This window comes from Algiphilus sp., assembly GCF_965216485.1.
Classification (GTDB): domain Bacteria; phylum Pseudomonadota; class Gammaproteobacteria; order Nevskiales; family Nevskiaceae; genus Algiphilus.
In genome coordinates this window covers 1,038,266-1,152,901 of record NZ_OZ244162.1, presented here as the reverse complement: position 1 = coordinate 1,152,901, position 114,636 = coordinate 1,038,266, and the positions used below count along the sequence as shown (strand labels likewise).

The window sequence follows — 114,636 nt, the reverse complement described above, 5'->3', positions numbered from 1 at the left end:
CAGGCCAGCATGATGGCGTCGAAATCGCCGTCATCGAGCCGCTGCAGGCGCGTATTGACGTTGCCTCGCAGGGTTTCGATCTGCAGATCCGGGCGCATCGCCAGTAGCTGGGATTGGCGGCGCAGGCTGGCCGTGCCCACGCGCGCGTGCTGAGGCAGATCGCTTAAACGGGCCACAGAATGGCTGACGAAGGCGTCGCGCGGATCTTCCGCCGGGAGCACAGTCGTGATGCGGAGGCCGTCGGGGAGCTGTGCCGGCACATCCTTCATCGAATGCACCGCAATATCGGCGCGGCCTTCGAGCATGGCCACCTCGAGTTCCTTCACGAACAGGCCCTTGCCGCCGCTGGTGGCCAGGCTGCGCGACAGCTCGCGATCTCCTTGCGTAGTCATCGGTACGAGGGAGACGTGAAGACTCGGTTGCGCCGCACGCAGCCGGGCCGCAACGAACTCCGCCTGCCACAGCGCCAGTGGCGAGCGGCGCGTGGCAATGCGCAGCGCTTGCGCTTCTGCGGCGCTGGACGTCATTCGCTGCCGGAGCTGTCCTGAATAAAGCGGCGGACTTCGGGCAATCGACGGCGTGACACGGGAATCAGTTGATCCGCGTGACGGACGCGGAGCCAGTGATGCTCTTCATCGCCCTTGCCGCGTTCGAGGCTGTGGATGAAGCGCGTGGCAACCAATGCCTTGCGATGCACCCGGATGAACCATGGAGCGAAATCCTGTTCGAGCATCTTCAGCGACTCCTCGATCAGGACTTCCCCGTGCAGATGGTGCACGGTGGTGTACTTCTGGTCGGCGAGGAAATAGACCACGTCGGACCAGGGGATGCGGACCAGCCCGTCGCGGGTCGTAGCCAACACGAATTCTCGCTTGGGCGATTCGCCGGAGGCTTCGCGGGGCGCAACCTGATGGGCGCGGCTCGGACGACGGACGCGCAGCAGTATGTCTCGCAATTTTTCTTTACGTATGGGCTTGAGCAGGTAACCGGCCGCTGCCGCGTCGAAGGCCGAAAGCGCATGTTCGGCGTAGGCCGTGGTGAAGATGACCGCGGGCGGCATGTCCAACTCGTTGAGCTGACGCGCGACCTGCAGGCCGTCCATGCCTCCCATCCGGATATCGAGAAAGACGATGTCGGGTTGCTCATCGTCAATGACATCCAGCGCACTTTCCCCGTCGCTGGCCTCTCCGACAACCTCATAGCCCGGGAACTCGGCTACCAGGCGGCGGAGGCGCTCCCGCGCCAGCGGTTCATCGTCAACGATTATCACTCGCATAGTTCTGTGAACTCTCTGATTGTTCTGCGTCCAGTGGGCGCGCTGGCAATTGAAGGCGTGCGCAGAAGTGCTCTTCTCCCCGATGCAGCTTCAATGATGCCTCAGCACCGTATAGTAGGCGCACGCGCTGGGCAATATTGCCTATGGCGGTACCTGAACCCTTTTCGTGTTGATCCGCGTCCGCCGGTGGCAAAGGGTTGATCACCTCCACCACCAGCGTGCTGCCTTCCAGCACGGCACGCACGACGATGGTGACGGCGCCCACGGACCGCGCCGCACCGTGATGCACGGCGTTCTCTACCAGCGGCTGGATGGTCAGGCGCGGAATCGACATCGGCATCACGTCCTCGGCCACATCCCAGTCAATGCCGAGCCGGGCGCCAAGGCGCGTCTGCTCGATGCGCGCGAATTTTCTCACCAGATCGATCTCTTCAGCCATGGTGACCAGTGGATCGCCCTTGGCGAGGCTGGCACGAAACAGGTCGGCGAGATCTTCCACCATGGTCTCGGCGGCTGCCGGCTTGATGGCGATGAGTGCCGCAATGCTGTTCAGGCAGTTGAACAGAAAATGCGGCCGGATACGGGCCGAGAGCGACTGATAGCGCACTTCGCTGTCGGCCCGGATGTGTTCTTCCCACTGCGCGCGTAGCGAGAAATAGCGCAGCACCAGCAGGCCCAGCAGGCCGGCCACCACGGCATTGCGCAGAATGAAATAGGAACGGGGTTCGTCGGTAAGCACGCTGGGGTCGAGCACCTCGCGAGACAGCGAAAATCCGAGCGCACTCACACCCATTGCCACGCCCACAATCAGGCCCCACGCCATCAGAAACACCGGCATACCAGTGCGCTCCGCCATCCATCGACGCAACAGGCAAAGACCGGCTGCGGACAGCAAGGAGATGGTCTGCAAATAGGCGGAAATCAGCACGAAGCGGGCAAGCAGCAGTTGCGCGGAACCGGGCGCGATCAGCGCGAACACAAGAGCCATGATCTCAACGATCAAGGCCAGCGCGCCCAGCCGGCGCAGCCGGCAGAAATCCGGCAGCGCTGTGGCAGCTGACTCGGCCCCGGTTCGCGCGGCAAAGATCATCGACAGCTCCAAGCGATGTGGCTGCCTATACTAGCCGCCCTGTTTTCTCGTTCCCTGCGCACCATGTCCAACGCCAAATTATGGGGCGGTCGATTCTCGGAATCGACCTCCGAAGCCGTCGAAGCCTTCAGCGAATCGGTCAGCTTCGACGCTCGCCTCTGGAAGCACGATATTGCCGGATCGAAGGCACATGCGCGCATGTTGGGCCGGGTGGGCGTGCTACCCACAGCGGATGTCGATGCCATATGCGCGGGGCTGGATGCCATTGCCGGCGACATCGAGGCCGGGCGCTTTGAATGGCGTACCGCGCTGGAAGACGTGCACATGAACATCGAGCAGGCGCTTACCGAGCGCATCGGGGATGCCGGCAAGCGGCTCCACACCGGTCGCTCGCGCAATGATCAGATTGCCACCGACGTGCGACTGTACGTGCGCGATGCCATCGACGGGCTGGTCGCCGACCTGGATCGCCTGAGCGAAGCCCTGCGCGCCCTGGCAGCGCGCGAAGCCGACACCATCATGCCTGGCTTTACCCATCTGCAGGTCGCGCAGCCAGTGACTTTCGGCCACCACATGCTGGCCTGGCGCGAACAGATCCTGCGCGATCGCGAGCGCTTGCTCGACGCCCGTCGTCGAACCAACATCTGCCCGCTGGGCGCTGCCGCCCTGGCCGGGACGGTCTATCCCATCGACCGCGCCTATGTTGCCGAGCAACTGGGTTTCGATGGCGTCACGGCCAACTCCCTGGACACGGTATCGGATCGCGACTTCGCCATCGAGTTCGTGTCGGCCTGCAGCCTGCTCATGGTGCACCTGTCGCGCTGGAGCGAGGAACTCATCCTCTGGAACACCCCGATGTTCGGCTTCGTCCAGTTGCCGGATCGCTTCTGCACCGGCAGTTCGATCATGCCGCAGAAGAAGAATCCCGATGTCCCCGAACTGGTCCGTGGCAAGAGCGCGCGCACCGCGGGCGATCTGATGAGCCTGCTCATGCTCATGAAAGCCCAGCCACTCGCCTACAACCGGGATAACCAGGAGGACAAGGAACCGCTGTTCGACGCGCACGACACCACCGCAGCCTGCGTCGCCCTCTATGCGGAACTGGTTCCCGCCTTGACCGTGAATCGAACGGCCTGTCGCAATGCAGCCATTCAGGGCTATTCCACCGCCACCGACCTTGCCGACTACCTCGTGGGCAAAGGTATGGCCTTCCGCGATGCCCACCACGTCGTCGGCAGCGTCGTCGCCCATGCCGTGCAGCACGGCACCGACCTGGCATCCCTGTCGCTGGAGACCCTCAAGGGCTTTTCCGCAACCATCGAATCCGACGTCTTCGAGGTACTGACCGTCGAGGGCTCGGTGGCAGCACGTGATCATGTGGGTGGCACCGCGCCGGCGCGGGTGCGGGCCGCGGCAGAGGATGCATCGCGGGGTTCTTGATTCGTCCGAGCTGGTTGCCCCGTTGTAATGCTGTGCAGTCGTTGCGCAGCGCGCACCACCTGATGCGACCACCCGCTAACGGCAGCGTTTGCATGCTGCGATGTCGCGCAGCGACGAGCCGTATTGAGTCCCCTGCACCCGCGCCGGAGTAGCGCCTGCGCGCAGGGATGGCTGGCCAGGGACCGCCAGCCAAGGCCTGTCACGACAGGGACGTCGTGTCAGGCCGACCCCAAGCACAGGCGCTACGCAGGGGCCCGGCCAGACAGGGCCGGCGCGGGTCAAGAGAAATTCCCCGTGCTCATTGCCATCCCTGGCGCAGCCTCACCACTTTCGAGCCACCCCCTGCCCGGACGTCCTGTCCGGGCGTTCGACACGCTGCGACGCGCCACTGGCGCGTCGGTCGTATCTCACCCTCTCTTTGGTTCCTTTCTCTGGGCAAGCAGAGAAAGGAACCCGCACCGGTCGTGGTGATCAGACCAGAACTCCTAGCATCACAGGTGCGGAACCTGAGCGAAGGTGGTTATTGGAGCAGCCGATACTGCCACCGGATCGCCAAGGGTTCCGCGCTCTGAAGCAATCCACTATCGAGTGAATCACTCAGAACGCGCGGGTTCCTTTGGTTACGGCCAAAGGAACCAAAGCCCTGATGCCCACGGGTGGCCTGGGCCGGCTACGCCGACCCAGGTGGCCGGATCGAGCGTCGTGCTCGGGGTCGGCCTGAGGCGGCGTCCATGCCGCCGCAGCCCTTGCTCGACGTCCTGTCTCGCACCCCCTGCGCGCGCCACCCGATCCGGCCACCCGCCAAGGGCACAGGGACTGGCTCGCCGCTGCGCGGAATCGCCGCTATTCCGCGATGTCGCGAAGCGACGAGCCTGTTCATTCCCCCTGCACCCGCGCCGGAGTAGCGCCTGCGCGCAGGGGATGGCTGGCCAGGGACGGCCAGCCAAGGCCTGTCACGACAGGGACGTCGTGTCAGGCCGACCCCGAGCACAGGCGCTACGTAGGGGCCCGGCCCGCTAGGGCCGGCGCGGGTGTGGGGTGCCCTCTCTTTGGTTCCTTTCTCTGGGCAAGCAGAGAAAGGGACCCGCACCCGGCAGAGTGCTCAGATCAGAGCTCAGAGCATCACAGGTGCGGAACCACGAGCGAAGGTGGTTATTGGAGCAATCAAAAGATGAAACCTGATCGCCAAGGGTCCCGCGCTCTGTAGCAATCCACTCTCGAGTGATTCGTTCAGAACGCGCGGGTTCCTTTGGTTACGGCCAAAGGAACCAAAGCCATGGTGCCCACGGGTGGCCTGGGCCGGCTGACGCCGACCCCGGTGCCCGCCAAGGGCACAGGAACTGGCTCGCCGCTAAGCGGCATCGCCAGGTAAGACCTAGCTGATATACGCCCGCCAATGCTCGTGCTGCGCACCCCCACCCTTGACGACTTCAAGGTAGGTCCGCTGCAGTTCCTCGGTGATCGGTCCCCGCTTGCCATCACCGATGGCACGCGCATCGACTTCGCGAATGGGGGTGACTTCGGCCGCAGTTCCGGTGAAAAAGGCCTCGTCGGCGATGTACACCTCGTCCCGGGTGATGCGGCGCTCACGCACGCTGTAGCCGGCTTCCTGCGCCAGGGTCATCACGGTCTTGCGCGTGATGCCGTCGAGGCAGGAGTTGAGATCCGGCGTGGAGAGCACGCCATCGCGCACCAGGAAGATGTTCTCCGCACTGCCCTCCGCGACGTGGCCTTCGGTATCCAGCATGAGCGCCTCGTCATAGCCATCGCGGGTGGCTTCACCGAGCGCCATCATGGAGTTGATGTAGTTGCCGTTGGCCTTCGCGCGGCACATGGCAGCATTGATGTGATGCCGTGAGAAGGAACTGGTGCGGACGCGGATGCCCTTTTCGAGGTTTTCAGCGCCCAGATAACTGCCCCACGGCCAGGCGGCGACGATGACGTGTACTTTGAGATTGTCAGCGCGCAGCCCCATGCCCTCGGAACCGTAGAACACCATAGGCCGCAGATAGGCTTCCTTCAGTTCATTGGCACGCAGCACTTCCTTTTGCGCCTCGTTGATCTGCTCCTGACTGAAGGGCATGGGCATGCCGAGGATCTTGGCGCTGTTGAACAGGCGGCGCGTGTGCTCCTGAAGACGAAAAATCGCCGTGCCCTTGGGTGTGTTGTAGGCGCGCACACCTTCAAAGCAGCCCACACCGTAATGCAGGGAGTAGGTCAGTACGTGGGTGGTCGCCTCACGCCACGGCACCATGTCCCCGTCATACCAGATATACCCGTCTCGATCGGCGAAACTCATCGCTTAGTGGTCCTGAAAATCCGAAGCGCGCATTCTACGACGCGTCGCGTGGGCCCGCTGCTTCAGTGCAGAGTTGCCAGAGCGCCTGCACCGAGCCGCGCGCGTCCTCGGCAGTTCCCGCCGGCACCAGGCCATCCGCCTCGTCGAGGGCGCGCTCGTGAACCAGCGCACGCAGCTCGCGATAGGCGCCAATGGCAGCGTCGGCCTGCGCCTTGGCAAGAATGCCCGCCTCAACAAGGGCGTCGGTCTGACGCCATTGATCGGACCACTGGGTGAGTGCAGGATGCGCTGCCGCATGGCTCAGCACGAGGAACTGGGTGGCAAATTCCAGATCCGCGAGACCGCCCGCCCCCTGCTTCAGATCCCAGTAGCTTTCGCTGCTCTTATCGAGGTGTTGCCGCATCTTGTCGCGCATGGCGACGATCTCGCCCGCAAGCTGAATCGGATCGCGCTCGCGGCAGAGCAATTCATGACGCAACTGCCGAAAGCCTTCACCAATGGTCGGGCTGCCGCAGACATGGCGTGCGCGCACCAGCGCCTGGTGTTCCCAGGTCCACGCCTTGTTGCGTTGATAGTGGGCGAAGGATTCCAGGCTGGTCACCAGCAGCCCGGCACTGCCGCTGGGACGTAGTTGCAAATCCACCTCGTAGGCACGGCCCGCGGCGGTCTGTGTCGAGAGCCAGTGCACGAGGCGCTGGGCGAATCGCGAAAACCACACGGCATTGGCAATGCTGCGCCGGCCCTGCGTTGTCTCACCGTCCTGGTCGTCACAGTCATGCAGGAAGACCACGTCGAGGTCGGAGCCGTAGCCCATCTCGATGCCGCCCAGCTTGCCGTATCCGATGACCGCGAAGCCGGCTTCCGAGCCGTCGGCCCGGCGTGGGCTGCCGTACTCGGCCCGCATCTCGCGCCAGACTTCGTCGATGGTCGCCTCCAGGATGGTTTCCGCCAACCACGTCAGGCGATCACTGACCTTGGGCAACGGCAAATCGGCGAGTCGGTCTGCTGCTGCCACGCGCAGCATGATCTCCTGCCGAAAGCGTCGCAGCAGGTTCATTCGGCCTTCCAGGTCGCTTGCAGTCATGGCGTCGAGCCGACGGGCCAGCTCGGCCGTCATGGTGTCACGGTCTGGGGGTTCATACAGCGCACGCGCATCGAGCAACTGGTCCAGCAACATGGGCTGCTGCGCGAGCAGATGGGTGATCCAAGGACTCGCCATGCAAAGCCGCAACAGCTGTCCCCGCGCCGAAGCGGATTCGCGCAGCAGACTGACGTAGGTACTGCGGCCGGCAAGGCGTTCGATGACCTCCATGGCGCGCACCAGTGCCTTGCCCGGAGCGGGCACATCGATGGATTCGTCGAACAGGCGGCTGATCAGCTCCATCAACCTGGTCTGGGATAACTCGCGCATATCGCGTACGAGCTTGCTCTGCCGCAGTCGTTCCACGGCTTGGGTGGCGCGCAGTGCATCGTCCTCGGAAAAATGCGACTGCAGCTGCTCGGCAGCGGCGGCGGCGGTTATATCCGAGTGCCAGAGCCGTTCGACCGCTTCCATCCCCTGGGCCACTTCGTCCTGGCCGGCGTCGGGGTCGGCAAAGAGGGAGTCGAAGGCTGACGCCACATCCTCCCGCGCCGCGTTCAGCGTCTGCATCAAGGCATCCCAGTCGCTGTCCAGCGCCGCCGCGACGGCGGCGCGTTCCTCTGCGTTTTCGGGCAGTGCGTGGGTTTGCTGATCTGCCCGCATCTGCAGCGCATTCTCCACCCGACGCAGCAGGACGTAAGCGTCATCGAGGGCGGCAACCTGTTCGGCGGGAAGGTGGCCGCCTTGACCCAGCGCCGCCAGGGTCGTCCGCAGCGAACGGCTGCGCAGGGATGCCTCCTGGCCACCGCGAATCAGCTGGAAGGCTTGTACGACGAACTCCAGATCCCGGATACCACCGCGACCGAGCTTGATGTTGTCGCGTTGACGCCGACGGGCCGCGTCCTCGGCAATGCGCCGCTTCAGGTCGCGCAGCGACTCGATGGCGGTGTAATCGAGATAGCGGCGATAGACGAAAGGCTGCAGCATGTCGAGGAAGCGGCGTCCGGCAGCTTGATCGCCAGCGACCACGTCCGCCTTGATCATCGCGTAGCGCTCCCACTCGCGCCCGTGCGACTGGTAGTAATCCTCGGCCGCAGCGAAATGCATAGCTGACGGCCCCGAGCCGCCGAAAGGCCGGAGCGCCCAGTCGACCCGGAAGCAGAAGCCGTTGGGCGTGGTTTCGGCCAGATAGCGCGTGAGCAGCCGAACCACTTGCGCAAAATACTGTTCGTTGGCCGTTTCCGCACTGCCATCGCACTGCCCGGCCGCACCATAGAACAGCATCAGATCGACATCGGAGGAAAAATTCAGCTCGCCGCCTCCGAGCTTGCCCATGCCCAGCACGATGCACGGTACTTCCTCGCCCTTCCGGTCGCGCGGTATTCCAAAGCGCGCCGTGCACCGGGCGCGGGCCCGCTCCAAGGCGTGTGCAATGCAATGCCGAGCCAATCCGGACAGGCCAGTCAAGGTAGCTTCCAGATCATCGCGACCGTCCATGGCGCGCCAGGCTAGATGCACCATGGCCCGATTGCGGAGATGACGCAGATCGCGCAGATAAGCGTCCTCATCTTCGGGCCCGCCTTCAGGAAGCAGCACAGCCATCAGCACGGCAGGATCGAGCGGATCTTTCAGACCGAGCAGCGCATCACGCACCGAGGCAAGCGTCCAACGCTCCAGACATTCGGTCACGAAGCGGCTGGCGTTCAAAATGCGGACCGCGTCCTCCGGCAGCGCTGCGTCCTCGTCCTCCACCGCCTCGGCAAGACGTTTCAGCAGTTGCGCCGTACGCGCACTGGGGCTTGTTTCAGTCATCGTCAAAGGATAGCGCGCTGCGCCGGTAGGACCCCGAGCCATCAGTCCGTCACACCCGATCCGTAGCATCTCCGGTCTTTGCAGAAGAGGCTCCCGATGACGGACCAGGATTCCTTCGATCGCGTGCGGGCGGTCGATCTGCTGTGGGCCTTCAAGCGGCGTTGCGACGCGCTTGGCGCGCAAGGTATGCCAATGGTGCATTTCCGCATGCTGCTCGGCGATCCTGCCTATCGCAGCGAGGTGCTGACCCGGGCGCGAGGCTTTGACGATGCCGAACTGCGCGCGTTTGCAGCCCAGCTCGAGGCGCTTCCTGAGGGCGCAGTCCTGGCGGACACGCGCAACGCGGCATCGGATCGAAGGCACGCTGAGACCGCCGCCAGCGTCGGACAAGGCTGGATGCAGCGTCCGCTACGCACCCTCGCTCCGGCTGCGCTGCTGGTGGTGCTGGGCCTGGCCAGCGTCGTCTTGTTTGGCCTCAGTGGCAAGCAGGAGGTGGTCGTGCCCGACCAAATCCGCAGCGATACCACCTGGAAGGCTGGCAAAACCTACATCCTGACTAGCCGCTCCTTCGTCCAGAATGGCGCCGTACTGACCATCGAACCCGGTGTCATCATTCAAGGCCGCCCTGGTTCGGCACTCATCGTGACCCGCGGCGCCCGACTGTATGCCAGCGGAAAACGCGAAGCGCCCATTGTCTTCACCAGCGCGTCGCCCGCGGGTCGGCGACGCGCCGGCGACTGGGGCGGTCTGGTACTGCTCGGTGATGCGTCCATCAATCGTGAAGGCGCGCGCATCGAAGGCATTGAAGCAGACGACCCTCGTGCCGCCTTCGGTGGCCGAAATGACGACGGCAGTTGCGGTGTACTGGATCACGTGCGTATTGAATTTGCCGGTTACGAGCTGATGCGCAACGTAGAGCTCAACGGCCTCACTCTCGGTGGCTGCGGACGCAACACCATCGTGCGGAATGTGCAAGTGCACCGCGCCCTTGATGACGGTATCGAGGTCTTCGGAGGCACTGTGGACCTGTCCAGGATTGTGATCACAGGCGCGCACGATGACGGTTTCGACTGGGATATGGGCTGGCGGGGTCGCGTACAGCACCTCATCGTTCAACTGCATCCCGATATAGGCGACAACGCCTTCGAAGGTGACAATGACGCTGAGCAGCCTGACGCCGAACCCCGCTCGGCGCCAACATTCTCGAACGTGACGCTGATCGCTGATCGCGGCTCGCAACGTGCCCACCGCGCGATGACCATCCGTCAAGGCAGCGCTGGCGTTTTTCGCAATGTGCTGATCACGGGCTTCAACAACGAAGCCATTGATCTACGGGGCGATGGCCTTGCGCAGCTGGCGGCGAGCAATGTCCTGCAATTCGGAGGCATCGCCGTGCATGCAAGCGGCGTTCACCCGCGCAATCCGTTCCCGGAGGAACGCGCAGAACAGGACGACGATGGCGGCTTCAGCGAGGCAGACTTCCTGCTTGGCCAGGGACGGGTGAGTGTGGTCAGCGACTCAGGGCTTCCGCTTCAGGCCAGCAGCCCCATTGAGCCGGACTTCACAGCCCAGCGCAGCGTTCCCGATCCTGCGCCCAGTGCGGTGCCGCAGGGTGAATTCTGGAACGAGGGTGCCAACTACATCGGCGCTGTACGCCCCCAAAGCCGCGAGCCCTGGTTCGCCGGTTGGACGGCTTTCCCACGCGACTGAAACGAGCGCCCAAAAAAATCGGGGCGCCTCCGCAGAAGCGCCCCGATGGCACATGCGATGGTGCGGACAGCAGTTACATCATGCCGCCCATGCCACCCATGCCGCCCATGTCGCCCATGTCGCCGCCGCCGGATTCCTTCTTCGGCTTGTCGGCGATCATGGCTTCGGTGGTCAGCAGCAGCGCGGATACCGAGGCCGCATTCTGCAGCGCCAGACGGGTCACCTTGGCCGGGTCGATGATGCCCATCTCGAGCATGTCGCCGTAGGTGTCGGTGGCCGCGTTGTAGCCTTCGGCACCCTTGCCTTCGAGCACGCGGTTCATGACCACGGCGGGCTCGCCGCCTGCGTTGGACACGATCTGACGGAGCGGCTCCTGAATGGCGCGACGCAGAATCGAGATGCCGGTGGTCTGGTCGTCGTTATTGCCCTTCAGACCGTCCAGCGCGGAGGAGGCGCGGACCAGCGCGGTACCGCCGCCCGGCACGATGCCTTCCTCGACGGCAGCGCGGGTTGCGTGCAGCGCGTCTTCGACACGGGCCTTCTTTTCCTTCATCTCGACTTCGGTGGCAGCGCCGACCTTGATGACGGCCACACCGCCGGCAAGCTTGGCGATGCGCTCGTCGAGCTTCTCGCGGTCGTAGTCCGAGCTGGACTCTTCACGCTGCGCGCGCAGTTCCTTGACGCGGCCTTCCACGGCACCGGCATCGCCTGCGCCGTCGATGATGGTGGTGTTTTCCTTGTTGATCTGCACCTTCTTGGCGGTACCCAGATCGGCCAGATCGACCTTGTCCAGGGACATGCCAACGTCCTCGGAAATCACCTGACCACCGGTAAGGATGGCGATGTCCTTCAGCATTTCCTTGCGGCGGTCGCCAAAGCCCGGCGCCTTGACCGCAGCCACCTTGATGATGCCGCGCATGTTGTTGACCACCAGGGTCGCCAGCGCTTCGCCTTCGACGTCTTCGGCGATGATGAGCAGCGAACGGCTCTGCTTGGCGACGTTCTCCAGCACCGGCAGAAGGTCGCGGATGTTGCTGATCTTCTTCTCGGTGATCAGCATCAGCGGGTTCTCGAGCTCGACCTGCTGCGACTGCGTGTTGTTGATGAAGTACGGCGACAGGTAGCCGCGGTCGAACTGCATGCCCTCGACCACTTCGAGCTCGTTCTCCAGACCCGAGCCTTCCTCGACGGTGATGACGCCTTCCTTGCCAACCTTGTCCATGGCTTCGGCAATGATTTCGCCGACGGCTTCGTCGCTGTTGGCGGAAACGGTGCCGACCTGAGCGATCGACTTGCGGTCACGGCACGGGGTCGACAGCTTGGCGATTTCGGCCGTCAGCGCTTCCACTGCCTTGTCGATACCGCGCTTGATGTCCATCGGGTCGACGCCGGCGGCGACCGACTTCAGGCCTTCATTGAGGATGGCCTGCGACAGCACGGTCGCGGTGGTGGTGCCATCACCGGCTTCGTCGCTGGTCTTGCTGGCCACTTCCTTGACCAGCTGGGCGCCCATGTTCTGGAACTTGTTCTCAAGCTCGATTTCCTTGGCGACCGAGACACCGTCCTTGGTGACGGTGGGTGCACCGAAGGACTTGTCGAGTACGACGTTGCGGCCCTTCGGCCCAAGCGTGACACGCACGGCATTGGCCAGGATGTTGACACCCTCGGCCATCAGGTTGCGTGCGTCATCGGCAAACATTACTTCTTTGGCGGACATTTCCTTACCTCTTGATTCGATGTAGTTGCGGAGTGCGGTTCAGTCGGAACTCAGCCTTCGAAGACGCCCATGATGTCGTCTTCGCGCATCACGAGAAGCTCGCTGTCGTCTAGCTTCACTTCGGTGCCGGAATACTTGCCGAACAGCACGGTATCGCCCACCTTGACGTCAGGGGCGTGCACGGTGCCGTCGTCGGCACGCTTGCCCGGACCCACTGCAACGACTTCTCCCTTGATCGGCTTCTCGGCGGCAGAGTCCGGAATGACAATTCCGCCGGGGGTCTTGCGCTCTTCCTCAAGGCGCTTCACGACCACGCGATCATGCAAAGGACGCAGTTTCATTTCAATCTCCTTTCAATCCCAAAATCCCAAAAATACGAGCGCTCACAGCGGGATGGAGCCATTCGTTGTTAGCACTCCCCCGTGACGGCTGCTAATTTTGGGGAGGAAAGATGAACTTTCAAGGGGTGGCAGGCAACTTTTTTTTGCATTCGGCGTTGCGCACTGCAGCAAGGTAGACTCGCGCCACACTCATTCATAGGCGGGTAACCATGCACGAGATCCGGAAAGTTGCGGTCATCGCGAGCAATCGCATTCCCTTCTGCCGTTCCAACACGGCCTACGCCACGCGCTCGAACCAGGAGATGCTCACGGCCGCCATTCAGGGATTGGTGGATCGTACCGGCATCGCCGGCGAACGCCTCGGCGAAGCCGCTGCCGGCGCCGTGCTGAAGCATTCCCGTGACTTCAACCTGACGCGCGAAGCGGTCCTTTCCACCACGCTCTCCCCCGAGACACCGGCCTACGATGTGCAGCAGGCCTGCGGCACAGGCCTGGAAACGGCGATTCACATCGGCAACAAGATCGCACTGGGTCAGATCGAAGCCGGCATCGCCGGCGGTGTGGACACAGCCTCCGATGCCCCCATCGAAGTCAACGACCGCCTGCGCAAGATCCTGCTCGAGGTCAACCGCGCGCGCTCGACGACCGACCGCCTCAAGGCCCTCGCCCAATTTCGTCCGGGCATGCTGGCACCAGCCATCCCCACCAATGGTGAGCCGCGCACCGGCAAGAGCATGGGTGAGCACTGCGAAATGATGGCCAAGCATTGGGGCATCGCGCGCGAGGATCAGGATCAGCTGGCCTATGAATCGCATCAGAAGGCGGCCGCCGCCTACGATGAGGGCTTTTTCTCCGACCTGATCACGGAATTCGCCGGCGTCAGCCGCGATAACAACGTGCGCGCCGACAGCACCCTGGAGAAGCTGGCCACGCTGAAGCCCGTATTCGACCGCGAGAACGGCACGCTGACAGCGGCCAACTCCACGCCGCTGACCGACGGCGCCTCCTCGGTCCTGCTGGCCTCGGAAGACTGGGCCGCCCGCCACAAGCTCGAGCCGCAGGCCTATCTGACCTTCTGCGACACGGCGGCGGTGGACTTCGTCTCCGGCGATGAGGGTCTGCTAATGGCGCCGGCCTACGCCGTGCCGCGCATGCTGGCCAAGGCCGGCATCGATCTGCAGGACTTCGACTACTACGAGATCCACGAAGCCTTCGCGGCCCAGGTGCTGTGCACGCTGAAGGCGTGGGAAGACAAGAAGTTCTGCAAGGACCGCCTGGGCCTGTCCAAACCGCTGGGCGCGATTGATCGCAGCAAGCTCAACATCAAGGGCAGTTCGGTGGCCGTGGGCCATCCCTTCGCGGCCACGGGCGGCCGCATTTTGGGCACGCTGGCGAAGATTCTTCACACCGCCGGACGGGGCCGCGGCCTCATCTCGATCTGTGCGGCAGGCGGCATGGGCGTCGTCGCCATCGTCGAAAAGTAGACGCGTCCAAGCCTGCGCCGGACCCCCGGCGCAGGCTATGCTGACCGCATGAACACCAGGGAACATTGGGGGAGCCGACTCGGCTTCGTCATGGCCGCGGCTGGCTCCGCCGTCGGCCTGGGCAACATCTGGCGCTTCCCCTACACCGCCGGGGAAAACGGCGGCGGCGCCTTTCTGCTGATTTATCTCGCCATCGTCGCCGTCTTTGGGGTGACGCTGTTGCTGGCCGAGGTCCTGATCGGACGCAGCACCCAGCGCAACCCGGTGGGCGCCCTTGCCCGCCTGGGCGGCAAAGGCTGGAGCCTTGTCGGATTGCTTGGGGTGTTGACCGGCTTCGTCATCCTGTCTTTCTATGTGGTGGTCGCTGGCTGGACCGTGGCCTACATCGGCTTTTCTGCCAGCGGCGCGCTGAACAGCACCGACCCGGACACCTTGGGCGCCCTCTTCGGCGGCTTCATCGGCAGCTTCTGGTCGCCCTTGCTGTACGCGCTTCTGTTCATGGTCCTGGTGGCGGCCACGGTTTCCGGTGGCATCGCACGGGGTATCGAGCGCGCCAACAAGATTCTCATGCCGATGCTGTTCCTGCTGCTGCTGGCACTGGTGGCGCACGCGCTCAGCCTGGAAGGCAGCGGCGCCGGGGTGCAATTCCTGTTGCAGCCGGATTTTTCGAAGGTGACGGCTGCCACCTTCTCGGCCGCGCTGGCACAGGCCTTCTTTTCGCTCTCCCTCGGCATGGGTTGCATGCTGACCTACGGCTCCTACCTCAGCGCGCACGACCGGCTGGGGGTGGCGACCACCTCGATCATTTCCCTCGATGTCCTGGCCGCCATTCTCGCCGGTCTGGTGATCATGCCGGTCGTCTTCGCTTTTGGATTCAACCCCGAAGCGGGTGCCGGCCTGACCTTTATTACCTTGCCGGCAGCCTTTGCGGCCATGCCGGGTGGCGCCTATGTCGGGCCGCTGTTCTTCCTGCTGCTGAGCATTGCGGCGCTGACATCCGCCATCTCCATTCTGGAACCGGCGATCAGCTTTCTGACGGACGAGCGCGGCTGGACACGCCGCCGCACCGTCGTCACCTGTGCCGCCGTCTGCCTGCTGCTGAGCGTGCCGTCCTCGCTGTCGATGGGGGCCGTGGAAGGGCTCACCCTCTTCGGCATGTCCTTCTTCGATGCGATGGATTTCGCCGCCACCAATGTGATGATGCCGATCGGCGCGCTGCTGACCGCCGTTTTCGTTGGATGGATTTGGGGTGCGGGTGCGCTGAACGCGCTCAGCGACGGGCGGCCGGTCGCCTGGTGGGCAAGAACCTGGCTCTTCATCCTGCGCTACGTCGCACCGCCGGCACTGCTCCTTATTCTCTTGCAGAGCACGGGGGTGCTCTAGCGCAACCCATCTCTATCCAGGGGGATCACGATGGATGGACTGTTGTCGCTGCTGAATGCGATCAACGCTGTACTGCTTTCGGTACCAGTGCTGGTCACGCTGCTGCTGGCAGGCGTGGCTTTCACCCTGTTTTCCGGTTTCAGCCAATATCGCTCGCTGACGCATGGCTTCGCGCTGATCAGCGGACGCCACGATCTGGCCGAAGACGGCAAGGGTGTGCTCAGCCACTTTCAGGCGTTGGCAGCCGCCCTTTCCGCGACCGTGGGTCTCGGCAATATCGGTGGTGTGGCCATTGCCGTGGCGCTCGGCGGACCGGGTGCCGTGTTCTGGATGTGGATGGTCGGCATTGTCGGCATGGCCATCAAGACCATCGAAGTCACGCTGGCGATGCTGTATCGCGACACCTCGAATCCCGACAACCCGCACGGCGGCACGATGTACGTCTGCCGGGACGGCCTGAAAGCGCTTTCCCCCAAACTGGCCAGTCTGGGCGCCGCCGCGGGCGCTCTCTTCGCGATCGCGCTCGTGCTGTTTGGATTGACCGGCGGCAACATGTTCCAGGCCTGGAATGCCGCGGAGCTGGCGCGCAGCTATTTCGGCGTTCCGGGCTGGGTGTCCGGTATTACGCTGGCCCTGCTGGTGGGACTGGTCATCATCGGCGGCATTCGCCGCATCGGACAGGCGGCGGCGACTCTGGTGCCCTTCATGTGCCTGGTCTATGTCGCATGCGGCCTCTGGGTGCTGATGGCCAACGCCGAGGAACTGCCCCGCCTCTTCGCCCTCATCGTGCGCTCGGCGTTCTCGCCCCTGGAGGCCCAGGGGGCGTTCACCGGCGCAGCGGTCGGCACCGCATTCCTGCTCGGCATGCGTCGCGCGCTGTTTTCATCGGAGGCCGGCATGGGATCGGCACCCATCGCCCACGCCGCAGTTCGCACGCGCAAGCCGGCCAGCGAAGGCGTAGTGGCCGGGCTCGAGCCTTTCATCGACACCATCGTCGTCTGCACCATCACCGCCCTGGTGATTCTGTCCAGTGGCGTCTGGGAGCGCGGCCCGACGGCTACGCTCGACCACCCGCCGGCCTTCACGCAGAGCGAGAGCGGGCAATGGGTGCCGGATATCGAGACCTTGCCCGCGCAAGCCGCTGTGGAGGAAGGGGGTCAGGTGTTCCTGATCGTGCGCACCGGAGGCGAGGACGGCACATTGCAGCGGCTGTACGCCGAGGTCGGCGATGGCCAGCGCCTGCTCTGGCAGGGATTGAGCGCAACGGAAGCACCCAACGTGCGCGATCCCGGCCTGTATCTCGATCTTCCCGCAGCCGCACTCACCGCGGCTGCCTTCGACAGCGCCGCCGACGGTCTCGGACAGTGGATGGTGACCATCGCCGTCTGGCTGTTCGCGCTATCGACGATGATCACCTGGAGCTACTACGCCGAACAGGGCGTGGTCTACCTGGCGGGCGATCGACCGGTCCTGGGGTTTCGGCTTGTCTGGTGTCTGCTCATCGTGGTCGCCACCGTGGGCGTGGTACGCACCGATGCCGAGCTAGACACGCTGAGCACAGTCGCAATCGGCTTCATGCTGGCGATTAACCTGCCGCTCATGATGCTGCTGGCGCACAAAGCCATCGGGGCGCAACGCAGCTACTTCGCCGACATCAAGCAGGATCACCCGTCTTCATAGCACGGGAGGGTCACGCGCAAGGAGCGCTTTCATGATCGAAGCCGGGCAACGGAGTCACGCACAGCAGCCGCGGGCCGGCGTATTGCTGGTCAACCTTGGCACGCCGGATGCCCCTACGGCACCCGCCATCCGCCGTTACCTGCGTGAGTTCCTCTCCGATGAGCGCGTCGTGGACCTGCCACGCGCGCTCTGGTGGCCCATTCTCAATGGCTTCATCCTGCCGTTTCGTCCGCGCCGCCTGGCCCACAGCTACGGCAGCATCTGGGGAGACGAAGGGGCCCCCCTGCTGACCCACACACGCGACCTGGCAGAAGGGGTACAGCGCGCCCTCACGGAACGACTCGGCGCATCGCAGGTGCCGGTGTACTTCGCGATGCGCTATGGCAACCCCTCCGTTGCCGAGGTCATTGCGAAGGCGCAGGACGACGGCGTGCGGCGCCTGGTCGCCCTACCCCTCTACCCGCAGTATTCGGCCACGACGACGGCCTCGGTCATGGATGCCGTCTTCGCTGCACTCAGCGGCCTGCGCTGGATGCCGGAACTGCGCAGCGTGCACCAGTATCACGACGACCCGCGGTATATCGCCGCACTCGCAGAGAGCGTTCGTGCGCACTGGGCCGAACACGGCCAAGGCGACCATCTGCTGCTGAGTTTTCACGGTATTCCCAAGCGCTATTTCGAATCCGGCGATCCCTACTTCTGCCACTGCCAGAAGACGGCACGCTTGCTGACCGAAGCCTTGGAGCTACCCGAGACGCGATACACAGTGGCCTTTCAGTCGCGCTTCGGGCGGGAACCATGGCTGCAACCCTATACCGATGAACGCATCGCGCAACTCGCCCAATCCGGCGTGAAGCGCCTGGATGCCATTTGCCCCGGTTTTGCCGCAGATTGCCTGGAAACCCTGGAGGAGATGGACATGCAGTACGCCGAGCTCTTCCACGCTTCGGGCGGCGAGGTCCTGCGTTATATCCCCGCACTCAATGCCAGTCCGACGCATGTCGACTGCATCGCGACACTGGCGGAACAACAACTTGCCGGCTGGCTACCGGAGGCCATCGATAGCGAGCGCATCGCCCTGCGCGCCGCTGCAATGCCCTATTGACACCTGCTCCCAACGACAGGGACAGGATCAAGCCTCCACCGCATCCTTGCGTCGATCGGGCAAAAAAAAGCCCCGCCTCATTGAGGCGGGGCTCTTTTATTGTGCCGACGCTGGCTACCGGCCGTGACCGGTAGCCAGTACAGATCGCCTACTTGCTGCTACCGCTGGTCGCACGGATTTCCACGCGACGGTTCAGCAGTCGACCCTTGTCGGTTTCGTTGGTCGCAATCGGCTCCTTCTCACCCGCACTGCGGCTGGTGATGCGAGCGGCGCCGATACCCTTCTCGACCAGGTAATCACGCACCACGTTGGCACGCTTCTCGCCCAGCCGCTGGTTGTACTCGACCGTGCCGATGCTGTCGGTATGGCCTTCCAGGTTCACCTGCAGCTCGTTGTTCTCGGCAATCAGCTGGCGGATTTCCGCGGCGGTCTTGTCGAGCGTGCTCTTGGCGTAGTCGGTCAGGTTGTGCTTATCGAAACCGAAGTTGATGTCTTCGAACTTGCGGTCGATGGCGACATCCACCGGGCAACCCCGCTCGTCCACCTGAACACCGGCGGCCGTACCCGGGCACTCGTCAAGATAATCCGGCACGCCATCAGCGTCGGAATCGATAGGGCAGCCGCGCGCGTTGACGCGCACGCCTTCTGCGGTGTTCGGACACTCGTCAAGATTGTCCGGCACCCCGTCGCCGTCGGAATCCGCCACCTTTTCAGGCTCGGGCGCAGGCATCGAGGGCACCACCGGCACGCTGCTGACCAACGGGAAGAGGACGCCCACACGCAGCAGCGCCTCGTTAGCCGAACTCTTCGCCGTACCAATGGCGTTATCGGGAATGCCATCGGTGTAGCGATAGGCAAACTCGCCCCGCAGGCCGACGACGGAGTTCAGGTAGGTCAACACGCCCACCGTGCCCTCATAGAAGGCGCGACGACGATTCTCGTCAGGCGGCTCGAGCTGGTTGTTGGCCAGACCACCGCCGATCCCGACATACGGGATGAACTGATTGTTGGGGGCAAAAGCATACATGCCGCCAATCTTCAGATTGAGGCTCTGCCCGTCGCGGTCGAGCGGCTCTGCATCGTCTGACGAAAAGGCGCTGTAATCCACCGCGAGCTCGGCGGCAAGATTCGGCGTGAAGAAATAACCGCCAGAAAGGTGAATACCGTGGCCGGCTTCGTTGGGACGATCGTCGCTGTCAAAGGTGTACTGATAGGACATCGACGAGAACATCTTCACCGTGCCAATCGGCTGCGCCAACGCGGCCTGAGAAGCCAGTAAGGCGGCTCCGCCAACAATTACTGCAAGTTTCTTGCTCACGATCGGTACGCTCCCTGAGATTGTGACTGTTGCGTCGGCCGGGTATCCCGTTGCCGCCACTTCTGCTTTACGACTATAGCAGGCATCCGGTTTCAGATACTACAAGCCCCAGCGCACTTTATACCCGCGAAGTCAATAGACTGCGTGCTCCCACCCTTTTAAGAGCAGCCTGCATGATGGCAATTCTTGCCGACGTCGCGACTTTCGCGCTGAAACTGATCATTCTCGTTGCAGTCATTGGTATTCCGCTTGCGCTCATCCTTCGTGTGGCGCGGCAGCCGCAGGCGGATGGCAGTGCGCCGATCCAGGTACAACCGCTCAACCGCCACCTGCGCGAGCGCGCCGAGCAGATCAAGGTCGAGATTGCGCCCGCGTCGCACCGCAAGGCCCTGCAACAGTCCCTGCGCCGCCAGCACAAGGATGAGGCCAAGGCCCCCGGCGGGCAGCCGGCACGCCCCCGCCTCTTCGTGCTTGATTTCGAAGGCGACCTGCGCGCCTCGGCCGTGACATCTCTGCGCGAGGAAATCACCGCACTGCTGCAGGTGGCTGGCAGCGGCGATGAAATCGTGGTGCGGCTGGAGTCACCGGGTGGCATGGTCCACAGCTACGGGCTCGCCGCCTCTCAGCTGGCCCGCATCCGCAAGCGCGGGATTCGCCTTACCGTGGTGGTGGACAAGGTCGCGGCGAGCGGGGGTTACATGATGGCCTGTGTCGCGGATCGGATCATTGCCGCGCCCTTCGCAATCATCGGCTCCATCGGCGTGGTCCTCCAAATGCCGAATTTTCACCGCTTCCTCAAGCGCAAGGACATCGATTTCGAACTGCTCACCGCCGGAGAGCACAAGCGAACGCTGACGCTCTTTGGCGAAAACTCCGAGCCGGCGCGCGCCAAGGCGATGGAAGAACTGGAAGACACGCATACGCTGTTCAAGGAATTTATCAGCCAGCATCGGCCTCAGCTCGATGTGGACCGCGTTGCCAACGGCGAGCACTGGTTCGGCGCGCGCGCCCTCGACCTCGGACTTGTGGACGAGCTCTCGACCAGCGATGACTATCTGCTGCAGCGCATGGAGACGCATGAAGTCTTCAACCTGTACCAGCACCGCCCCAAGCCGCTGATGCAACGGATCGCCGACCGCATGAGCGCAGCCCTACAGTACGCGGCTGTCTTCCGCAAGCGCGCTTGACGCCCACGAAGACGACGCGCAGGCTGCGCGGCGCCGTGGACGCTGAGCCGTCGCCCAGGTTGGGCGCATACGGGCGGATTGTCCGCACGGGCCGCCGCCACGAAACTTCATCGCGTCCTTCGCGGTCTTTAGCCCCATCCTGCCGACACGCGGCGCGCGTCGCGCAATGCATTCATCGATACGCCTAGGAACAAGAACGCCATGACTAGCCAGTGCCGCCCGCTCTCTCGCCGGTTCCACCCTCTTGCTTTCGCCTTCCTCGGACTGATGGTCGTCGTCGCGGGCATGCTGGGAACACAGCCGGCACGTGCCACCCCCCTGCTCTCCGCAGACAAGCCCACGTTGGCGCCGATGCTGGAGGGGGTGCTGCCGGCGGTAGTCAATATCAAGATCAAGGCGCAGCGGCAGGTCGAGAATCCGCTGCTGCAGGATCCCTTCTTCCGCCGATTCTTTGGTCTGCCCGAAGAGAACGCGCCACAGCAGCGTCAGGCACAGCCGGTCGGTTCGGGCGTCATCATCGACAACGAACAGGGCCTGGTGCTGACCAACCACCACGTCATCGCCAAGGCGGACGACATCATCGTCAACCTCGCCAATGGGCGTGACATCGAGGCCGAATTGGTCGGCAGCGACCCTGAAACCGACATCGCCGTGCTTCGCATCGACGCCAGCGGTCTGCCCGCACTGAAGATGGCCGACTCCGACGCGCTGAAGGTGGGTGATTTCGTGCTCGCCATCGGCAACCCCTTCGGCCTCGGACAGACAGTGACCTCGGGCATCGTCAGTGCCTTGGGGCGCATGACCGGTACCGGCGGGTACCAGAACTTCATTCAGACCGACGCCGCGATCAACCCCGGCAACTCCGGTGGTGCACTAATCAACCTGGATGGCGAACTGGTTGGCATCAACAGTCAGATCCTTTCCCGTACCGGCGGCAACATTGGCATCGGCTTTGCTATCCCCACCAATCTCGCGCGCCGCGTCATGGATCAGCTGGTCGAATTTGGCGACGTGCAGCGCGGCAAGATCGGCATCGTCGGCCAGACCCTGACACCTGAACTGGCAAAGGCCTTCGAACGCGACGCCGAGGGCGGCGTGGTCATCACGAAGGTCATCGAGGGCTCCCCCGCGGAGGATGCCGGACTGCAGCCGGAAGACATCATCATTGCCATCGATGGCAAGCCAGTCGATGACATGCTGCTGCTGCGCAATCATATCGGCCTCAAGCGCGTGGGCGAGAAGGTGGAACTCAAGGTGAAGCGCGGCAACAAGACCCGCGAATTCACCGTAGTCATTGGTGATGCCGACACCACTGAGGCCGGCGGCGATGCCATCCATCCGCGTCTGCAAGGTGCGCAGCTTGGCGCCATTGCGGAGGATCACCCGCTGGCCGGCCAGGCCGAAGGTGTGCAGGTCCGCTCCATCGAACGCGGGTCGCCGGCTGCGCAGTCCGGACTGCGTCCCGGTGACATCATCAGTGCAGCCAACCGCGAGCCGATCAGCTCGGTCGGAGAACTCCGTGAGATTGCGGAGGGTAGCCAGCAGCTCCTCCTCCATATCCGACGCGGTAACGGCGCCCTCTTCCTGCTGCTCCAGTAGGCCTTGGCCAATCCGCTGTGGGCATCGTTATACTCTGGCGAATGTATCGGCGGCGGCCATGATGGACGAAGAACTCACTCAGCTCGAGCAACGCGTACATCAGCTGCTCGCGGCCTACCGGCAGGCGCGGAGCGAACAACGCCGTGCAGAGGCGGAACGCGACCGCCTGCTGGAGGCCAACAACGAGTTGCGCGAACGCATCGAACGCATCGTCGCGCGCATCCGGGCACTCGAGCTGGAGCAGAGCGATGGCTGACGACGCGATTACCATCTCCGTCCGCATCATGGGCCGCGAGTACACGGTCTCCTGTCCGCCCGACGAGCACGAGACTCTGGTCGCCTCGGCAGAGCTGCTGAACGAGCGCATGTCCGCCATCCGCCGCCGCGGCAAGGCGCTTGGCACCGAGCGCATCGCCGTGATGGCGGCCCTTAATCTGGCACGGGAACTGCTCGCGGGCGGCGGCAGCAAGGAAGATCGCGCTGCACGCGAACGCGCCGCGGAGCGCATCAAGCAGTTGCGGCTCGATATCGACAGCACTATCGCGCGCAACAGCTGACACGCCATTTCTAGTATCGTGTGAGTGTGTCTCCTGCGGTGTACGTGGTTCGCCTCGAAACCCTTGAGCCTATTTAACCACCCAGGGAGCCGACGCTGTTTCTGGCGAGCATGCCTGCCTTCGCAGCGGGAAGCCCGATGACTCAGTCCGGCACCCACTTGAGACGAAGTCTCAAGGTCACTGGCGTATGACGGCACAGGCGGGAGACACCCCCCATTCCCCGGATCGCGAGGCACTGCGGCGCGCAGGGCGGCGCGCTCGTAAGCACCTTTCGATGCGCTATCGCGCCTACGCCGCGCACCGCGCTGCGATCCACGCAAGCCTGCTCGCGCGCCGGATGCAGGCCCGACGCATCGGCGCCTACATTGCCTACGGCAGTGAGCTCGATACCCAGCCGCTGCTCACCGCGCTGTGCGCCCAACCTCGCACAACCTTGTACCTTCCCCGCATCAGCCGAGATGGCCGCATGGCCTTCCAGCAGTGGTCAGGTGGCCCCTTGCGCGCGGGTGCCTTCGGCATTCCCAGTCCGGTGGCTGGACCGCGCTGCTTCGCTGGAGCGCTCGACCTCCTCTTGCTGCCCCTGGTCGCCTTTGACGCGACCGGCTCCCGCCTCGGCGCCGGCGCAGGCTACTACGACCGCTACCTCGCGCAGGCGCCGCGCCACCGCCCCGTGGTCTGTGGCTATGCCTTCGCCGCACAGGAAGTCGATGCCATCGAACGTGCGCCATGGGATATCCCCCTGCAGGGCATCGTGACGGAAAGAGGCTTCCGACGGCTTTCCCGGTAAAGTCTTCGCCTTCTCCCAACCATTTCTCGACCATGCTCTACTGGCTGATGAAGTCCGAGCCGGACGCCTTCTCCATCGACGATCTCCGCGACCGACCGAAGCAGACCGAGCCCTGGGATGGCATCCGCAACTACCAGGCGCGCAACTTCATGCGCGACCGCATGCAACCCGGCGACCGCGCCTTCTTCTACCACTCCAACTGCGATGAACCGGGCATTGTGGGCTTGATGGAGATTGCCTCCACCGCCTACCCCGATCCGACACAGTTCGACCCCGATAGCAAGTACTTCGATCCAAAATCGACCCCGGAGCAACCTCGCTGGCAGCTGGTCGATGTGACCTACGAGCGCCACACGCGTCGCAATATCTCGCTCAAGGAGCTCAAGACCTATGCCGAGGGCGAGCTTGCGGGCATGAAACTGCTGGCCAAGGGCAACCGGCTGTCGATCATGCCGGTGGCGGAAGAACACTGGCAGTTCATCCTCTCACTGGAATAGCGGATCATCCGGCCGCACCGCGGTCGAAGCGCAGGGCAGCCAACGCGCTCAGCGCTTGAAGTCGTGCCCCAGATAGACCTCGCGCACGCGCTGATCCTTCTCGATATCGTCGGGTGTGCCGTCGGCGATGACCCGACCCTCGGCGAGAATGTAGGCGCGCGAACAGACACCGAGCATCTCGCGCACGTTGTGATCCGTCACCAGTACGCCGATATTGCGTGCGCGAAGATGCTGGATGATGCCCTGGATGTCCTTGACCGCCAGCGGATCGACACCGGCAAAGGGCTCGTCGAGCAGGATGAAGCGCGGGTTGGCGGCCAGCGCCCGGGCGATCTCGACCCGCCGCCGTTCGCCGCCGGACAGGGACATCCCCAGATTGTCGCGCACACGACCGATGTGGAATTCCTCGAGCAGTCGCTCCAGTTCGTCGCGTCGTTCGCCGCGCCGCAGGTCGCTGCGCGTCTCGAGGATGGCCATGATGTTCTCCGCCGTCGTCAGCTTGCGAAAGACGCTCGCCTCCTGCGGCAGATAGCCCACGCCGCGTCGCGCCCGCACGTGCATGGGCGTGCGCGTCACATCGTGCCCGTCGAGCATGATCTGGCCGTCGTCCGCGGAGATCAGCCCAACCATCATGTAGAAGGAAGTGGTCTTGCCGGCGCCGTTGGGTCCGAGCAGGCCGACCACTTCACCGGCACAGACAGCGAGCGATACGTCGTGCACAACCGTGGTCTTCTTGAAGCGCTTGCGCAGACCGGTTGCGCTGAATACGCCCTGGCCGTCCTGCACGTCGCCGTGATCTGCGTGGCTCATTCCTGGACGCGCTCGATGGTCTGCGGATCGATGGTGATGCGTACGCGGCTCCCCTCGCCGGCACCGCTGGCGGTGATGCGCTGATCGACCAGGCTGTAGCGCAGGGTCTCGCCCACCAGTCGATCCCCCCCCCGTCGCAGCGCCACATTGCCTTCCAGGGTGATCACCCCTTCGGCGCGGTCATAGCCAATACGCTGCGCCTGCGCGTCCACCGGCTGGGTATCCTCACCTTCGCCGGTCGGCTCGTGGCGAAGGGAGGCGGGACCGCCTTCCACCAGCACCTGGATGGCACCGTCGTCGGCGCGTTCAAGACGCAGGTTCTCACCGGTCACGCGCAGCGTATCGCTGGTGAGCTCGACGTTGCCGCTGTATTGCATGATGCCACTGCGCGCCAGTTCGGCGCGATCCGCACTGATTTCCAGCGGGCCCTGCGCACGGAGTTGATCCGACTGCGCCCAGGTCAATGGATGCGACAGCAGGATCAGTGCCGCAGCCAGCAGATTGCTGCGTCGGATCGCACTAGCCTGCATCGTAGGTCACCTGCACCTGGTCAAGGAGGTCCAGGCGCTCGGCCTCCCAATCGGTGCGCAAACCGACGCTGCGCAGCTCCCGCCCGGGACCGGTGATGCGCACCGGCTCGGCGGTACGCAGCAGGCGCTCCGTCACATCAACCGTGAGCTGCTCCGTACGTGCCTGCAGCGCCTGGCCATCGCCCCATTGGCCGGTGACGTCGACGCCGCCAGACAACGCAAGATCGCGGCTGCCGGCAGGAATCTCGCCGCGCGGCGCCACCAACGACCAGGCGTCGCGCTGACCCAGACCCTTGACCTTGGGCGCATCGATCACGACGCGGTCATCGGCATAGACGGCCAACTGTTCCGCCTCGATGCGGTACAGCGGCGCGCCTTCGGCATTGGTGCGCAGCCAGCGTGCCTCGCGCACGATGTAGCGCGGCGGTTCGCGAAGGTCGACGGCGCCTTGCGCAACGCGTGCGCCCTCCCGCGTCAGATTCGCGCCCCAGATCACGACCAGCACGCCCAGCACAAGGGCGAGGAACCATTCGCGTCCGCTGCGCATCAGTCCAGCTTGCCCTGGGCTGCCAGAATGAAATCGGCGGCCTCGCGGACCGCGCCGAAGCCACCCTGATGCTGGCTTTGCCAGTGCGCGCGGCTGGCCACGCTGGGATGCGCGTCGGCGACGGTAAGCGCCAGACCCGCGCGCTGCATCAGCGGGAGATCCGGCGTGTCATCGCCCATGGCGGCGCACGCGGCATCGTCCAGTCCCAGACGGGCCTGCACGCGCTCGTATTCGGGCAGCTTGTCCTCGGTCGACAGCGCGATATGCGATACGCCCAGACTTTCCAGGCGCAGCTGCATGGCGGCCGAAGGGCGGCCAGAGATCACGGCCACGTCGATACCGGCGCGCAGCAGCATCTTGATGCCGAGACCATCGCGAACATGCACCGTCTTCCATTCCGTACCGTCGGGACCGAGCCAGAGCCGGCAATCGGTCAGCACGCCGTCGATGTCGAGAAAGACGCAACGGATCTTGAGGGCACGCGCGACCAGTGCCTCGTCGATGACGGTACCGGTCATGCCGCGCCCGCACGCAGCAGATCGTGCAGATGCACCACGCCACAGACCTGCCCTTCGCGGTCTTCCACCAGCAGCGAAGTGATCGCGTGTTCCTCCATGCGATGAACGGCCTCGGCAGCCAGCGCATCGCGACCGATCCTGCGCCCGCCTTTGGTCATGACATCGGCCACGCGCACGGCGTGGATATCGACGTCGCTTTCGAGCACGCGGCGCAGATCGCCATCGGTGAAGATGCCGCTGGCACGGCCTTCCGGATCCGTGACCACGGTCATTCCCATGCGTTTGCGCGTCACTTCCAGCAGGGCTTCATCGAGCGGCGTGTCGGCAGCCACCATGGGGATGTCGTCGCCGGTATGCATGAGGTCGGCAACCTTGAGCAGCAGCCGCCGGCCCAGGGCGCCCCCCGGATGGCTGCGCGCAAAGTCCTCTTCGGTGAAGCCGCGCGCCTCCAGCAAGGCCACGGCGAGGGCATCGCCGAGCACCATCGTGACCGTGGTGCTGGCCGTGGGCGCGAGATTGAGCGGACAGGCTTCCTGAGCCACCGAGATATCCAGATGCACGTCGGCGAGGCTCGCCATGGTCGACGAGGGCTTGCCCGTCATGCTGATCAGGGGCACGCCGAGGCGTTTGATCAGCGGCAGGATCGTCACCACCTCCTGCGTTTCCCCGGAGCTGGAGATAGCGAGCACCACATCTTCGCGGGTGATCATGCCGAGATCGCCATGGCTGGCCTCGCCGGGGTGCACGAAGAAGGCGGGCGTGCCGGTTGAGGCAAGCGTGGCCGCGATCTTGCCGGCCACGTGTCCTGACTTGCCCATGCCGGTCACCACCACGCGTCCGCGGCAGGCGAGCAACAGCCGGCAGGCCTCGACGAAGCTGTCATCGATGCGCGCATGCAGTGCATCGAGGGCGTCGCGCTCCAGGTCGATCACGCGCGCGGCGAGACCCTTCAGAGCATTGTCATCCATGCGGTGGCGGGGTACGAAGCAACATCCCGCCAGTGTAACCGCTGCAAGCGGGCGGAATGCACCGGGCCCGACTCAGCCCTTGACCTTCTCGTAGGCATCCAGCGCACGCTGCCGCGAGGCTTTGAGGTCAACGCGCGGTTCCGGGTAATGCGTGCCCAGCCGAATGCCGGCCTCGCGGAGTACGGAGGCGGAGGCCTCCCAGGGCGCGTGCAGCTGCTTGTTCGGCAGCGTCGCGATCTCTGGCACCCATTCGCGCACATAGGCACCGTCCGCATCGAATTTCTGGGACTGCAGGACCGGGTTGAAGATGCGGAAATAGGGTGCGGCATCGGCGCCGCTGCCCGCAGCCCATTGCCAGCCCAGGGTATTGCTGGCGAGATCGGCATCCACCAGCGTGTCCCAGAACCAGCGCGCGCCCTCCTGCCAGGAGATCAGCAGATTCTTGGTGAGGAAGGAGCCGACGATCATGCGTATGCGGTTGTGCATCCACCCCGTGTGCCAGAGCTGGCGCATGCCGGCGTCGACGATCGGGATGCCCGTCTGACCGCGCTGGAAGGCGCGCAGGTCCTCGGCATAGTCGGACGGGCTGCGCCACGGAAATTCGGCAAAGCGCGGGTTCAGCGGTGTATCCACCGTGTGCGGAAAGTGGTAGATCAGGTGGTAGGCGAATTCGCGCCAGATGAGTTCGCGCTGGAAGTGTTCCACCCCGGACTGGGTGCTCTGGTCCTTCACCGCTTCACTGGCCGCCCAGGCCTGCCGCGGCGACAACTCGCCGAAATGCAGATGCGGCGACAAACGCGAGGTGCCATCCGTCCCCGGTGCTTCGCGTCCGGTGTCATAGCGACCAGCGGCGTCGCCCACGAACTGCTGCAGGCGCTGCTGCGCGCCCGCCTCCCCGGGGGACCAGGCATCAGCCAATCCTTCATCCCAGCGAATGCGCGGCAGCAGTTCCAGCGCGTCAATGGCAGCGCCACCTCGCGCCATGGTGGTGGCGACTTCGGGCCAAGGCACGCGAGTCGGCGCCGGCAGCGGCTCGGAAGGCTGGTAGAAGGCATGGAAACGACGTGCGAAGGGCGAATAGACCCGGTACGGATCGCCATTGCCGGTGGCGAGGGTCCACGGCTCCGCCATCAGATTCGACGCATGGCTGCGCACCGAAATCCCCGTGTCGCGCAGGGCGGCCTTGACGTTGCGGTCGCGCGCGATGGCGGCAGCTTCATAGCAGCGCCCCCAGTGCACGGCGGTCGCCTCAGTGGCAGCAACCATCTCCTGCAGTACGGCCAGCGGATCGCCGGCGCGCACGACAAGGCCTGCGCCACACTGCTCCAGCGCCTCGTGCAGTGCCTTCAGGCTGTGATGCAGCCACCAGCGCGACGCCGCACCGGGCGGCCAGTCGGCTTCCTGCTCGGGGGCATGGATATAGACCGGCAGCACCGCGTCGGCCTCTTCCAGGGCGGCGTGAAGGGCAGGATTGTCGGCGAGGCGCAGGTCGCGCCGGAACCACACGATATGGGTAGACATGACAGAGGGATCGCAACACGAGGTCTATAATCGCGCCCCATGCTAAATGGCTCCGCACCGATTCACGCCAAGCGCACCCCCCACTGTCGAGGAGGCGTGGCATGACCGCCGATGCCGTGCCCGCCATCGATGTGCGGGCGGTGACCAAGCAATTCGGCGCGCTGCAGGCCCTCAAGGGCGTCGATCTGCAGGTTGAACGCGGCGAATTCTTCGGACTGCTCGGCCCCAACGGCGCCGGCAAGTCGACCCTGATCGGCATCATCTCCGGCCTGGTGCGCGCCAGCAGTGGATCGGTGTCGGTGATGGGGCACGACGTCAGCCGCGATTTCCGTCACGCCCGGCGCGCGCTGGGGGTTGTGCCGCAGGAATTGGTCTTCGACCCATTCTTCAAGGTGATCGACACGCTGCGACTGCAGGCCGGCTACTACGGCTGCGGGCGCGAGGCCCGGCCCTGGATCGACGAGTTGCTGGAACGCCTCGAACTGACCGACAAGCGCAACGCCACCATGCGCGGGCTCTCGGGCGGCATGAAGCGGCGCGTGCTGATTGCGCAGGCGCTGGTGCACCGCCCGCCCGTGGTGGTGCTCGACGAGCCCACCGCGGGCGTGGATGTGGAGCTGCGGCGCACGCTGTGGACCTTCGCGCGCGAATTGCATGCAGCGGGTCACACTATCGTGCTGACCACGCACTATCTCGAAGAAGCCGAAGACCTGTGCTCGCGCGTTGCCATCGTCGACCGGGGTGCGGTGCGCGTGGTGTCCACCACGCGTGACCTGCTGGCCCGCCACCCGTTCCGCTTCCTGCGCGTGACCCTGTCCGGCGCCGCTCTGCCCGCCCATCTACAATCCCAGGCGGAGGCCTGTGCCGACAACACCTGGGAGCTCAAGCTGGACCGCAAGACCCAACCGATTGGCACCGTCATCGAGGAACTGCGCCAGGCCGGCTGCCGCCTGGAAGACATCGCGACCCGGGAGCCGAGCCTGGAGGATGTCTTCGTCGAACTCACCGAGAAGGAGGCCGAGCCCGATGCAGCCTGATCATCGCGGACTGCTGACCGTCGTCCAGAAGGAGGTACGCCGCTTCTGGAGCGTGATCGGCCAGACAGTGACCGCGCCGGTGATCACCGCGCTGCTCTTCCTGCTGGTGTTCTCGCATGTGCTGGAGGGACGCGATTCGGGCTATCCCGGCGTGGCCTACACGCAGTTCCTGGTACCCGGCCTGATGATGATGCAGGTGCTGCAAAACGCCTTCGCGAACACGTCATCCTCGATCGCGCAGTCAAAGATCATGGGCAATATGGTCTTCCTGCTGATGGCACCGCTGTCCGCCCGTGATCTCTTCGTGGGCTACATCGTCGCGGCGCTGCTGCGCTCGACGCTGGTCGCGGCGGTGATCTTCGTGGTCACCTGGCCCATCGTTGGCCTGCCGGTCAGCCACCCCTTCGCGCTGCTGGCCATTCTGTTGCTGGCGGCAGGCAGCATGGGCTCGCTCGGCATCATTGCCGGCGTCATCGCCAACAAGTTCGACCACATTGCCGCCTTCCAGAACTTCCTGATCATGCCGCTCACCTTTCTCAGCGGCGTGTTCTATTCGGTACACGGCCTGCCGGATTTCTGGTTCGAGGCGAGTCTGTTCAATCCCTTCTTCTACATGATCGACGGTTTCCGCTACGGCTTCTTCGGCGTGGCGGATGTCTCGATCTGGCGCAGCCTCGCCTGGAGCCTTGGCTTCTTTGCCTTGAGCAGCGGCATCGCCATCGCCTGGCTGGCGAGCGGCTATCGCTTGCGCGCCTAAGGCGCGGACCGCCCCTCCGACGCAGGCAATACCCGGTCGACAAAGGCCCGCATCGCCTCGCGATAGACCGTCACACTGGCTTCATTGCTGGTGTTGTGGCTGCCGTCGAGCGTGATCAGCGTGGCGCCAGCCGCCTCGGCCAGCCGCTGCCCGTGCGCGTACGGCACGATCTCGTCACCGCGCGCGTGCAGCACCAATACCGGCGTGTCGATGGTGCGCAGCCGCTCCAGCGTCGGATAGCGGATGCGCACGAACCACTGCGCCGGCAGCCAGGGATAGAGCGCCTCGGCGATGTCGGGCACCGAGGTGAAGGTGGAATCGAGCACCAGCCCAGCCGCCGGTACGCGGGTGGCGAGATAGGCCGCCACCGCGCCTCCGAGGGAGCGGCCATGCAAAAGGATACGCTCCGGCGACCGCTGCCGCGTCTCCACCAGATAGCGCCAGGCGGCCTCGGCATCGCGGTAGGTTCCTGCCTCGCTGGGTGCGCCGGTGGACTGGCCATAGCCGCGATAATCGACGAGCAGGGTATCCAGACCGAGGCCGTGAAAAAGTCTGGCAAAGCCGATGCGATCGCCGATGTTGCCGGCATTGCCGTGGAACATCAGCACCACGCCACGCGCACTATCGGCCGGGATGTACCAGGCGTGCAGCGTCTCGCCATCGACCGTAGCGATGCGCGCCTCTTCAAAGGCAAGGCCGGCATCGGCCGGCGTCGCGCGCACGGCGCGGCTGGGTTCGTTGGGGAAATACAGCAGTTGCTTCTGGACGCTGGGCGTCATCGCCAGCGCGCCCAGCGCCAGCAGTCCTGCCAGGATGCTCACGGTGGTACTCATCGCATCGCCCGCCCCACGGCCATGATGGCCCCCATCGTCACGTGGACGGCTCTGGCGCGTGCGCCCCATCCTGATCCGGTCCGGGGCCGCCCGGCGTCTCGGCCAGTTCCTCGAACAGGGCGGCGCATTCGCGCGCGTGAAAGGCCTGTGCCTCCGGACCTGTATCCGGACCGGCATAGCGACCAAGAGCGCGCGCCTCGGCGAAGAAGCCGGCGCGGGGCATGACAGGGGCCACTTGACTGACCACCACCGCGGCGCGTAGCGGCTGGCCTGCAGCTACGTCCTCGGCCATGGTCGCTTCCAGCGCAGCCGTCAGCCGCCCCATCTGCCGCGGCCCCGGAACGGCCAGCGCGTCCAGCACTTCGCGATAGCTGACCGGCCGCCGCGCACGCGCGCAGGCCTCCAGGTAGGGCCGCAGGGCAACACGCCATGCGGGCATGGGCGCATCAGGGGCGTCAGACGCAGCCATAGATTGGTATGGCAATGAGGCCGGAAGGTGCCTGGTCCGCTACCGCGCGCCATCGCCGCGCCAAGGGGCGTGCCGGGAGCTGTGCAGGACCCAGGCGGGCGGCCGGGGCGCGTACAATGCGCCGTCCACCCAGCATGAAAGCCGTAATGCAAGCCCAAGACATTCAGCAGCTCATCGAAGACGGTCTGCCAGGCGCACAGGTCGTGGTGCGCGGCGACGATGGCCAGCATTTCGAAGCGGAGATCATCTATACCGGTTTCGCGGGCAAGTCCGTGGTCGAACAGCATCGCATGGTCTACGGCGCGCTGGGCAAGCGCATGGGCGGCGAGATTCACGCCCTCGCCCTGCGCACGCGCGCCGAGTGAGAGGGCGTGGACAAGCTTCTGATTGAAGGCGGCGCCCGGCTCGCAGGGGAGATCGACGCCTCCGGTGCCAAGAACGCCGCGCTGCCCATTCTGTGCGCCACCCTGCTGTCGGCGGACGCGGTCACGCTGCATAACCTGCCGCAGCTGCAGGACGTGCGCACCACCCAGCGTCTGCTGCGCGAACTGGGCGCGGAAGTACAGGCAGAGGACCCCACGGCTGTCACCGTGCAGGCGCGTGACCTGGTCACCCATACCGCGCCCTACGAACTGGTGAAGACCATGCGCGCCTCCATCCTCGTGCTCGGCCCGCTGCTCGCGCGCCTGGGCGAGGCACGGGTCTCGCTGCCGGGCGGCTGCGCCATCGGCGCGCGCCCGGTCGACATCCATCTGGAAGGGCTGCGCGCCATGGGCGCCGACATCCGGGTCGAAGGTGGCTTCATCCATGCACGCGCCTCGAAGCTGCAGGGCACCCGCTTCGTCATGGATACCGTGACCGTCACCGGGACCGAGAATCTGATGATGGCCGCCACCCTGGCCGAAGGCACCACGCTTCTCGAGAACGCGGCCTGCGAGCCGGAGATTGGCGATCTGGCGACCTGCCTGAATGCCATGGGCGCGCGCATCAGTGGCGCCGGAACCTCCACCATTCGAATCGAGGGCGTTGAGCGCTTGCACGGCGCCGAGCACCGCATCCTGCCGGACCGCATCGAAATCGGCACCTTCCTGGTGGCGGCAGCCATGACCCGCGGCAGCGTCACCGTGCGCCAGACCGGCAGCGGTCTGCTCGACGCCGTGTTGCGCAAGCTGCAGCAGGCAGGCGCCCGCATCCACTGCGAGGCGGACAGCATCCAGCTCGACATGGCCGGACGCCGCCCGGTATCCGTGGATGTCCATACCGCCCCCTTCCCCGGCTTCCCGACCGACATGCAGGCGCAGTTCATGGCCCTGGACTGCATCGCTGACGGCGTAGCGACGATTTCGGAGAACGTCTTCGAGAATCGCTTCATGCACGCCCTCGAACTGCAGCGACTGGGCGCGGATATCCGTATCGAGGGCCACATGGCCGTGGTACGCGGCCGCGAGCAGCTCGAAGGCGCCCCCGTCATGGCCACCGATCTGCGCGCCTCGGCGGGTCTGGTGCTGGCGGGTCTGGTGGCCGACCGGCAAACGCTGGTTGATCGCATCTATCACCTCGACCGCGGCTACGAACGCCTGGAAGAGAAATTCCGCGCGCTGGGCGCTTACGTCCAGCGTGTCACGCATATCCCGCAGGAGGCGGCATGAGCGCTAGCGCCGGCGTCACTCTGGCTCTGTCCAAGGGGCGCATCTTTGAGGAAAGCGAAGCCCTGCTCGCGCCCCTGGGGCTGCTGCCCCAGGCGGATCTCGATGACCGCCTGCTACGCCTGCCCTCCCAGGCCGAGGGGGTTGATCTGCTGGTCATCCGTCCTTCCGACGTTCCACCCTATGTCGAGCACGGCGCCGCGGATTTCGGCATCGTCGGCAAAGATGTGCTGATGGAACACGACGGCAGCGGCCTGTTCGAACCCCTGGATCTGCAGATCGCGCAGTGCCGCATGGTGGTGGCAGGCCTGCCCGACAGCGGACTGGACCGTCTGCGCCGGCGCCCGCGCATCGCCACCAAGTATCCGGCCATTGCCCGCGCCCATTTCGGCCGTCAGGGCCGACAGGTGGAAATCATCAAGCTTTACGGCTCGATGGAACTGGCGCCGCTGGTCGGCCTGGCCGACGCCATCGTCGACCTGGTGGCCACCGGCAGCACCCTGCGCGCCAATGGCCTGATCGAATTCGAGACCATCGCCGACATCTCCTCGCGCCTGGTGGTGAACAAGGCGGCGATGAAGACCAAGCACGCGGCATTGACCCACTGGATCGAGCGCTTCCGCGAGGTGGTGGCCTCGACGGAGCCCACGGCATGAGCATGACACCGCAGATGCAGCGCCTGGATGCCAGCGACGCGGGCTTCGATGCGGCGCTGGATCGTCTGCTCGACCGCCTGCCCGCCCGCGACGAGGAAGTGCGCCTGATCGTGGCGGACATCATTGCCGAGGTGCGCGCACAGGGCGATCAGGCGCTGGTGGCGCATACCCGGCGCCTGGACCGCCTGCCCTGCGAAGACGGCGCCGTACCGGAAATCGGGCAGGCAGAATTGCGGGCCGCGCTGGAGCGCATTCCGACGACGCTTCGCGAGGCTCTGGAAGCAGCGCGCGACCGGATCCATGCGCACGCCCTGCAACAGGGCTTGGTCGGTTTCGAGCATAGCGACGCCCACGGCAATCGCATGGGCGTCCGCATCAGTCCGCTGGACCGCGCCGGCATCTACGTGCCGGGCGGCCGCGCCGCCTACCCCAGCTCGGTGCTGATGAATGCGGTACCCGCGCGAGCGGCGGGCGTGGGCGAGATCATCATGTGCGTTCCGACGCCGGATGGCGTCCGCAACGACACGGTGCTGGCCGCCGCGGCCCTGGCCGAGGTCGACCGCGTGTTTGCCATCGGCGGCGCGCAGGCCGTGGCAGCGATGGCCTATGGCACCGAGACCGTGCCGGCGGTGGACAAGATCGTCGGCCCCGGCAATGCCTTTGTTGCCGAAGCCAAACGGCAGGTCTTCGGCCGGGTCGGCATCGATTCGGTCGCCGGCCCCAGCGAGGTCTGCATCATCGCGGACGGCACCGTATCGCCGGAATGGATCGTCTGGGATCTGTTTGCCCAGGCCGAGCACGATGAGGAAGCACAGTCGATCCTCATCGCACCCGATGCCGGGTATCTGGATGCGGTCGCCGCCGCCATCCCGGCTGCTCTGGCGAAATCCGGCCGCGCCGAAATCGTCGCCACCGCACTGTCGGCGCGTGGCGCGCTGATTCAGGTGCGCGATCTGGCGCAGGCGCTGGCCGTATCGAATCACATCGCGCCGGAGCATCTCGAGCTTGCGGTGGCGGACCCCGACGCACTGCTCGACGGCATCCGGCATGCCGGCGCCATTTTTGTCGGCGCGCACACACCCGAAGCCCTGGGCGACTACTGCGCTGGGCCCAACCACGTGCTGCCGACCTCACGCGCCGCGCGCTACGCCAGTCCGTTGGGCACCTACGAGTTCCAGAAACGCAGCAGCATCATTGCCTGCTCTCCCGCGGGCGCGGCGCAGCTGGCGCCAATTGCCGGCGCCATCGCCGATGCTGAAGGACTCGATGCGCACGCCCGCAGTGCGCGGTTGCGCGCGCAACGCTGAGCGCCTTGGCACCACGATAGCGGCGGGACCATCCCGCCGCAGCGCCCGCCTCAGGCGTCGGGCCGCGCGATTGCGCGCCACAGCATCTCGAACAGCACGCTGGACTGCGCCGTGAGCGAGCCCATGTCCCGCCGTTGCACCTGCATCTGCGTCAATCGCGCCAGGATGCCGAAGATGTAGTCAAGCAGGATGCGCTCGTCGACCTGATCGTTGAGGATGCCGCGACTGCGGCCCTCCGCCAGCACCTTCATGAAGGTGCCGAAGAGCAGCGGATTGTGATAGTTGGCGTGCTTGCGCCAGGTGTTGACGTAGACCGAGCTCATGATCAGCTGCGCCACCTGCGGCCGCTGCTCGAAGTAGTCGAGCACCACCCAGAAGGTCTTGCGCAGCCGCTCCTTGTAGTCCTCGATGCCCTGCAGATGGTCGATCATGCGGGCCGCCAGCTCGGACAGCTGCGCATCCAGGCAGGAAAAGAGCAGGGCTTCCTTGCTGCCGTAGTACTTATAGATCGTCTGCAGCGAGACGTTGGCGGCCCGGGCCACCTCGATCAATCCCACACGATAGAACTCGCGCTCGGAAAAGATTTCCAGCACCGCCTGCTCAATGCGGCGCCGCGTCGCCGGGTTCAGGCCGTCCAGGCAGGGCAGCGCGATCGCCTCTTCTTCCAATAGTTCGCTCATTGCGTAAGTTTCATTACTTTCATGACTCGACGCAAGTCCAGACGTACGCCACCGTATTGCGTTCTCGCGCATGGTGTGCTCTCATGCCTTTCCCGCACCATACGGTACCGTGTGGATAAAGCGCCGAAGGCCGCGGTATGGAGAAGCACCGCAGCCATGCGCCAGTGCGAGTAAGACCTATTACCGGAGAACCTGATGAGCGACGCATTCATTTTCGACGCCGTCCGCACGCCCCGCGGCAAGGGCAAGAAGGACGGCAGCCTGCACCAGATCACGCCCGTGCATCTGGTCGGCAATCTGCTCAATGCACTGCAGCAGCGCAATGACCTCGATACCTCGCGCGTCGACGACGTCGTGCTCGGCTGTGTCACGCCCGTGGGCGAGCAGGGCGCGGACATCGCGCGCACCGCCGTGCACTACGCGGGCTGGGATGAATCCGTCGCCGGCGTCACCCAGTCGCGCTTCTGCGCATCGGGCCTGGAGTCGGTCAATCTGGCCGCGATGAAGGTGATGTCCGGGCAGGAGGACCTGGTGGTCGCCGGCGGCATCGAATCGATGAGCCGCTGGCCGATGGGTACCGACGGCGGCGCCATGGCCATGGATCCGCGCGTCAATCAGCTCATGGGCTTCGTGCCCCAGGGCATCGGCGCCGACCTCATTGCGTCGCTGGAAGGCTTTTCGCGTACAGATGTCGACGCCTTCGCGGTGCGCTCGCAGCAGCGCGCGGCCCAGGCGCAGGCCGAAGGACGCTTCGACAAGACCCGCGTACCGGTCACCGATGTCACCGGGTTGACCGTGCTCGACCACGACGAGACCATCCGCGGCGAGACTACGGTGGAGTCGCTGGGCAACCTCAAGGCCAGCTTCCAGCAGATGGGCGAGATGGCCTTCGATGCCACCGCCATGCGCAAATACCCGACGGTGGAACGGATCAACCACGTCCACCATGCCGGCAACAGCAGCGGCATTGTCGATGGCTCCGCGCTCATGCTGGTGGGCTCCAAGGAGATCGGTGACGCCCTGGGCCTGAAGGCGCGCGCGCGCATCCGTTCGGTGGCAGTCACCGGCTCCGAGCCCACCATCATGCTGACCGGCATTGCTCCGGCCTGCCGCAAGGCACTGAAGAAGGCGGGCATGTCGATTGACGACATCGACCTGCTGGAGATCAACGAAGCCTTTGCCGCGGTGGTGATGAAGGCAGCGCGCGATCTGGATGTTGACCTGGACAAGGTCAACGTCAACGGCGGCGCCATCGCCATGGGCCACCCGCTGGGTGCGACCGGCTGCATCATCCTCGGGACGCTGCTCGATGAGCTCGAGCGCAGCAACAAGAACGTCGGCATGGCCTCGCTGTGCGTCGGCGGCGGCATGGGTATCGCCACCATCATCGAGCGCGTCTAGCACGCGGCCGACAGACGACAAGACAGGAAATACAACCATGAGTGTGCAATTCGACATCGACAACGACGGCATCGCCACGCTGACGCTGGACATGCCGGGCCGTTCCATGAACGTGCTGAACGACGACCTGACCGGCCCCTTCAAGGAGGCCATCGAACGCATCGAGAACGATGACGCCATCAAGGGCGTGGTGATCACCTCGGGCAAGAAGGACTTTCTGGCCGGGGCCGATATCGATGGCGTTTACGCCATCACCGACCCGGCCGAGGCCTTCCGCCTGGCCGAGGATTACAAGGCCTTTCTGCGCCGCCTGGAGACCTGCGGTCGCCCGGTAGCCGCAGCGCTGAACGGCACCACCCTGGGCGGCGGCCTGGAGCTGGCGCTGGCCTGTCATTACCGCGTCTGCCTCGACGAAGGCCGCATCAAGATCGGGCTGCCGGAAGTGAAGCTCGGACTGCTGCCGGGTGGCGGCGGCACACAGCGCCTGCCGCGTCTCATCGGCATCCAGGCGGCGCTGCCGCTGATGCTGGAAGGCAAGGAACTGGATCCGGGCAAGGCCAAGCAGCAGGGCATTGTCGACGAGCTGGCCAGCGATCGGGAGCAACTGGTCGAGCGCGCCAAGCGCTGGTGTCTGGAAAACCCGAAGGCGGTCCAGCCCTGGGATGACAAGAAGTTCAAGTGGCCCGGTGGTGACTCCAAGAGCCCGGCCAACGGCCAGCTGTGGGCCATCGCGCCGAGCATGGCCTCGGCCAAGAGCTGGGGCAACTACCCCGCCATCACCCACATCCAGAGCTCCGTCTTCGAGGGCGGCATCGTCGACTTCGAGACCGGCTGTCGAGTGGAGTCCCGCTACTTCGCCGCCTGCGTCGTGTCGCAGGAATCGAAGAACATGATCAATACCCTGTGGTATCAGCTCAACAGCATCAACCGCGGCGAATCCCGTCCGGATGGCATCGAGCGCAGCAAAGTCAGCAAGCTGGGTGTGCTGGGCGCCGGCATGATGGGGGCGGGCATTGCCTATGTCTCGGCCAAGGTTGGCATCGAGGTGATCCTGCTCGATATGAAGCAGGAAGCCGCCGACAAGGGCAAGGCCTATTCGGAAGGCCTGATGGACAAGGCCATCAAGCGTGGCAAGGCCACTCCGGCCGACAAGAGCGCTTTGCTGGACCGCATCAAGGCCACCACCGACTTCAACGACCTGGAAGGGTGCGACCTGGTCATCGAGGCGGTCTTCGAGGACCGGCAGATCAAGGCCGATGTCACGGCCAAGACGGAGGCAGTGATTCCGGCCACGGCCACTTTCGCCTCCAACACCTCCACGCTGCCGATCACCGGCCTGGCCAAGGCGAGCCAGCGTCCGGAACAGTTCATCGGACTGCACTTCTTCTCGCCGGTGGACAAGATGCCGCTGGTCGAAATCATCAAGGGCGAGAAGACCTCGGCCGAGACGCTGGCCAAGGGCTTCGACTACGTACAGCAGATCAAGAAGACCCCGATCGTGGTCAACGACTCGCGCGGCTTCTATACCTCCAGAGTCTTCGCCACCTACCCGATGGAAGGTCTGGCACTGCTCGCCGAGGGTCAGCACCCGCGCGCCATCGAGGTCGCCGGTCAGCAAGCCGGCATGCCGGTGGGCCCGCTGGCCCTGCAGGATGAGGTGTCACTGAGCCTGTCGCTGCACATCATCGAGCAGACCAAGAAGGACTTCGCGGCCGAAGGCAAGACCTACGAGGGACACCCGGCCGAGTCGGTGATCGAAAAAATGGTGCGCGAACTCGGTCGCGAGGGCAAGAAGACCGGCAAGGGCTTCTATGACTATCCGGAACAAGGCGCCAAAGGCTTGTGGTCCGAGCTGACGCGCCATTTTCCGACAGCGGCCGAACAACTTGACCAGCAGACGATGATCGAGCGCATGCTATTCGCGCAAGCGAACGAAGCGGCACGCTGCTTCGAGGAGAATGTTGTGACGTCTGTGGCAGATGCCAACATCGGTTCGATTTTCGGCTGGGGCTTCGCACCCTTCCAGGGCGGCGCCCTCCAGTTCATCAATGCATACGGCGTCGAGGCCTTCGTCGCCCGTGCCCACGAGCTCGCCGACCGCTTCGGCGAGCGATTCCGACCCGCTGAGAGCTTGCAACGCATGGCTTCCGAGCAGCAGCGATTTGCCGCCTGAGCGCTCCGCGATTCCGCTTTCAACCCCACTGAATCGAAAGAGGTTGTTATGTTTCAAGCATTAATGAAGACAATGAAGGCGAAGAAGATGCTGCCTCAGATCTCCGACACCGAGCGCATGGCGCTCGAGGCGGGCACGGTCTGGGTCGACGGCGAATTCTTCAACGGCAGCCCGGATTTCCGGCGCATGATGAACGAGCCCTACTCGGCGCTTTCCGCGGAGGAGCAGGCCTTCATCGACGGGCCGGTGACCGAGCTGTGCCAGATGGTGGACGCCTACAACATCGGCAAGACCCGCCAGATTCCGCCGGAAATCATGCAGTTCATGAAGGACAAGGGCTTCTTCGGCATGCTCATTCCGAAGAAGTACGGTGGCCTTGAGCTGTCCACCAGCGCCATCAGCACGATCATGGCCATGACCACCAACCTGTCGGCCGTGGTCAGCACCTTCATCGTCATTCCGAACTCCCTGGGCGCCGCCGAGCTGATCAAGCATTACGGCACGCAGGAGCAGAAGGACCACTACCTGCCCAAGCTGGCGCGTGGCGAATATATCCCCTGCTTCGGTCTGACCGAGCCCACCGCGGGCTCCGATGCCGCTTCGATCAAGGCCGAGGGTGAGGTCTTCAAGGACGCCGACGGCGGCGTCAAGATCCGCCTCAACTTCGCCAAGCGCTACATCACCCTCGCCCCGGTGGCGAACCTGATCTCGCTGGCCTGCCAGATCCGTGACCCGCAGAACCTGCTGGGCAAGGGCGAGGCACCGGGCATCACCGTGGCGCTGCTGCACAAGGGCATGCCGGGTCTGTCCAACGGCGACCATCATCAGCCGATCGGCGATGCCTTCTACAACGGCCCGATCTACGGCAAGGACGTCGTAGTGCCGGTTGAGAACATCATCGGCGGTCCGGAGTATGCGGGCCAGGGCTGGCGCATGCTGATGGAACAGCTCGCCGGTGGCCGCGCGGTGTCGCTGCCGGCCGGTGCCATCGGCGGCATGAAGTCGGTTGCCGCCACCACGGGCGCCTACTCGATGGTGCGTCAGCAGTTCGGCATCCCGATCGGGCGCATGGAAGGCGTCGAAGACAAGGTGGCGCGCATCGCCGCGCTGACCTACATGTGCGAAGCCTCCCGCGTCTATGCCTGCTCGGCCATCGACGCCGGCGAGCAGCCGCCGGTCATTTCGGCCGTGCTCAAGGCCTACACGACGGAAATCGCGCGCCAGTGCGCCATTGACGGCATGGATGTGTTCTCGGGCGCCGGCGTGATGCAGGGTCCAAACAACATCCTCGGCACCGGCTACACCACCGCGCCGGTGGGGGTCACGGTGGAAGGCGCCAACATCATGACGCGTACCCTGATCATCTTCGGCCAGGGTGCCACGCGGTGCCATCCCTACGCGCAGAACGTGGTCAATGCCGCCGAGCAGGACGATGCACAGGCCTTCCGCAAGAATCTGCTGGCCTGGTTCGGACAGTTCGCGCTCACCATCGGCCGCACCTTCGTGCGCAGCCTGACGCGCGGCTGGTCGGCGGGCAGCCCGGTCTCCGGTCCGACGGCCAAGCACTTCCGCAAGCTGGGCTGGGCCGCGGCGCGTTACGCCATGCTCACCAACCTGGCGATGTTCTTCATCGGTGGCAAGCTGAAGGCCCGCGGCAAGCTCACCGGCCGTTATGCCGATGCGCTGGCCTGGCAGTACTTCGCCCTGTCGGCCCTGCGCCGCTACGAGGCGGAAGGCCGCAAGGCCGAGGACCTGCCGGTGGTCAACTATGCCGTGAGCATCGCGCTGTCCGAGGTGCAAAAGGCCTTTGAAGGCATCTACTCGAACTTCGACGCGCCCGTGCTGGGGCTGTACATGCGCACCGTCGGTGCCATGCTCGTGCGTCTCAACACGCTGAGCCGTGGCCCGAGCGATCGCGATACGACCAAGGTCGCCATGGCCATCCAGGCCCCGGGCGCGCAGTACGACCGCATCATCAAGTACACCTATGCGCCGGCCGACGGCAGCCCGGGTGTGGGTCGTCTGCTCGCCGCGTGGCGCCTGGGTTACGAGGCGCAGCCGGTGATCAACAAGATCGTCAATGCGCAGAAGGCCAAGAAGCTAGAACGCGGTACGCCGGATGCCATGGGTGATGCCGCCCAGGCCGCGGGCATCATCAATGCCGATGAAGCCCATCTGGTCAACCGCGCCTATGCCGCACGCATCGAAGCCATCCAGGTCGATGTCTTCAGCCCCGAAGAATTCTTCGGCGTGAAGGGCCTCACCGCGGCACCGGGCTTTGAGGACAACGAGGCGGCCATGCCGCGTCTCGCTGCCAGCGCCTAAGCTGCAACGGTAGGTGGTAAGCAAAAGGCCCGCCTCATCGGAGGCGGGCCTTTTTTGTGTGCGCTGCAAGGACCTTGCAGGCTAGCTTTCGTCGTCCTCGGCCTGCGGCGGCTTCAAGGGCGGTAACGCCTCCAGCAAAATGCGGCCGATGGCCGGCGCGCTCAGCGAACCCAGGTAGAGCATGCCATCACGCTCCAGTGCGCTGGTGATCGGGGCGAAGGCATCCTCGCCCACGGCCTGCAAGTCCGCCAGCAGCTGTCCCTCGGTATCAAAGGCCAGCACATAGCCATGCTTGGCGGGCAAGGGCTGCAAGGCTTCCGGCAGGCGATAGGCGATCTTGCGCCACGCCGGCCGCGGCAACAAGGCATCCAGCACGGGATTGCGCGGCGCATACAGCGCGACCCAGAAGCGGTCCTCGCCATTGAAGGTGACATTGTCCGGGAAGCCGGGGAGATTCTCGACAAAGATCTCGATCTCACCCGCGCGTTCGCCCTTCAGCCAGTAGCGCTGGACGCGGTAGCGGGTGGTCTCGTTGACCAGCAGATAGGCTTCGTCCGGTCCGAGGGTGACGCCATTGGGGAAGTACAGGTCCTCGGCAAGCACCCGCACCTCGTCGGTTTCCAGATCGTAGGCGAGCAGACGGCCATTGGGCCGACTCTCAAAAGCATCGGCCATGACCTCGTGAATGCCGTAGCGCGATGAGGCATCGGTGAAGTAGGCCATGCTCTCGTCGGCATTGACGACGACATCGTCGACAAAGCGGTACGGCGTGCCATCGGCGGTCACGGAAAGGGTGTGGGCATAGCCGCCCTCAACCTTGACCAGCCCTTCGACCGCGTCGGCCACGATCAAGGATCCGTCGCTCAGCACCTCCAGGCCCAATGGACGTCCTCGTGTGTTGGCGAGCAGGGTCGGGTTGCTTCCGTCGGCATCGAAGCGCATCACACGACCGTCCACGAATCCGGTATAGAGACGGCCCTCCGCGTCAATGGCAATGGCTTCCGGCCCTTCGCCCACGGATTCGGCAATGCGCTCGACGGCACTCAGATGCGCGTTGCGTGCGTGTGGACCGGATTCCGTCGAGGGCGCTTCCGGCGGTTGCCAGGCAATGGGGTCGATGGGTACTGGCCAGAACAGCAAATACAGTGCACAGGCCAGCACCAGGGCGGCGGCCGTATACAGCAACTTCATGATGTCTCCCCGTAATTTTTGCAAGCCGCCCAAGCATGTCATAAGCGGCTTGGACTAGTATCGTCAGTCGTGCAGCTTATCGTATCGATAGAACATATCTGGGGAGCACCATGAGTCAACAGAAGAATCCATTGGAGATGCTGTTCCACTGGGCGGAGAAGCAGCCCGATACCCCCTGGCTCTTCCAGTCGCGCCAAGGCGTCTGGCAGGCCATGACCTGGGGCGAAGCCGCGGACCAGGTGCGGCGCATGGCCTCCGCGCTGCAGGGCATCGGTCTGCAACCGGGCGACAAGGTCGCCATCTCCGGCCGCAACACCGCGCACTGGTTCCTGGCCGATCAGGCCATCACCATGGCCGGGATGGTGTCCATCGGCCTCTATCCCAAGCAGAATCCGGCGCATACCACCTATATCCTCGAGCACAGCGAGACCAAGGCACTGTTCCTTGGCCCGATGGAAGATATGACGTCCTTTCTCGGCGCCGTACCGCAGGGCATTCAGCAGATCACCTTCCCCTACGACGAAGTCCCGGCCAAGGACCACGCGTGGAACGATCTCATCCAGCAATACGGCCCTCAACAGGACTACCGCACGCCCTCGGATGATGACGTGATGACCCTGGTTTACACCTCGGGCACCACGGGCAATCCCAAGGGCGTGATGATGACCTACGGCAACATGATGTTCGCCGCCAAGGGATTGATGGAGGCCATGCCGCCGAAGGGGCAGGAGCGCTTCTTTTCCTATCTGCCACTGGCACATGCCTTCGAGCGCGGCGCGGTCGAGCTGTCGAGCCTGTACTTCGGCGCCCAGGTCTATTTCCTGGAGAACATCGAACGGCTGGCGGAGCAGCTGGCCGAAGTCGCACCCACCCGTTTCTTCGGAGTACCGCTGGTCTACAGCCGTATCCAGGCCGGCGTACTGAAGAAGATTCCACAGAAGCGTCTCGACCTGTTGCTGAGCATCCCGCTGGTGCGCGGCTTCATCCGCAAGAAGATCCAGACCGCGATGGGCCTGCAGAATGCGCGCATGTGCTTCGCTGGCGCAGCCCCCACGCCCAAGCCGCTGATCGAGTGGTTCGACAAACTCGGCATTCCGCTCTTTCAGGGCTATGGCATGACCGAGAACAGCATCTATGCCACCACCAATCGTCCGGGTGCCAATCGCATCGGCTCGGTAGGCAAGCCCCTGCCCGGCGCGCACATGAAGCTGGCCGAGGACGGCGAGATTCTGTTCAAGCACGGCGGCGTGATGAAGGGCTACTACAAGGAGCCGGAGAAGACGGCCGAAACCTTCACCGAGGACGGCTGGTTGCGCACCGGCGACAAGGGCTACGTCGACAGCGACGGCTATCTCTACATCACTGGCCGCGTCAAGGACATCTTCAAGACGCTGAAGGGCAAGTACGTGGCCCCTGCCCCCATCGAAGGGGCGCTGTCGCGCAATACCCACATTGACCAGCTGTGCATGGTGGGCATGAATCTGAAGCAGCCCGTCATGCTCATGACGCCGGCTGCCGAGTCACGCAAGCTGCCGCGCGAAGAGATCGGCAATTCGCTGCTCGAGACCATGGACGCCGTCAACGCCGAACTAGAAGCGCACGAGGCCATTGCCAAGATCATCATCGTCGAGGACGAATGGACCATCGACAACGGCCTGATGACGCCGACCATGAAGGTCAAGCGGCCGCAGATCGAGGAGCGCTACGAAAGCCTGATCGAGTCCGCAGCCGCCGATCGCAGCACGCGCATTGTCTGGGAGGCCGAGCACAAGCGGCCCAACTGACCGGACAGCGTGACGTCACGACAACGGGACGAGTGCCACTGGGGCCTCGTCCCGTTTTTCTTGCTCAGGGATAAGCCGCTTCGGGAACCCCTTCGGCGTCCTCGGGGGGTGTGCTGTAGTAGCTGATGCGCACGTTCTCGTAGGGCTTGCCCGTCGCCGGGTCGTGCACATTGCTGAGTCCCCGGTATTCCAGCAGACGCCCGTCCGCGGGGCTGTAGATGAGTTCAAGCGAAGGCGCGATCAGGCGCAGCAGCGTGGCGGCTTCCACCTTCAGGACGGCGGCAGGGTCGCCCTCGAAGGTGGTCTCGCCCACCTTGCGCACACGAAAACTGTAGTCGTCCAGGTTGCCGGCGACGGCGAAACGAAACTTCTCCGTACTGCCATCCAGGATGTCGTCGAGGTTGTCGTAGATCAGCGAATGGAAGCCGGAATCGGCCGCCATGCGGCCTTCGATGTCGACGGTGGCGGTCTCCTCGCTCTCCTGTCCTGCCGGAACACGGAACAGCGTGGCCTCCTCGTCGGTGACATCGCGAATGCCTTCGACATAGCCCGACGCCAGCTCCAACCGGAATTCGGGGATGTAGGGGTTCTTCGAGAAATCCATGCTCTTGCGGCCGACCACCGCACCGCTGGTGTCGTAGTAGACGATGGAGCCGCGTAGCCAGCGCCCGTTCTCGAAGACCTGCGAGTGCTTCTCGGTGTAGAGATACTCCCCGCTTTCGTTATCGAAGGCGTAGCCATAGAAGACGACGTCGTCGCCAGCCATCGCGGCCCCGGAGACGAGACTGGCCAGCATCAAGAGGTGCCTTGGGAATTGCATGGGCGTGATTGCTCCTTTGCAGCAAGAGAATAGGCGGACCCTTCTACACCGGCAGCGAAGCGCATGTCATGCAGCGCATGGGCGCGCTGCACGCGCGCAAGCTGCGCCGCTGGCTCGTGCATGCCGTCGTCGGCCAGCTCGAAGGTTCCATGATGAATACCTAGACTGAACGCAGCCTGTAGCTCGATGTGCGCGCGTATCGCGTCCGAAGGGTCCATGTGCTGATAGGCGGTCAGCCAGCGGGGCTTATAGGCGCCGATCGGCAACAGCGCCGCCCGCATCGGGCCGAAACGGGCATGCGCATCGGCGAAGTGGTCATCGTAGCCGGTGTCGCCGGCGAAGTAGATCGGTCCGCCCGCCGACTCGATGACATATCCCGCCCACAGGCTGAGGTTTCGATCACCGAGCGTACGGCCCGACCAGTGCCTGACCGGGACCGCCGTTAACGCGCAGCCGTTGACGAGACGATGGCTTTGCCACCAGTCGAGGGCAACCACCTGCGCAATGCCGGCCTCCTCGAGCAGCACCTGGTCCCCTGCCGGCACCACAAAGACGGGCTGATGGATCGTCGCCAGCCGGCGCAGGGTGGGAATGTCGAGGTGGTCGTAGTGATTGTGGCTGATCACGACCACATCGATTGGTGGCAGGTCGGAAAAGCGGATACCGGGTGGGCGATAGCGTCGAGGCCCCGCCCATGAAAGTGGGCTGGCGCGCTCCGACCAGATCGGATCCGTGAGCAGATTCATGCCGTCCACCTGGACCAGGACCGTGGCGTGATTGACGAAGGTCAGCCGCAGGCTGCCGTCGTCCACACGCTGCGATGGCGGTACACCGGGCGGAAGCAGCAGATTGCGCACCCATTCGCCCGGGTCTCTGGTGGCATAGAAGCGCAGCAAATCCCCCAGACCGACGTCGAAGGGCGTCTTGTTGTGAAAGCGCGTTCCGTCGAAGTGGTCGCTGGGTGGGCCTTCCCAGCGCGGGGATACGCAACCGGCCAGCAGCAAGGTGGTAGCCGCCAGCGCCGCTAAGACCCCTCCCGCCACCACCCCGCGCAGACGCATGCTCAGTCGCGCGGTGCGAAGCGGTAGTGCGCTACGCCCCACTCATTGCCATTGTCGAAACCGAAGAGTTCCGCCACCGCCATGTAGAACATGCGCCAGCGCTGGAACCAGATGTCCGGTTCCGCGCCGTAATCCGATTCGCGGAAGGTCTTGAGAATGGCATCACGGTTGGCGTCCATGCCTGCCAGCCACTGGTTGGAAGTACGTTCGTAGTGCTTGCCATCAACCCACCACTGCCGCTCGATGCGGAGATCGTCCTGGAAATGCAGCAGCAGGTTCTCCGAAGGCATGGTGCCGCCACTGAAGAAATAGCGCGTCATCCAGTCATCGCGCGAACGATCTTCGAAATGGTAGGCCAGCAACTTGTGCGCGAAGATGTGCACGAAGAGCCGGCTTTCGGCATCGCGCAGCCAGCGCCGCAGCTTGGCGAGCAGCGCGCCGTAGTTCTTCATGTGTTCAAACATCTCGATGGAGATGATGCGATCGAAGCCCGCTCGCACGTCACCCACCGGGAAGTCGAATTCCGCAATGTCGCCGGTGACGATCTCGACGTTCTTGAAGCCACGCTTCTGTGCCTGCTCCATGATCCAGGCGCGCTGCCCGTGCGAATTCGACAGGCCGACGATCTCCGCATTCGGATAGCGCTCGGCTAGCCACAACGACAGCGAACCCCAGCCACAGCCCAGATCGAGAATGCGTTGGCCGTCGGCCACACCAGCGCGCTCGGCGTAGAGCGCGAGCATGGCCTCTTCGGCCGTAGCCAGATCTTCCTGCCCTGTCGGATACAGGCAGCAGGAGTACTTCAGGCGCGGACCCAGATGCTGATGGAAGAACTGGGCAGGGACCTCGTAGTGCTGCGCATTGGCGTCGCTGGTATGGATGGCGATGGGAGACTCGCGCAGTGCGTCGATGAAGCTCTGCAGGCGGGCGGCGCGGACCTCTCCATCCTGATTGGCCTCATCGCGCAGGCGTCGGCCGATGAGGCGGCGCATGCCGAGGCGGGCGAGCGGATCGGGGATCCAGCCCCTTTCGCAGGCGTCAATGACATCCATGGTTGTCCTACTTGCTGTGGTGATCGTATGGTCGTGCGGGCTGTCGGCAGGCAGGTGCCGACCTTCAGCTATACGCGCGGCAGCTTAAACGGTTGCATCCGCTGCCACCCCGCGGCCCTTTCCAGGCCTTGGACGATACCGCCTGCGATAGGGTGCCGCGCTCTGACTGCCGATGCAGCCAATGCATATCACCAAGGAGATGGGGTGACGCACAGCGACGCATTCGACGACACGCTCATCCGCAGCCTTCAGGTACCGGAGCGCTTCCCACACTCCGTGGCCGAAGTCGAGCGGATCGAGACACACGGCAACTGGATCCTTCTCGCTGGCGACTTCGCCTACAAGATCAAGAAGCCGGTGGCTTTCGACTTCATGGATTTTTCCTCCCTCGAGCGCCGGCGTTACTTCTGCGAAGAGGAATTACGCCTCAATCGGCGCTTGGCGCCGGACATCTATCTGCGCACCATCGCCATTTCGGGCAGCCCGGAGCAGCCCAACCTCGATGGCAGAGGGCCGGCTATCGAATACGCCGTCGTGATGCGCCGCTTCGACCCGGCGCAGCGACTGGATCGCCGTTTGCAGCGGGGCGATCTGCAGCACACGGATCTGGACGATCTGGCCATCGATATGGCGCGATTCCATGCCACGCTGCCCGTGGCCGATACCGCTCTCGAGTACGGCGCACCTGAGACGCTGCGCCAATTGGTGGACGACAATTTCCGCGATTGCGCACAGCATCTGGAGAAGGCCGAAGCCAACGCCATCGCCCCTGTCCGCGCCCGCGCGGCGGAGCGCTTCGAGGCGCTGCACGCGCATCTGCAGCGGCGGCGAGATCAAGGCTGCATACGCGAATGCCACGGCGACCTGCACCTCGGCAACCTGACGCTGCACGACGGCCGCATCCAGGCGTTCGACTGCATTGAATTCAATCCGGCGCTGCGCTGGATCGATACCGCCAACGATATCGCCTTTCTGCTCATGGACCTGCGCTATCGCGGTCATCCCGCCATGGCCGCCCGCTTTCGCAACCGCTACCTGGAATGGTCGGGCGACTATGACGCCGCACCCTTGCTGTCTTTCTATGAGAGCTATCGCGCCATGGTGCGCGCCAAGGTGGCCCTGCTGGCGGCCGCGCAAGGCGGGGACGAAGCGCAGGTTGCGGAGAAGCGCGACACTGCCCACCGCCATATCCAACTGGCGGATCGCCTGCTCGCAGTCGAACGCGGGCAAATTCTGGTGACCTGTGGTCTGTCCGGCAGCGGCAAGAGCGTGGTGGCTGAGCGACTGTGCGAAGTCCTGCCAGCCGTGCGCCTGCGTTCCGACGTGGAGCGCAAGCGCCTGTTCGGCTTGGACCCGCTGGCCGACAGTGGCTCCGAGGCCGATGCCGGTATCTATACGGTCGCGGCCAGCGAACGGCTCTATCGTCACCTGGCCCGCACCGCACAGACGCTGGCGAGCGCCGGCGAACGGGTGATTTGTGATGCCACCTTTCTGAAGCAGGCGCAGCGCCGCGCGCTGGCGCGGGCGGCCGAGACAGCAGGGGTGGATTTTCGGGTTCTCTATGTCCACGCCCCGACACCGGTACTGGAGGCACGCATTCAGCAGCGCAGCCAAGCCGGCGAGGACGCCTCCGAGGCCGATATCGCTATCCTGCACCGGCAGCAGGCGCGCGCGGAGTTGCCGGATCCCTCCGCCGAAGCGGTGCTTTCCATTGACACGACACAGGCGCTGGATGCGAATGCCCTGGAGCAGCAACTGCGCGGCGACGCACCACCGCCCGCCTAGTGGGCCCTCGATCGCGGCGCACGCATCCGGTGGCGGTGTTCTAGACTCGACCCGCGGTCACATACAGAGAATGGGGAGATAGCCGCTATGTATCAATCGATCCTGGTGCCGACAGACCTCGAACACACCGAGCAGCTCTACAAATCACTGGAGACCGCCATTCACCTTGCGCAACACTATGGCGCCCACCTCTGCTACGCGGCGGTCACGCCGAGTGGCCCCTCACCCGTGGCCAGCTCGCCGGAGGGCTTCGAGGAGGCGCTGGAGCGATTCGCAGCCGAGCAGGGCAAACAGCATGGCATTCAGACCAGTTCGGTCGCCATCGTTGCCCATGACCCGGCCGTGGAGCTCGACGACAAGCTGCTCGAGACCATCGAATCGACAGGGTCCGATCTGGTGGTCATGGCCTCGCATGTGCCGGGCCTCGCCGACAAACTGCATATCCTGCGCTCCAACGCCGGCAAGATCGCTACCAAGGCCAAGATCTCCGTTTTCGTTGTGCGCTAGAGGAAAGGGAACAGCCTGTCGGCCGCGCATGCTGCGCCCGGTAGGCGTCACCGCGTGCTCGCGTCGCTCCCTGCGGTAGGCTGCGCGTCGCGAGCAGACCGAGGCCTTCCGCACTATGCATGCAACCCTGGCAAGGGACCCCGCCCCGCCCATCACCTGGGAGCGGGCGACGCTCAACGATGAGCTTTTCCGCCGGCCACCTGTACCGGTGGCCGATGGTGCGCTCATCGTGCACACCGCAATGGTTCAGAATGCCGATGAGGCGGCGCAGTCCGTGCAGCGGCTGCGCAGCCTGCTGACATCCGCCGAACTGACACGGCCGGGGGATTCGCGCAACTACGAGGTCCTGCACACCGGACGCAGCTACCTCAAGTGGGAGCGCCATACCGAGTTCACGACCTACACGCTCGTCACCATGCCTTCCTCGTCGGATCCCTTTGTGGCCGACGCGGAGTGCGTGCTGCCGAAGAACTGGATGGCCGAACTTGAAGGTCAGCGCATTGCCGCCACCAAGATTCGCGTGATCGCCCCTGACGATGCCGCGACACTGGAACAGGCGATCGCCGTCCTACGTCCCGAGGCAGCCTCCAGCCTGGTCACCGACGGACAGGCCCGCATCTGGATGGATTGCAGCATTCACGCGGATGCCTGCACCCGTGGAATATTGCTCGACCAGGGCCTGCAGCTGGACCGCCGGTCGCGGCTGGTCCAGCGCCTGCTGGAAATAGAGACCTACCGCATGCTTACCATGCTGGGCTTTCCCCCCGCGCGTACGGTGATGGCCGAACTCCACGCGCTGGAGCATCAGTTGCGCGTGCTGGTGGCTCGTGTAGCCGACAGCGACACCGACGCTGATCTCGATGGCGACGAGGCCACCCTGCATGAACTGCTCGAACTCGCCTCGGAGGTCGAGCGCCTGTCGGCCCACAATGCATATCGCTTCGATGCCTCGCGCGCCTACTTCGACCTGGTTCAGGAACGCCTGGAAGAATTGCGCGAGGAACGCATCCAGGGCTATCAACGTCTCGGCAACTTTCTGGGCCGGCCGCTGCGGCCGGCCATCAAGACCGTCGATGCGGTGCGCCGCCGACTGGAGTCGTTGAGCGGCCATATCGACCATACCGCCTCCCTCATCCGCACCCGGGTCGATCTGCGCGTGCAGCGTCAGAATCGACACCTGCTACATTCCATGAACCGCCGGGCTGCCCTGCAGCTGCGCCTGCAACAGACGCTGGAGTGGCTGACGGTAGTCGCCATGAGCTACTACGGCATCGGCATCGTGCTCTACATCGCCAAGGCGCTCGACAAACTGGGAGTGCCCATCGAGCCCAATCTGGTGGCCGGTGGCGCTGCACCGCTGGTCATCGGCGCCTCGTGGTGGCTGGTACACACGGTCCGCGTCATGCTGCGCAAGCACGGCGAGCACCACGGCAGCGCGGATTCAGGCGCCATCGACTGAGGGCGACGGCCGGAGACGTGAACCGCTGCAGACCTCGCCTCAGGCGAAACCGGGCGGAGTCCAAGTCTCCATCATGGTACGGCGGGCCTGCTCCATGCGTTCCGACATCAGCTGCGAGAAGCGCTTGAGCAAAGCGAAGCCGAAAGCGGGTTCCTGCTCACAGCGTTGACGAACGGCCTCGCCGTCAATGACCAGCACCTCGCTATCGGTGACCGCACGTGCCTGAAAGTGCCAGCGGTACGGCGGAATCAGCCAAGACCAGCCCAGCACTGCGCCCGGCTCCAGTTCCTGCAGGCCCAGTGGCAAACCAGTGATGGCGGCGACTTCCACCTTGATCCGCCCCGAACGCACCAGGTAGAAAGCATCCGCTTCCGCACCATAGGGGAAAAGCACCTCATCCGCCGCCAGTGCACGGCTTTGGGCATGCGATGCAAGGAATGTCAGGATGTCGCGATCCAGCCCTTCGAAGAAAGGGTTGCCGGCGATCTCCGCCGCGATGTTGGCATCCGTCATAACGCACCCGTAGAGAGAACTGGTATCGCAGAATGCGCCTTTCTGCCCTTGCTTGCACTGATCTGCATCAGGGAGACGTGCATGCACGACACGGTCGGCAAGCTGGACAGTATTCGTCCATCGACCGTCGATTGGCGACACTAGCTCCAGAACCTGAGGACGAGCGATGACGAGACCAGCAACACCACACAAACGCGCTACCGCCAAAAAAGGGGCTGCCAAAGGGACGAAAAGCGGCAAGGCGCGTTACCACGAGCCCACCCCTGCCAAGACCGATCCGCAGGCCTTCGAGCAAGTGGTACGCAGCCGGCGTTCGGTACGCCGCTTCACCAATGCACCGATCCCTTCCGACGTGCTCGACGCCTGCCTGGACTTGGCACTGCTTGCACCCAATTCCTCCAACCTGCAGCCGTGGGCGTTTTACAAGGTGCAGACGCCGAAGAAGAAGCAGGCACTGGTGCGCGCCTGCCTGAACCAGAATGCGGCCAGGACGGCTGCCGAACTCATCGTGGTGGTGGCACGCACCGACACCTATCTGGAAAACGCGAAAGACAATCTCCGCGCCTGGCCGGACGGCGAAGTCCCCAAGCTGGTGCGCGACTACTACACCAAGCTGGTGCCACTGATGTACAGCCAGGGTCCGCTGGGTGCGCTGGGACTCGCAAAAGGCGTGGTCACCAACGCCATCGGACAGTTCCGGCCCATGATTCGTGGCCCCTTCAGCGCCGCCGAACTCAAGGTCTGGGCCGTGAAGAGCACATCATTGGCTGCAGAGAACCTGATGCTGGCTCTGCGTGCCTACGGCTACGACAGCTGCCCGATGGAGGGCTTTGACGAGGCCCGCGTTGCGCGCCTGCTTCGTCTACCACGCGGTGCGTCGATCCCGATGGTCATCGCGGCCGGAATGCGCGCGGATGACGGGATCTATCATCCACAGATTCGTTTCGATCGTGCGCGTTTCGTTTTCACCGTCTGACACGACGCAACATCAGGACGTGTGGGGTTTTAGCCTTCCGACGTTGATGTTTCGTCACCCACCGCCCGCCCCGTGCGGCCTTGTGCTTCCAGGCGCTCCCACGCTGCGTGGGCAATAGGGTCGGCGATTTCGAGTCGCTCGCCGCAGTGGTCGCAACCGCGAAGTCGAATGCGCGCATCGGCTGCGGCTAGCGATCGCACCCAGAGGGGTTGATCGTTGGATCGCCAACAATCGATGGAGCACTTCAAGCGGACGCGGCCGATGTAGCTCGTAGTCATGCCTTTAGGCTACCCCCTCTAAGGCGCGACCGCGTCGCCTGTCTTAAACACTGTCCTCGATGCGCATGAACAGCCATGGGAGCACGCTGGAAGCTTCGCAAGTCCCGGCGTGCGCAGTGCGCTACGGCGTCTGCCAGCTCAAACCTATCTGAATCTGCAGAATCTCGAAGCGATTCTCGACGCGCTGATCGCCGGGATCCTCCTCCACCGCCACCGCGATCAGGCCGGCAGGATCGGCAGCATGGCCGTCGATGTCCTGCCTACCCTCCAGGCGAATATTGCTCAGCCCATTGATCGCGGTGACCCGGTTCGGCGGGGAATACGACAGAGCCGCACCAATACGCAGCCGCTCGCTCCACGCCCAGCTGACACCGAAAGCCATGTGCCGGTCGACGATGGCCGGGGCCAGCGTAGTGAGAAGGGCCTGCGGCGTCTCGATGGGATTGCCGCCGCTGCTGTAACCGGCCATCCAGTGCCAGCGCCCCACCCGGTGGCGCACACCGACCTTGTAGATGCGGTTGTTGCTCCATCCAAAGCCGGGACTGTTTTCGCCACCAAGACAGAAGCGTGTATCTGCGGTGGGCGCTGCGGGTCCACCCAGCAGACGCGGTACCAGGCATTGATTCACGAAGGCGGCGAGATCTGCGCTCCTGCCGAGGGCTTCCACCTGCGCATACTGGATGCCCTCCACATCCGCATAGACGGCCGTGCGCGCGGTCAGCGCCCACTCAATGGCCACATGCCACTGGGCCGGGATGTCAAAGCGAGCATTCGGCAGAATGCCGGCGTAGTCATCCAGGCCCTCCTGGCGGATGCGCGACTGATAGGCGACGAGCAGTCCAAAGGCCGGGCTCGGCCGCCACTGCACGCCCAGGCGAGCACCGAGGCCGTAGGCGTAGGCACTGCCGTTGTCGGTGAGGCGTTCGGGCATCACCGAGTAGGGTGCAAAGGCGGCCAGCCCACTGACCTCGAGCTGCTGGGCCGCCAGTACCGGTGCGATACCAACGCCCAGCGACGGGGTGGCGCGATAGCTGAGATGCGCGGACGCAAAGAGTTGCGTGGCACGCACCCCCGAGAAGGTCTTGCCGTCGCCGCATTGATCCAGCGGCGCCGAGCCAGGCTGCGCGCCACCACCGCCAAAGTCGCCGGCGCAGACCGAGCGGATCAGTGGAAAACCTCGGGCGATGCGCGCCGCGCCGTCCGGCATGGTGGTGCCCAAACCGCCGCCGTAGATGCCCAGGCCCCAGGCCCAGCGCGGACTCCAACGCCGATGCCAGGCGATGACCGGTGCGAAAGCCGGCCGATAGACCGAGCGGTAGTTTCCCGGCACGAACTCAAAGAGCGAGAGGCGGGAATCCTCGGCGGGTGCGCTCGCGCCGTAGTACGCCCGTGGCCATGCCACGGCAAGCGAGAGCTCGGTTCCACTGCGCAGGAAAGCCCCTGCCGCGGGATCGCGCAGGGTGGTCGCCACCGATGACAGCAGCGCGGCGCCCGCCCCGCCCATTGCCGTCTGGTCCAGGCTCAGGCCGGGCATGCTCAGGCCGTTCGTTGCCAAGGCCATGGGCGCGTGGCTCAGCAGAGCGCATGTCGCGATCCACCGCCGGCGCCTGCTGCGCGCTGGCGGAAGGCTGCGCCTGGGCAGCAGTTGCCGGAGTCGGACCATGGCTTCGGAAAAGGCGACAAGCGGGAGGCGCTGAACGAAAGTTCAAACGCGAATGCGCAGTGTAACGCTGCAGTGCAACATTGTCTGCCTGGGGCGCAACATCTGCGGCAGGCCTGCCTTCTTGGGTAAGTGCCGGCGGGCCCGCGGCACCGCACCCATGCCGATCAGCGGGTCGACGGCGACCGTGCCGCAGGCGACTCCAGGCTGGCGGTCGCGATATCAGCCAGGGTGCGCACCAGTTGCTCCTTGCTGACCATCGGTGCCGGATCGCTGACATGGCGCACCATGGTGAATAGCGTGCTGTTGACCAGGATATAAAGCCGGGCGGGAAGATCGGGCAGCGCCGGTCCAGTCGCGCGTCTTCCGATATGCAGCAGCAGCACATTGTGCAGCTGCCGCTCCAAGGGATTGATCACCGCAGGGAAATCGAGCTGCGCCCAGTAGCGCGTCACCTGCAGATAGCGGCCACCATCGGCTTCCAGAAGGGCCCAGACATCGCTCAGCAGAGCGCGCACGAAGGCACCCAGATCGCCATCCTCGAAGCGCTCCGCGTGCCGCTGCACGACAGCGGAGAGATCGTGCGCAATGCGCGCCAGCACCGCGTCCCAGACCGCTTCTTTATGCTCGAAGTACTGGTAGAGCGAACCCACACTGACGCCGGCACGCGCCGCGATACGCGCCGTCGTGGCGGCCTCAAGCCCCTGCTCGGCGATCACTCGCGTGGCGGCATCGATGATGGATTCCACCAGCAGCCGGGCACGCTGCTGGCGAGGGGTCTTGCGCATGAGAAATACGAATTGAATGCGAATAAATAATCGCATTACTGTTTTCAGTCCGCAATGCAGGAGCGCATCATGACGCGATCGTGGAACTGGGCAAGACAGGAAATCGCCGCACTGGACCCGTGCACGGACGCCCCCCGGCTGGCCCAGCTTTCCTTCGAGGTCCGCTATGGCCTGCCGATCTTCCTGCACGGGCTGTTCTCGGTCGCCTTTGTCTATAACGTCGGCATGCCGGCCATGGCGCACATTCTCCACCGCCGCGGAAAAGGGCCGATCCTGCGGGATACACGCAAGCGCAATTTCGATTCCCTGCTGTTCTTTGGGACGCTGTATCGACATGGCTGGTCGCAGGCGTCGCAGGATATTGCCGGCCGGCTGCAGGCCATCCACGCCCGCTTCCCGATCGACAACGCCATGTCGCTGTACACCCTGGCCACGCTGGCCTGCCTGCCCGAGCGGGTATCAACCCGCTTCGCGCCAAACGGAGGGCTGAGCGAGAGGGAGTGCGAAGCGCAGTACCGCTTCTGGCAGCGCATCGGCGCATGGATGGGGGTGAAGGAGATTCCGGATTCGCGTGCGGCCATGCTGGCGTGGATGCGCGCCTTCGAGGAGAACGAGTTTGCGCCCAGTAACGCCTGTCAGGACATCACCCAAGCCCTGGCAGAGGAATGGGCGGAATACTGGTTTCCAAGGCCACTGCAAGCCACCGGGCGGGGACTGTTCATGGCGATGGTCGAACCCCATATCCGCCAGCGGTTGGCGCTGCCGGAGCCGACCCCGTGGCAGGAGTGGCTCGCGCACACCGCGGTTCGTGGCTTCTTTGCTGCGAAAAGGCTGCTGCCAGACCCCGCCGAGCGCTCCCTATGCGACGCCTTTGCCAGCGCCTACGCCCAGCCATTGGACCTGAACCAGGTGGGCTACGACGCGGCGCTGCCAAAAAGCTAGCGCGCCGGCGGCCGTGCAGCAACGCTCAGGATGCGCGCAGTCGGCGCGTCTTGAAGGTGTTCCAGCCGTTTTCGACGATGCCGATGGCAAAGGACCTCAGGCCCGATTCCTGCGGCCGCGGCTGACGCCCCTCACCGATGCGGCGCAGCTGGCGCGTGTACCAGGCCACTTCCATCAATGCCATGCGGTCGACCACCTTGATGCCAGTGGTGATCGGGCGTACCGCATGGCGCGGCGCCTCACCGCGCAACAGGCGCTGCGGCAGATCCGGTTCGATGGCCAGTGCACGCGCCAGCCCGACCAGGTCCACCGCGCCGCTGTCGATGGCCGCAGCCATGCCGGCGGCGGTGCGGAAACCGCCCGTGACCATGAGCGGCACGGACACGCGCGCCCGCACCTTGTCCGCGAATTCCAGAAAATAGGCCTCGCGTGCCAATGTGGAGGCCTTCTTGACGACACCGGTCATGGCCGGGGCCTCGTAGGTGCCACCGGAAATCTCGACCATGTCGATGCCGTGGGCGGCGAGTGCCTCGATGGTGGCGAGCGATTCCTCCTCCGTGAAACCGCCACGCTGGAAGTCGGCGGAATTCAGCTTGATACCGATGGGGAAATCCTCCCCCACCTGGCGCCGCATCTCGGCGAGGATTTCCAATACGAAGCGCCGACGCTTCTCCGGCGTTCCGCCCCAGTCATCCTCGCGATGATTGTGATGCGGAGAGAGGAACTGGCTCACCAGATAGCCGTGCGCGCCATGGATCTGTACACCACTGAACCCCGCCTTGCGGGCGATGGCGGCGGTTCGCCCGAAACGACGGACGATGTCTTCGATTTCCAAGGTGGTCAACGCGCGCGGCGTGGCGAAAAAGGCCGCCATATCCTCACGAAAGGGGATAGCCGACGGCGACACCGTTTCGCGATTCAGCCCCTTGGGGGCCTGTTTGCCGGGATGGTTGATCTGCATCCACAGCGCAGTGTCATGGCGCGTGCCGGCACGCGCCCAGCGCTTCAGCGCCTCGAGATCGGACTCGTCCTCGATCACCACATTGTTCGGCTCGCCGATGGCGCGGCGATCGACCATGACGTTGCCGGTCACGCTCAGACCGATGCCGCCGTCGGCCCAGGCGCCGTAGAGCCGCTCCAGCCGCGCGGTGGGTCGGTTGCCGGTGGTGCCCAGCGCCTCACTCATTGCCGACTTGACCAGGCGGTTCTTGAGCACGGCCCCGCACTGCAGGGTCATTGCTTGGTTCAGGATGTCTTGGGGCTGCACGGGTGCCTCGTACTTGAACATGACGGCGAATGGCGCCGCGAAGTCACCATTCTGCCGCGAATGCCTTCGCTGCGCCGGCGCGCGTCTTAGTGCAAGCCGCTGCGGGGCGGTGTTTCCTGGGTGGCCTGCTCGGCCGAAAACAGTGCCTGGACCTGGGCACGATCGTAGTGGTAGACCGCACCGCAGAAGTCGCAGGTCACGGTCACCAAGCCCTGTTCCTCGACAATGTCGTGCACTTCCTTCTCACCCAGCGACAACAGCATGCGCGAGATCCGCGCCTGCGAGCAGGAACAGGCCATGGTCATCGGCTGGGGTTCGTGCAGCGCCAGGTCGTCGGCATGAAACAGGCGATGCAGCATGGTGGCCGGTGTCTGCGCCATCAGCTCGTCCGGTGACACGGTTTCGAGCAACGCACAGGCGTGATCCCATCCGGCGTCCGCCGACGCACCGGCCTCGGGCAGCCGCTGCAACATCAGGCCAGCAAGGCAATCTCCGTTGGAAGCAAGGACGAAGCGTGTCGGCAACTGTTCGGACTGGTCGAAGTAGCCCTCCAGCGCCTCCGCCACCACGGCGCCCTGCAGCGGCACAAGCGCCTGATAGCTCTGACCGTTGCGCGGCTCGAAGGTCACTGCAAAAACGCCGCCCCGGGTCAGTTCCTCGAAGGAACCGGAGGGCGCTTCGCCGCGTTGGCGCGCCATGCCACGCGTGCGCAGGTCGTCCTCAACCTGCACCAGCATGAGCGCCAGTTGGGCGCCATCCTGGATTTGCAGCGCGAGGCGGCCGTCGACCTTGAGGTGGGCCGCCATCAATGGCCCGGCTGCGCACATCTCCCCCAGCACGCGGCGCACGTCGGGCTGTGCCTCGCGCCGCCCGACCATCGACGATACGCCCGCACAGACCCGCAGGATGGCCCCGCGCACATGATGCTCGGGCAGAAGGAAGCTGGTGACGTGTTCGTCCGGCGCTTGTTCGGGTGCGATGGCCATACGGAATTGTGCCTAAGTCGTCGACCGGCGATGCGGTTTGACAATGTGGCGGCGAAGGGCGGAGCGCGGTTTGCTTTACCGCGAGCGCGGTCGACCAGCCCCCATGGCCGGTCGACCGACGCCGTGCGGCCTAGGCTTCGCCCGGCGGGCCGAGGCGCTCCTTGAGCAGGCGGTTGACCGCATCCGGGTTGGCCTTGCCGCCTGTCGCCTTCATTACCTGCCCGACGAAGAAGCCCAGCACCCGATCCTTGCCGCCCTTGTACTGTTCGAGCTGCTTCGGATTGTCCGCGATGACCTGATCGATCACGGCGAGAATCGCGCTGTCGTCCGTGATCTGGCGCAGGCCCTTGGCCTCGATGACGGCGTCGGCATCGCCCTCGCCGTTCATCATGGCCTCGAAGACTTCCTTGGCGATCTTGCCGGAGATGGTCTTGTCGCCGATACGCTGGATCAATGCCGCCATCTGCGCGGCCGACACCGGCGACGCGGAGATATCGAGGCCGGCCTTGTTCAGCGCGCCCAGCAGATCGGTAATGACCCAGTTGGCGCACAGCTTGGCCTCGCCGCCCGCTTCCGCGACCATGGTCTCGTAGAAATCGGCCAAGGGCCGCTCCCCGGTCAGCACGGTGGCGTCGTAGGTCGACAAGCCATAGTCGCGCTCGAAACGCGCGCGCTTGTCCACCGGCAGCTCCGGTAGCGTCGCCCGCACGTCCTCGATGTACTGCGCGTCACAGTGCACCGGCAACAGATCGGGATCCGGGAAGTAGCGGTAGTCGTGGGCATCTTCCTTGCTGCGCATGGCACGGGTCTCGCCCGTGCTCGGGTCGAACAGCCGCGTCTCCTGCTGGATGCTGCCGCCGCTCTCGAGCACCTCGACCTGACGGTTGATTTCGTACTCGATGGCCTTCTCGACGTAACGGAAGCTGTTGACGTTCTTGGTTTCGGTACGAGTGCCGAAGGCCGTAGTGCCCGCGCGTCGCACCGAGACATTGGCGTCGCAGCGGAAGGAGCCTTCCTGCATGTTGCCGTCGCAGATGCCTAGATAGACCACGATCTGGTGCAGCTTCTTCATGTAGGCAACGGCTTCGGCGGGAGTGCGTAGGTCCGGTTCCGAGACGATCTCGATCAGCGGCGTCCCGGCGCGGTTGAGATCGATCCCCGACTCGTTGACGAAGCCCTCGTGCAAGGATTTCCCGGCGTCCTCTTCCATGTGTGCACGGGTGATGCCGATGCGCTTGTGGGCGTCACCGACGGTGATGTCGAGGTGGCCGTTGGCCACGATCGGCAGCTCGTACTGGGAGATCTGGTAACCCTTGGGCAGGTCCGGATAGAAGTAGTGCTTGCGCGCGAAGACACAGACCGGGGCGATTTCCGCGTCGACCGCCAGTCCGAACATCACGGCCATGCGCAGCGCCTCGCCGTTGAGCACGGGCAGCACGCCGGGCATGCCCAGATCGATGGCGGAGGCCTGCGCATTGGGCGGCGCACCATAGGCTGTGGCGGAGCCGGAGAAGATCTTCGACTGCGTCGACAGCTGGCAGTGGATCTCGAGGCCGATGACGGCTTCCCAGCCGTCGGGGATGCAGTGGGCGGTATCGTTCATGCGTATGCCTCCGGCCACAGTGCGTGCCAATCGCTGACCTGCTGGTAGGCGTGAGCCACATTGAGCAGGCGGCCTTCGTCGAAGTGACGGCCGATCAGCTGCAGGCCGATCGGCAAACCAGCGGCCTGACCGCAGGGAATCGACATAGCCGGCAGACCGGCGAGGTTGGCGGCGATGGTGTAGATGTCGTTGAGATACATGGTGACCGGATCGTCGGTCTGCTCGCCCAGGGCGAAGGCCGTGCCCTGCGTCGTCGGCCCGAGCACGACATCGACCTGCTCGAAGGCGCGCGCAAAATCGTCGGCGATCAGGCGGCGTACCTTCTGCGCCTGCAGGTAGTAGGCGTCGTAGTAGCCGTGTGAAAGCACATAGGTCCCGACCATGATGCGGCGCTTGACCTCGTCGCCGAAGCCTTCGCCGCGCGACCGCTTGTACAAATCCTCCAGATTGACCGGCTCGGCGCAGCGATGGCCGTAGCGCACGCCATCGAAGCGTGACAGATTGCTCGAAGCCTCGGCCGGCGCAACTACATAGTAGGTCGGCACCGACAGCGGCGTATTGGGCAGCTCGATGGGGGTCAGCGTGGCACCCAGCTTTTCCAGCTCGGCTGCCGCGGCGTCCACCGCAGCGCGCACCTGTGGGTCCAGGCCTTCGCCGAAGTACTGGCTCGGCAGACCGATCTTCAGGCCGCGGATGTCGTTGCCCAGAGCGGCGGCGTAATCGTCGACCGGGCGCTCGACGCAGGTCGAGTCACGGGCGTCGAAACCGGCCATGGCCTGCAGCACGAGGGCGGCATCTTCCGCGCTGTGCGCCACCACACCGGCCTGGTCCAGCGACGAGGCAAAGGCCACCATGCCGTAGCGCGACACGCGGCCGTAGGTGGGCTTGATGCCGGTGAGCCCCGTCAGTGCGGCAGGCTGGCGGATCGACCCGCCGGTGTCGGTGGCTGTGGCCACTGGCGCGAGGCCGGCCGCCACCGCCGCCACACTGCCGCCGGAGGAGCCACCGGGCACGCGCGCAGTATCCCAGGGATTCCGGGTCGGCCCGTAGTAGCTGGTCTCGGTCGACGAGCCCATCGCGAACTCGTCCATGTTGACCTTGCCCAGCGTGACCATGCCGGCCGCATCGAGCAGTTCAACGATGTGCGCATCGTAGGGCGCGATGAAGTTGTCCAGCATCTTCGAGCCGCACGCCGTGCGAACCCCGTTGGTGCAGAACAGGTCCTTGTGCGCGAGCGGAATGCCGGTCAGCGGACCGCCCTCGCCCTTGGCGATCTGGGCATCGGCAGCGTCCGCCTGCGCCAGCGCCCGCTCGGCGGTGACAGTGACATAGCTGTTGAGCGTGCCGTCGTGCTGCTCGATGCGCGTGAGGAAATGCTCGGTCAATTCCCGGCTGGAAAAGCGACGATTGCGCAAGCCGTCGGCGAGCGCCGCGAGGGAGTCTTTGTGCATGGTGATTTCTTGAGCGCGGGCTATTCGATGACGCGGGGGACGCGATACAGACCATCCTGGGCGCTGGGCGCAATCGCCTGATAGGCCTCGCGCCGGTCGGACTCGGTCACCGCATCCGGGCGGCCGCGCTGACCCATATCGAGCGGATGCGCCATCGGCGTCACGCTGGCGGTGTCGGCCTTGCTCAGTGCATCCACCAAGCCCAGGATGTCACCCAACTGCGTGGATAGGCTGTCGATCTGCGGGTCGTCCAGACCAAGGCGCGCCAGATGCGCCACGTGCCGGACCTGTTCGGTAGTGAGACTCATGCTGCCTCGCGGTTGGCCGCGTTCCGTCCAGGCGCCGGAATACGGCGTTCTCGGGACACAAGGCGAAAGCGGCAAAATACATTATGATGAGCCGCATAGTTTAGCTCTTGTGCTGGCGGTCCGTACGCCGGAACCGGCCACGTCGGGTTCCACTGCCAACCGCCGCTGCCTCCATTTCCCTCTTGCCTAGCTGACGATGCTCGAAGCATTTCGCCGACTCTTTATCAACGACCTGTCCATTGATCTGGGCACTGCCAACACCCTCGTCTATGCCCGCGACGAGGGCATCGTCCTGAACGAGCCATCCGTGGTGGCCATCCGCACCGAAGCGGGCGGACGCAAGCGGGTCGAGGCAGTCGGCACCGACGCAAAGGAAATGCTGGGTCGCACACCGGGCAACATTTCCACCGTGCGCCCGCTGCGCGACGGCGTCATCGCGGACTTCACCGTCACCGAGAAGATGCTGCAGCACTTCATCCGCAAGGTGCAGAAGGGCCGCATGCTGCGCCCAATGACGCGGGTGGTGGTCTGCGTGCCGCACGGCTCCACCCAGGTCGAGCGTCGCGCCATCCGTGAATCGGTGGAGAATGCCGGCGCGCGCAAGGTCTTCGTCATCGAAGAACCGGTGGCTGCCGCACTGGGCGCGGGCATTCCCATCGGTGAAGCGCGCGGCTCGATGGTGCTCGACATCGGCGGCGGTACCTCCGAGGTCGGCATCATCAGCCTTAACGGCATCGTGTTCGCGGAAAGCGTGCGCATTGGCGGCGACAAATTCGACGAAGCGATCATGAATTACGTTCGGCGGCAGTACAACATGCACGTCGCCGAGCCCACCGCCGAACGCATCAAGATCAAGATCGGCACGGCCTTTCCGGGCCATGAGGTGCAGGAGATCGAGATCGTCGGTCGTCACGCCGCTGCTGGCGTACCGCGCACCTTCACCATGAACTCCAACGAGGTTCTGGACGCGCTGCAGGAACCGCTGACCGGCATTGTCGCCGCCGTCAAGAAAGCGCTGGAAAAGACCCCACCTGAGCTCGGCGCGGACATTGCCGATCGCGGCATCGTGCTCACCGGCGGTGGCGCGCTGCTGCGCGACCTCGACAAGCTGCTCTCCGAGGAAACCGGATTGCCGGTGATCGTCGCCGACGACCCGCTCACCTGCGTGGCGCGCGGCGGTGGTCTGCTGCTCGACATGCTCGATCGGCAGGGTGAATTCCTTTCTCCGGAGTGATGGGCTGGCGCCCCTGACGGCGGCACCACCGGCGCTTCGCCCGATCCAAGCCCCCTGCCGTGTTGACGCTCGTGCGCAGGGCCGTATCCTGCGTGCGACCCGCATTGTCATGCCGCCCGCTGCACCCGAGCTTTGAACACCCTCAATCGACCGCGTCGCCCCCTCTTCCAGCGTAGTGGAACCGGGATTCGCCGTGCGCTCGCGCTGATCGCGCTCTCGATTGCCCTGCTCGTGGTGGACTTGCGCACAGACGCGCTCGACCCGCTGCGCAGCGGCATCATGCGCGTGTCCTATCCGCTGCTGTGGGTCGCCGAGCAACCGGCCAATGCTCACCGCTTCTTCGAGTTCCTCGCACTGCGCGCCGAGGAACTGGATGCCTACGAACAGTTGCAGCGCACGCACCTGCGCCTGCTGGGGCGGGTACAGCGCATTGAAGCACTGGAAGCGGAGAACCGGCGACTGCGGGCCTTGCTGTCCTCGACGGACGTGCTCGAAGCAAGGGCACTGGTGGCGGAGGTGCTGGCCGCAAGTCAAGATCCCTATCAGCAGCGATTGACGCTGAACCGCGGCAGTCTGCACGGCGTCTATCGCGGCCAGGCCGTCATCGATGCGCGCGGTGTCCTCGGCCAGATCGTCCAGGTGCACCCGCAGTCGGCCAGCGCATTGCTGATCACCGACCCGGATCATGGCATTCCGGTGGAGGTCAACCGCACCGGACTGCAGACCATCGCAGTTGGCCGCGGCGACGGACAGTCGCTTTCCCTGCCCTATCTGCCGGGCAACGCCGACATCCAGGTCGACGACCTTCTGGTGTCGTCCTCGCTGGGCGGGCGTTTTCCCTCAGGCTATCCGGTGGCGCGCGTGCTTGAGTTGCGCTACGAGCCCGGGGACAGCTTCATGGAAGCCATTGCACTGCCCGAAGCGCGGGTCAATCAGAGCCGTCAGGTCCTGTTGCTGTGGAACGACGACGCGCGCCCGGCATCCAACGACGATGCCGAAGCTTCGCCCAGCACAGCGCTCACGACCACGACTGAAGACGCCACCTCCCCGCCAGCACCCGCCGAAGGCGATGCCACCGATGCCACCGCCCAGCCCGCCACACCAGGAGACCGCCCGTGATCGGTTGGCGTGAATTCCCCCTTCTGGTGGCGCTGACCCTGGTCGCCCTGGTGCTGAAACTGCTACCGGTCCCCTTGCCGGTCGACATGCTGCGCCCGCACTGGCTGCTGCTGGTACTCACGGCCTGGACCTTGCGCCGAGAGACCTATCTGGTGCTACCAATGGCGATGGCGGCCGGTCTGGTACTCGATGCCACCCGCGGCGTCACCCTCGGACTGCATTGTGTGGCATTGCTGGTGCCGCTCGCGCTCCTGCTGCACTGGCGGAGTCTGCTGCGCGCGATCCCGCTCTGGCAGTCCTCACTGGCGGCAGCCGCGCTGTTCGCGGTCTATGCCAGCCTGCTGAGCCTGCTCGACACCATGACCGGCGAGCACAGTGCGCTATCGGCGCACTGGTGGCCCATCCTGGTATCTGTACCGCTGTGGCCCATCTTTGTGCTGCTGCTGCGGCCGCGCCCCGTGGCACAGCAGACGCCGTAGCCAATGGGCAATTTCGACCGCCTTCGTGATCTCTACGCGGAGCGCCGAAGTTTCTTTGCGCGCACGCTGATTGCGCTTGGCTTTTGTCTGCTGTTGATGATGATGCTGCTGTGGCGTGCATTCGATCTGCAGATCCTGCAGCACGAGCAGCTTTCGACGCGCTCCAACGACAACCGCATGCGGCTGGTGACAGTACCCCCGGTGCGCGGTCTCATCTTCGACCGCAACGGTGTGGTGCTGGCGCAGAACAGTCCCGCCTACGTGCTTGAGCTGGTGCCGGAGCAGGTCAAGGACATTGAAGCCACTTTGGATGCATTGAGTGCGATCGTGAAAATCGATGCTTCGGACCGCGAGCGCTTCCACGAACGGCGGCGACGCACCCCCAGCTACCGGGGGGTACCGGTGCGCACTCGCCTCAGCTTCGAGGAGGTGGCGCGCTTTCAAGTCAGTCGCCATGACTTCCCGGGCGTGGATGTCCGCGCCGGCCTGACGCGGGAGTATCCGCTCGGCAAGAGCATGTCACACCTGGTGGGCTATGTCGGTGGTGTCACCGAGCGCGACCTGCAGCAGTTCGGCGAGGCCGACTATCGCGGCACGACGCACATTGGCAAGACCGGCATTGAACGCCAGTACGAGGAGTTGCTGCACGGCAGCACCGGCGCGAAGATCGTCGAAACGAACGCCACGGGGCGACCGCTGCGGGACCTCGATCACCGACCCGCCACCCCCGGCTCCAATCTGCACCTCACTGTGGATGCGCGGCTCCAACTGGTCGCCAAGGAAGCGCTGCAGGGCTATGAGGGCGCCATCGTCGCCATGGACCCGCGCAACGGCGAAGTGCTGGCGCTGGTCTCGGAACCCGGTTTCGAGCCGCGGCATTTCGTCGACGGGATCTCGCACGAGCGCTACCGCACGCTGAACAACGACCCCCGCCGCCCGCTCTACAACCGCGCGCTGGCGGGTACCTATCCCCCGGGTTCCACAATCAAGCCGGTCATGGCCATGATCGCTCTCGAAGAGCGCGTCGTGAGCCCGGAGCAGCGCGTGTATTGCCCGGGTCATTTCGAGCTGCCGAATGTCACACGGCACTATCGGTGCTGGAAGCGCCGCGGCCACGGCTGGGTGGATCTGGAACGAGCGGTGGCGGAAAGCTGCGACGTCTACTTCTACAAGACCGCGCATGAACTCGGTATTGATCGCATCGAGAACATGCTTGGCTGGTTCAGCCTGGGCAAGGAAACCGGGATCGATCTTCCTGGCGAGCGCGCCGGCATTGCACCCTCCCGGGCCTGGAAGCGGGCTGTGCGCGGTCAGGCGTGGTATCCCGGTGAAACCCTGAACATCGGCATCGGGCAGGGCGTCATGACGATGACGCCGCTGCAGGTGGCGCTGATGACGGCACGGATCGCCACGCGCGGCGGTAGCGCCACACCCCATGTCCTGCGTGCCATCGAGCATGTTGACGAAGGTCGCACCACTGCCCAGGCGCAGTCACCGCTGCCCGATATTCCCATCGCCAACCCGGAGCACTGGACGGAGGTTCATGACTCCATGGTCGCCACAATGCACGACCCGGGCGGGACCGCACAGAGCGTCGGCCGGGGGGCGACCTACCGTATCGCCGGCAAGACCGGCACTTCGCAGGTTGCCGGGTTATCGCAGGAAGACGAGATCGCACCGGACAACGAGAGTCTGCCCAAGCACCTTCGCGACCACGCCCTGTTCATGGCTTTTGCACCGGCGGACGAGCCGCGTATTGCAGTTGCCGTCATTGTCGAGCATGGCGGCAGCGGGGGCGCGGTGGCCGCGCCGATGGCACGCAAGGTACTGGATGCCTGGCTCGCCGAGCCGGATGCCGCGAACGCGATCGCCCCGCAGGGAGCGCCCTCGTGAATCCGCTGTCCGCCGACTCTGGACGCGACCACCGCAGCCAGGGCTTTTTTGCGCGCCACTACCTGGACGGCCCGCTGCTGGCCTTGATCCTGGTCCTGCTGTCGGTCAGCCTGGCCACGCTCTACAGCGCCACCGGCAGCGACGCCAATGCGCTGTGGAGCCAGCTCAAGCGCCTGTGCGTCGGGTTGGCCGTCCTCGTCATCTGCGCCCGCATCCCGCCCGATGGCTACCGCGCCGTGGCGCCCGCGTTCTACACGGTCACGCTGATCCTACTCATCCTGGTGCTGGTCTTCGGCGATGCCTCCAAGGGCGCGCAACGCTGGCTGAATCTTGGCGTCGTGCGCTTCCAGCCTTCGGAGTTGATGAAACTAGCCATGCCCATGACGGTGGCCACGTATCTGCACGCTACCGGTGTATCGCCCGGCCTGCGTCGGCTGCCGGTCGTATTGCTGCTCATTGCGATTCCGGCGACGCTGGTAGGCGCGCAGCCCGATCTTGGCACCGCATTGATGATTGCCATGAGCGGCCTGATCGCCTTGTATCTCGGAGGGCTGCGCTGGCGGTGGATCGTCGGCTTCGCAGCCGCGGCCATGGCTGCCATCCCGCTGCTCTGGTACAACATGCACGACTATCAGCGCTCGCGCGTGCTGACCTTCCTCAACCCGGAACGCGATCCGTTGGGCGCCGGCTACCACATCACCCAATCCAAGATTGCCATCGGCTCCGGCGGTGCGCTGGGTAAAGGCTGGGGCGAGGGCACGCAAGCCCGACTGGACTTCCTGCCCGAATCGCATACCGATTTCATCTTTGCCGCCTTCGCCGAGGAAACCGGATTGATCGGCGCCGGTCTACTGCTTCTGTTGTATTTCGCATTGACGGCACGTTGTCTGATCATTGCACTGCGCGGCCAGGAAACCTTCCAGCGTCTGCTCGGTGGCAGCCTTGGCATCATTTTCTTCTGCTATGTGTTCATCAACATCGGCATGGTCTGTGGACTGCTCCCGGTGGTGGGCGTGCCACTCCCGCTGATGAGCTTCGGCGGCACCTCCATCGTCAGCCTGATGGCCGGCTTCGGCATACTCATGTCCATCCAGACCCACCGCAAATTGGTCCCAAGTTAATGATGCGGCGCTTCGCCTTCCTTCTCCTCATCCCGCTCGCCTTCGGCTACACGCCCCCCGCGGCGGCCAACTACGCCGACCATCCGCGCGCCCAGGCCTTGCTCGACACTCTGCGCGCGGATTACGGCTTCGATACCGAGGCACTGGATGCCGTACGACAAAGCCTTGCGGAGGCCCGGCGCCTACCCGAATTGATTCAGCAGGAGCGCAACGCCCCGGAACGTACGCGCACATGGACCGAATACCGCGCCATGCATATCAGCGAGGCGATGATCGACAAGGGCGTGCGCTTCCTGCGCGAACACGCCGAGACGCTGGCGCGTGCGCAGGCGCAATACGGCGTGCCGCCGGAAGTGATCGTCGCCATTCTGGGCATCGAAACGCGCTATGGCGGCTATACCGGGCGCACTCGGGTCCTCGACGCGCTGGCGACGCAGGGTTTCGATCACCCCAGCCGAACGCCCTTCTTCTTTTCCGAGCTCACTGCCTTCTTCGTGCTGGCGCACGAATCCGGCATGGACCCGACAAAACCCAAGGGCTCCTATGCCGGAGCCATGGGATGGGCACAGTTCATGCCCAGCAACATCCGCCGCCTGGCCGTCGATTTCAACGATGACGGCACCGTGGATCTGTGGACGCCGGAGGATGCCATCGGCTCGATTGCACGCTATCTCATCGACTATGACCCAGCCTCCGCATGGCGCCCGGATGAAGCGATGACGCTGGCCCCGCGGCGCTTCGAAGTGCGTGCCGACGCCATTACTTTCAACCCGAAGCGACCGAACAGCACCATCGCCGCGCTGGCACGTCTGGGCGCGGAGCCCACGCGCAGCGCGCCGCCCGAGCAGCCGGCTGGCCTGCTCGAGCTGGAGCGCAGCGAGGGCCGCTCCTTCCTGATTGCGCTCCCGAATTTCTTCTCGGTCATGCGTTACAACCCCCGCACCTACTACGCCATGGCGGTCGGGGAGCTGGCTGAGGGCATCTCGCGCGCCACTGGCCACCCGCCCGGACGCTACATGCCATGACCAAGCAATTCACGCGGGCACTGCTCTGTTCGGCATTACTGCTTGGCGGTTGTGCGCATAGCCCCGCGCCCCAAGGGCAGGACGATTTCCTGCGCGAGGGCCCGGCCCCCGCACACGAGAAGGACCGCGGTCCCGCCGCGCACGAGGTCCCCGACGGCATTGCCACGGTGCCGGACGCGCAAGTCCGGCCCGAAGCGAAGAGCCGCTACGGTAACCCGGACAGCTACGAGGTCTTCGGCAAGCGCTACTACGTGCTGCCGACGGCAGCGGGCTACCGCGAACGTGGTGGCGCCTCGTGGTATGGCAAGAAATTCCACGGGCGGCGCACATCCAGTGGCGAGCCCTACGATATGTATGCCATGACCGCGGCCCACAAGACCCTGCCGCTGCCCAGCTTTGTGCGCGTGACCCATCTCGGCAATGGCCGTTCGGCCGTGGTGCGGGTCAATGACCGCGGCCCCTTCCATGAAGGGCGCATCATCGATCTGTCCTATGCCGCGGCCGCGCGCCTGGACATCATCTCCGACGGACACGCCGAAGTGGAAGTCGAGGCCTTGACGACGCCGGCACCGCTGCCCGACGAGGTGGCAGTCGAACAGCCGTCACCGGCCACCACCGAGGCAGCGATGACGCGCGCACCAAGCCGCGGCAGCACCGACAACGCCTTCGTTGCCGTCGGCGCCGCCACTGAAGATCCAGTCCACGCCGTCGAGCTGCGCGAGCGGTTGCTGGCCATGGGACTCGACAAGGTCACGATCCATCTCGTGACTGACGGCGAACGTGCCCGCCACGAAGTCCGCGTCGGCCCGCTGGAGAGCCGCCGGGAAGCGGAGGATATCCGCCTGTGGCTTGCCGAGCGCGCTTTGATGGCGCGTACCATTCCGGCAACGCCCTGATCCCTCGCGGCCACGCCTGCCCGGGTCGCCTTCCGTGCCATAGCCGGTATCATCCTCCTCCTGCCTGGAACTCAGAGCCTCAATGCCCCGCTTTGCCCCGATCCTTCTCGTCTTCGCCTGTTTTGCCGTCTCCGCCAAGCCGGTTCCGGAGCCACCACCGCTCGATGCCGAAGCCTATGTGCTGATGGATGGCGCCACCGGGCAGATTCTTACCGCGAAGAATCCGGACAAGAAGCGCAGCCCTGCCTCCATCACCAAGGTGATGACGAGCTACGTCGCCTTCGAGGAAATCGCGGCCGGACGTGCGGCCATGGATGACCCGGTACTGATTTCAGAGAAGGCCTGGCGCCAGGGCATCGACTCCTCGCAGTCGCGCATGTTCATCGAGGTCGGCTCCCAGGTCAGCCTGGAGGAACTGCTGCGCGGCATCATCGTGCAATCCGGCAACGACGCCAGCGTTGCCGTTGCCGAGCATCTCGCAGGCAGCGAGGCCGGCTTCGCAAGCATGATGAACACCACCGCTCAGCGCCTCGGCATGGACAACAGCCACTTCGAGAATGCCTCTGGCATGCCGGCGGAGAGCCATCGCTCCACCGCGCGCGATATTGCGACCCTGGTCCGCGCCCACATCCAGGACTTCCCCGAAGGCTACGGGATGTACGCCGAGAAGGAGTACACCTACAACGAGATCCGGCAATTCAACCGCAACCGGCTGCTGTGGCGCGACGACTCGGTGGATGGCGTCAAGACGGGCTATACCAGTGAATCGGGATATTGCCTAGCCTCCAGCGCCGAGCGAGACGGCCGCCGTCTGATCGCCGTGGTACTCGGCACCTCGAGCCCCGACGCGCGTGAGCAGGACAGTCTGGCGCTACTTAACTACGGTTTCCGCTTCTTCGACACCGTGACGCTGTTCGAAGAAGGCGAAGCGGTGCAGACCCACCGTGTCTTTGGCGGAGCACTCTCCGAAGTCAACGTGGGTGTCCGCAAGGCATTGCATGTGAGTCTGCCGCGCGATGCCGAGGAGCGCATCCGGCTGCAGGCGGAAGTGCAATCGCCGCTGCAGGCACCTATCGCCAAGGGCGCCCAGCTCGGCACCCTCACTGTCACCCTCGACGACGAAACACTGCTGGTCGAGCCGCTGGTGGCTAACGAAGATGTGGCGCAGGGCGGTATTGTCAAGCGTCTCATCGACGCCGTGCGACTGCGCCTTGGTGTCTAAGAAGACCACATTCCAGCCGGGCGATGCCGTGCCCGACGAGGCGGTCTACACCCTGCCCTGCACGGTGCCCTTCAAGATCTTCGTCCGCCCCGACGAAAGCGCAGAGCAGGGACTGCTCGCACGGTGCCGCGCGGCCACGGAGGCAACCATCGAGTGCGAGCGCCAGCCATCGCGCAACGGCAATTTTGTCTGTCTGCGACTGCGCCTGCACGCCACCAAACTGGAGCATATCGCCCAGGTCCGTGCCGCCATCGCTGCGGAATCATCGGTGCTGATGGCACTGTGAACGACATCACGGCAGTCCCCAACCCCATCTTCCGCCGCCTCGGCTTCGTCTGCTACGAGGCCAGTTTCGCAGCCATGCGCTGCTTTACCGAACGACGGAACGCGGCGACAGCGGATGAAATCTGGCTGCTGCAGCATCCACCGGTGTTCACGCAGGGGCAGGCAGGCCGACCCGAGCACCTGCTCGATCTTGGCGACATTCCCTTGGTGCAGAGCGATCGCGGCGGTCAGGTGACTTACCACGGCCCCGGCCAGCTCGTGGGCTATTTGATGGTGGACTTGCACCGCCTTGGCATCGGCATTCGCCGACTGGTACAGCGCATCGAGCAGGCTCTGGTGGACACACTGGAGCAGCACGGCATCCAAGGCGCCAGACCGCGCGACGACGCGCCCGGCGTCTATCTGGCAGATGGCGCCAAGATCGCCTCGCTAGGGCTGCGCGTGCGTCAGGGCTGCACCTTCCATGGGCTGGCCCTGAACATCGACATGGACCTGCAGCCCTTTGAACGCATCAATCCCTGCGGCATGCAAGGCCAGGTCATGACGCAGATGCGCGACCACGGCTGCAACGACGGCATTGCCGCTGTCAGTGAGACCCTGGCCTTAGCTTTGCACAATCGCTGCCTCGCACCTCTGTCCAGTTCGGATCAGGCGGCGGCCGGGGTTTAACGCCCGGTTCAGCGAGGGCACACCATGCTCGACACCATGTCCGATGCCACCGACAGCCTGGTCCAGATTCGCGGGCTGCGCCACGCGCAGTCCGATCGCATCCTGTTCGACGGCATTGATCTGGATATCCCGCGTGGCAAGGTCACTGCCATCATGGGACCGTCGGGCACCGGCAAGACCACGCTGCTGCGCCTCATTGGCGGACAGATCCGCGCGCAGGGTGGCAGCGTGTGCTTCGACGGCACCGACATTGGCACCGCGCCCCGTCGCAAGCTCTTTGCCCTGCGCAAGCGCATGGGGATGCTATTCCAGCAAGGCGCGCTGCTGACCGACCTGACGGTCTTCGACAACGTCGCCTTCCCACTGCGCGAACACACGCGCCTGGGCTCACGCCAGATTCGCGATCAGGTGCTGCTCAAGCTTGAGGTGGTGGGGCTGCGCGGCGCAGCCGGGCTGTTTCCAGCCCAGCTCTCCGGTGGCATGGCGCGCCGGGTCGCGCTGGCACGCGCCATTGCACTGGATCCGGACCTGGTGCTCTATGACGAGCCTTTCACCGGCCAGGACCCGATTTCCATGGGGGTGCTGCTGCGCCTGATCCGCCAGCTCAACGATGCACTGGGCACGACCTCGGTATTGGTTTCTCACGACGTCGGCGAGGCCTTGTCGATTGCGGACTACGCCTATGTGCTTTCCCATGGGCAACTGCGCGCCGCGGGTAGTGCGGCCTCAGTGCGGGACAGTGAGGACCCACGGGTCCGCCAGTTCCTGGATGGGCAGCCGGATGGGCCGGAGCCCTTCCACTATCCGGCGCCGGATCTCAAGGACACGCTGCTGGAGGCCCGCACATGACCACGCTCCTGCGCTGGCCGCTGGACACACTGGCAAGCCTGGGCCGGGCGGTGCTGTTCCTGTTCCGGACACTGCTTGCGGTACCCGGTGCGCTGCTGCGCCCTCGGCTGCTGGCCTTGCAGATTTATCACAGCGGTCTCCTGTCGCTCGCCATCATTGTCATCGCCGGCGCCTTCGTGGGCATGGTGCTCGCCCTCCAGGGTTATCGCCTGCTGGTGCAGTTTTCCGCCGAGAGTGCACTGGGCGTGTCGGTGGCGCTCGTCGTCATCCGCGAACTCGGCCCCGTGCTCACGGCGCTGCTGCTGGCCGGCCGCGCCGGGTCCTCCCTGGCGGCGGAAATCGGCCTGATGCGCGCCACCGACCAGCTCGATGGCATCGCGATGATGGCCGTCGACCCCGTGCCCAGGGTAGTGGCGCCGCGATTTCTCGGACTCTTCATCGCCACCCCGATTCTGAACGTGATCTTTATCGCGATGGCCTTGGGCATCGCAGGAGGCCATCTGGTCGGGGTGGAAGTGCTGGGTGTCGACGCGGGCAGCTACTGGAGCCAGATCCGGAGCGCCGTGGACGCCAGCGACCTGATCGACAGCACCATCAAGAGCATCGTGTTCGGGCTTACCATTGCGTGGATCGCGGTCTATCAGGGCTATCACGCCTCCCCCACCGCAGCCGGTGTCTCGCGTGCAACCACCACCACGGTGGTGCTGTCCTCCCTGTCGGTGTTGGGACTGGATTTTGTACTTACCGCGGCGATGTTCGCCGCCTGATGGGAGCAGTGGATGCCATCAAGACCCATTGAGATCATGGTTGGCCTGTTTTTCGTCCTCGGTGTTGCAGCCGTGTTTCTGCTCACCTTCAGAGTCGCCGGCCTGGACAGCGGCGGCCCGGAAGAGGGCTATACCGTCAGTGCCGACTTCAACAACATCGGCGGCCTGCGTAGCGGCTCGGCAGTGACGCTATCGGGCGTGCGTATCGGACGCGTGACCAACATCGCAATCGATGACACAACCTTTGCGGCACGCGTGACCATGAAGATACATGCCGAATACGACAATCTTCCCGCCGACAGCGGTGCCAGCATCCTCACCTCGGGGCTGCTAGGTGAGCAATACATCGGTATCAATCCGGGCGGCGCGATGGAGTCCCTGCAGGATGGGGACCGTCTGCCCTTGACCCAGGACGCCCTGGTCCTCGAGAACCTCGTGGGCCGTGTGCTGGAATCCATGACGCAGTAAGGAAAATCACCATGAGCCATGACAAGACGTTCTCTCTCCCCGCCGCGGGCGCACTGCTCGCCCTGATCGCGCTGATTGGCAGCGGCATGCCGCTGACCGTGTCCGCCCAGGACGCAGCTGCCAGCGCAGAAGCAACCACGGAAGCCGAGACCGGCAGTGAAGCCAAGGCCCCGGATGTCGTGGTCCGCGAGGCCGTGCAGCGGGTGCGCGGCCTGATCCAGGAGAACGCGGAAACCTATACCGAGGACAAGGATGCCTTCTACGCGATGATCGATCGCGAGATCATTCCGCATTTCGACATGCCTTACATCGCGCGACTGGTGCTCGGTCGGCATGCACGCCAAGCCGAACCGGAACAGCGCCGCCGCTTTGCCACCGCCTTCAAGGAGACGCTGACGCGCACTTACGCCGACGCCATGCTGCAGTACAACAGCAGCGTGGAGGCCGAGTTCCTGCCGTTGCGCATGGCCGAAGACGCCGAGCGCGCCACCGTGGACACCCGCCTCAAGGTCGAGGATGGCGAGCCGATCCCGATCAGCTTCGTCATGCACAAGGTGGATGGCGAGTGGCTGATTTACGACATCAGTGTGGAAGGCATCAGCCTTGTCACCAACTTCCGTGCTCAGTTCAACCAGCGCATCCGAGAGGACGGACTCGACGCGCTGATCGAAAGGCTCGAGTCCGGCACCATCGAGACATCCCCCACGGGGAGCAGCGGCGGACAGTGATACAGCCGACGGGCGAATGGACGCAGCACACGGTTGCTGAGGTGTTGCGAGCGCATCCCAAGGGGCCTGAGGACGGGGTCGTTGATCTCTCCGGCATCCGCCGGGCGGACAGTGCTGCCGTCGCGCTCTTGCTGGAGTGGCGACGTCGTCATGGGGCACCACTGACCCTCAGGAATCCGCCAGAAGCGCTGCAGCGCCTGTTGACGCTCTATGGCGTCGACGCCATTCTCACGCACTAAGCCGACCAACACCTCCCGATGCCCATCTCGCGCCAGCTCGTCACTGCCTGCTGTTCCCTATTGATTAGTGCGGTGCTGGCTGGTTGCGCCCACACGCCGGCCTACGAGCCGGCCGATCCGCTGGAGCCGGTCAACCGAAAAATCTACGCCTTCAACCGGACGGCGGATCGCTACATCCTGCGCCCAATCGCGCGCACCTACGTGGATGTCACCCCTCAGCCTGCCCGCTCGGGGGTGCACAACTTCCTGAGCAATCTGGGATATCCCGTCACCATCGTGAATGCGCTGCTGCAGGGGAAGTTCGCGCAGGCCGGCCGGGACACGGGCCGCTTTCTGATCAACACCACCGCCGGCCTCGGTGGCCTCGTCGACGTCGCGACCCCCGTCGGGCTCGTCGAAAACGACGAGGATTTTGGCCAGACCCTCGGCTATTGGGGCGTTGGGCCTGGTTGGTACCTCATGCTGCCCTTTCTGGGTCCGAGCACCAATCGTGGACTGGTCGGCCAGATCGCCGATGGCGTCAGCACCCCCGAGCGCTTGTTCGAAGAGCGCACCCAGTATGTCTTGACTGCGGTCGGCGTGATTGATCGTCGCGCCCAGCTCCTGTCCGCGGACGGTTTCCTCGAACAGCAGGTGGACGAGTACGTCGCCCTGCGGACGGTCTACCTGGAGAGCCGCCTGAATGACGTCTACGACGGTACCCCGCCGCTCGACTACGGTGAGGAAGATCTGGAAGACGGTGGCTTCGAAGACGACGACAACTGGCGCGAAGATTTTGGGGGGTGAGCCCCCTCAAACGTGCCAGTGGCACGTTTGAGGGGGCGAACGCTCGGGCCAGGACGGCCCGAGCCGGGGTCACTTGGCGAGCACAGGACGCGCGAGCCTAGTGACGCCCACCGACCCAACGGGGCGGTGTCCCCATCAACCCGCCAGTGGCACCTTCGAGAGGGCGAACGCTCGGGCCAGGACGGCCCGAGCCGGGGTCACTTGGCGAGCACAGGACGCGCGAGCCTAGTGACGCCCACCGACCCAACGGGGCGGTGTCCCCATCAACCCGCCAGTGGCACCTTCGAGAGGGCGAACGCTCGGGCCAGGACGGCCCGAGCCGGGGTCACTTGGCGAGCGCAGGACGCGCGAACCTAGTGACGCCCACCGACCCAACCGGGCGGTGTCCCCATCAACCCGCCAGTGGCACGTTTGAGAGGGCGAACGCTCGGGCCAGGACGGCCCGAGCCGGGGTCACTTGGCGAGCACAGGACGCGCGAGCCTAGTGAGGCCATCGGCCCACTGAGTGCCTCCCCCCTCTGAGGCTTTCAAGGCAGGAAGGCTGGAAGTCCGGCGGACCTAGCGCGATCCCTGCTGCCACCCCGTTCTTCAGCGCCACGGCGTGGGTCATCCTTGGCGCCTCCCGCGTCGTCCACGCCACCCCTTCAACGCGAATGCGATCGAAGGCGCGATGCACGCTCGTCGCCGTTCCGCAACCGGCAATCTGCCGCGCTGCGCCCTGTGTTCGCCGCGCCGGCAGGCTGATGGCAACGCATTCATCATGCGTTTATGCTGCAATGCACAAAATTACGGCAAACACGTTGGAAAGATCATGCCGACACACACAGATTCCTCCGCCCGCGGCGGTCTGGCGTACGCACTGATACTGCTTGTGGCACTCGCGTGCAGTGCGCCAAGGCTGCATGCGCAGAGCCCATCCTTCGAGCAGGCGATGGCGCAGAATGCGCGCGCCTTGGGTACGCAGCTGGTCATGCGTGGGCAGGAGCGCGGCGCGCGTCTGCTGCGGCGGGCAGCCGCCAACGGCGACGCCAAGGCGCAGTACAACCTGGCCGTAGCCTATATGACAGGCGCGGTGCATGGCGTTCCCCAGCCGCAGGCTGCCTTGCTCTGGTACACCGCGGCCGCCGCAGCCGGCTTTGCTCCGGCGGCGTACAACGCGGGCGTGCTCCATGCCGCGAAGCGCGTTCCCGGCGCCAGTCCGGAACACGCCACCTACTGGATGTGTCGCGCGGCGAACCTGCGCCACACGCGCGCATTGCGCTGGCTGTATGCCCACCGCGACGGGGTCGCAAGCTGCCACGGTAGGGGCTGAGCAGCGCCCAGCCGCGGGGGATCAACAGCCCCCGCATGCGCTCCTGGCACGCAATGCCCCGCCTCGCGGATAATGCGCGACTGCCATCCACTACCAGAGCACGCTCCCTCCATGGCGCAATACGTCTTCACGATGAATGGCGTGGGCAAGACCATCCCACCCCGCAAGCAGATCCTGCGCGATATCTCGCTGTCCTTCTTCCCGGGCGCCAAGATCGGCGTTCTCGGCTACAACGGCGCGGGCAAGTCCACACTGCTCAGGATCATGGCCGGCGTGGACAAGGAATACCACGGCGAGGCGCGACCGCAGCCGGGTATCAAGGTGGGCTACCTTCCACAGGAACCACAGCTCGACCCGTCCAAAAACGTGCGCGGCAATGTACTCGACGGCGTCGGTGAACTGGCCCAATGGCTGGCCGAGTTCGAGACCGTGACCAAGGGTTTCGAGGACCCGGACGCAGATTTCGACGCACTCATCGCGCGTCAGGGCGAACTGCAGGAGAAGATCGATGCCGCCGGCGGTTGGGAGCTTGATGTCATGCTCAACAAGGCCGCGGAAGCATTGAATCTGCCGCCCTGGGAGACCACGGTGGATACCCTTTCCGGTGGCGAGCGGCGCCGTGTGGCACTTTGCCGGTTGCTACTGTCCAAGCCGGACATGCTGCTGCTGGACGAGCCGACCAACCACCTCGACGCCGAGTCCGTAGCCTGGCTGGAGCGCTTCCTGCACGATTTCGACGGCACCGTGGTGGCCGTCACCCACGACCGCTACTTCCTCGACAACGTCGCTGGCTGGATCCTGGAACTCGACCGTGGCCATGGCATCCCCTGGCAGGGCAACTATTCCTCCTGGCTGGAGCAGAAGGAAAAGCGCCTGGCCAACGAAGAGAAGCAGGAGGATGCCAAGCGCAAGGCGATGGAGCAGGAGCTGGAATGGGTCCGTTCCAACGCCAAGGGCCGTCAGAGCAAATCGAAGGCGCGCCTGAAGGCTTTCGAGGAGATGTCCAGCCAAGAATTCCAGAAGCGCGCGGAAACCAAGGAAATCTACATTCCGCCCGGCCCGCGCCTTGGCGACGTCGTGGTCGAGGCCGATGCCATCGCCAAGCGCTATGGCGACCGTACTCTTTACGAGAACCTCTCATTCAGGGTCCCCAAAGGAGCGATTGTCGGCATCGTGGGGGCCAACGGGCGCGGCAAGACCACCCTGTTCCGTATGATCAGCGGCGAGGAACAACCCGACAGTGGCACCTTGCGCGTCGGTGAGACGGTCAAGCTCGCCTACGTCAATCAGTCACGCGATTCGCTCGATGACGGCAAGACCGTCTTCGAGGAAATCTCGGGTGGAAATGACATTCTGCGCATCGGCAACTTCGAGATGCCGGCGCGGGCCTACATCGGCCGCTTCAATTTCAAGGGAGCAGACCAGCAGAAGCGCATCGGCGACCTCTCCGGCGGCGAACGCAATCGCCTGCATCTCGCCAAGTTGCTGCTCGAGGGTGGCAACCTGTTGCTGCTGGACGAGCCGACCAACGATCTTGATGTCGAAACCCTGCGCGCGCTGGAGGAAGCCATTCTCGATTTCCCGGGCTGCGTCATGGTGATTTCGCACGACCGCTGGTTCCTGGATCGTATCGCCACGCACATCATGGCCTTCGAGGATTCCGGAGAGATTGTCTTCCGGGAAGGCAATTATCAGGAGTACGAGGAGGACTTCCGCCGACGGGTGGGCCGCGAACCCGGTGTCAACCGTCGCTCCCAGCACCGCAAGCTGGCCTGAGCATGGGCGACCTGGCATCGGCGCCTGCGCGCCGGTGCCGGCTTCAGGCGGTGCGGCGTTCCGTCGCCGCCTCGCTCTCGTTGCCGCTAGCCTGCGCCGAGGCCGGCAGAATCGAGACTCGATTCCGCCCCTCGCGCTTGGACTGGTAGAGCGCCCTGTCAGCCGTCTCCAGATAAGTGTCCGGCGTGCGCCGAACTGGCGGCACACAAACCCCGACTGACACCGTGACCTGTGCGATAGCCTTGCCGTTGCGCTGCTTGATGCGGCCGCGGGCGACATCGGCGCGCAAGCGCTCTGCCAGTGCACGCGCCTGGCCACGGGTGGCGTCGGGCAGAATCACGGCGAATTCTTCGCCACCGTAACGGGCGGCCGTCTGACCGGGCTCAAGCATGCGCGCCAATACGCGTGCCACAGAGGCAATGACGCGGTCGCCAAGCGGGTGCCCATAGCTGTCATTGATGCGCTTGAAGAAGTCGATATCGAGCAGCAGCAGACAGCAACCGCGATCACTGCGTCCGGGATCCGCATCCAGTGCCGTACGCAGCGCGATGTCGAAGCCCCGACGGTTGGCGAGCCCGGTCAAGGCATCACGGATGGACTCCTCGCGAGCCACAGCGAGCGCCTCGCGCAAGCGCTCGACCTCATCGGCGGTGGTTGATAGATGCTGACCGAAAGTATCCACTTGGCTTCGCATCGCCGCCGTCTCACCGAGCAAGGCCTGCAATGTCTCGGAAAAGTGGTCGAGGGATGCGTCATCCTGAAACTGCTCTACGTAGGCCTGCAGCGATTCCTCATAGGCGTGCGCCTGCGCGCGCGAGCTGTTCGTGTTGCGCGCCACATCGTCGACTACGTCCGCCAGATCCTGGCGCATACGCTCAATGGCCTCAACTTCCTGGTCGTTGATGTAGCGGTCGAAGAGAGATTGCACCTGCTGCCGGCTCAGACGGTCCTGCGCCGCCAGGTACGCACGCAGTTCCTCCGATAAGGCAGGTATACGCCCTGACACATGGGTATACCAAACGGTGTAGTTGAGCGGGTCCATGGCGCAGCCGTGGCGCGCCATCTCGGGCAGAGCCAGCCGCATCAGCCTTGCGCTGTGGGCCATTTCATCCTGCACTGTCACGCCCTTCCCTCACTTTTCCGTTGCACCAACGGCATTGCTTGTGGCGATTGGCCGTTGCGATGCATCTGACCAGCAGACACCGCATCATGCGCTCAGCCTTCGCGAAGTTGGCTCCAACCGATACACGAAGCGCGACAAATGGCAGGACTCGACCGCCAAACGCGGAAAAGCGAGTCACCGCGAGCCGCGGCCAAGACCCGCCCAGGGCATCTGGATCTGGGCGCTGCGCAATCGGGCGCATCCCGGATTGTCCGAACGAATGACCGCGAGCCCCATCATGCGCAGGCTGCGGCGTGTGTCGCTTCGACGGGGAGGCGCTAGGCTTAGCGCATGGGGATTCTCACCGCCACCCTGGTCTTTCTGGCCACGGCCGTCGTCATCGTGCCGATCTGCAAGCGTCTGGGCATGAATTCAGTGCTCGGCTATCTGGTCGCCGGATTGGTTCTTGGACAGCTTGAACCTTTGCCGCAATGGGATGCGGAAGGGTTGCTGCACTTCGCCGAAATCGGGGTCGTGTTTCTGCTTTTCGTCATTGGGCTGGAGCTGCAGCCACACCGGCTTTGGGTCATGCGGCGCTTGGTTTTCGGTCTTGGTTCTGCCCAGGTGATTGCAAGCAGCGCCGCGGTCGCGGGCGTCCTCATGCTGCTCGGGATCGGGCAGACCTCCGCGCTTCTGCTCGGCTTTTCGCTGGCGCTGTCGAGTACCGCCTTCGTCTTGCAGTTGCTCGGCGAGAGCAAGCGACTGCACCACCCGCATGGACGTGCCGCCTTCGGCACCCTGCTGCTTCAGGATGTTGCGGTCATCCCGGCCCTGGTTGCCATTGCACTGCTCGGCAGTGCCTCGGTTGCGCACACGCTGTCCTGGCATTGGCTGGCACTGCTGCTGGCGGGCTGCATAGCAGCGCGCTTCCTGCTGCGCCCGATGCTGCGTTTCATCGCCGCCACCAAGGTGCAGGAGCTTTTCACGGCGGCTGCGTTGACGCTGGTCGTGGGCGCTGCAGTGGCCTTCCAAGGCGCCGGCCTTTCGATGGGTCTGGGCGCCTTCGTTGCCGGGATGATGGTGGCTGATTCGGAGTATCGCCACCAGCTCGAGGCCGACGTCAATCCCTTCAAGGGCCTGCTGCTCGGGCTTTTCTTCATGGCGGTCGGCATGACGGTGGATCTCGGTCTGCTCGCCTCTGCCCCGGTGACCGTCGGGGCGCTCACCCTCGGTCTGATGGCTTTGAAGGCGGCTGTGATCTTCCCCCTGGCACGGCTGCATGGACTGCGCAATGCCGAAGCGATGCGCACCGCGCTGGTGCTGGCACAGGGCGGCGAATTCGCCTTCGTACTGCTCACGGCCGGCGTCAGCGGTGGCCTGATGGCGCCCCATCTGGCGGACATGGCGGTACTCGTCGTGAGCCTGTCGATGGCATTGACGCCCCTGCTAGTGGCCTTGGGCGACCGTCTGCTCAGGGAGGAGACCGATAGCCGCCCCTTCGACGCCATTGATCAGGATCAGCCGCCGGTGGTGATCGCCGGTTTCGGCCGGGTGGGACAGATCGTGGCCCGCGTGCTCGCCATGCGGCACATCCCATTCACCGCACTGGAGATCAATCCGCATCACGTCGACTTTGTCCGGCAATACGGCAACAAAATCTACTACGGCGACGCGACCCAGCCAGAGGTGCTGCGTGCGGCGGACGTGCCGAAGGCGCGCGCCATCGTCGTGGCCGTCGGCGAGATTGAACCCTCGTTGACCATCGTCGAGCAGGTACGCAATGTGTGTCCCGGCATCACGATCTTGGCGCGTGCGACCAATCGCCATCACGAACTGTGGCTACGCGAACGCGGCGTCGATTTCGTGTTGCGCGACACGCTCTATTCCAGTCTTCGGATGGCGAGGCATCTGCTGATGCGGCTTGGCATGGAAGACGCCGAGGCCACCGAATCCGTCCATCGCTTCCGCCAGCATGACGCGCGTACGCTGGAGCGTCAGGCTCTGGTCTGGCGCGATGCCGAAGCCTACCGGCGCACGACCATGGACGCCACCGAGGAACTCAAGCAACTGTTTGCAGAAGATGTTCGCAGCGGACACGATACGACGAGCGAACGCGATGGACGCAGCAGCGGGAGGGCCGACGAGGCCGCGGACTAAGACGCGGCCTTGCTCGTCCCTCTTCCCCAAGGAGCACCATGCCCGAGATGGACAATCCCCTGAACGCCCCGGCCTACCGCTGGCGCGAGGGCCAATTGGAACCCATTCACCGTACGCACCATGTGCGCCTGGATGACCTGCTCGGTATGGAGCGGCAGAAGGGGATCCTGCTGCAGAATCTCCGTCAGTTTGTTGCCGGCTATCCGGCCAATCACGCGCTGTTGACCGGTGCCCGTGGTACGGGGAAGTCATCCCTGGTCAAGGCGATGCTGCCGGCCTTTCACGACGAGGGTTTGCGGTTGGTGGCAGTGGCACCCCCCGATCTGGTGGCGTTGCCCGACATCGTCGCGCCACTGCACAAGCGCGCCGAGCGTTTTCTGCTCTACGTCGACGATTTTTCCGTGGCCCCCGGCGATCGCGCTCTCATGGCATTGAAGACCGCTCTGGATGGCGGCATTGAGGAACCACCCGATAACGTCCTGATCATCGCCACCTCGAACCGGCGGCACCTGATGCCGGAGTACCAGTCCGAGAATGCCGAATATCAGTGGGTGGAGGGCGAAATCCACCCTGGCGAGACCACCGAGGAAAAGATCTCGCTGTCGGAACGTTTCGGCATCTGGCTGTCCTTTCCGCCGTTCAACCAGACACAATACCTCGCGATGGTGGAGCGCCACCTTGGGCTGCTGGGCTGCGAGTACACCGACGCGGCGCGCAGCGAGGCGCTGCGTTGGGCGCTGCAGCGTGCCTCGCGTTCCGGCCGGGTCGCGGCGCAATTCGCGCGCGACTGGGCCGGCCGGCAGGCGATGGGTGGCTGAAGCAGCTCCAGTCCACCCAGTCCCTGCGCGATGGTTTCAGCGTCCTAGCAAGGCGTTGACCTTGTCGATATAGGCCTGCATGGCATCTTCGCTCGACATGCCCTTAATGCCGGCCCACGCGTCGTACTTGGCGCGTCCTTTCAGGTCCATCATGCCGGGGCGCTTGCCACTTACATCGCCTTCCGCTGCTTGCTTGTAGTGGGCGTAGAGATGCAGCAGGTCTTCATTGCTCGGGCGCTCTGTCAACGTCTTGACGTCCGCCTGCGCCTGTTCGAATGCCGCCTTGAGATCGCTCATCCGTATTGCTCCTTATGTTGTTGTAAAAAACGATGCCACCTGCGAGCGCACCGCACCTAGCCCGCCCCCCCGGCGAAGATCTGAGCGCCGTCGCCACGGATCAGCGGCCACGCCACACCGACTTCCACAGCGGCATCCACGAACCAGGTAATGCGGATGCGCACCCCGAATCCGATGCTAACCATCACCGGCTGATTCTGCTCCGCGAAGGAGGTGCTGAGCGCATCGCCGGCCTCGAGGATGACCAGTCCACGCAATGCATTCCAGTAAAGAGGACGTAGATACTCCGCGCCCACTGCCCAGAAGGCATCACCCTCGGTGTACTCGTCTTCATAGCCGCGCAAGCGGTCGGCTCCGCCCAGCTCGAAGTTGTCGTTGCGGCGTGCACTCGGCCCGCCGTGGAAACTGCCCGCCCGCGCATAGAGATTGATGTTCTGGTGCGCGCGCGCGCCAACGGGAATGTAGCGTGTCACCCCACCGGAGACAACGTGTTGATCGTAATCGGAAATACCGGGCACGGAACTGGTGACGGACACGCCGTAGGACAGTCCCTCGAAGCTGTAGATCTTGTCGTGCACATCGCGGTAGCCGATGCCTCCGGTCAGGGCCGTCAGCACCCCCTCGTCCGGTGGGGCATCGGCGCCGAGGTTGCGGCTTTCGCGCCAGCTGAGGCCGCTACCTAGACTCCAACCTTGCCCGGTCTGGCGGCGGGTCAACTGGCGCGAGGCGAAGATGCCAAAGGAGGTCACCCGCTCCTCGAATTCGAGATCACCCACCGATGCCCCTTCATCCCGGTACTCCAGGTTGAAGCCGAGGTTGGTGCGCGATCCCATGAAGCGACGCCAGCTATAGCTCGCATCAAAGACCGTTTCGTTGTCCGTGGTGCGCTCTTCCAGTTCCTTGCGCACGCCCGACATGCTGATCCTGTGGTTCAGCCCCAGGAAATTGTTCCAGGACAGACTCATGCCCAGGCCGAACTCTTCGTCGGTACTGGCGTCCACGCGCGGAATGGGGAGGATGTACCAGCGCTCCTTGACCGTATAGGTCACGGCGACCCGGCTCTGCTCGAGTGTGGTCGTGGCCGTATCGACATCGCTGAACAGACCGAGGTCGGTAATGGCCTGCTCACCGGCTGCGATATCGCTGGGGCATACGACGTCGCCGACCGAAAAATTGAGCTCCCGCAGAAAGGTCTGAGGCTGGGTGACGCGGTTCCCCTCGAAGCTCAGGCTGGCAAGCTGACGCGGCAGGCTGCCGTCATCGCAGGGCGGCAATGCCGCCGCACCCAGCGCGGGCACCGCGACGAACAGCAGCAAGAGCGGACGTAGGACGACGATCACCGGCGCGTGAGCGACAGGAAGCTGTAGGCATGGGCGTGGCGTTCGTCCGGCTGCTCCACCTCAACTGCCTCGGCTTTCCACGCCGCCAATGCCGGGTCGCTGAACCAGGTGTCTCCGGACAGCGTGGCATGAACGCGGGTCAGTTCAATGCGCGTTGCCAAAGGCATGAACTGCTCGTAGAGGGTGGCGCCCCCGATGATGGCGAGCCCATTCTCTGGACGTTCGGCGAGAATACTGTCGATGTCGTGAAAGCAGCGCACGCCCGCTGCCGAGAAGCTACGGTTGGTGGTCAACACCCAGTTGTTCCGGCCATCCAGTGGCCGACCGATCGAATCGAAGGTGCTACGTCCCATCACAATGGTGCGTCCAAGCGTCTGCCGCCTGAAGCGCTTGAGATCATTGGGCAGCCGCCATGGCAGCTGACCATTGGCGCCTATGAGGCCAGTGTCATCCATGGCCAGAAGGAGGGTGATTTCCATGCCGGCAGTGTACCGACAGCTCGATCCGAGGGGCGTTCGGAACGCGCAGCAACCGATGAACGGGATGCACGCGTCGCTCCAGCAGAAGCGCGCGTGCGCACCACGTCATCGAAGCGCCCGGCTGCATTCTTGCAGCCAGGCGCTTCGCGCTCAGGAAGCGTCTGCGGGGAGAAGGGCGCTCAGTATTTCGCCAACGATGGGAATGGCGGCCAGCAACTCGCCCAGCGTCGGGCGCGCCACACCGTCAGGATTGGCGGGTCCGCCGGCGATGATGCTTTCCAGCTCCGGAGCACCGGTGCCGCTGAAGCCCCCGGCAAGGAAGCGGCCAAATTCGGCGTCGGAACGCCCCCCCGCGGCGAGCTGCTGGGAAATGGCGTCGAACAGCGGCACCAGCAACTGCGCCAGTCCATTTGCCAGAGCCTCTCTGGCCTGCTCCAGCGGCCCGGCGGCGGCATTGTCGGGAATCAATGCGGCCAAGCCTTCAAGTACCCCGGTCACGGTCATGGCGATGTCATCCGATGCCGACTCGCCATCCAGCTGCCCGATCGAGGTAAGCGTCTCGCTCAAATCTTTGAACAGCTCGGCGGGTACGCGCAACAGGGCCTGAGTGCCTTGCGGCAGGCCCAATCCCGACGGATCCAGCCCAATCACCGCCACGATGTCCGACAGGGTGTTGCTGACGTTGGACAACTGCGTCGTCAGGTCTTCCAGGCCACTGGCACCAAGGAAGTTGGGGTCGGAGGTGTCGATGCCCAGCGCGAGGTTGCGCAGATCGTCAATGAGCTGGCCGGCAAAGGGTAGATTGGCGAGGTCGGTGGAATCGGCCGCGTCGGCCAGGGAGGCCGCGCCGCACTGGATGGCCTGAGTGACGCCGAGCAATTCAGCCGCCGCCGCCTGCGGATCCTGATTGGCGGCGAGATCCTGACCCAGCGTCGCAAGGGCATCCACTACATCCAGCAGGCGGGCGACGCCGATGATGACGTTGACGCCCGCGTCGCCCAGATCCGAATTGCCGCCGATGGCATTCGCAGTCTGTTCGATGAGCGCGGTCTGCGCATCATCCAATGGGCCGGCGAAAGGCCCCTGAGCCGAGACATTGCAGTCGATACGCGCGAAAACGTCCTTGCTGCCAGTACCATCACCGTTCCCTGCCACGGCGCTGCCACTTCCGCCCGAACCGCCACCACAGGCGGTGAGAAGCAGTCCTATTGCGGCCACGGGTGCAGCCATCCATTGCTTCGACATCAGTCTCACTCCATCGTTGTTGTTGGGAATTTTCTCAGACGCACACTACGGGAGGCCGCGCGGTGCGCCTACGCCGCACGGGCGACAGGTTTTGTGCGATCCACGGCCGCTCCATGTAGGTCGCAGGATGACAGCGAGGCAGCCGTCTGCCTGGTCGTCGCGGGCTTGAAAGAACCCTCCGGAAACCGGAGGTTCAGACAACAAAGTGCACGCTGCTCATGAAGAAGCGTGCCAACCTTTCTTGTTCCGCCATTCATCCTCATGGAGGTCACATGGAGACCGAAGTACATCACGGCGATGGCGTAGAGCGCTCCCCGGCGCTTGAGGCCTACATCCAGGAGCGCTTGGAGCGACTCACGCCCCACTACGGCGATCGCTTGACCCGCGTCCGCGCCTTCCTCAAGGATGTCAACGGACACAAGGGCGGCGTGGACAAGGTGTGCGAGCTGGAGGCACGACCGGCCGGCAAGGCGCCGATCGTGGTCGAGGCGCAGGACCGCGATTGGTACGCCGTAGTGCGCAGTGCCGAAGGCAAGCTGGAACGGGCATTGGCGCACCGGCTGGCATCCGACCACTGAATGGGGCGCTAGGCGCGCAGAGGGCGGGGCTGTTTGGGACCCGTCCTGCGCCCGCTGCTCATCCCCCCACGCGTCGGCTGAAGGGCTGACGCGCGGGGGGTTGCGTCATCGGCGGCGGCGCAACACCCAGATCTCGAGCAACACCCACTCCTCGCCCGGGTAGTTCTCGCGCTCGATGGGCGACATCATGCGGTGGCGGGAGGCCATGCTACCCACGAATTCGAAGCGCTCCAGCAGTGTGCGCTTGGTGGCGTCGGCGGCTTCCAGCGCGAAGGGGTTCAGGAAGTTGACGAGTAGATAGCCTTCATCGCCACCCTCGGCAAAGGCGTCCATCAGGCTGGCAACGGCCTGCGGCTCCAGATAGACCAGTGCCGCCGTCGAAATCATGATGTTGGCCGCACGCAAGCTCGCCTCGATGCGCGCGCGCGTGTCGGCGTTGGGCTGATTCAGGTCGGCCTGGATCACCTCATCGTAGATGCCGGCGGACCGGCCATAGGCCAACGCACTGTGCGAAATATCGATGCCTGTGACATGTGCATTCAGCCGCCGCGGCTGCGCCACTGTCTTGGCCGAAGTCGCGTCCTTCCAGTTATCACGAATTGCCTCGTAGTCCATGCCGTTGAGCGTGGCCATGGTGGTATTGCCGAAGCAGCCGGCAAGATCCACGAAATTCAGCGGCGTGCCCTTGGCCGCCTTCGCCTCCGCCCAAGGCAGGATCAGGCGATCAAAGCTCTGGCGATTGAAGTTGTCCGAGACATAGGTCAGCGCATCCAGGATGCGCTCCTTGAACGGGACCGGATTCTCGGCCACGTAGATATCGTCGAAATGCTGCTTTTTCTCGTCGGTCTTGACGCCGGAATTGCTCATGCGTGGGGAACCCCCGCTGCTTGAAAGCTGCGCATGATCCCCGCCGGCTGTCCCCGGGTCAAGGCGAAACCGCCCCGCAAGGCCCGGCAAACGGACTGCAAGGCCCTGTTATACCGCGACTTTTGCAGGAATATGCGGATGTGGGTCGTAGCCTTCCAGCCGAAAGTCATCGTAGCTGAAGGCAAACAGATCCCGGACCTCGGGATTCAGATGCATGGTGGGCAAGGGCCGCGGGCTGCGCGTGAGTTGCAGTTCGGCCTGCTCAAGATGGTTGTGATACAGGTGGCAATCACCGCCGGTCCAGATGAATTCTCCGGGTTGTAGATCGCACACCTGCGCCACCATCATCGTCAGAAGCGCATAGCTCGCGATATTGAAGGGCACGCCCAGGAAGATGTCGGCGCTGCGCTGGTAAAGCTGGCAGGACAGCCGCCCCTGCGCCACGTAGAACTGGAACAACAGGTGGCAGGGTGGCAGCGCCATGTCGGGCAGTGCCGCGACATTCCAGGCAGAAACGATGAGCCGTCGCGAATCCGGATTGCTGCGGATCTGTGCAAGCACTTCACTGATCTGATCGATCTGTTCGCCCTGCGGCGTTGGCCAGCTGCGCCACTGCGATCCATACACCGGACCGAGCTCGCCGTCGGCATCCGCCCATTCGTTCCAGATGCGTACGCCATGCTCCTGCAAATAACGCACATTCGTGTCGCCACGCAGAAACCAGAGCAGCTCGTGGATGATGCTCTTGAGGTGCAGCTTCTTGGTCGTGATCAGCGGAAAACCACGCGCGAGGTCGAAGCGCATCTGGTGCCCGAAGACCGAACGGGTGCCGGTGCCGGTGCGGTCGGTCTTGTCGGCCCCCTCCTCGAGGGCGCGGCGCATGAGAGCGAGATACGGCTTCATAACAGGATCCGTACAGGGGACGGTGATTGGTCAGTGTCGGAGGCGCAGAGTAGCCGATGCACCGCGCGGTGGCTCGATGCGCACGACGGCGCTCAGATCGTCGGAGGCGGCGGCGACCGCGCCCGAGGCCGAGAGGCGGGCTCCGATTTCCAGCACATCGTAGCTGAGCAGGGAGGGACCCTCACGCAAACGGTCGCTATCCTGCAAGCGCACCGATGCAGGAAGACGCGGGCTGGCGATGCGTTTGGCAGCCAGCGGCATGCCGGTTTCGCCCGGGCGTCGCGCATAGACGAAGAGCGCAGCGCCTTCGGGCCACTGGCTTTCGGGCCCATCGACCTGAACTGCAATGGCGGCGTCCGTTAGGTCAGCCGGAACGTGCCCATCGATTTCTGCACGCCACTCCTGCAGGCGCTGCTGCAGCGCACTCTGGGCCGAAGGCGCCAGTACCTCCGCCGCGTAGACCACCTCGAAGTGGGCGACGGCCTCCGCCAGCGCGCCGTCGCGCAGCGCCAGATCGCCAGCCAGGTAGTGTGCACCCGGGTGCATCGGGGCCACCTCCATCGCCTGGCGGGCGCGCTCGCGCACCACCATCATGGTCTCCGGTGATACCGGGCCCGCTCTCAACCGGGCCTGCGCTTCGGCCACGAGCAGGTCAGGGTTCCGGAAGCCGGTCATCTCGTTGGCCTGGGCGTAGGCGCCCGCCGCACGCACGTGATTGCGGGAGGCTTCGAAGCTTCGCGCGAGCAATGCCCACTGCTCGACCGTCGCCTGCTCCGGTTGGCGCTCCAGACGATACTCGAGACTCTCCGCCAGATCACCGACCGCCTTCGCGGGATTCTGGGCGTGCTCCGCAAGGGGATTCACGGTGCGTTCGTCTTCTCTCCACTGGTACTGCATCCAGGACAGCAGGCCGATTGCGAACAACACGGACAGCGCCAACACCAGGCGCGGCAACGACATGCGCAACGCGGCGCGATGGCGCAGATAAGCGACGGCCAAGGGCAGGCAGGCGATCGCTGCAACGAGCAGAGCCAATAGCACCGCGTTCGTGCCCGTCATTCGATGTCCGTCCTCATGTTGCAGCCCGCTGCATCGGGGGTTGAATCGTCCCGCTCAGCCTACACAGCCGGCGAAAGCACTTCCAGCCAGCGGCGCGCTCCCCAAAAAAGAAAGAGGGGGCGAAAACCCCCTCCTTCGTCACTGCAAAGAGCGTACGGTTACTGCGTACGCTCCCACTGATAACTCAATTGCGCATCAATGAACACGTCGGAGGATTCGCCATCCCGTGTACAGGTACCGTCGATCAAGATGTCGAGGAAGAAATCAACCACGGAACCAACACTGCCGTCGCCATTGAAGGCGTAGCGGATCTCGCGCACGTCCTGCGTGCCTTCGAATTCATCACAGGCCTGCGAGAAGGCCGCCGTGAAATCATCGGTAAGTACTACCTGTTCCTCCGTAGGTTCTTCGAAGGGCACACTCAGGCCGGTGACTTCGAAAGCCTGCTGCTCAAAGCTTTCGCCATTCACCGTTCCGGAAATGCGGAACTGCCATGTCTGGTCTTCCCGCGGTGTGGTGTCGCCGCCCGTGTTGTCCTCGGGTGGCAATCGGACATAGGCCATGTCAAGGCGCAAGGTATCCGGGCGGGACTCTGCTGGAGCGCCAGTCTCGGCGCCCCCAAAGGCCAGACGGCTTTGCTCGACACGCACGATGTCGAAGATCCGGTCACCGACCGCGTTGCTGTCGTCGGATTCGATAATGACCGCATTGACACGGTTGGCGCTTAATCCCCCCGACGTCGTCAAAGGCTTGCCGATCTCGAAATCAAGCACTTCGGTGAAGACATTCTGTGATTGGCTCCCCGAGCAATCTGCGTTCTGGAACTGCGCGGACTGGGAGGTGACCTGATCGCCCTCGAAAGTCAGCTGCTCGCCTTCACCATCCATGCAGCGGAACCACTGCCCCTGCAGGCGCGCCAATACCGCCTGTGGTGCATTCTCGGGAGGTTGGCTCACAAAACACACGGTCTTGGGCTCTGATACGCGGCCCTGTGTGTCCTCGACGGATAGGCGGACGCAGAATTCGCCCGCACCCAAGCGCCCGGGAATATCAAAAACCAGATCGGCGAAGCTCGCCTTGGTCAAGGACTGGGTCTGCGACACATCTGCGCGGAAGAAACCACGACTGGACCCTGTCACCTTTGCATAGAGAAAGGCCAGAGGCGACTGCTCTTCGGTGGAGAAGCTGACGGACTTGCTGTCGCCCGGCTCCACGGTTTCGGACTCCGTAAGATCCTTAAGGACCGGATTGTCCGGATTGGAAGGGTCTGAGCTCGGCGGCTCGCCAGTTTCCTGTCGTTCGGCGTCCTGCCCACCGAACTTCACTGCCAATGCTTCTGCGACACTGTCGCTATCGGCTGGATCGATCGTGCTCTTGGTATCGCTTCCGCCACCGCCACCCCCGCCCCCACAGGCGGCCAGGGCGAGCGGAATCAGGATGGGGCCCAACCACTTGGGCCAAGCAATCGTTGAGTTCATGGGTTGTCCCCCTTTTAGACCGTGGACATTCAGCTTACGCCGATCAGGCACTTCCGCAAGGGACCGCTTGTCCCCGATGAATGGCTCGCGCAGTGGTGCACGCCTAGGGCGCATCCTCCACGAACCAGGGCTCGCCCGCATCGTTCAGATAGAAGGACTGCTGTTCCTCAAGCGTGAATGGCCGTGACCCGATACGACCGAAGACCGCCATCTGGCCTCCGGTTTCATCCACCCCTCGGTCGCGGTGAAGCCCTTCCGACAGCGCCATTGCCGGTTGTGCGGTGGGATACCACGCGATCAGCTCAGGCTTGGGGACTGGAGAAAAGCCATAGAAGTTCGGCTGGCTCTCCGGACTCATCAGCTGGATCACCTTGAGCCCCGCCTTGCCATCCGCCACATAGGCGAACAAGGAGGCATAGGCGCCACCCACCTGAACATCCCAAGCGTCCTTGATCTGCCCGTCGGCAGTGAAGCGTTGCACGAGCTTGGGCTGTTCGGGGTTCTCGATGTCGACGATGGCCAGGCCGTCCTGGCCGGCCGCAACGTAGGCGTAGGTACGCACGGGATAGATCTTGCGCGCATTCGCCAGCGGCACTACCGCATCCGTGACCCGGGGTGCCTCGGGGTTGGTGACATCAATCACCTGCAAGCCTGCATCGGTTGTGGCGAAGAGGTAGCGGAACTGAATGGCACTGGCCCGCGCGCCCTCGAGGGGGATGGTGGCCGCGACCTTTGGCTTCATGGGCTGGTCGAGGTTGAGCACCACGATCCCTGCGTCGGTCGCGACATAGACGTAGTAACCCGCCATGGTCAGATGGCGCGCCCCATCCAGGATGCCGCCCTCATTCCAGGTCAACGCGCGCTTGAGGAAGTTGTTGCGCGGCTCGCCATCCGACAGTGTGTTGACATCTGTGAGGATCAGCCCCTCCTCGGCATCCGTGATCAGGGCGTAGTCGTAGATCGGATGGAAGGGCTGCTCAAGGTTGACGTCCTGCATGTAGGCATCGTTTCGATCCGGGTGGATCGGCTGCGTCGTCGGGAGTGCCACGCAGGTCGCGTTCTTTGTCGCGAGATGGGTGTCCTGCCCCAGCGGCGAGAAAGGCGCGGAAATCAGTCGCTGCGAGATGCCCTTGTTGCCGATCGATGCCACATCGTAGACCTCGAAGCCCTTGCGGCCTTGCGCCACATAGAGATATTCGCCGCGCAGTTGCAGGCAGTTCACGGCATCCCCCGTGCCATGGCTATGCGCGATCGGTTCCTTGCGCCCCTTCAACTGACGGCCATTGGCGACATGCTGGGCGTGCCAGTCCGGATAGGCGTAGCGGTGCAGATAACTGCCGATGACGGCCTGCGGCTCCTCCCATTCGGTGACCTGCACCGAACCAACCGCACCATCCATCCCAACCCAGGCGTTATAGCCGATCAGATTCATGAAATTGGTGCCGTGCAGCAGCAACTGCGCCATCCAGGCGTTGTTGTCGTTGTCTTTGGAGAGATGGCAATCGCTGCACTTCATCGTCTCGGTCTTGCGCTCGGTATGCGGATAGTGCGGGGCGAAGGCCTGAGACGAATAACCGCTCGCCGATATGGGGGGCTGCTGGATATAGATCTTCTCTCGATTGGCGTTGGTGGAGCTGAGTACCAGCGCACTGGAAGAACGGATCGGAGCGATCCGATTGCCCTTGGCCGGCCCGTGCCGACCCAGCTGCATCACGTCATTGCGGGTGATCTGGGGGTTGTAGGACGCAAAATTGCGACGTTCCCCGCCCTCATAGTGCTGCCGTTCCGTTTTCCAGTTGGCTTCCACCGGCAGATGGCAACCCGCACAACTCGTCGTCCACGAGGTGTGACAGGTAATGCACATCATTTCCTCGGTCTTGTGCGCACGATCCTCCGGGGCAACGTCCTCACCGTAGTGCTGCGTCTCGGTATTGGTGCTCATCAGCTTGGCCCGGGCGGCCTTCTGATTGTATTCCGGGTGCTCCTTGGACACGCTGTCCTTGACCAGCGACATCTCCCACTGCAGGTCCTCCTGCATGTTCGAGCGCTGAATGAGCTTGCCTTCGACCCACTCGAAGCGCAGATCCCCAAAAGGCGTCCGCATGGTGGTCATGTCGTTACCACCCTCGGGCGCCGCCGGCCCTGAGGTCAGCAGCGGCGGGTAGGCATCGGCCGTGCCGTGGCAATCCGCGCACTGAATCTCGATGGCCTGCGCGACTTCGCCGTAGATGTGGCCATCGCCATGCACATCCTGCGAAAAGTGACAGTCGACACAGTGCATGCCTACGTCGACATGGATCGACGACATGTGGACGGCCTTCTCGAATTTCTCCGGATCATCATTCGCCACGATGTCGCCTTCCGCATCCAGCAGGTTGCCCCTGCGGTCACGCTTGAAGATGGCACGGAAGTTCCAGCCGTGTCCGTGATAGTCAGCGAACTGCGTGTCATTGAGCTGCGGATTGAGTTCCGAGACCTGCTTCAGGAATTCCACATCGCCCCACTTGCCGCGCACCGCCGCACCTTCGGGATTGCGACGATTGATTTCGCGCTCCTCCTCTGGTGTCGGGTACTTCTGTTCCTCCGGCCACATCGCGGGCGCATCGGATTCGTAATCCCACATGGTGTAGCCCAACATCGAATTCAGGAAGATGTTCGGCTGGTGCATGTGGCAACTCATGCATTGGCTGGTCGGGATCGCACTGGTGAACACGTGCTTCAAGGGGTGGCCGGGTTCATCCTTGGGAATGGTCGGGTCCTTGGTCTGGGACAAGCCGGTATGGCCGTATTGCGCGTACTGCCCCGAGTGCCGGGGATCGCGATCATTGGCATACACCACATGGCACGAGGCACAGCCCGAGGAACGATAGTCGCCGGGCTGGTCATTGGTGCCCAGGAACCACATCAGCGGATCGTTCAGGCGCGTCTTGTGCAGATTGAGCACCGGGATGGAGATACGGTTGCCCGTCCCCGGCCCGCGATTGGACTGCCGGATATCCGGTCGACCAGGTTCCTCTAGCAGCTGGATGGTGCCTAGATTCGGGCCAATGGCATTGACCTGGGCGGTCTCGGGAAAGAGATTGACAATGATGCGCCCACCGCGCTCGAAGACGCGGAAGACGTCTCCCGGCGGCACGGTCTCGTAGGCGGGAAGGGGATAGAGCGTGCCGACGACGCCCTTGCGCACCATGTTCTCGTCGGGCTCGACGGGCCCCTTGAGAATCGCCGCCTTGCCTTCGCGGGTGTAGGCCTCACCCAGTACAGGCCGCTTGTAGGGCAGGATGTTGTTGTTGTAGGAGGCCCCCTGCCAGAACATCGCGGTGGTTGCCATCAGACTACGCTCGGCCGCCTCGATGACGGGCAGGTGGCAGGCGCCACATGCCTCTCTCGCCACACGGTAGTCCGACGGATTCACAAAGCGCACGAATTCGGGTGCATCCTTGTTCACCAGCGTATACGTGTGCTCGGGATTAGCGGAGTCCGGCCAGTGCCAGCTTTTCGGGAAACGCGGCAGGACATGCGCGTTTTCCAGTGCCGCCAGATAGCGCTTGTCCATGATGCTGTTGGCGCCAGCCGGACGCGAGACGCTGGCATTGCCACCGTGGCAATCGGTGCAACCGAGCGTCACTGCCGGATTCTCGTGCATCGACTTGTTGTCGGTATCGGTATGACAACTGACGCAGCCCGCAGACTTCGCTTCTGCCTCCTCGTCCGACTGGCTGCGAGGCGCAGGTGGCGCCGACTGATAGACCCGGTCAACCGCCTTTTCGCCGCCGGCGGCCATTGCCGCTCCCGTTGGCATCAGGGCAATCAGGCACACGGCCAGGAACGCAAATGACGGAACTCGAAGCATGGAGGCATTCATGTCAATTCTTCCGGTCGATAGAACGACGTCGTGACCACGCATGTCGATCACCACAGAAGCGTGAGGTTGAAAAGGGCGGAGTAGGCAACTTCGTCACCGTATAGCTGCTTGAAGCCATCGCCCGGTAACAGCGCCGCCGCAGACGCGCGGAACACGATGTTCTGCGTGAAGTACGGCCGCCAGATGAAGGCAATGGACGCATCCGTGCCGATCATCGGATCAATATCTGCCTGTTGGCGCGCGGCTTCGAGTACGGCCGTATCAGCAAAGGCGAGCTGATTGATGTTGGTCGAGACACGCCACTGCGGTGTGAGATCGAGGTCCGCGCCGATCCCGAGCAGCAGCAAGCCCGGGTTCGTGAAATTGGACTGCCCTTGGGCCTTCGAACTGCGCAGGGAATTCAGGATGCCGTTGCGCCCTGACAGGGTGACCACACCCCCGCCGATGAGCGGTACATTCTGTCGCACCCAGAAACTGGTATCGGCGCCTGCGAACAGCGGATTCTCGAAGACTGCGTCAAAGCCGTTCTCCGCATCGTCGTAGGGGTCATCGTCTCCCGAGGCATAGAGCGCCGACAGGCGGATGCGGCGCCAGTCAAAGTCGACCGAGACTTCTGCCGCACCAAAGAAGGCGCTGATATCCGTTTCTCTGTCGACAAAGACCCCTCTATCCGCGCTGCCGAGCGCCAGGTAGCTCGAGGCGGAGAGATTCACGCGACCGAAATGGCCCTCGCCGTTATAGCCGAGGTAGACCACATCGTAGCTTCGCGGTTTTTCGAGACCGATCGAGGCCGGACGCTCGATGAACCCGTTGTTGTTGAAGAAAGGCGCGTTCTCGCCCTCGGTATTGCGGTTGTACAGCACGACTGCCTGGCTGGTGAATCCAAGCCGGGGCATGTCCTGCCAGTAGAGATTGAAGACGAAGACGTCGTCGTCCCTCAGCGATTGGCCGATGTCATTGAGTTCGCTGTTCGTGTCCTTCTCCAGACGCCTGAACCAGGCGATGTTGTAGAGAACGACGTTGTTGCGACGATTTCCGAAGAAGCGCAAGCCGAACTGCTGGTCGCGGAACAGGAAGCCGCGAAAATCGACGTTGAAGGGTTGGATGCCGAAACGAACACTGTCGAAGTCGTATTGCGTCGAGACGTCCCGAATGTGGTAGTCAATGAACAATTCCTGCACCGCAAAGAAGTTGTCCGATCGCTCGCGCCCGCGTGCCGGGTTGATGCGCACTGCGCGGTTCTGCTCGACCTCTGCGTAGTTGAAGTTGTAGATGGGAGTGAAACGGAACTCCCAATCGGGCGGCATGAAGGTGGTGTCTCCCCGGTACAGCACGAAGGAGCCCACCAGGTTCTGCGCAAACAGTGTCTGGTCACCGTCACCAATGAGATCGAAGTTGCCTGGAGCCCCTTCTCCCTGCGGAGCGACGGGGGTCGGCAAACGGCGCGGCTCATACTGCGTATCGGACACCAGCAGCGTGTTGAAGAACCAGTCCCCGAAAATGGGGCGGTCTGCCTTCAACGTATTCTGGTTGTAGGGGTCCCACCACGGATAATCGCTGATGCCCAGGCGCTGGGTGAGATACCAGCGCTCGTTGCGGACGGTCTCCTTGGCGTAGTTGGCGTCCCGAGGCGGCTTGGCGACAGGCTGAAGGCCGGTCGCCGCGTTGAAGTCGAAGGGCTGGCGATCCCTGACCGGCGACTGCGGCCCAGGTCGCTCGCCCGTGGCGGTCGGTGTGGCCGCCTCCGACTGACCAGGGCGCCGACGCTCGACCGCCGGTCTTGCACCTGCCGACGCATCGCGGGCCGGCCCGTCGGTGGCGGGACGGCGGCGCTCGCTGGTCGGTGTGGCCGAAGGCACCGGTGCCTCCGCGCCAGGCCGGCGCCGTTCTACCGCCGGTTGCAAGGCCGGATCCGGCCGCGCGCTCGCGTCTTCCTTCGGCGCAGCGGGTGTGTCGGACACCGAGCGCTCTGAAGGCGTCGGCTGCGTTTCCACCGCCGAATCGCGTTCCGCCCGTTCGCCAGGGCGGCGGCGCTGCTCCTGCGCATCCACGGCGGTCCAGGTGACGAGCAGCATCGCGGCGAACAACACGGAAGCGAGCGGCCGCACCCTCGTGGAGGACTGACCAGATACCGAAGGCATGGTCCTTTTCATGACCTCAGAGTCCGCTGCAGACATCCTGCACCTCCGGGTCGTCAAGGAACGGCGACTGTGGGCAAATCACCCAGCGCAGGAACAGCTCCCGCGCATCTTCGGGATAACGTGGATCCTTCGCCTGGAGCCGATCGGCCCGAATGGCGCTGGGTGCATTCTGGATATCGGTGTCTGCACGCTTGCCGACACGATCAATGGCAACAAATGGCAGGAAGTCGTCCTGCTCCAAACCATCACCCGACAGGCCTATAGCGCCCACCAGGCGCCCACTTCCGTCGTAGATCGGGAAACCACCCGCGAACAGCGTGATGCCGTTCCTTGCCTCCGCGAAGGGGGCATCCTGGCTGAGGCCCGCGCTAATGCCGGAATAGCCCGTGCAATTCTGCTCAACATCCGTATCGAACAAGGGCGGCCCGCCTGGCGGCCCCAGTTGGAGGACGTAGGCCAGGTGGCGGACGACTGCGTTATATACGAGGTCGAGCTCAAGACCTGTCGAGAAAAGACTCCATTCCCCCGGCGGCCGACTCAATGGACCCTCCGGTGCGGGTCGAAGGCCATTCGGACCGTTGAGACCATCCGGATAGAACGGACGGGAGATATTGCCAATCGCGCGCGTTGAGTATGCAAATGCTCCGTCGCTGAGCGCATCAGGCTGGTCGAAGAAACGCTGAAAAGCATCGACATAGGCCGACGGTGACGAGGTCTTCAGCTGCCCGGAACCTGCCCGATTGAAAATTCTGGCAAGGTCTCCGCTTCCCAGATATTCCGCATCGGGAAGGGCATCGATTCGACTTTCGGCGACGGCTGAGGACAGCAACAGCGCGGAGCGTGCCTTCTGCGTCGTGACGTCGACGGCATCCACCAGCGCGTCACGGGTGCGCGCGGCACCGAGCACATCGCCGTTGATGTCCACGATTGTGACATGGATACCCGCCTGCGATCCCAATGGCTTTCGTACCTGGCTGCGCGAGCGGTTCGCCAGCTCGATGGATTCGGCCAGCAGCAGCTCGACTTCCTGTGCACTCAAGCCCGCCGTTCCATTGCGGGCGGGAAAGCGGTTGGTATTGGTTTCGTCGACAAGCACGAAGGCATCGAGCGCGTTGAAGCGGTCGGCCGGAAGATTGGGAAAGTCCGCGGGTAGCGCCGGCCGGACGCCGGACTCCGGATTGCCAAAGGCCGTGCCCGCGCGCAGCGGCGGTGGGGGATCGGAGGGGTCATCGACGGTGTACCCCAAGACGGCCTGCAGGCCTGCGGGCAAGGTTGCGAACGCCGGTGCGGCCGCTGGATCGACGGCGAGGTCGTCAAAGTCGACCTGCGCAAAACGCAATGTCTTGCCTTCCACCGTGATGACATCGGCGCGCCGGTCACGCGGCGCCCCATAGCCGAAACTCGCAGCCGTGGCGATCAGTTCGTCACGCAGGTCCTCGTCGCGATCCGTGATCGTGCGATCGAGTGAATACTCGCCATCGGCGATGGCCGCGACCGCTCCCACCAGTACACCATTCTTGTAGAGCGGCAGTGCGCCGGGATCGGCCGCAAAACCGATGGCGGCGCGATGGGGACCGGGGCCGGGCCCCACCCCATTAAAACGTCGGGAGATGTCCGAACAGGGCAACTGGCTGATCTGCACACCGAACAGAGGCCCACCCGGCGTATTGAACTCACCGGGATTGAAGTTCTCCTGGATGATCTGATTGGCGGTGCGCGTCGTGAACGCATTGCCCTCGGAGGAGAAGTAGGCCGCCGTCAGTGCCTTCGAGATCACCGCGAGATTCGCGGTGACGATCTCAACCCCATCCAGGCCGGCATCAACCGGCAAGCCCGTGATGGGCTCCTCTCCGGACGTGATCTGCACCGTTTCCGAAGCGCCCGCCATGCGATATACGGCAAGCACATTGCCGACGCGGTCGACCACGCCGATAGTTGCGGCTTCGCCCCGCGCGTCCGCCTCGGCGACCCCTTGCGCCACGATGCGACCGACATCCGCGACACTCAAGCGCTCGCCTGCGGCAGCACCCGGCGTTGCGCTTGTCGCCTGGCACGTTCCATCACATGGCGCCGGCCCCAGGCCTATGCCTCGGGTCCCGCCGGCGCGGTCTCCGGAACAGCTCGCAAGTACCAATGCCAGCGCGACCCCCGCCGCAAACCGGCTACCACCCTTCGGCAGTCCCTGCCCCATTGTCTGCTACCCCCTGTTTCGGACCTAGCACCGAATGCGTGGCTGTATGAAAGCCATGACAATCCGTGCAGGTCGAATCCACCCCCAAAGTTGATCCTACGCCCGAGTGACAAGTCCGGCAAGCGTCAATGTCAGGCAGCAGCAAATCCGTTGCCTCTGACGATTCCTGCGCCGCGTGGCAGCTGGCGCAATCCACCCAACCATGATCGGCATGGGTGAAGCGAGCATGGACGAACCAACTCTGGCGCAACTGTGCCGGCAGGACCTCGATCTGATCGCCGGCGCCGGGCTGCACCATGTGGCACTTGGCGCACACGCGGGTCGTGAAGACTTCCTCGACCATTTCCTCGGCACTGGGTGCCCCGCCGCGATCCACGGTGGGTCCGGCCCGGCGCCGGTCCAAGGCGCCCAGATTCGGCCGGAAGGCTTCACGCGGCAGGGCTTCCACGGCCGCAGTGACCTGCCGACGCACGACCTCCGGTTCGGCATGCGGCAAAGCGAGCAGACGGTCGCCCACCGCGACATCCAGCTGATGGCAGCTCTCGCAATCGCGTTCGAAGGCGATGGCACGGAAACCGACCGCGCCAGCATCGGGGTGATGGCAATCGGCGCAGATCAGGTGTTCGACGCCATCCGGTCCGCGCACGCCCTCGCCATCCAGGTGCAGGTCGTGCGGAAAGAACAGACCTGCATTGTCCTCAGGCTGCGCCTGCATCGCGATGCGTTCCACAACGCGCGTATCGCCGTCAATGCGGGCCACGGTCGCGCGGAAACCTGGGTGCGCATCGAAATCGTGTACGGCATGCATGTCCGCGCTTTCGGGGAAATCCTGCGGCGCGGCATGGCAGTCGACACAGATCTGTGGGCGTTGCGGCAAGACGGCATGGGCATCGCCATGCTCACGGTGGCAGCTCGCGCAACGCTGTTCTTCCATGTCGCCAAGACCCACTTGCTGGGCCTGATCGCTGTGGTGCGCAATACCCTGATGACAGTCCAGGCAGGCCGTGTTCTGCACGCGCACGAAGAGACGTTCGTGACAAGCCGAGCAATCGTTGGCGAAATGCTGATGGCCGTTGCTGATGACGCCCGAACTCCACCAATCGTCGGTCGGCAGCACGGCTTCTGCCGCTGGCGGCGCTGGTACGTAGCGCATCGCCAGCGGAACGATCAGTGCAAGGAGCAATACCAGCAGCGCCCCAATGTAGGCGGATCGCCGGATGCGCAGTCCCGTCGCCTGCAGATCAAGCCGCCGCTCCGCCACACCGGGACTTGCGGGTTCTGAAACCAGTTCGATCCGCAAAATCAGGGTTGTACTGTCCGGTGCGACGGTCACCTGACCGCGATGCGCGCCAATCCGGAAAACGTCGCCCGCGTGCAAGCGCTTTTCCTCGCGGATGGTCTCGCCGTTCACCTCCACCCCTAAAGGAGAGCGGCAGCGAAGCAACAGCGTGCTTTCCGATTCAACGGCAATTTCGGCGTGATGGCGTGCAACGGCCATGCCCGGCAGGGTGACCGTGGCATCCTCTCCGCGACCCAGGGCGATCGTGCCCTTGGACGTCACCGTCTCGGGGGCGCCGCCGTCGCGGACAATGTCGATGCGCAGGCTCATGGGCTACCAGTAAAGAAAGACCGAGACGATGTGCACCAGCAATGCAGCCAGCAGTGCAATCGTCATCGGAATGTGTAGATAGAGCCAGATATTCAGCCGCGCCCGCAGTGTTACATCACGATTGATGCGCTCGACCAGCGCCTTGCGCTCCGAGGTCACTTTCAGCAGCTTCTGCAACTTCTCGGCGCGCGGCTCGCGCCCCGCGTCGAACAACTGGTCGGCGAAGAAGGCTATGGTGGCCTGACGGCCCCCGGCCGCCTGCTGAGGGGTCGCCTTCATCTGCGTGTCCTTCAGTTTCAGGAACTCTTCAAGCGTGCCGCTATCGCTGCGGATATAGCGCCCGCTGAGCTGCTCGCGCAGGCTCCCGCCCAGCTTCGCGTTGGCAATGGAACGGGCCACAACGGCATGGGTTTCACTGTCGATCTGATCCGCCAGCTTGAGGGCCTGCTCGCCGAGCCGCTCGACGCTCGCGACCATCTCCCGGAACTCCATGCCCTCGCGCGCACGCGTGATGCGCGTGGGCAGAATGGCATAGGCGATGACGCCGTACACGCCGCTTACAATCACCAACACCATCAGGCTGTAGGCAAGCGTGTGTACATTCCAGCCGAACTGGAAACCGGTATGCAGCGTCGCCACCACCAGCAGGGACAAGCCGAGATAGACATGCGCACTCACCCACCCCTGGACGCGGCCTCGGCCGGCGCGAAAGCTGCGCTTGCGAACCCCCAGCCAGGCCAGCCAGACAATCAGTACCGCGCCCAGCGTCCCCAGTCCGTAGCCCAGCCAGGTGTTGCCGCTGGGTGGGAAAGGTGGGTTATCCACAAGGTAAGCCGCTATGCACAACCCGCATAGCAGCAAGGCCAGCTTGAGGTAGCGAAAACCGGCATACACGAAAATGGAACGGTGTTCCGTTTCCCGACTGCGCACCCGCTCCCGTGGGGCGCGCCATCGCGCCCACAGTTGCCTAACGGCCTCCACGTGACAGGACCTGGAAGAAGGATTCAGGGCCGACGCGAATGGCCGCGCCGGTCGGACAGGCCTGTACGCAGGCAGGGCCTTCTTCGCGATCACCACACATGTCGCACTTGACTGCCTTCTTGATGCTGTTTCCTCCCGATGTCCCCTTGATTTCGGCGCCGGGCTCCGGCCCCATCCCCGTCAGCAACCACTTCAACAGACTGGGCTTTTCCTGACTGGCAACGCCCATTTGAATCACGCCGTAGGGACAGTTGCGCTCACAGTTGCCGCAGCCGATGCAGGTGTCCTCGATGTAGACCTCGCCGTTGGGCGAACGGTGAATGGCATCAGGCGGGCAGTCCTTCATGCAGTGCGGATGCTCGCAATGCCGGCACGATGTCGGCACATGAAGGTTGTTGAAGGTGGCTCCCGCCTCCCGGTCCAGCCGGGACACATTGCCATGCGTAGCGGCGCATGCCTTCTCGCAATAGTCGCAGCGAACGCAGAGTGATTCGTCGATGAGCAATGCATCGGTCGCCTCACCCATGCCCTCCTGCAGCAGGAAGTGCATCAGTGCGCCCCGTTCCGGGGAACGTTCAAGCTCGAGACGACGATGGATCTGCTCGCTGAAGCGCGCCCGTACGCTTTCCTTGATGTCCGGATAGCGGTCGAGCAGATCCAGAAAAGGCTGCGCAGGCACGCTGATGGTCTGGGTCTTGATGGCCGCGCGCGCCGTCTGCTGGCGTTCGGTTCCGGCAATGACGTCCAGTTCACCGAAATAATTGCCGCCGGGCACGTAGTTGAGAATGACATCCTCGTTCGCGCCCGGCACCGACAGGGTCACAGAGCCCGAGCGAATCAGATAGATGTGGTCGGCGGCACCCCCCAGCTCATAGATCGCCTCGCCGGCTCGGAATTCCTGCAGTTCGGCCTGCGCCACCACGTCGGAAAGCTCATGCTCGTCGACCCCGGGAACCAGATAGCGGTCGAGCGCGCGCATGGTGAAGGTGCGGTCGACGAAACGCTGCACCTTTTCATTGCTGGCAATGAGCTTGAGCATGGCCCGCCGGGGCACCTCGACCGTCAGCAGGTCTTTGCCGGCCCGTACCGTCGCGCTGCGCGGCCGGCCGGAAATCAGCGCCATCTCACCAAAGATGCGCCCCGTCTTGATCCTGGCGCGCTTGGAGAAATCGCCGCTGCCAAACTCGACCCAGGCCTCACCGGACACGATCACGAAGACCGACGCCCCATAGTCGCCCTGCTCATAGATGCTTGCACCCTCGTCGAAACCGCGAATCCGGCTCTCCAACAGGAATTCGCGCAGCTGCAGACGGTTCATTGCCGAAAAGATGGGGGACCGCGCGCTCAGTACGTCAAGCACGACGTCGACGTCGTCGACCCATGGAAAGACCGAAAAGCGCTCCTTGAGGATGGGCTCGTCGGCGGGCCGTACCGGACGACCACAGATGGTTTCCACCACCTCGTAGCCTTGATTCATGGCCTGCTTGATGAGCGGATATCCGGCCAGGGCGCCGACGATGTAAAGCCCGGGCACATTCGACTCGTAGGTGGACGACACCTGCGGCACCGACGCCGGATCGTCGTTGGGAAATTCAACACCGCAGGACGCCACGAAGGCACGCGGCGGGATGGCCCCCAGGCGCGCAATGATGCGATCGCAGTGGACCTCCACCTGGTCTTCCGCCGAATTCAGGCGCAGACACATACTGCGACCGCTGTCATGGTCGGGAGACAGCGACTCAATGGCGTCGACGGTCGTGTCGTAGTGGCACGTCAGCGCCCCGTCGTCGATGGCCTGCAGGATCAGATTGTTGTTGCCTTCCTTGGCGCGCGAAAACTCGTTCTTGCGATTCACGATGTGCACCGTGTTCTGCTTCGCAAGCGCGACTGCGTTCTCGATGGCGGCATCCCCTGCCCCCACCACCACGATGACTTCGCCGCGATATTCATCGGGATCATCGAGGGTGTACTGAATCCCGGGCAAATCCTCGCCGGGGGCGCCGAGTTTGCGCGGATTGCCTTGGACGCCGATGCCAAGTATCACCGTATCCGCGGTCACCCCCTCCCCGTTCTTGACCGAGAGATGGAAGACGCCCTGGTCATCACGCGCAATCGCGGTGACTTCCGCCTCGTAGCGGATGTTGACGCCCTTCTCCTCGACGTCCCCGTACCAGGCATCAAGAATGGCCTCCCGCGTCCCGGCTTCGAAGCGCGCCGCCGCACGCAGCGGAAGAATCCCCGGTTCCGCCATCACGTGCTTTCCTTTCTGGTAGCGGAAGATGGTGTTGGAAAGATTCGGCTTCGCCTCCAGCAGCACATGCGAATCGCCCATTTCCGCTGCTCGGCACGCGGATGACAACCCGCCCGGCCCTGAACCGACGATGGCCATTCTGTAATGTGCGTTGGCGTCGGTCATAGAGGATTCCGCAGGCTGCCGTCGAGCGAGTGTAGTTCAGGAAGTGGGACAGACCAAGGCACGCTCGATGGCCTGCACGCATTCAGCGCATGGGCCTCATCCAGCCCGGGAAGATTGCGCTGAAGCGGATGAAAGCGCATCTTAAGGGTGGGGGATGAGCCATGATCATGGGGCACGATGTGAACGGGCAGATCGACTTTCGACGTCTTGGGAGCGTGTGGCGGGCGCTTGCACTGCTGGCCTGTGCAGGTATCACGGGTCAGGTCGTGGCGCTGCCACCCGAGATGCCGTGGAACATGCCGGCCGAGCATATCGGTGTCGCCACATGTGCTGGCAGCAACTGCCATGGCTCCGCGCAGCCTTTTGATGATTCGCCGGTACTGCAGAACGAATACTTCACCTGGCAGCGCAAGGACGCCCACTCCAACGCCTACAAGCTGCTGATCACCCCGGAGTCAAAGCGCATGGCGGCCAATCTCGGGATCGGCAAGCCAGAGGAAGCCACCGAGTGCCTGACCTGTCACAGCGATTATGTGCCCGAAAACAAGCGCGGCCGACGCTACTCCCTGAGCGAGGGCGTGGGATGCGAGGCCTGCCATGGAGGAGCGGAGGATTACCTCGGCCCGCATGTCACCGGCAACACCCATGAGGAGAACATTGCCGACGGCCTCTACCCGCTCGCCGACCCTGTGGACCGCGCACGGCTATGCCTCAACTGCCACATGGGCAGCACGGACAAGCCCATCGACCACCGCATGATGGGCGCTGGTCACCCACCGCTGGAATTCGAGCTGGACACCTTCACCAATATCCAGCCACCGCATTTCCGGGTCGACGCCGACTACAAGCGCCGCAAGCCTTACGCGCCCCCGGCGAAAACCTGGGCCATCGGCCAGCTGATTGCTGCGGAGCAGTTTCTCAGCGGGCTGCGAAGCAACCGCATGCAGGCGGAAGGCATGTTCCCCGAACTTGTGTTCTACGACTGCAATGCCTGCCACCACCCGATGCGGCCGCCACGGTGGAGCGAAGGCGCCGGTGGTCCGCTTGGGCCCGGAAAGGTCCGACTGGCCGATGCCTATCTGGTGATGAGCGGCCACGTCATCGATGCTCTTGCGCCCGCGCTCTCGGCGCCCTGGCAGTCTGCCCTGGATGCGCTGCACTTCGCCTCGCAACGCTCCGTTGGCGCCATCCAGTCGGATGCAGCGACGCTGGCAGGACTCGTCGCGCAGGCGCTGGATCGGCTCCGGAACCAATCCATTACCGATGCCCAAGCGCTCGAACTGATGCGCCGTATCGCCAGCTCCGGGGCGAAGGGCGATGCCGCCGACTTCACGGCCGCAAAGCAGATGTTCTACGGCCTCGAAGCCCTGCTGGCGCAGGTCGGGGCCAGCAACAAGGCGCTTGCCGAGCGCCTGAACCCTCCCATGGATACGCTGTTCAAGACACTGGATGCGCAGGCCCAATACGATCCCAGCCAGATGCGCGGTGGCCTGAAGCAAATCCAGCAGGTACTTGCACAAAAGGCGGGTTAGAAGCGGGTGCTAAGCTTGCGCGGCCTTTTCGGGGCGGGGAAACATAAACGCATGGACTTTGATCTAGCCGGCGCCACGCACGAAGGCACAGTGCGTGATCACAACGAAGACGCCTTCGGCATCGATGAGACCGTGCCGGTTGCCGTACTGGCGGACGGCATGGGGGGATTGGCACACGGTGAGGTGGCCAGCAACGCGGTGGTCCGGCACACCTTGGCGGGCGTGAAGAACGGCCAGAGTGCGGATCAGGCCATTCGCTCCGCCCATCGGGAAATCATCGATGCCGCCGCGGGCAGCGCGCAGCGCATGGGGTCCACCGCTGTAGTTGTGTGCCCCGCGGCGAAGGGGCTGCGTGTCTTCTGGGTCGGCGACAGCCGCGCCTACCTCTTACGCAAGGGCCAACTATCGTTGCTGACGCGTGACCATTCGCTGGTCCAGGGCCTCATTGATGCGGGCGCCATCACCGAAGCGGAAGCCGAACAACACCCCAACCGCAATGTGGTCACACGCGCGGTAGGCATCGACGACAATGGCGGTCTGGACATCGACCATATCGATGTCGCCACCCAATCCGGTGACCGCATCCTGGTCTGCTCGGACGGGCTCCACGGATACCTGCCGCACGACCGCATCACCTCCATCCTCGGCGAACACAAGAGCAACCAGGCCGCCGCCGAGGCCCTCATCGCCGCGACGCTTCAGGAGACGGAAGCCGGAGACAACGTCAGCGTCATATGCCTTACCGTTCCATAGCGTGCTGAAAGCAGGCGACATTGTCGGCAAATACAAGATCCTGCGCTCCCTGGGCGCGGGCGGGATGGCTGACGTCTACGAGGCGGAAGATCCCAGTCTGGGGCGCCATGTGGCGCTCAAGGTGCTGCCCCCGGAGATGACCCGCAACAAGCAGCTGATCCAGCGCTTCGAGAAGGAAGTGCGGGCGGCGGCTTCGCTCAACCATCACGGCATCGTCACCGTCTTCGAAGTCGGCGAGCACGAGGGTCTGCACTACTACTCGATGCGCCTGCTGACCGGCGGCGACTTGCGCGATCGCATCGAAGCCGGGCTGTCGGAGATCGAGGCGCTGGCCATCCTGCGCGAATTGGCCGATGCCTTCACGCATGCGCATGACCGCGGCTTCGTTCATCGCGACGTCAAGCCGGAAAACATCATTTTCGACGAGCAGGGCTACCCTGTTCTGACCGACTTCGGCATCGCCAAGGCGGTTGATTCCGGCACACGCGTCACCGCCACCGGCGTCTCGGTCGGTACGCCGCGCTATATCAGTCCGGAACAGGCGCGCGGGCGGACGGTGGACAACCGGGCGGATATCTACAGCCTGGGCGTGATCCTCTACGAGATGCTCACCGGCAAGCCGCCTTATGACGGTGAAGAGTCGCTGGCAGTCATCTTCCAGCACGTGACGGAACCCATTCCCCGGTTGCCGGAGGAACAGGCGCACCTTCAGGCGTTGATCGATGCGCTGATGGCCAAGGCACCGGAGGATCGGCCCGAATCGGCAGCTGCGGTGATTCAGCTGATCGACGAGCACCTGCCACGGCACAGCACGCAGGATTTTCGCAGCGAGACCGGCGCAACCCAGAGCAATCCGCTCGTCCAAAGGATGATGACGCCGAGTGGTTTGCGCACGAGCAGCAACAACAAGACGCAGATCACCGGCAGCAAGAAGGCAGTGGAGTCACAGCCCCCCCCTGCCGACGAAGCGGAAAAGGATGCCCAGAGCGCCGAAGCCCGCGAGGCAGCGGAGCGTGAGCAGCGCGAAGAGCAGGCGCGCAAGGAGGCCGAACGCAAGCAGCGTGAGGATGCCGAACGCCGGCAGCGCGAGGAGCAGGCGCGCAAGGAGGCCGAACGCGAGGCCGCCGAGCGTAAGCAACGCGAAGAAGCCGAACGGCTGCAGCGCGAGGAACAGGAACGCAAAGAGGCCGAACGCCAAGCGGCCGAGCGCAAGCAACGCGAAGAGGCCGAACGGCTGCAGCGCGAGGAACAGGAACGCAAGGAGGCCGAACGCCAGGCGGCCGAGCGCAAGCAACGCGAAGAAGCCGAACGGCTGCAGCGCGAGGAGCAAGCGCGCAAAGAGGCAGAGCGTAAGGAAGCCGAACGCAAGCGTCGTGAAGAGCAGGAGCGCAAGGAGGCGGAGCGACAGGAGGCCGAACGCAGAAAGCGCGAAGAGGCAGAGCGCAAGAAGGCCGAAGAGGCGCGCCGCAAGGAGGAGCAGCGCAAGGAGCGCGAAGCTGCGGCTGCCGCGCGAGCGGAGGCCAAGCGCAAAGAAGACGCCCGCAAACAAGCCGAGAAGGAGGAAGCCGCACAGCGCAAGCGGGAAGCGCAGGAGCGCAAGCGCGCCGATGCTGCTCGGCTCAGGGAAGCCAAACGCCAACAACGCGCCGAATCCGGGCCAATGCTGTCCGACGCACGCAAGCCGGCCGCCCTCATCGCCGTTGCCCTGCTGCTTGCCACCGCCGTGATCTTCGCGATCTGGTGGGCACGCGACCCTTCCGAAGTACCCGACGCAGAACCGCAGGTCGCCCCCGGCGCGGCCGATGCTCCTGAAACGCCGGCCGAGGCGCCGGAGCCACCGGTTCTGCCGCGACAGGAGCCCGAGGAGACACCGCCTGCGCCGGCTGAGGAAACGCCTCCCGAACAGGATGCCCTGCCTGCTCCGGCAGAGAAGCCTTCGGAAGTCGCGCCGCCTCCGGAAGCATCACCGCCTCCGAAGACCGCCCCCGAGCCGGCACCAGCCCCGGCTCCGGAGCCCAGCCCGACTCCTGCGCCGAAGCCCGAACCCCCTCCGGTACCGGCGCCGGCGCCTGAAGCTGCGCCGGAGCCCGCGCCCGAACCAGAACCCGCACCTGCGCCCGCGCCGGCGCCGGCTCCACAGCCCGAACCTGCACCGGAGCCAGCACGCCAGCAGGAGCAAGGGCTCAGTGAGGAAGAGCGGCTGATGCGCGAGCTGCAGCGCGAACGCGAGGCGCGGCGCAATGCACAGCAACAGCGTGCGTCGGAAGCGCCGGCACCGTCCGCGCCTTCGGCACCAGAAGAAGGCTCACCTTCTCAGAACGCACCCGCGAACGCGGCGCCGAACGAGGACGCACAGAAGGATGAGGAAAAGCAGGAGCGCCTGCGCCGTATCCCGGGCTTCTAACCGCGAGGTGGACGGCGGATCAATGCCGCCTAGTCGACCTCGAAGCGGACAGGCTCGCTGTCCTGGTCCGCCGGCAGGCTGCCCAGCCAGAAACGGCCGCGACCGAGCAAGGCAAAAGGCTCATTGCGCAGGTAGGCCATTTCCACCTCGCCCTCTCCGTGCGCCACGTAGGTCCCGTTGGTGCTCTCATCAACCAGTACGAACTTGCCGCGCCGATATTCCAGGCGCACATGTTGCCGGGATGCAAAGGCCGCGCTGACGACCAGATGGCATTCCTCGTGACGACCAATGAGGAAAGGCAGATCGGCCGGCGATAACTTGCACTCCTGATCTGCATATTGCAGCCGCAAGCGCAGCGCTCCGACCACGTGGCCGGGTGAGAACATCTCGGTATGGCTGCGCTGATCCCACACCAGTTGGGTGACTGCAATCGCCTCGCTGACACCCTTGACGGGGGTGTGGTCGAACATGCGCACCAGGCGCCGAAGATCGGCGGGCAGCGCGGCCGATGTCTGTTCGGTTGTGAGGATTTGCCCAGCTTTGGCCATGTCGGCGAGGCGTGCCGCGATATTGACCGCATCCCCGAAGTAGTCGCCATCACGGCGCACGACCTCACCGGCCGCGAAGCCGGCTTTCAATGCGAGGCGTGTGCTATCCCCCTCCAGCGGTGGGCGCAACGCATCCGACTGCATTTCCATGCACGCGCGGGCCACGGCTGCGACATCCTGAAACACGCACATGATGGCGTCGCCGATGGACTTGACATGCTCCCCACCGAAGCGGTGCGCGGTCGCAAGGGCGCGTTGCAAGGCCGCCGAGACCAGAGCCTCCGCCCGGCTGTTGCCGAGATCGCGGTACAGCTTGGTGCTACCGACGATGTCGACAAAAAGGACCGCGACGTGGGTGCTCTTCGTGGTCATCGTCGATCGCCGGGGGCGCGGACACGGCAGCGTGCGCCACCGTGCCCGCCGCCAGGCGGATTAACCGCCCATCGCCAGGAAGTTGTACTGATAGAACAGATGGCCATAGGTCTCCGTGAGATCAAAGCCATCTTCATCGTCGCTGAACTGCTGCAGGCGCAGTCCGAACGCGTGCGGCATTCCGGGCTTCGAAACGGCCGCCCGTCCGCTGATGCCGAAGAAATCGGCGGTCGCATTGTTCGGGAACTCCAGTTCGGTGAAGTTGACGGCGGCTGATGTGCTCACGGTCCAGTCACCGCCTACGCCGAAGCTCGGAAAGCCGACGCCAACGAAGGGTCCGGTTTCATTGTAGAAATCGTCATCAAAGGCACCGTCGCCCTGATAGCCGAAGCGATAGCCGATCGAAGCGCTGAAGTCCGCGGGAAGGAAGGCCCCCACCGACACCAGGATATCCGTGCGGTCGAAATCGGCGGTGTCATCGCCATCCACGGTCTGGTACTCGAGCGCCAGGTCCGCGAAGAAAGTCTCCCAGGCCACGGTATAGCCCGTCAGCAGCCCCACGGACAGCTCGGAAGAGCTCTCGTTTGCGCTCACTCCGCCCGCCGAAAACTCGAAGTCGAAGTCATAGACGCCCGCCAGCGCGCCTACGCGCCCCACACCCACCATCTGTGCTGCAACACTGCTTCCCCAAACAGCCAGTGCCACACCCACTGCAATCTTCTTCATCATTCGATATTCCCCCTGTGGTCCATCAAGAACGCTGCCCCCTGCGGGCGCAACCAGCGAGACGGTACTGCATCGCGATGCAGCGCGCCATAGTCCCGCGATGAGAGTAACCGGCAAGGGGGAACGATGGTCAAGCCGTTCCGCGTTCCGCAGGCTTGCCCCGCAACGACCAAAGAATCAGGCCGACACCCGCCAGGAACATCGGGAGGCAGAGCAGCATCCCCATGGTGAACCACGACGTCCCCGCCAGATAGCCGATATGTGCATCCGGGGTGCGGACGAATTCCACCAGGGAGCGGAACACCGCATAGAGCACCAGAAACAGGCCGCTGGTCATGCCACGCGGTCGTGGCTTGGCCGAGAACCACCACAGGATGGCCAGCAGCACGACGCCCTCGAGAATGGCTTCGTACAGCATGCTCGGATGCCGCGGAACACGGTCGACCTGGGGGAAGACCATTGCCCAGGGCAGATCACTGGGCTTGCCCCACAGCTCGCCGTTGATGAAGTTGCCGATGCGGCCGGTCAACAGGCCGAAGGGCACCAGGGTGACGACGAAGTCGCCCACCGCCGGCAGCGTGCTGCCGATGCGGCGCGCGAACAGCCACATGGCCACCAACACGCCCAGCAGCCCGCCATGGAAAGACATGCCGCCTTCCCAGATGCGCAGCAGGCGCAGCGGATCGTCCATGAAGGCGGCGACATCGTAGAACAGGATGTAGCCGATCCGGCCGCCCAGGATCACGCCCAGGGCGACATAGAACAGCAGATCACTGATGCGTTCGGCTGGCCACTGCCAGTGGGCGCGCCGGCCCTGGACAACGCCCAACCACCAGCATCCGGCAAAGCCGAGCAGATACATCAGCCCGTACCAATGAATGGCGAGCGGGCCGATCTGCAGGGCGACGGGGTCGAATCCGGGGTGAGTCAGCATGGCGCGCAGTGTAGCAGTGGCCGATGACGGCTCCGCTTCATTGCCCTGCATCCCAACGAAAACGGCCGCCCTGATGGCGGCCGTTGACGATGCGATAGCACACGGGATGCCTAGCGCCAGTCGTAGCCGAATTCCTGCTTGAATCGCGCGCCGAATTCCTCGTGCGTGAAGCGGTGGTTCTGCGTGCCGGGCCGCTCGATCTTGATGGCGCCCATGAGTGCGGCAATGCGCCCGGTGGTTTCCCAGTCGATGTCGTTGAGCAGACCGTACAGAATGCCGGCGCGGTAGGCGTCGCCGCAGCCTGTCGGGTCGGCCAGCGATTCCACCTTGCAGGTGGGGATCTCATAGGTCTTGCCGCCGGCGAAGATGTGGGAGCCCTTGCCGCCGCGGGTGACGATAAGGCCGTCGACGCGCTCGGCGATCTGCTCCAGGCTCAGCCCGGTGCGCTCGGTGATGACTTCCGATTCGTAGTCATTGACGGCGACATAGCTCGCCTGGTCGATGAATGTCTTGAGCGCCGCACCGTCGAACATGGGCAGGCCCTGGCCGGGGTCGAAGATGAAGGGGATGTCGGCCTCGGCGAATTGCTCGGCGTGCTGGATCATGGCATCGCGGCCATCCGGGGACACCGTGCCGATGGTGACGCCCTCAGTAACGATCTTCTGCTCGTGCGCGACGTTCATGGCGCCCGGGTGGAAGGCCGTGATCTGGTTGTCGTCCATGTCGGTGACGATGTAGGCCTGCGCCGTGTAGTGATCCGGCATGACCTTGACGTAGTCGCGCGAGACACCGTTCTTGTCCATCCACGCGGCGTAGTCATCAAAGTCGCTGCCGCAGGCGCCCATCGGCTTGCCTTCGCCGCCAAGCAGCTTCAGGTTGAAGGCGATGTTGCCGGCGCAGCCACCGAATTCGCGCCGCATATCCGGCACGAGAAATGCCACGTTCAGGATGTGAACCTGATCAGGCAGGATCTCGTTCTTGAACTGGCCGGGAAAGACCATGATCGTGTCGTAGGCCAGAGACCCGGTGATGAGTGCGGACATGTAGTGCTCCTTAGGCGATAAATTTTGGGGTCTTCGTTTGACTAGGCTCGCCCGTCCAGGGCTCACCAAGTCACCCGGCGCGGGCCGTCCTGGCCCGCGCGCTCAAGCGGACAGCGGCGTGCCACCGGCACCCCGCAAAGCACGTCCGCCCTCGCCCATGATCGTGTCGTAGGCCAGAGACCCGGTGATGAGTGCGGACATGTAGTGCTCCTTGCTTGGTATGAATTTGGGGGTGCGCTGGTGGGCTGGCGCGGGTGCGCGGGCCATGCGGACCCGCGCACCTCGCGCGAAGGCTCAGGCCTTCAGGCGGCTTCGCCGTTGAAGTCGTAGCGCACGTCGAGCTGGCGCGCCGCGCGGGTCTCGTCGAGACGACGCACAGGCAGATCCCAGGGTGCGCCCTTGACGTGTTCGATGTCGGTCTTGGCTTCTTCCCAAATGGATGCCATGGCCTCGACGAAGGCATCCAGCGCCTCGCGATCCTCGGTTTCGGTCGGCTCGATGAGCAGACACTCCGGCACCAGCAGCGGGAAGTAGACCGTCGGCGCGTGGAAGCCGTAGTCCAGCAGGCGCTTGGCCACATCCGAGGCCGTCAGCGTCAGCTCCTGCTTCTGGCGCTTCAGTGTGACGATGAACTCGTGGCTGGCACGACGACCGTCGAAGGCAAGGTCGAAGCCCTTTTCCTTCATCCGCGCCATCAGGTAATTAGCGTTCAGCGTGGCGAATTCCGCGACGCGCTCCATGCCTTCACGCCCCAGCAGGCGCGCATAGACATAGGCACGCAGCAGCACGCCAGCGTTGCCCATGAAGGTCGACAGGCGTCCGATTGACTGCGGCAGATCCTGCTCGTCCAGCCAGCGATAGCTGCCGTCATCGGCCTGGCCGACCACTGGGATGGGCATGAAAGGGGCCAGACGCTCCGACACTCCAACGGCACCCGCACCAGGCCCGCCACCGCCGT

The 114,636-nt window shown here is 64.3% G+C and carries 100 protein-coding genes and 1 other RNA gene (2 of these 101 only partly in view); 52 read left to right on the top strand and 49 right to left on the bottom strand.

Annotated features, from left to right (window positions below; genetic code table 11):
- The 3 genes in view from hemC to ACOOFO_RS05290 are tightly spaced (each overlapping or abutting the next) and all read right to left on the bottom strand, a layout consistent with a single transcriptional unit that may run on beyond the window.
- Nucleotides 1-527, bottom strand: partial view of a hydroxymethylbilane synthase gene (hemC, locus tag ACOOFO_RS05300; RefSeq protein ID WP_420428701.1) — the 5' portion only. 421 nt of this gene lie to the left of the window's left edge; 527 of the gene's 948 nt are visible here — the first part of the coding sequence; it begins with the start codon at nt 525-527; the stop codon falls past the left edge of the window.
- Nucleotides 524-1,276 (bottom strand): LytR/AlgR family response regulator transcription factor, encoded by a 753-nt coding sequence (locus ACOOFO_RS05295; protein WP_420428699.1) that lies wholly within the window; start codon nt 1,274-1,276, stop codon nt 524-526. Before ACOOFO_RS05295 ends, hemC begins: the two co-directional genes overlap by 4 nt.
- Nucleotides 1,257-2,366, bottom strand: coding sequence for a sensor histidine kinase (locus ACOOFO_RS05290; RefSeq protein WP_420428697.1), 1,110 nt, complete (start codon nt 2,364-2,366; stop codon nt 1,257-1,259). Before ACOOFO_RS05290 ends, ACOOFO_RS05295 begins: the two co-directional genes overlap by 20 nt.
- A 63-nt stretch (nt 2,367-2,429) precedes the next feature.
- Here ACOOFO_RS05290 and argH point away from each other — a divergent pair, with 63 nt between their 5' ends.
- Nucleotides 2,430-3,806 carry an argininosuccinate lyase gene (gene argH, locus ACOOFO_RS05285; RefSeq protein WP_420428695.1) on the top strand — a complete coding sequence of 459 codons (1,377 nt, stop codon included), beginning with the start codon at nt 2,430-2,432 and terminating at the stop codon, nt 3,804-3,806.
- Nucleotides 3,807-5,181: 1,375 nt separating this feature from the next.
- On the opposite strand, the gene ACOOFO_RS05280 is transcribed toward argH, so the two are convergent.
- Together ACOOFO_RS05280 and glnE are read right to left on the bottom strand one after the other, a co-directional pair.
- Nucleotides 5,182-6,105, bottom strand: a complete 924-nt coding sequence (locus ACOOFO_RS05280; RefSeq protein WP_420428693.1) for a branched-chain amino acid transaminase — start codon at nt 6,103-6,105, stop codon at nt 5,182-5,184.
- A 34-nt stretch (nt 6,106-6,139) separates the two neighbouring features.
- Nucleotides 6,140-8,998: a bifunctional [glutamate--ammonia ligase]-adenylyl-L-tyrosine phosphorylase/[glutamate--ammonia-ligase] adenylyltransferase gene (gene glnE, locus ACOOFO_RS05275; protein WP_420428691.1), complete on the bottom strand. Its 2,859-nt coding sequence runs from the start codon at nt 8,996-8,998 to the stop codon at nt 6,140-6,142.
- 96 nt (nt 8,999-9,094) lie between these two features.
- On the opposite strand from glnE, the gene ACOOFO_RS05270 reads away from it, so the two are divergent.
- Complete coding sequence (locus ACOOFO_RS05270; protein WP_420428689.1) at nt 9,095-10,708, top strand: hypothetical protein; 1,614 nt, start codon at nt 9,095-9,097, stop codon at nt 10,706-10,708.
- Nucleotides 10,709-10,781: 73 nt separating this feature from the next.
- Here ACOOFO_RS05270 and groL read toward each other — a convergent pair whose 3' ends face one another.
- Nucleotides 10,782-12,425 carry a chaperonin GroEL gene (gene groL, locus ACOOFO_RS05265; RefSeq protein WP_420428687.1) on the bottom strand — a complete coding sequence of 548 codons (1,644 nt, stop codon included), beginning with the start codon at nt 12,423-12,425 and terminating at the stop codon, nt 10,782-10,784.
- A 50-nt stretch (nt 12,426-12,475) separates the two neighbouring features.
- Nucleotides 12,476-12,766 (bottom strand): co-chaperone GroES, encoded by a 291-nt coding sequence (locus tag ACOOFO_RS05260; RefSeq protein ID WP_223057706.1) that lies wholly within the window; start codon nt 12,764-12,766, stop codon nt 12,476-12,478.
- Between the two features lie 209 nt (nt 12,767-12,975).
- Between ACOOFO_RS05260 and ACOOFO_RS05255 the strand changes: the two genes are divergently transcribed.
- Genes ACOOFO_RS05255 through hemH form a run of 4 tightly spaced genes read left to right on the top strand, consistent with a single transcriptional unit; the run spans nt 12,976 to nt 18,418 of the window.
- Nucleotides 12,976-14,250, top strand: a complete 1,275-nt coding sequence (locus tag ACOOFO_RS05255) for an acetyl-CoA C-acetyltransferase (protein WP_420428685.1) — start codon at nt 12,976-12,978, stop codon at nt 14,248-14,250.
- Between the two features lie 48 nt (nt 14,251-14,298).
- Nucleotides 14,299-15,633, top strand: coding sequence for a sodium-dependent transporter (locus ACOOFO_RS05250; protein ID WP_420428683.1), 1,335 nt, complete (start codon nt 14,299-14,301; stop codon nt 15,631-15,633).
- A gap of 30 nt (nt 15,634-15,663) precedes the next feature.
- On the top strand, nt 15,664-17,313 hold the full coding sequence (locus ACOOFO_RS05245) for an alanine/glycine:cation symporter family protein (RefSeq protein ID WP_420428681.1): 1,650 nt from the start codon (nt 15,664-15,666) through the stop codon (nt 17,311-17,313).
- Nucleotides 17,314-17,344: 31 nt separating this feature from the next.
- The gene (gene hemH, locus ACOOFO_RS05240; RefSeq protein ID WP_420428679.1) at nt 17,345-18,418 is read left to right on the top strand and encodes a ferrochelatase; all 1,074 of its coding nucleotides are present in this window, start codon (nt 17,345-17,347) and stop codon (nt 18,416-18,418) included.
- A gap of 148 nt (nt 18,419-18,566) precedes the next feature.
- On the opposite strand, the gene ACOOFO_RS05235 is transcribed toward hemH, so the two are convergent.
- A complete protein-coding gene (locus tag ACOOFO_RS05235) occupies nt 18,567-19,736 on the bottom strand; it encodes an OmpA family protein (RefSeq protein WP_420428677.1) in 1,170 nt (389 codons plus the stop codon).
- Nucleotides 19,737-19,909: 173 nt separating this feature from the next.
- Between ACOOFO_RS05235 and sohB the strand changes: the two genes are divergently transcribed.
- From sohB to ACOOFO_RS05200, 7 genes are all read left to right on the top strand, one after another.
- A complete protein-coding gene (gene sohB, locus ACOOFO_RS05230) occupies nt 19,910-20,923 on the top strand; it encodes a protease SohB (RefSeq protein ID WP_420428675.1) in 1,014 nt (337 codons plus the stop codon).
- Nucleotides 20,924-21,124: 201 nt separating this feature from the next.
- On the top strand, nt 21,125-22,522 hold the full coding sequence (locus ACOOFO_RS05225) for a DegQ family serine endoprotease (protein ID WP_420428673.1): 1,398 nt from the start codon (nt 21,125-21,127) through the stop codon (nt 22,520-22,522).
- Between the two features lie 58 nt (nt 22,523-22,580).
- Entirely contained in the window at nt 22,581-22,778 is a 198-nt protein-coding gene (locus tag ACOOFO_RS05220; protein ID WP_420428671.1) for a hypothetical protein, read from the top strand.
- A complete protein-coding gene (locus ACOOFO_RS05215; protein ID WP_420428669.1) occupies nt 22,771-23,079 on the top strand; it encodes a cell division protein ZapA in 309 nt (102 codons plus the stop codon). Before ACOOFO_RS05220 ends, ACOOFO_RS05215 begins: the two co-directional genes overlap by 8 nt.
- Before the next feature lie 27 nt (nt 23,080-23,106).
- Nucleotides 23,107-23,289: non-coding RNA, 6S RNA (gene ssrS, locus ACOOFO_RS05210), on the top strand.
- A 25-nt stretch (nt 23,290-23,314) separates the two neighbouring features.
- Nucleotides 23,315-23,866: a 5-formyltetrahydrofolate cyclo-ligase gene (locus tag ACOOFO_RS05205; RefSeq protein WP_420429654.1), complete on the top strand. Its 552-nt coding sequence runs from the start codon at nt 23,315-23,317 to the stop codon at nt 23,864-23,866.
- A 32-nt stretch (nt 23,867-23,898) separates the two neighbouring features.
- Complete coding sequence (locus ACOOFO_RS05200) at nt 23,899-24,363, top strand: EVE domain-containing protein (RefSeq protein WP_420428667.1); 465 nt, start codon at nt 23,899-23,901, stop codon at nt 24,361-24,363.
- 48 nt (nt 24,364-24,411) lie between these two features.
- On the opposite strand, the gene lptB is transcribed toward ACOOFO_RS05200, so the two are convergent.
- From lptB to ACOOFO_RS05170, 6 genes are all read right to left on the bottom strand, one after another.
- A complete protein-coding gene (gene lptB / locus ACOOFO_RS05195; RefSeq protein ID WP_420428665.1) occupies nt 24,412-25,173 on the bottom strand; it encodes an LPS export ABC transporter ATP-binding protein in 762 nt (253 codons plus the stop codon).
- Nucleotides 25,170-25,703, bottom strand: coding sequence for a lipopolysaccharide transport periplasmic protein LptA (gene lptA, locus ACOOFO_RS05190; RefSeq protein ID WP_420428663.1), 534 nt, complete (start codon nt 25,701-25,703; stop codon nt 25,170-25,172). Before lptA ends, lptB begins: the two co-directional genes overlap by 4 nt.
- Complete coding sequence (lptC, locus tag ACOOFO_RS05185) at nt 25,693-26,250, bottom strand: LPS export ABC transporter periplasmic protein LptC (RefSeq protein WP_420428661.1); 558 nt, start codon at nt 26,248-26,250, stop codon at nt 25,693-25,695. The genes lptA and lptC overlap by 11 nt, the downstream gene beginning before the upstream one ends.
- On the bottom strand, nt 26,250-26,768 hold the full coding sequence (locus ACOOFO_RS05180; RefSeq protein ID WP_420428659.1) for a KdsC family phosphatase: 519 nt from the start codon (nt 26,766-26,768) through the stop codon (nt 26,250-26,252). The genes lptC and ACOOFO_RS05180 overlap by 1 nt, the downstream gene beginning before the upstream one ends.
- Nucleotides 26,765-27,736, bottom strand: coding sequence for a KpsF/GutQ family sugar-phosphate isomerase (locus ACOOFO_RS05175; protein ID WP_420428657.1), 972 nt, complete (start codon nt 27,734-27,736; stop codon nt 26,765-26,767). Before ACOOFO_RS05175 ends, ACOOFO_RS05180 begins: the two co-directional genes overlap by 4 nt.
- A 72-nt stretch (nt 27,737-27,808) precedes the next feature.
- On the bottom strand, nt 27,809-29,257 hold the full coding sequence (locus tag ACOOFO_RS05170; protein ID WP_420428655.1) for a cryptochrome/photolyase family protein: 1,449 nt from the start codon (nt 29,255-29,257) through the stop codon (nt 27,809-27,811).
- Between the two features lie 116 nt (nt 29,258-29,373).
- Between ACOOFO_RS05170 and ACOOFO_RS05165 the strand changes: the two genes are divergently transcribed.
- Complete coding sequence (locus ACOOFO_RS05165) at nt 29,374-30,294, top strand: ABC transporter ATP-binding protein (RefSeq protein ID WP_420429652.1); 921 nt, start codon at nt 29,374-29,376, stop codon at nt 30,292-30,294.
- Nucleotides 30,284-31,051 carry an ABC transporter permease gene (locus ACOOFO_RS05160; protein ID WP_420428653.1) on the top strand — a complete coding sequence of 256 codons (768 nt, stop codon included), beginning with the start codon at nt 30,284-30,286 and terminating at the stop codon, nt 31,049-31,051. Before ACOOFO_RS05165 ends, ACOOFO_RS05160 begins: the two co-directional genes overlap by 11 nt.
- Here ACOOFO_RS05160 and ACOOFO_RS05155 read toward each other — a convergent pair.
- Both ACOOFO_RS05155 and ACOOFO_RS05150 read right to left on the bottom strand, forming a co-directional pair.
- Nucleotides 31,048-31,872 (bottom strand): alpha/beta hydrolase, encoded by an 825-nt coding sequence (locus tag ACOOFO_RS05155; RefSeq protein WP_420428651.1) that lies wholly within the window; start codon nt 31,870-31,872, stop codon nt 31,048-31,050. The two genes, ACOOFO_RS05160 and ACOOFO_RS05155, sit on opposite strands and share 4 nt — an antisense overlap.
- Nucleotides 31,873-31,921: 49 nt before the next feature.
- Entirely contained in the window at nt 31,922-32,323 is a 402-nt protein-coding gene (locus ACOOFO_RS05150; RefSeq protein ID WP_420428649.1) for a hypothetical protein, read from the bottom strand.
- A 176-nt stretch (nt 32,324-32,499) separates the two neighbouring features.
- Between ACOOFO_RS05150 and ACOOFO_RS05145 the strand changes: the two genes are divergently transcribed.
- Genes ACOOFO_RS05145 through hisD form a run of 4 tightly spaced genes read left to right on the top strand, consistent with a single transcriptional unit; the run spans nt 32,500 to nt 35,962 of the window.
- The gene (locus ACOOFO_RS05145; RefSeq protein WP_420428647.1) at nt 32,500-32,718 is read left to right on the top strand and encodes a BolA family protein; all 219 of its coding nucleotides are present in this window, start codon (nt 32,500-32,502) and stop codon (nt 32,716-32,718) included.
- 6 nt (nt 32,719-32,724) lie between these two features.
- A complete protein-coding gene (murA, locus tag ACOOFO_RS05140) occupies nt 32,725-34,002 on the top strand; it encodes a UDP-N-acetylglucosamine 1-carboxyvinyltransferase (RefSeq protein WP_420428645.1) in 1,278 nt (425 codons plus the stop codon).
- Nucleotides 33,999-34,655, top strand: a complete 657-nt coding sequence (gene hisG / locus ACOOFO_RS05135; RefSeq protein WP_420428643.1) for an ATP phosphoribosyltransferase — start codon at nt 33,999-34,001, stop codon at nt 34,653-34,655. The genes murA and hisG overlap by 4 nt, the downstream gene beginning before the upstream one ends.
- 2 nt (nt 34,656-34,657) lie before the next feature.
- The gene (gene hisD, locus ACOOFO_RS05130) at nt 34,658-35,962 is read left to right on the top strand and encodes a histidinol dehydrogenase (RefSeq protein ID WP_420429650.1); all 1,305 of its coding nucleotides are present in this window, start codon (nt 34,658-34,660) and stop codon (nt 35,960-35,962) included.
- A 50-nt stretch (nt 35,963-36,012) separates the two neighbouring features.
- On the opposite strand, the gene ACOOFO_RS05125 is transcribed toward hisD, so the two are convergent.
- On the bottom strand, nt 36,013-36,642 hold the full coding sequence (locus ACOOFO_RS05125; RefSeq protein WP_420428641.1) for a TetR/AcrR family transcriptional regulator: 630 nt from the start codon (nt 36,640-36,642) through the stop codon (nt 36,013-36,015).
- 195 nt (nt 36,643-36,837) lie between these two features.
- Here ACOOFO_RS05125 and ACOOFO_RS05120 point away from each other — a divergent pair, with 195 nt between their 5' ends.
- The 3 genes from ACOOFO_RS05120 to ACOOFO_RS05110 all read left to right on the top strand — a co-directional run bounded on the left by ACOOFO_RS05120 (nt 36,838) and on the right by ACOOFO_RS05110 (nt 42,541).
- A complete protein-coding gene (locus tag ACOOFO_RS05120) occupies nt 36,838-38,043 on the top strand; it encodes an acetyl-CoA C-acetyltransferase (RefSeq protein ID WP_420428639.1) in 1,206 nt (401 codons plus the stop codon).
- 37 nt (nt 38,044-38,080) lie between these two features.
- On the top strand, nt 38,081-40,216 hold the full coding sequence (locus ACOOFO_RS05115) for a 3-hydroxyacyl-CoA dehydrogenase NAD-binding domain-containing protein (protein ID WP_420428637.1): 2,136 nt from the start codon (nt 38,081-38,083) through the stop codon (nt 40,214-40,216).
- Between the two features lie 87 nt (nt 40,217-40,303).
- Complete coding sequence (locus ACOOFO_RS05110) at nt 40,304-42,541, top strand: acyl-CoA dehydrogenase (RefSeq protein ID WP_420428635.1); 2,238 nt, start codon at nt 40,304-40,306, stop codon at nt 42,539-42,541.
- A gap of 81 nt (nt 42,542-42,622) precedes the next feature.
- On the opposite strand, the gene ACOOFO_RS05105 is transcribed toward ACOOFO_RS05110, so the two are convergent.
- Nucleotides 42,623-43,732, bottom strand: a complete 1,110-nt coding sequence (locus tag ACOOFO_RS05105; RefSeq protein WP_420428633.1) for an SMP-30/gluconolactonase/LRE family protein — start codon at nt 43,730-43,732, stop codon at nt 42,623-42,625.
- Nucleotides 43,733-43,842: 110 nt separating this feature from the next.
- Between ACOOFO_RS05105 and ACOOFO_RS05100 the strand changes: the two genes are divergently transcribed.
- Nucleotides 43,843-45,516 carry an AMP-binding protein gene (locus tag ACOOFO_RS05100; protein ID WP_420428631.1) on the top strand — a complete coding sequence of 558 codons (1,674 nt, stop codon included), beginning with the start codon at nt 43,843-43,845 and terminating at the stop codon, nt 45,514-45,516.
- Between the two features lie 64 nt (nt 45,517-45,580).
- Here ACOOFO_RS05100 and ACOOFO_RS05095 read toward each other — a convergent pair whose 3' ends face one another.
- The 3 genes from ACOOFO_RS05095 to ACOOFO_RS05085 are packed head-to-tail and all read right to left on the bottom strand — an operon-like array spanning nt 45,581 to nt 48,449.
- On the bottom strand, nt 45,581-46,312 hold the full coding sequence (locus tag ACOOFO_RS05095) for a hypothetical protein (RefSeq protein WP_420428629.1): 732 nt from the start codon (nt 46,310-46,312) through the stop codon (nt 45,581-45,583).
- Complete coding sequence (locus ACOOFO_RS05090; RefSeq protein ID WP_420428627.1) at nt 46,312-47,397, bottom strand: MBL fold metallo-hydrolase; 1,086 nt, start codon at nt 47,395-47,397, stop codon at nt 46,312-46,314. The genes ACOOFO_RS05095 and ACOOFO_RS05090 overlap by 1 nt, the downstream gene beginning before the upstream one ends.
- Before the next feature lie 2 nt (nt 47,398-47,399).
- Entirely contained in the window at nt 47,400-48,449 is a 1,050-nt protein-coding gene (locus ACOOFO_RS05085) for an SAM-dependent methyltransferase (protein ID WP_420428625.1), read from the bottom strand.
- A gap of 204 nt (nt 48,450-48,653) precedes the next feature.
- On the opposite strand from ACOOFO_RS05085, the gene ACOOFO_RS05080 reads away from it, so the two are divergent.
- From ACOOFO_RS05080 to ACOOFO_RS05070, 3 genes are all read left to right on the top strand, one after another.
- Nucleotides 48,654-50,234, top strand: coding sequence for an AAA family ATPase (locus ACOOFO_RS05080; protein WP_420428623.1), 1,581 nt, complete (start codon nt 48,654-48,656; stop codon nt 50,232-50,234).
- An 87-nt stretch (nt 50,235-50,321) separates the two neighbouring features.
- Nucleotides 50,322-50,741, top strand: coding sequence for a universal stress protein (locus tag ACOOFO_RS05075; protein ID WP_420428621.1), 420 nt, complete (start codon nt 50,322-50,324; stop codon nt 50,739-50,741).
- A gap of 115 nt (nt 50,742-50,856) precedes the next feature.
- Nucleotides 50,857-52,200 carry a DUF3422 family protein gene (locus tag ACOOFO_RS05070; protein ID WP_420428619.1) on the top strand — a complete coding sequence of 448 codons (1,344 nt, stop codon included), beginning with the start codon at nt 50,857-50,859 and terminating at the stop codon, nt 52,198-52,200.
- Between the two features lie 39 nt (nt 52,201-52,239).
- On the opposite strand, the gene ACOOFO_RS05065 is transcribed toward ACOOFO_RS05070, so the two are convergent.
- Entirely contained in the window at nt 52,240-52,713 is a 474-nt protein-coding gene (locus ACOOFO_RS05065; protein ID WP_420428617.1) for a Crp/Fnr family transcriptional regulator, read from the bottom strand.
- A 166-nt stretch (nt 52,714-52,879) separates the two neighbouring features.
- Here ACOOFO_RS05065 and ACOOFO_RS05060 point away from each other — a divergent pair, with 166 nt between their 5' ends.
- Nucleotides 52,880-53,689, top strand: a complete 810-nt coding sequence (locus ACOOFO_RS05060) for a nitroreductase family protein (RefSeq protein ID WP_420428615.1) — start codon at nt 52,880-52,882, stop codon at nt 53,687-53,689.
- 399 nt (nt 53,690-54,088) lie between these two features.
- Here the strand turns inward: ACOOFO_RS05060 and ACOOFO_RS05055 are convergent, their stop codons facing one another.
- The gene (locus tag ACOOFO_RS05055; protein ID WP_420428613.1) at nt 54,089-55,528 is read right to left on the bottom strand and encodes an OmpP1/FadL family transporter; all 1,440 of its coding nucleotides are present in this window, start codon (nt 55,526-55,528) and stop codon (nt 54,089-54,091) included.
- Nucleotides 55,529-55,794: 266 nt separating this feature from the next.
- Complete coding sequence (locus ACOOFO_RS05050) at nt 55,795-56,415, bottom strand: TetR/AcrR family transcriptional regulator (RefSeq protein ID WP_420428611.1); 621 nt, start codon at nt 56,413-56,415, stop codon at nt 55,795-55,797.
- A gap of 69 nt (nt 56,416-56,484) precedes the next feature.
- On the opposite strand from ACOOFO_RS05050, the gene ACOOFO_RS05045 reads away from it, so the two are divergent.
- On the top strand, nt 56,485-57,357 hold the full coding sequence (locus ACOOFO_RS05045; protein ID WP_420428609.1) for an oxygenase MpaB family protein: 873 nt from the start codon (nt 56,485-56,487) through the stop codon (nt 57,355-57,357).
- A 25-nt stretch (nt 57,358-57,382) separates the two neighbouring features.
- Here the strand turns inward: ACOOFO_RS05045 and ACOOFO_RS05040 are convergent, their stop codons facing one another.
- The 5 genes from ACOOFO_RS05040 to gatC all read right to left on the bottom strand — a co-directional run bounded on the left by ACOOFO_RS05040 (nt 57,383) and on the right by gatC (nt 62,972).
- The gene (locus tag ACOOFO_RS05040; protein ID WP_420428607.1) at nt 57,383-58,645 is read right to left on the bottom strand and encodes an NADH:flavin oxidoreductase/NADH oxidase family protein; all 1,263 of its coding nucleotides are present in this window, start codon (nt 58,643-58,645) and stop codon (nt 57,383-57,385) included.
- A 65-nt stretch (nt 58,646-58,710) separates the two neighbouring features.
- Nucleotides 58,711-59,610, bottom strand: a complete 900-nt coding sequence (locus ACOOFO_RS05035; RefSeq protein WP_420428605.1) for an Hsp33 family molecular chaperone HslO — start codon at nt 59,608-59,610, stop codon at nt 58,711-58,713.
- Between the two features lie 130 nt (nt 59,611-59,740).
- Entirely contained in the window at nt 59,741-61,213 is a 1,473-nt protein-coding gene (gene gatB / locus ACOOFO_RS05030; RefSeq protein WP_420428603.1) for an Asp-tRNA(Asn)/Glu-tRNA(Gln) amidotransferase subunit GatB, read from the bottom strand.
- Nucleotides 61,210-62,664, bottom strand: a complete 1,455-nt coding sequence (gatA, locus tag ACOOFO_RS05025) for an Asp-tRNA(Asn)/Glu-tRNA(Gln) amidotransferase subunit GatA (RefSeq protein ID WP_420428601.1) — start codon at nt 62,662-62,664, stop codon at nt 61,210-61,212. Before gatA ends, gatB begins: the two co-directional genes overlap by 4 nt.
- A gap of 20 nt (nt 62,665-62,684) precedes the next feature.
- Entirely contained in the window at nt 62,685-62,972 is a 288-nt protein-coding gene (gene gatC, locus ACOOFO_RS05020) for an Asp-tRNA(Asn)/Glu-tRNA(Gln) amidotransferase subunit GatC (protein WP_420428599.1), read from the bottom strand.
- A gap of 196 nt (nt 62,973-63,168) precedes the next feature.
- Between gatC and ACOOFO_RS05015 the strand changes: the two genes are divergently transcribed.
- The 18 genes from ACOOFO_RS05015 (at nt 63,169) to ettA (ending at nt 79,840) form a co-directional block, all read left to right on the top strand.
- Nucleotides 63,169-64,206 carry a rod shape-determining protein gene (locus tag ACOOFO_RS05015; RefSeq protein WP_350204033.1) on the top strand — a complete coding sequence of 346 codons (1,038 nt, stop codon included), beginning with the start codon at nt 63,169-63,171 and terminating at the stop codon, nt 64,204-64,206.
- 132 nt (nt 64,207-64,338) lie between these two features.
- Complete coding sequence (mreC, locus tag ACOOFO_RS05010) at nt 64,339-65,325, top strand: rod shape-determining protein MreC (RefSeq protein WP_420428597.1); 987 nt, start codon at nt 64,339-64,341, stop codon at nt 65,323-65,325.
- Entirely contained in the window at nt 65,322-65,804 is a 483-nt protein-coding gene (gene mreD, locus ACOOFO_RS05005; protein ID WP_420428595.1) for a rod shape-determining protein MreD, read from the top strand. Before mreC ends, mreD begins: the two co-directional genes overlap by 4 nt.
- 3 nt (nt 65,805-65,807) lie before the next feature.
- Nucleotides 65,808-67,697 carry a penicillin-binding protein 2 gene (gene mrdA / locus ACOOFO_RS05000; RefSeq protein WP_420428593.1) on the top strand — a complete coding sequence of 630 codons (1,890 nt, stop codon included), beginning with the start codon at nt 65,808-65,810 and terminating at the stop codon, nt 67,695-67,697.
- Complete coding sequence (gene rodA, locus ACOOFO_RS04995) at nt 67,694-68,818, top strand: rod shape-determining protein RodA (RefSeq protein ID WP_420428591.1); 1,125 nt, start codon at nt 67,694-67,696, stop codon at nt 68,816-68,818. Before mrdA ends, rodA begins: the two co-directional genes overlap by 4 nt.
- On the top strand, nt 68,818-69,843 hold the full coding sequence (mltB, locus tag ACOOFO_RS04990; RefSeq protein WP_420428589.1) for a lytic murein transglycosylase B: 1,026 nt from the start codon (nt 68,818-68,820) through the stop codon (nt 69,841-69,843). The genes rodA and mltB overlap by 1 nt, the downstream gene beginning before the upstream one ends.
- Entirely contained in the window at nt 69,840-70,739 is a 900-nt protein-coding gene (locus tag ACOOFO_RS04985) for a septal ring lytic transglycosylase RlpA family protein (protein WP_420428587.1), read from the top strand. Before mltB ends, ACOOFO_RS04985 begins: the two co-directional genes overlap by 4 nt.
- 82 nt (nt 70,740-70,821) lie before the next feature.
- Nucleotides 70,822-71,961, top strand: coding sequence for a D-alanyl-D-alanine carboxypeptidase family protein (locus ACOOFO_RS04980; RefSeq protein ID WP_420428585.1), 1,140 nt, complete (start codon nt 70,822-70,824; stop codon nt 71,959-71,961).
- Nucleotides 71,954-72,247 (top strand): DUF493 family protein, encoded by a 294-nt coding sequence (locus tag ACOOFO_RS04975; protein ID WP_420428583.1) that lies wholly within the window; start codon nt 71,954-71,956, stop codon nt 72,245-72,247. The genes ACOOFO_RS04980 and ACOOFO_RS04975 overlap by 8 nt, the downstream gene beginning before the upstream one ends.
- Nucleotides 72,248-72,321: 74 nt before the next feature.
- Nucleotides 72,322-72,915, top strand: a complete 594-nt coding sequence (lipB, locus tag ACOOFO_RS04970; RefSeq protein ID WP_420429648.1) for a lipoyl(octanoyl) transferase LipB — start codon at nt 72,322-72,324, stop codon at nt 72,913-72,915.
- 24 nt (nt 72,916-72,939) lie between these two features.
- Complete coding sequence (locus tag ACOOFO_RS04965; protein ID WP_420428581.1) at nt 72,940-73,764, top strand: ABC transporter ATP-binding protein; 825 nt, start codon at nt 72,940-72,942, stop codon at nt 73,762-73,764.
- Nucleotides 73,761-74,531, top strand: coding sequence for a lipid asymmetry maintenance ABC transporter permease subunit MlaE (mlaE, locus tag ACOOFO_RS04960; RefSeq protein ID WP_420428579.1), 771 nt, complete (start codon nt 73,761-73,763; stop codon nt 74,529-74,531). The genes ACOOFO_RS04965 and mlaE overlap by 4 nt, the downstream gene beginning before the upstream one ends.
- Nucleotides 74,532-74,543: 12 nt before the next feature.
- On the top strand, nt 74,544-74,999 hold the full coding sequence (gene mlaD / locus ACOOFO_RS04955) for an outer membrane lipid asymmetry maintenance protein MlaD (RefSeq protein WP_420428577.1): 456 nt from the start codon (nt 74,544-74,546) through the stop codon (nt 74,997-74,999).
- An 11-nt stretch (nt 75,000-75,010) separates the two neighbouring features.
- Nucleotides 75,011-75,727 (top strand): MlaC/ttg2D family ABC transporter substrate-binding protein, encoded by a 717-nt coding sequence (locus tag ACOOFO_RS04950; protein WP_420428575.1) that lies wholly within the window; start codon nt 75,011-75,013, stop codon nt 75,725-75,727.
- Nucleotides 75,724-75,966, top strand: coding sequence for an STAS domain-containing protein (locus tag ACOOFO_RS04945; protein ID WP_420428573.1), 243 nt, complete (start codon nt 75,724-75,726; stop codon nt 75,964-75,966). Before ACOOFO_RS04950 ends, ACOOFO_RS04945 begins: the two co-directional genes overlap by 4 nt.
- Nucleotides 75,967-75,984: 18 nt before the next feature.
- Nucleotides 75,985-76,752: a VacJ family lipoprotein gene (locus ACOOFO_RS04940; RefSeq protein ID WP_420428571.1), complete on the top strand. Its 768-nt coding sequence runs from the start codon at nt 75,985-75,987 to the stop codon at nt 76,750-76,752.
- Between the two features lie 811 nt (nt 76,753-77,563).
- Complete coding sequence (locus tag ACOOFO_RS04935; protein WP_420428569.1) at nt 77,564-78,064, top strand: hypothetical protein; 501 nt, start codon at nt 77,564-77,566, stop codon at nt 78,062-78,064.
- Nucleotides 78,065-78,175: 111 nt separating this feature from the next.
- Nucleotides 78,176-79,840 (top strand): energy-dependent translational throttle protein EttA, encoded by a 1,665-nt coding sequence (ettA, locus tag ACOOFO_RS04930; protein ID WP_420428567.1) that lies wholly within the window; start codon nt 78,176-78,178, stop codon nt 79,838-79,840.
- A 43-nt stretch (nt 79,841-79,883) separates the two neighbouring features.
- On the opposite strand, the gene ACOOFO_RS04925 is transcribed toward ettA, so the two are convergent.
- A complete protein-coding gene (locus ACOOFO_RS04925; RefSeq protein ID WP_420428565.1) occupies nt 79,884-80,963 on the bottom strand; it encodes a GGDEF domain-containing protein in 1,080 nt (359 codons plus the stop codon).
- A 330-nt stretch (nt 80,964-81,293) separates the two neighbouring features.
- Between ACOOFO_RS04925 and ACOOFO_RS04920 the strand changes: the two genes are divergently transcribed.
- Together ACOOFO_RS04920 and ACOOFO_RS04915 are read left to right on the top strand one after the other, a co-directional pair.
- Entirely contained in the window at nt 81,294-83,099 is a 1,806-nt protein-coding gene (locus ACOOFO_RS04920) for a cation:proton antiporter (RefSeq protein ID WP_420428563.1), read from the top strand.
- Between the two features lie 38 nt (nt 83,100-83,137).
- On the top strand, nt 83,138-83,917 hold the full coding sequence (locus ACOOFO_RS04915; RefSeq protein ID WP_420428561.1) for an ATP-binding protein: 780 nt from the start codon (nt 83,138-83,140) through the stop codon (nt 83,915-83,917).
- Between the two features lie 36 nt (nt 83,918-83,953).
- Here the strand turns inward: ACOOFO_RS04915 and ACOOFO_RS04910 are convergent, their stop codons facing one another.
- The 4 genes from ACOOFO_RS04910 to ACOOFO_RS04895 form a co-directional block, all read right to left on the bottom strand.
- Complete coding sequence (locus tag ACOOFO_RS04910) at nt 83,954-84,214, bottom strand: acyl-CoA-binding protein (protein ID WP_420428559.1); 261 nt, start codon at nt 84,212-84,214, stop codon at nt 83,954-83,956.
- Nucleotides 84,215-84,270: 56 nt separating this feature from the next.
- Nucleotides 84,271-85,554, bottom strand: a complete 1,284-nt coding sequence (locus ACOOFO_RS04905; RefSeq protein WP_420428557.1) for a BamA/TamA family outer membrane protein — start codon at nt 85,552-85,554, stop codon at nt 84,271-84,273.
- The gene (locus ACOOFO_RS04900) at nt 85,551-86,033 is read right to left on the bottom strand and encodes a dihydrofolate reductase (RefSeq protein WP_420428553.1); all 483 of its coding nucleotides are present in this window, start codon (nt 86,031-86,033) and stop codon (nt 85,551-85,553) included. The genes ACOOFO_RS04905 and ACOOFO_RS04900 overlap by 4 nt, the downstream gene beginning before the upstream one ends.
- A 150-nt stretch (nt 86,034-86,183) precedes the next feature.
- Nucleotides 86,184-87,278 (bottom strand): hypothetical protein, encoded by a 1,095-nt coding sequence (locus ACOOFO_RS04895; RefSeq protein WP_420428551.1) that lies wholly within the window; start codon nt 87,276-87,278, stop codon nt 86,184-86,186.
- A 272-nt stretch (nt 87,279-87,550) separates the two neighbouring features.
- On the opposite strand from ACOOFO_RS04895, the gene ACOOFO_RS04890 reads away from it, so the two are divergent.
- Complete coding sequence (locus tag ACOOFO_RS04890) at nt 87,551-87,856, top strand: HPF/RaiA family ribosome-associated protein (RefSeq protein ID WP_420428549.1); 306 nt, start codon at nt 87,551-87,553, stop codon at nt 87,854-87,856.
- 105 nt (nt 87,857-87,961) lie between these two features.
- Here ACOOFO_RS04890 and ACOOFO_RS04885 read toward each other — a convergent pair whose 3' ends face one another.
- The 10 genes from ACOOFO_RS04885 to ACOOFO_RS04840 all read right to left on the bottom strand — a co-directional run bounded on the left by ACOOFO_RS04885 (nt 87,962) and on the right by ACOOFO_RS04840 (nt 105,339).
- Entirely contained in the window at nt 87,962-88,723 is a 762-nt protein-coding gene (locus ACOOFO_RS04885; RefSeq protein ID WP_420428547.1) for a class I SAM-dependent methyltransferase, read from the bottom strand.
- Between the two features lie 108 nt (nt 88,724-88,831).
- Nucleotides 88,832-89,626: a thymidylate synthase gene (locus ACOOFO_RS04880; RefSeq protein WP_420428545.1), complete on the bottom strand. Its 795-nt coding sequence runs from the start codon at nt 89,624-89,626 to the stop codon at nt 88,832-88,834.
- A gap of 30 nt (nt 89,627-89,656) precedes the next feature.
- Nucleotides 89,657-90,685 (bottom strand): tetratricopeptide repeat protein, encoded by a 1,029-nt coding sequence (locus ACOOFO_RS04875; protein ID WP_420428543.1) that lies wholly within the window; start codon nt 90,683-90,685, stop codon nt 89,657-89,659.
- A 158-nt stretch (nt 90,686-90,843) separates the two neighbouring features.
- Nucleotides 90,844-92,163 (bottom strand): hypothetical protein, encoded by a 1,320-nt coding sequence (locus ACOOFO_RS04870; RefSeq protein WP_420428541.1) that lies wholly within the window; start codon nt 92,161-92,163, stop codon nt 90,844-90,846.
- A 103-nt stretch (nt 92,164-92,266) separates the two neighbouring features.
- Nucleotides 92,267-95,947, bottom strand: a complete 3,681-nt coding sequence (locus ACOOFO_RS04865) for a hypothetical protein (RefSeq protein WP_420428539.1) — start codon at nt 95,945-95,947, stop codon at nt 92,267-92,269.
- 128 nt (nt 95,948-96,075) lie between these two features.
- Complete coding sequence (locus tag ACOOFO_RS04860; protein WP_420428537.1) at nt 96,076-98,169, bottom strand: hypothetical protein; 2,094 nt, start codon at nt 98,167-98,169, stop codon at nt 96,076-96,078.
- Nucleotides 98,170-98,185: 16 nt separating this feature from the next.
- Nucleotides 98,186-100,177, bottom strand: a complete 1,992-nt coding sequence (locus ACOOFO_RS04855) for a heme-binding protein (protein ID WP_420428535.1) — start codon at nt 100,175-100,177, stop codon at nt 98,186-98,188.
- Nucleotides 100,178-100,331: 154 nt separating this feature from the next.
- Nucleotides 100,332-101,969 carry an FHA domain-containing protein gene (locus tag ACOOFO_RS04850; RefSeq protein WP_420428533.1) on the bottom strand — a complete coding sequence of 546 codons (1,638 nt, stop codon included), beginning with the start codon at nt 101,967-101,969 and terminating at the stop codon, nt 100,332-100,334.
- A gap of 3 nt (nt 101,970-101,972) precedes the next feature.
- Nucleotides 101,973-102,794, bottom strand: a complete 822-nt coding sequence (locus tag ACOOFO_RS04845; protein WP_420428531.1) for a hypothetical protein — start codon at nt 102,792-102,794, stop codon at nt 101,973-101,975.
- A 142-nt stretch (nt 102,795-102,936) separates the two neighbouring features.
- Nucleotides 102,937-105,339: a cyclic nucleotide-binding domain-containing protein gene (locus ACOOFO_RS04840; RefSeq protein WP_420429646.1), complete on the bottom strand. Its 2,403-nt coding sequence runs from the start codon at nt 105,337-105,339 to the stop codon at nt 102,937-102,939.
- Nucleotides 105,340-105,533: 194 nt separating this feature from the next.
- Between ACOOFO_RS04840 and ACOOFO_RS04835 the strand changes: the two genes are divergently transcribed.
- The 3 genes from ACOOFO_RS04835 to ACOOFO_RS04825 are packed head-to-tail and all read left to right on the top strand — an operon-like array spanning nt 105,534 to nt 110,055.
- Complete coding sequence (locus tag ACOOFO_RS04835) at nt 105,534-106,898, top strand: multiheme c-type cytochrome (RefSeq protein WP_420428529.1); 1,365 nt, start codon at nt 105,534-105,536, stop codon at nt 106,896-106,898.
- 51 nt (nt 106,899-106,949) lie between these two features.
- Nucleotides 106,950-107,651: a PP2C family protein-serine/threonine phosphatase gene (locus ACOOFO_RS04830; protein ID WP_420428527.1), complete on the top strand. Its 702-nt coding sequence runs from the start codon at nt 106,950-106,952 to the stop codon at nt 107,649-107,651.
- Nucleotide 107,652: 1 nt separating this feature from the next.
- Nucleotides 107,653-110,055 carry a protein kinase domain-containing protein gene (locus ACOOFO_RS04825; RefSeq protein ID WP_420428525.1) on the top strand — a complete coding sequence of 801 codons (2,403 nt, stop codon included), beginning with the start codon at nt 107,653-107,655 and terminating at the stop codon, nt 110,053-110,055.
- Nucleotides 110,056-110,084: 29 nt separating this feature from the next.
- Here the strand turns inward: ACOOFO_RS04825 and ACOOFO_RS04820 are convergent, their stop codons facing one another.
- The 5 genes from ACOOFO_RS04820 to gcvPB form a co-directional block, all read right to left on the bottom strand.
- A complete protein-coding gene (locus ACOOFO_RS04820) occupies nt 110,085-110,975 on the bottom strand; it encodes an adenylate/guanylate cyclase domain-containing protein (protein WP_420428523.1) in 891 nt (296 codons plus the stop codon).
- A gap of 60 nt (nt 110,976-111,035) precedes the next feature.
- Nucleotides 111,036-111,704, bottom strand: coding sequence for a hypothetical protein (locus tag ACOOFO_RS04815; protein ID WP_420428521.1), 669 nt, complete (start codon nt 111,702-111,704; stop codon nt 111,036-111,038).
- Nucleotides 111,705-111,831: 127 nt separating this feature from the next.
- A complete protein-coding gene (lgt, locus tag ACOOFO_RS04810; protein WP_420428520.1) occupies nt 111,832-112,635 on the bottom strand; it encodes a prolipoprotein diacylglyceryl transferase in 804 nt (267 codons plus the stop codon).
- 110 nt (nt 112,636-112,745) lie between these two features.
- A complete protein-coding gene (locus tag ACOOFO_RS04805) occupies nt 112,746-113,678 on the bottom strand; it encodes a carbohydrate kinase family protein (RefSeq protein ID WP_420428519.1) in 933 nt (310 codons plus the stop codon).
- Nucleotides 113,679-113,980: 302 nt separating this feature from the next.
- Nucleotides 113,981-114,636, bottom strand: the 3' portion of a protein-coding gene (gcvPB, locus tag ACOOFO_RS04800; protein ID WP_420428518.1) for an aminomethyl-transferring glycine dehydrogenase subunit GcvPB. It continues 817 nt past the right edge of the window; 656 of the gene's 1,473 nt are visible here — the last part of the coding sequence; the start codon falls outside the window, past its right edge — the gene reads right to left on this strand; the stop codon is at nt 113,981-113,983.

Coding starts and splice junctions, on each gene's coding strand:
- ACOOFO_RS05295 (WP_420428699.1), bottom strand. CDS start 1,276: ATGCGAGTGATAATCGTTGACGATGAACCGCTGGCGCGGGAGCGCCTC.
- ACOOFO_RS05290 (WP_420428697.1), bottom strand. CDS start 2,366: ATGATCTTTGCCGCGCGAACCGGGGCCGAGTCAGCTGCCACAGCGCTG.
- argH (WP_420428695.1), top strand. CDS start 2,430: ATGTCCAACGCCAAATTATGGGGCGGTCGATTCTCGGAATCGACCTCC.
- ACOOFO_RS05280 (WP_420428693.1), bottom strand. CDS start 6,105: ATGAGTTTCGCCGATCGAGACGGGTATATCTGGTATGACGGGGACATG.
- glnE (WP_420428691.1), bottom strand. CDS start 8,998: ATGACTGAAACAAGCCCCAGTGCGCGTACGGCGCAACTGCTGAAACGT.
- ACOOFO_RS05270 (WP_420428689.1), top strand. CDS start 9,095: ATGACGGACCAGGATTCCTTCGATCGCGTGCGGGCGGTCGATCTGCTG.
- groL (WP_420428687.1), bottom strand. CDS start 12,425: ATGTCCGCCAAAGAAGTAATGTTTGCCGATGACGCACGCAACCTGATG.
- ACOOFO_RS05260 (WP_223057706.1), bottom strand. CDS start 12,766: ATGAAACTGCGTCCTTTGCATGATCGCGTGGTCGTGAAGCGCCTTGAG.
- ACOOFO_RS05255 (WP_420428685.1), top strand. CDS start 12,976: ATGCACGAGATCCGGAAAGTTGCGGTCATCGCGAGCAATCGCATTCCC.
- ACOOFO_RS05250 (WP_420428683.1), top strand. CDS start 14,299: ATGAACACCAGGGAACATTGGGGGAGCCGACTCGGCTTCGTCATGGCC.
- ACOOFO_RS05245 (WP_420428681.1), top strand. CDS start 15,664: ATGGATGGACTGTTGTCGCTGCTGAATGCGATCAACGCTGTACTGCTT.
- hemH (WP_420428679.1), top strand. CDS start 17,345: ATGATCGAAGCCGGGCAACGGAGTCACGCACAGCAGCCGCGGGCCGGC.
- sohB (WP_420428675.1), top strand. CDS start 19,910: ATGATGGCAATTCTTGCCGACGTCGCGACTTTCGCGCTGAAACTGATC.
- ACOOFO_RS05225 (WP_420428673.1), top strand. CDS start 21,125: ATGACTAGCCAGTGCCGCCCGCTCTCTCGCCGGTTCCACCCTCTTGCT.
- ACOOFO_RS05220 (WP_420428671.1), top strand. CDS start 22,581: ATGATGGACGAAGAACTCACTCAGCTCGAGCAACGCGTACATCAGCTG.
- ACOOFO_RS05215 (WP_420428669.1), top strand. CDS start 22,771: ATGGCTGACGACGCGATTACCATCTCCGTCCGCATCATGGGCCGCGAG.
- ACOOFO_RS05200 (WP_420428667.1), top strand. CDS start 23,899: ATGCTCTACTGGCTGATGAAGTCCGAGCCGGACGCCTTCTCCATCGAC.
- lptB (WP_420428665.1), bottom strand. CDS start 25,173: ATGAGCCACGCAGATCACGGCGACGTGCAGGACGGCCAGGGCGTATTC.
- lptA (WP_420428663.1), bottom strand. CDS start 25,703: ATGCAGGCTAGTGCGATCCGACGCAGCAATCTGCTGGCTGCGGCACTG.
- lptC (WP_420428661.1), bottom strand. CDS start 26,250: ATGCGCAGCGGACGCGAATGGTTCCTCGCCCTTGTGCTGGGCGTGCTG.
- ACOOFO_RS05180 (WP_420428659.1), bottom strand. CDS start 26,768: ATGACCGGTACCGTCATCGACGAGGCACTGGTCGCGCGTGCCCTCAAG.
- ACOOFO_RS05175 (WP_420428657.1), bottom strand. CDS start 27,736: ATGGATGACAATGCTCTGAAGGGTCTCGCCGCGCGCGTGATCGACCTG.
- ACOOFO_RS05170 (WP_420428655.1), bottom strand. CDS start 29,257: ATGTCTACCCATATCGTGTGGTTCCGGCGCGACCTGCGCCTCGCCGAC.
- ACOOFO_RS05160 (WP_420428653.1), top strand. CDS start 30,284: ATGCAGCCTGATCATCGCGGACTGCTGACCGTCGTCCAGAAGGAGGTA.
- ACOOFO_RS05150 (WP_420428649.1), bottom strand. CDS start 32,323: ATGCCCGCATGGCGTGTTGCCCTGCGGCCCTACCTGGAGGCCTGCGCG.
- ACOOFO_RS05145 (WP_420428647.1), top strand. CDS start 32,500: ATGCAAGCCCAAGACATTCAGCAGCTCATCGAAGACGGTCTGCCAGGC.
- hisG (WP_420428643.1), top strand. CDS start 33,999: ATGAGCGCTAGCGCCGGCGTCACTCTGGCTCTGTCCAAGGGGCGCATC.
- hisD (WP_420429650.1), top strand. CDS start 34,658: ATGACACCGCAGATGCAGCGCCTGGATGCCAGCGACGCGGGCTTCGAT.
- ACOOFO_RS05125 (WP_420428641.1), bottom strand. CDS start 36,642: ATGAGCGAACTATTGGAAGAAGAGGCGATCGCGCTGCCCTGCCTGGAC.
- ACOOFO_RS05120 (WP_420428639.1), top strand. CDS start 36,838: ATGAGCGACGCATTCATTTTCGACGCCGTCCGCACGCCCCGCGGCAAG.
- ACOOFO_RS05115 (WP_420428637.1), top strand. CDS start 38,081: ATGAGTGTGCAATTCGACATCGACAACGACGGCATCGCCACGCTGACG.
- ACOOFO_RS05110 (WP_420428635.1), top strand. CDS start 40,304: ATGCTGCCTCAGATCTCCGACACCGAGCGCATGGCGCTCGAGGCGGGC.
- ACOOFO_RS05105 (WP_420428633.1), bottom strand. CDS start 43,732: ATGAAGTTGCTGTATACGGCCGCCGCCCTGGTGCTGGCCTGTGCACTG.
- ACOOFO_RS05100 (WP_420428631.1), top strand. CDS start 43,843: ATGAGTCAACAGAAGAATCCATTGGAGATGCTGTTCCACTGGGCGGAG.
- ACOOFO_RS05095 (WP_420428629.1), bottom strand. CDS start 46,312: ATGCTGGCCAGTCTCGTCTCCGGGGCCGCGATGGCTGGCGACGACGTC.
- ACOOFO_RS05090 (WP_420428627.1), bottom strand. CDS start 47,397: ATGCGTCTGCGCGGGGTGGTGGCGGGAGGGGTCTTAGCGGCGCTGGCG.
- ACOOFO_RS05085 (WP_420428625.1), bottom strand. CDS start 48,449: ATGGATGTCATTGACGCCTGCGAAAGGGGCTGGATCCCCGATCCGCTC.
- ACOOFO_RS05075 (WP_420428621.1), top strand. CDS start 50,322: ATGTATCAATCGATCCTGGTGCCGACAGACCTCGAACACACCGAGCAG.
- ACOOFO_RS05070 (WP_420428619.1), top strand. CDS start 50,857: ATGCATGCAACCCTGGCAAGGGACCCCGCCCCGCCCATCACCTGGGAG.
- ACOOFO_RS05065 (WP_420428617.1), bottom strand. CDS start 52,713: ATGACGGATGCCAACATCGCGGCGGAGATCGCCGGCAACCCTTTCTTC.
- ACOOFO_RS05060 (WP_420428615.1), top strand. CDS start 52,880: ATGACGAGACCAGCAACACCACACAAACGCGCTACCGCCAAAAAAGGG.
- ACOOFO_RS05055 (WP_420428613.1), bottom strand. CDS start 55,528: ATGGCCTTGGCAACGAACGGCCTGAGCATGCCCGGCCTGAGCCTGGAC.
- ACOOFO_RS05050 (WP_420428611.1), bottom strand. CDS start 56,415: ATGCGCAAGACCCCTCGCCAGCAGCGTGCCCGGCTGCTGGTGGAATCC.
- ACOOFO_RS05045 (WP_420428609.1), top strand. CDS start 56,485: ATGACGCGATCGTGGAACTGGGCAAGACAGGAAATCGCCGCACTGGAC.
- ACOOFO_RS05040 (WP_420428607.1), bottom strand. CDS start 58,645: ATGTTCAAGTACGAGGCACCCGTGCAGCCCCAAGACATCCTGAACCAA.
- ACOOFO_RS05035 (WP_420428605.1), bottom strand. CDS start 59,610: ATGGCCATCGCACCCGAACAAGCGCCGGACGAACACGTCACCAGCTTC.
- gatB (WP_420428603.1), bottom strand. CDS start 61,213: ATGAACGATACCGCCCACTGCATCCCCGACGGCTGGGAAGCCGTCATC.
- gatA (WP_420428601.1), bottom strand. CDS start 62,664: ATGCACAAAGACTCCCTCGCGGCGCTCGCCGACGGCTTGCGCAATCGT.
- gatC (WP_420428599.1), bottom strand. CDS start 62,972: ATGAGTCTCACTACCGAACAGGTCCGGCACGTGGCGCATCTGGCGCGC.
- ACOOFO_RS05015 (WP_350204033.1), top strand. CDS start 63,169: ATGCTCGAAGCATTTCGCCGACTCTTTATCAACGACCTGTCCATTGAT.
- mrdA (WP_420428593.1), top strand. CDS start 65,808: ATGGGCAATTTCGACCGCCTTCGTGATCTCTACGCGGAGCGCCGAAGT.
- mltB (WP_420428589.1), top strand. CDS start 68,818: ATGATGCGGCGCTTCGCCTTCCTTCTCCTCATCCCGCTCGCCTTCGGC.
- ACOOFO_RS04985 (WP_420428587.1), top strand. CDS start 69,840: ATGACCAAGCAATTCACGCGGGCACTGCTCTGTTCGGCATTACTGCTT.
- ACOOFO_RS04980 (WP_420428585.1), top strand. CDS start 70,822: ATGCCCCGCTTTGCCCCGATCCTTCTCGTCTTCGCCTGTTTTGCCGTC.
- lipB (WP_420429648.1), top strand. CDS start 72,322: ATGCGCTGCTTTACCGAACGACGGAACGCGGCGACAGCGGATGAAATC.
- ACOOFO_RS04965 (WP_420428581.1), top strand. CDS start 72,940: ATGCTCGACACCATGTCCGATGCCACCGACAGCCTGGTCCAGATTCGC.
- mlaE (WP_420428579.1), top strand. CDS start 73,761: ATGACCACGCTCCTGCGCTGGCCGCTGGACACACTGGCAAGCCTGGGC.
- mlaD (WP_420428577.1), top strand. CDS start 74,544: ATGCCATCAAGACCCATTGAGATCATGGTTGGCCTGTTTTTCGTCCTC.
- ACOOFO_RS04950 (WP_420428575.1), top strand. CDS start 75,011: ATGAGCCATGACAAGACGTTCTCTCTCCCCGCCGCGGGCGCACTGCTC.
- ACOOFO_RS04940 (WP_420428571.1), top strand. CDS start 75,985: ATGCCCATCTCGCGCCAGCTCGTCACTGCCTGCTGTTCCCTATTGATT.
- ACOOFO_RS04935 (WP_420428569.1), top strand. CDS start 77,564: ATGCCGACACACACAGATTCCTCCGCCCGCGGCGGTCTGGCGTACGCA.
- ettA (WP_420428567.1), top strand. CDS start 78,176: ATGGCGCAATACGTCTTCACGATGAATGGCGTGGGCAAGACCATCCCA.
- ACOOFO_RS04920 (WP_420428563.1), top strand. CDS start 81,294: ATGGGGATTCTCACCGCCACCCTGGTCTTTCTGGCCACGGCCGTCGTC.
- ACOOFO_RS04915 (WP_420428561.1), top strand. CDS start 83,138: ATGCCCGAGATGGACAATCCCCTGAACGCCCCGGCCTACCGCTGGCGC.
- ACOOFO_RS04910 (WP_420428559.1), bottom strand. CDS start 84,214: ATGAGCGATCTCAAGGCGGCATTCGAACAGGCGCAGGCGGACGTCAAG.
- ACOOFO_RS04900 (WP_420428553.1), bottom strand. CDS start 86,033: ATGGAAATCACCCTCCTTCTGGCCATGGATGACACTGGCCTCATAGGC.
- ACOOFO_RS04895 (WP_420428551.1), bottom strand. CDS start 87,278: ATGTCGAAGCAATGGATGGCTGCACCCGTGGCCGCAATAGGACTGCTT.
- ACOOFO_RS04890 (WP_420428549.1), top strand. CDS start 87,551: ATGGAGACCGAAGTACATCACGGCGATGGCGTAGAGCGCTCCCCGGCG.
- ACOOFO_RS04885 (WP_420428547.1), bottom strand. CDS start 88,723: ATGAGCAATTCCGGCGTCAAGACCGACGAGAAAAAGCAGCATTTCGAC.
- ACOOFO_RS04880 (WP_420428545.1), bottom strand. CDS start 89,626: ATGAAGCCGTATCTCGCTCTCATGCGCCGCGCCCTCGAGGAGGGGGCC.
- ACOOFO_RS04875 (WP_420428543.1), bottom strand. CDS start 90,685: ATGACGGGCACGAACGCGGTGCTATTGGCTCTGCTCGTTGCAGCGATC.
- ACOOFO_RS04870 (WP_420428541.1), bottom strand. CDS start 92,163: ATGAACTCAACGATTGCTTGGCCCAAGTGGTTGGGCCCCATCCTGATT.
- ACOOFO_RS04865 (WP_420428539.1), bottom strand. CDS start 95,947: ATGGCCGCCGGCGGCGAAAAGGCGGTTGACCGGGTCTATCAGTCGGCG.
- ACOOFO_RS04860 (WP_420428537.1), bottom strand. CDS start 98,169: ATGCCTTCGGTATCTGGTCAGTCCTCCACGAGGGTGCGGCCGCTCGCT.
- ACOOFO_RS04850 (WP_420428533.1), bottom strand. CDS start 101,969: ATGAGCCTGCGCATCGACATTGTCCGCGACGGCGGCGCCCCCGAGACG.
- ACOOFO_RS04840 (WP_420429646.1), bottom strand. CDS start 105,339: ATGGCCATCGTCGGTTCAGGGCCGGGCGGGTTGTCATCCGCGTGCCGA.
- ACOOFO_RS04835 (WP_420428529.1), top strand. CDS start 105,534: ATGGGGCACGATGTGAACGGGCAGATCGACTTTCGACGTCTTGGGAGC.
- ACOOFO_RS04830 (WP_420428527.1), top strand. CDS start 106,950: ATGGACTTTGATCTAGCCGGCGCCACGCACGAAGGCACAGTGCGTGAT.
- ACOOFO_RS04820 (WP_420428523.1), bottom strand. CDS start 110,975: ATGACCACGAAGAGCACCCACGTCGCGGTCCTTTTTGTCGACATCGTC.
- ACOOFO_RS04815 (WP_420428521.1), bottom strand. CDS start 111,704: ATGATGAAGAAGATTGCAGTGGGTGTGGCACTGGCTGTTTGGGGAAGC.
- lgt (WP_420428520.1), bottom strand. CDS start 112,635: ATGCTGACTCACCCCGGATTCGACCCCGTCGCCCTGCAGATCGGCCCG.
- ACOOFO_RS04805 (WP_420428519.1), bottom strand. CDS start 113,678: ATGTCCGCACTCATCACCGGGTCTCTGGCCTACGACACGATCATGGTC.